General features: G+C 59.0%; 112 protein-coding genes and 1 pseudogene (1 of these 113 cut by a window edge). 36 read left to right on the plus strand and 77 right to left on the minus strand.

Features of this window, described 5'->3' with window-relative positions; genetic code table 11:
- Positions 1-144: 144 nt before the first annotated feature.
- Together ABI582_RS19195 and ABI582_RS19200 are read left to right on the plus strand one after the other, a co-directional pair.
- Positions 145-435 (plus strand): response regulator, encoded by a 291-nt coding sequence (locus ABI582_RS19195; RefSeq protein WP_442119951.1) that lies wholly within the window; start codon positions 145-147, stop codon positions 433-435.
- A gap of 158 nt (positions 436-593) precedes the next feature.
- Positions 594-1,067 (plus strand): response regulator, encoded by a 474-nt coding sequence (locus ABI582_RS19200; protein WP_442119952.1) that lies wholly within the window; start codon positions 594-596, stop codon positions 1,065-1,067.
- Here ABI582_RS19200 and ABI582_RS19205 read toward each other — a convergent pair.
- Positions 1,050-1,232 (minus strand): annotated as a pseudogene (locus ABI582_RS19205) (hypothetical protein); the annotation flags it as partial. The gene ABI582_RS19200 and the pseudogene ABI582_RS19205 sit on opposite strands and share 18 nt — an antisense overlap.
- A gap of 162 nt (positions 1,233-1,394) precedes the next feature.
- On the opposite strand from ABI582_RS19205, the gene ABI582_RS19210 reads away from it, so the two are divergent.
- Positions 1,395-1,784 carry a helix-turn-helix domain-containing protein gene (locus ABI582_RS19210; protein ID WP_442119953.1) on the plus strand — a complete coding sequence of 130 codons (390 nt, stop codon included), beginning with the start codon at positions 1,395-1,397 and terminating at the stop codon, positions 1,782-1,784.
- Positions 1,785-2,246: 462 nt separating this feature from the next.
- A complete protein-coding gene (locus tag ABI582_RS19215) occupies positions 2,247-3,323 on the plus strand; it encodes a CaiB/BaiF CoA transferase family protein (RefSeq protein WP_442119954.1) in 1,077 nt (358 codons plus the stop codon).
- A 46-nt stretch (positions 3,324-3,369) separates the two neighbouring features.
- On the opposite strand, the gene ABI582_RS19220 is transcribed toward ABI582_RS19215, so the two are convergent.
- The 5 genes from ABI582_RS19220 to ABI582_RS19240 all read right to left on the minus strand — a co-directional run bounded on the left by ABI582_RS19220 (position 3,370) and on the right by ABI582_RS19240 (position 9,810).
- Positions 3,370-4,632 carry an OprD family porin gene (locus ABI582_RS19220; protein ID WP_442119955.1) on the minus strand — a complete coding sequence of 421 codons (1,263 nt, stop codon included), beginning with the start codon at positions 4,630-4,632 and terminating at the stop codon, positions 3,370-3,372.
- Between the two features lie 99 nt (positions 4,633-4,731).
- A complete protein-coding gene (locus tag ABI582_RS19225) occupies positions 4,732-6,384 on the minus strand; it encodes an AMP-binding protein (protein ID WP_442119956.1) in 1,653 nt (550 codons plus the stop codon).
- A 16-nt stretch (positions 6,385-6,400) separates the two neighbouring features.
- The gene (locus ABI582_RS19230) at positions 6,401-7,129 is read right to left on the minus strand and encodes a nitroreductase (RefSeq protein WP_442119957.1); all 729 of its coding nucleotides are present in this window, start codon (positions 7,127-7,129) and stop codon (positions 6,401-6,403) included.
- A gap of 27 nt (positions 7,130-7,156) precedes the next feature.
- The gene (locus ABI582_RS19235) at positions 7,157-8,509 is read right to left on the minus strand and encodes an MFS transporter (RefSeq protein WP_442119958.1); all 1,353 of its coding nucleotides are present in this window, start codon (positions 8,507-8,509) and stop codon (positions 7,157-7,159) included.
- A 275-nt stretch (positions 8,510-8,784) separates the two neighbouring features.
- Positions 8,785-9,810 carry an AraC family transcriptional regulator gene (locus tag ABI582_RS19240; protein WP_442119959.1) on the minus strand — a complete coding sequence of 342 codons (1,026 nt, stop codon included), beginning with the start codon at positions 9,808-9,810 and terminating at the stop codon, positions 8,785-8,787.
- A gap of 230 nt (positions 9,811-10,040) precedes the next feature.
- Here ABI582_RS19240 and ABI582_RS19245 point away from each other — a divergent pair, with 230 nt between their 5' ends.
- On the plus strand, positions 10,041-10,517 hold the full coding sequence (locus ABI582_RS19245; RefSeq protein WP_442119960.1) for a MaoC/PaaZ C-terminal domain-containing protein: 477 nt from the start codon (positions 10,041-10,043) through the stop codon (positions 10,515-10,517).
- Between the two features lie 83 nt (positions 10,518-10,600).
- Here ABI582_RS19245 and ABI582_RS19250 read toward each other — a convergent pair whose 3' ends face one another.
- Positions 10,601-10,927: a winged helix-turn-helix domain-containing protein gene (locus ABI582_RS19250; protein ID WP_442119961.1), complete on the minus strand. Its 327-nt coding sequence runs from the start codon at positions 10,925-10,927 to the stop codon at positions 10,601-10,603.
- Between the two features lie 50 nt (positions 10,928-10,977).
- A complete protein-coding gene (locus ABI582_RS19255) occupies positions 10,978-11,415 on the minus strand; it encodes a hypothetical protein (protein ID WP_442119962.1) in 438 nt (145 codons plus the stop codon).
- On the opposite strand from ABI582_RS19255, the gene ABI582_RS19260 reads away from it, so the two are divergent.
- Positions 11,401-11,703 (plus strand): TIM barrel protein, encoded by a 303-nt coding sequence (locus ABI582_RS19260; protein WP_442119963.1) that lies wholly within the window; start codon positions 11,401-11,403, stop codon positions 11,701-11,703. The genes ABI582_RS19255 and ABI582_RS19260 overlap by 15 nt on opposite strands.
- 694 nt (positions 11,704-12,397) lie before the next feature.
- Here the strand turns inward: ABI582_RS19260 and ABI582_RS19265 are convergent.
- Positions 12,398-12,709, minus strand: coding sequence for a hypothetical protein (locus ABI582_RS19265; RefSeq protein WP_442119964.1), 312 nt, complete (start codon positions 12,707-12,709; stop codon positions 12,398-12,400).
- Between the two features lie 62 nt (positions 12,710-12,771).
- Complete coding sequence (locus ABI582_RS19270; protein WP_442119965.1) at positions 12,772-13,113, minus strand: hypothetical protein; 342 nt, start codon at positions 13,111-13,113, stop codon at positions 12,772-12,774.
- 129 nt (positions 13,114-13,242) lie between these two features.
- Between ABI582_RS19270 and ABI582_RS19275 the strand changes: the two genes are divergently transcribed.
- A complete protein-coding gene (locus ABI582_RS19275; protein ID WP_442119966.1) occupies positions 13,243-13,518 on the plus strand; it encodes a hypothetical protein in 276 nt (91 codons plus the stop codon).
- Between the two features lie 51 nt (positions 13,519-13,569).
- On the opposite strand, the gene ABI582_RS19280 is transcribed toward ABI582_RS19275, so the two are convergent.
- The 4 genes from ABI582_RS19280 to ABI582_RS19295 form a co-directional block, all read right to left on the minus strand.
- A complete protein-coding gene (locus ABI582_RS19280; protein WP_442119967.1) occupies positions 13,570-13,941 on the minus strand; it encodes a hypothetical protein in 372 nt (123 codons plus the stop codon).
- A gap of 60 nt (positions 13,942-14,001) precedes the next feature.
- Positions 14,002-14,730, minus strand: a complete 729-nt coding sequence (locus ABI582_RS19285) for a metallophosphoesterase family protein (RefSeq protein ID WP_442119968.1) — start codon at positions 14,728-14,730, stop codon at positions 14,002-14,004.
- A 79-nt stretch (positions 14,731-14,809) separates the two neighbouring features.
- Positions 14,810-15,373: a hypothetical protein gene (locus ABI582_RS19290; RefSeq protein WP_435422030.1), complete on the minus strand. Its 564-nt coding sequence runs from the start codon at positions 15,371-15,373 to the stop codon at positions 14,810-14,812.
- Positions 15,374-15,683: 310 nt separating this feature from the next.
- Positions 15,684-16,232: a hypothetical protein gene (locus tag ABI582_RS19295; protein ID WP_442119969.1), complete on the minus strand. Its 549-nt coding sequence runs from the start codon at positions 16,230-16,232 to the stop codon at positions 15,684-15,686.
- Here ABI582_RS19295 and ABI582_RS19300 point away from each other — a divergent pair.
- On the plus strand, positions 16,225-16,692 hold the full coding sequence (locus tag ABI582_RS19300) for a hypothetical protein (protein WP_442119970.1): 468 nt from the start codon (positions 16,225-16,227) through the stop codon (positions 16,690-16,692). The genes ABI582_RS19295 and ABI582_RS19300 overlap by 8 nt on opposite strands.
- Positions 16,693-18,129: 1,437 nt before the next feature.
- Here the strand turns inward: ABI582_RS19300 and ABI582_RS19305 are convergent.
- From ABI582_RS19305 to aceE, 4 genes are all read right to left on the minus strand, one after another.
- On the minus strand, positions 18,130-18,924 hold the full coding sequence (locus tag ABI582_RS19305; protein ID WP_442119971.1) for a hypothetical protein: 795 nt from the start codon (positions 18,922-18,924) through the stop codon (positions 18,130-18,132).
- A gap of 15 nt (positions 18,925-18,939) precedes the next feature.
- Positions 18,940-19,836 carry a TniB family NTP-binding protein gene (locus ABI582_RS19310; RefSeq protein ID WP_442119972.1) on the minus strand — a complete coding sequence of 299 codons (897 nt, stop codon included), beginning with the start codon at positions 19,834-19,836 and terminating at the stop codon, positions 18,940-18,942.
- A gap of 89 nt (positions 19,837-19,925) precedes the next feature.
- Positions 19,926-21,710, minus strand: coding sequence for a Mu transposase C-terminal domain-containing protein (locus tag ABI582_RS19315; RefSeq protein WP_442119973.1), 1,785 nt, complete (start codon positions 21,708-21,710; stop codon positions 19,926-19,928).
- An 805-nt stretch (positions 21,711-22,515) separates the two neighbouring features.
- Positions 22,516-25,185, minus strand: a complete 2,670-nt coding sequence (aceE, locus tag ABI582_RS19320) for a pyruvate dehydrogenase (acetyl-transferring), homodimeric type (protein WP_442119974.1) — start codon at positions 25,183-25,185, stop codon at positions 22,516-22,518.
- Positions 25,186-25,312: 127 nt separating this feature from the next.
- Between aceE and ABI582_RS19325 the strand changes: the two genes are divergently transcribed.
- Positions 25,313-25,765 carry a MarR family winged helix-turn-helix transcriptional regulator gene (locus ABI582_RS19325; protein WP_368974464.1) on the plus strand — a complete coding sequence of 151 codons (453 nt, stop codon included), beginning with the start codon at positions 25,313-25,315 and terminating at the stop codon, positions 25,763-25,765.
- Here ABI582_RS19325 and ABI582_RS19330 read toward each other — a convergent pair.
- Positions 25,762-26,832, minus strand: a complete 1,071-nt coding sequence (locus tag ABI582_RS19330) for a transketolase-like TK C-terminal-containing protein (protein ID WP_442119975.1) — start codon at positions 26,830-26,832, stop codon at positions 25,762-25,764. The two genes, ABI582_RS19325 and ABI582_RS19330, sit on opposite strands and share 4 nt — an antisense overlap.
- Positions 26,833-27,082: 250 nt before the next feature.
- Positions 27,083-27,385, minus strand: coding sequence for a ribbon-helix-helix domain-containing protein (locus ABI582_RS19335; RefSeq protein WP_442119976.1), 303 nt, complete (start codon positions 27,383-27,385; stop codon positions 27,083-27,085).
- 207 nt (positions 27,386-27,592) lie between these two features.
- On the opposite strand from ABI582_RS19335, the gene ABI582_RS19340 reads away from it, so the two are divergent.
- The 5 genes from ABI582_RS19340 (at position 27,593) to ABI582_RS19360 (ending at position 31,348) form a co-directional block, all read left to right on the plus strand.
- Complete coding sequence (locus ABI582_RS19340; RefSeq protein WP_019470832.1) at positions 27,593-27,985, plus strand: VOC family protein; 393 nt, start codon at positions 27,593-27,595, stop codon at positions 27,983-27,985.
- A 120-nt stretch (positions 27,986-28,105) separates the two neighbouring features.
- Positions 28,106-28,666 carry a tat (twin-arginine translocation) pathway signal sequence gene (locus tag ABI582_RS19345; RefSeq protein WP_442119977.1) on the plus strand — a complete coding sequence of 187 codons (561 nt, stop codon included), beginning with the start codon at positions 28,106-28,108 and terminating at the stop codon, positions 28,664-28,666.
- Positions 28,667-28,676: 10 nt separating this feature from the next.
- On the plus strand, positions 28,677-30,245 hold the full coding sequence (locus ABI582_RS19350; RefSeq protein ID WP_243055393.1) for a GMC family oxidoreductase: 1,569 nt from the start codon (positions 28,677-28,679) through the stop codon (positions 30,243-30,245).
- Complete coding sequence (gloB, locus tag ABI582_RS19355) at positions 30,242-31,036, plus strand: hydroxyacylglutathione hydrolase (RefSeq protein WP_442119978.1); 795 nt, start codon at positions 30,242-30,244, stop codon at positions 31,034-31,036. Before ABI582_RS19350 ends, gloB begins: the two co-directional genes overlap by 4 nt.
- 21 nt (positions 31,037-31,057) lie before the next feature.
- Positions 31,058-31,348, plus strand: coding sequence for a c-type cytochrome (locus tag ABI582_RS19360; RefSeq protein ID WP_259136813.1), 291 nt, complete (start codon positions 31,058-31,060; stop codon positions 31,346-31,348).
- A gap of 468 nt (positions 31,349-31,816) precedes the next feature.
- On the opposite strand, the gene ABI582_RS19365 is transcribed toward ABI582_RS19360, so the two are convergent.
- A complete protein-coding gene (locus ABI582_RS19365) occupies positions 31,817-32,734 on the minus strand; it encodes a LysR family transcriptional regulator (protein WP_442119979.1) in 918 nt (305 codons plus the stop codon).
- Positions 32,735-32,845: 111 nt separating this feature from the next.
- Between ABI582_RS19365 and araD1 the strand changes: the two genes are divergently transcribed.
- The 3 genes from araD1 (at position 32,846) to ABI582_RS19380 (ending at position 36,815) form a co-directional block, all read left to right on the plus strand.
- Positions 32,846-33,844 (plus strand): AraD1 family protein, encoded by a 999-nt coding sequence (araD1, locus tag ABI582_RS19370; protein ID WP_442119980.1) that lies wholly within the window; start codon positions 32,846-32,848, stop codon positions 33,842-33,844.
- Between the two features lie 64 nt (positions 33,845-33,908).
- Positions 33,909-35,234 (plus strand): MFS transporter, encoded by a 1,326-nt coding sequence (locus ABI582_RS19375; protein WP_442119981.1) that lies wholly within the window; start codon positions 33,909-33,911, stop codon positions 35,232-35,234.
- 27 nt (positions 35,235-35,261) lie between these two features.
- Positions 35,262-36,815: a UxaA family hydrolase gene (locus ABI582_RS19380; RefSeq protein WP_338747458.1), complete on the plus strand. Its 1,554-nt coding sequence runs from the start codon at positions 35,262-35,264 to the stop codon at positions 36,813-36,815.
- A 63-nt stretch (positions 36,816-36,878) separates the two neighbouring features.
- Here ABI582_RS19380 and ABI582_RS19385 read toward each other — a convergent pair whose 3' ends face one another.
- A complete protein-coding gene (locus tag ABI582_RS19385) occupies positions 36,879-37,760 on the minus strand; it encodes a LysR family transcriptional regulator (protein WP_442119982.1) in 882 nt (293 codons plus the stop codon).
- Between the two features lie 99 nt (positions 37,761-37,859).
- Here ABI582_RS19385 and ABI582_RS19390 point away from each other — a divergent pair, with 99 nt between their 5' ends.
- Genes ABI582_RS19390 through ABI582_RS19400 form a run of 3 tightly spaced genes read left to right on the plus strand, consistent with a single transcriptional unit; the run spans position 37,860 to position 40,394 of the window.
- Entirely contained in the window at positions 37,860-38,924 is a 1,065-nt protein-coding gene (locus ABI582_RS19390) for an alkene reductase (protein WP_442119983.1), read from the plus strand.
- 11 nt (positions 38,925-38,935) lie between these two features.
- Positions 38,936-39,772 carry a pirin family protein gene (locus tag ABI582_RS19395; protein ID WP_353455446.1) on the plus strand — a complete coding sequence of 279 codons (837 nt, stop codon included), beginning with the start codon at positions 38,936-38,938 and terminating at the stop codon, positions 39,770-39,772.
- A 37-nt stretch (positions 39,773-39,809) separates the two neighbouring features.
- Complete coding sequence (locus tag ABI582_RS19400) at positions 39,810-40,394, plus strand: isochorismatase family protein (protein ID WP_442119984.1); 585 nt, start codon at positions 39,810-39,812, stop codon at positions 40,392-40,394.
- An 80-nt stretch (positions 40,395-40,474) separates the two neighbouring features.
- On the opposite strand, the gene ABI582_RS19405 is transcribed toward ABI582_RS19400, so the two are convergent.
- From ABI582_RS19405 to galB, 3 genes are read right to left on the minus strand one after another with little or no spacing between them, the layout of a single operon-like run.
- On the minus strand, positions 40,475-41,554 hold the full coding sequence (locus ABI582_RS19405) for a 4-oxalomesaconate tautomerase (protein ID WP_442119985.1): 1,080 nt from the start codon (positions 41,552-41,554) through the stop codon (positions 40,475-40,477).
- Between the two features lie 2 nt (positions 41,555-41,556).
- A complete protein-coding gene (locus ABI582_RS19410) occupies positions 41,557-42,273 on the minus strand; it encodes a 4-carboxy-4-hydroxy-2-oxoadipate aldolase/oxaloacetate decarboxylase (RefSeq protein ID WP_114942179.1) in 717 nt (238 codons plus the stop codon).
- On the minus strand, positions 42,270-43,004 hold the full coding sequence (gene galB / locus ABI582_RS19415) for a 4-oxalmesaconate hydratase (protein WP_442119986.1): 735 nt from the start codon (positions 43,002-43,004) through the stop codon (positions 42,270-42,272). The genes ABI582_RS19410 and galB overlap by 4 nt, the downstream gene beginning before the upstream one ends.
- Before the next feature lie 155 nt (positions 43,005-43,159).
- Here galB and ABI582_RS19420 point away from each other — a divergent pair, with 155 nt between their 5' ends.
- Entirely contained in the window at positions 43,160-44,365 is a 1,206-nt protein-coding gene (locus ABI582_RS19420; RefSeq protein WP_442119987.1) for a LysR family transcriptional regulator, read from the plus strand.
- Between the two features lie 31 nt (positions 44,366-44,396).
- Here the strand turns inward: ABI582_RS19420 and ABI582_RS19425 are convergent, their stop codons facing one another.
- The 16 genes from ABI582_RS19425 to ABI582_RS19500 all read right to left on the minus strand — a co-directional run bounded on the left by ABI582_RS19425 (position 44,397) and on the right by ABI582_RS19500 (position 59,656).
- Positions 44,397-45,653 (minus strand): gallate dioxygenase, encoded by a 1,257-nt coding sequence (locus tag ABI582_RS19425; RefSeq protein WP_019470848.1) that lies wholly within the window; start codon positions 45,651-45,653, stop codon positions 44,397-44,399.
- A gap of 25 nt (positions 45,654-45,678) precedes the next feature.
- Positions 45,679-47,016 (minus strand): MFS transporter, encoded by a 1,338-nt coding sequence (locus tag ABI582_RS19430; RefSeq protein WP_338747453.1) that lies wholly within the window; start codon positions 47,014-47,016, stop codon positions 45,679-45,681.
- A gap of 222 nt (positions 47,017-47,238) precedes the next feature.
- On the minus strand, positions 47,239-48,150 hold the full coding sequence (locus tag ABI582_RS19435) for a LysR family transcriptional regulator (RefSeq protein WP_442119988.1): 912 nt from the start codon (positions 48,148-48,150) through the stop codon (positions 47,239-47,241).
- A gap of 73 nt (positions 48,151-48,223) precedes the next feature.
- On the minus strand, positions 48,224-49,456 hold the full coding sequence (locus tag ABI582_RS19440; protein WP_442119989.1) for an OprD family porin: 1,233 nt from the start codon (positions 49,454-49,456) through the stop codon (positions 48,224-48,226).
- An 82-nt stretch (positions 49,457-49,538) separates the two neighbouring features.
- Positions 49,539-49,940 (minus strand): hypothetical protein, encoded by a 402-nt coding sequence (locus ABI582_RS19445; protein ID WP_442119990.1) that lies wholly within the window; start codon positions 49,938-49,940, stop codon positions 49,539-49,541.
- A complete protein-coding gene (gene accC / locus ABI582_RS19450; RefSeq protein WP_338747449.1) occupies positions 49,930-51,306 on the minus strand; it encodes an acetyl-CoA carboxylase biotin carboxylase subunit in 1,377 nt (458 codons plus the stop codon). The genes ABI582_RS19445 and accC overlap by 11 nt, the downstream gene beginning before the upstream one ends.
- Positions 51,299-51,733, minus strand: coding sequence for an acetyl-CoA carboxylase biotin carboxyl carrier protein (locus ABI582_RS19455; protein ID WP_338747448.1), 435 nt, complete (start codon positions 51,731-51,733; stop codon positions 51,299-51,301). Before ABI582_RS19455 ends, accC begins: the two co-directional genes overlap by 8 nt.
- The gene (locus tag ABI582_RS19460) at positions 51,733-52,515 is read right to left on the minus strand and encodes a LamB/YcsF family protein (protein ID WP_442119991.1); all 783 of its coding nucleotides are present in this window, start codon (positions 52,513-52,515) and stop codon (positions 51,733-51,735) included. The genes ABI582_RS19455 and ABI582_RS19460 overlap by 1 nt, the downstream gene beginning before the upstream one ends.
- 15 nt (positions 52,516-52,530) lie before the next feature.
- On the minus strand, positions 52,531-53,496 hold the full coding sequence (locus ABI582_RS19465; RefSeq protein ID WP_442119992.1) for a biotin-dependent carboxyltransferase family protein: 966 nt from the start codon (positions 53,494-53,496) through the stop codon (positions 52,531-52,533).
- A complete protein-coding gene (pxpB, locus tag ABI582_RS19470) occupies positions 53,493-54,179 on the minus strand; it encodes a 5-oxoprolinase subunit PxpB (protein ID WP_442119993.1) in 687 nt (228 codons plus the stop codon). Before pxpB ends, ABI582_RS19465 begins: the two co-directional genes overlap by 4 nt.
- Before the next feature lie 72 nt (positions 54,180-54,251).
- Entirely contained in the window at positions 54,252-55,583 is a 1,332-nt protein-coding gene (locus ABI582_RS19475; protein ID WP_442119994.1) for an MFS transporter, read from the minus strand.
- Positions 55,580-56,224 carry a hypothetical protein gene (locus tag ABI582_RS19480; RefSeq protein ID WP_442119995.1) on the minus strand — a complete coding sequence of 215 codons (645 nt, stop codon included), beginning with the start codon at positions 56,222-56,224 and terminating at the stop codon, positions 55,580-55,582. The genes ABI582_RS19475 and ABI582_RS19480 overlap by 4 nt, the downstream gene beginning before the upstream one ends.
- 271 nt (positions 56,225-56,495) lie before the next feature.
- Positions 56,496-57,704 carry a pyridoxal phosphate-dependent aminotransferase gene (locus tag ABI582_RS19485; RefSeq protein WP_442119996.1) on the minus strand — a complete coding sequence of 403 codons (1,209 nt, stop codon included), beginning with the start codon at positions 57,702-57,704 and terminating at the stop codon, positions 56,496-56,498.
- Complete coding sequence (locus ABI582_RS19490) at positions 57,701-58,330, minus strand: RraA family protein (protein ID WP_442119997.1); 630 nt, start codon at positions 58,328-58,330, stop codon at positions 57,701-57,703. The genes ABI582_RS19485 and ABI582_RS19490 overlap by 4 nt, the downstream gene beginning before the upstream one ends.
- Entirely contained in the window at positions 58,327-58,992 is a 666-nt protein-coding gene (locus ABI582_RS19495; protein ID WP_442119998.1) for an RraA family protein, read from the minus strand. Before ABI582_RS19495 ends, ABI582_RS19490 begins: the two co-directional genes overlap by 4 nt.
- A 1-nt stretch (position 58,993) precedes the next feature.
- Positions 58,994-59,656, minus strand: a complete 663-nt coding sequence (locus ABI582_RS19500; RefSeq protein WP_338747440.1) for an RraA family protein — start codon at positions 59,654-59,656, stop codon at positions 58,994-58,996.
- A 107-nt stretch (positions 59,657-59,763) separates the two neighbouring features.
- On the opposite strand from ABI582_RS19500, the gene ABI582_RS19505 reads away from it, so the two are divergent.
- From ABI582_RS19505 to ABI582_RS19515, 3 genes are all read left to right on the plus strand, one after another.
- Positions 59,764-60,663: a LysR substrate-binding domain-containing protein gene (locus ABI582_RS19505; RefSeq protein ID WP_442119999.1), complete on the plus strand. Its 900-nt coding sequence runs from the start codon at positions 59,764-59,766 to the stop codon at positions 60,661-60,663.
- 89 nt (positions 60,664-60,752) lie between these two features.
- On the plus strand, positions 60,753-61,562 hold the full coding sequence (locus ABI582_RS19510; protein ID WP_442120000.1) for an alpha/beta fold hydrolase: 810 nt from the start codon (positions 60,753-60,755) through the stop codon (positions 61,560-61,562).
- Positions 61,563-61,648: 86 nt separating this feature from the next.
- The gene (locus tag ABI582_RS19515) at positions 61,649-63,106 is read left to right on the plus strand and encodes an alanine/glycine:cation symporter family protein (protein ID WP_442120001.1); all 1,458 of its coding nucleotides are present in this window, start codon (positions 61,649-61,651) and stop codon (positions 63,104-63,106) included.
- Positions 63,107-63,148: 42 nt separating this feature from the next.
- On the opposite strand, the gene ABI582_RS19520 is transcribed toward ABI582_RS19515, so the two are convergent.
- Together ABI582_RS19520 and ABI582_RS19525 are read right to left on the minus strand one after the other, a co-directional pair.
- Positions 63,149-64,519, minus strand: coding sequence for an MFS family transporter (locus ABI582_RS19520; RefSeq protein WP_442120002.1), 1,371 nt, complete (start codon positions 64,517-64,519; stop codon positions 63,149-63,151).
- A 275-nt stretch (positions 64,520-64,794) separates the two neighbouring features.
- Positions 64,795-65,718 carry a LysR family transcriptional regulator gene (locus tag ABI582_RS19525; RefSeq protein WP_138736408.1) on the minus strand — a complete coding sequence of 308 codons (924 nt, stop codon included), beginning with the start codon at positions 65,716-65,718 and terminating at the stop codon, positions 64,795-64,797.
- A gap of 288 nt (positions 65,719-66,006) precedes the next feature.
- On the opposite strand from ABI582_RS19525, the gene ABI582_RS19530 reads away from it, so the two are divergent.
- From ABI582_RS19530 to ABI582_RS19575, 10 genes are all read left to right on the plus strand, one after another.
- Positions 66,007-66,537 (plus strand): thiamine pyrophosphate-binding protein, encoded by a 531-nt coding sequence (locus tag ABI582_RS19530; protein WP_019470870.1) that lies wholly within the window; start codon positions 66,007-66,009, stop codon positions 66,535-66,537.
- The gene (locus tag ABI582_RS19535) at positions 66,525-67,121 is read left to right on the plus strand and encodes a thiamine pyrophosphate-dependent enzyme (RefSeq protein WP_442120003.1); all 597 of its coding nucleotides are present in this window, start codon (positions 66,525-66,527) and stop codon (positions 67,119-67,121) included. The genes ABI582_RS19530 and ABI582_RS19535 overlap by 13 nt, the downstream gene beginning before the upstream one ends.
- 75 nt (positions 67,122-67,196) lie before the next feature.
- Positions 67,197-68,357: an acyl-CoA dehydrogenase family protein gene (locus tag ABI582_RS19540; RefSeq protein ID WP_165931646.1), complete on the plus strand. Its 1,161-nt coding sequence runs from the start codon at positions 67,197-67,199 to the stop codon at positions 68,355-68,357.
- A 55-nt stretch (positions 68,358-68,412) separates the two neighbouring features.
- Positions 68,413-69,609, plus strand: coding sequence for a CaiB/BaiF CoA transferase family protein (locus ABI582_RS19545; RefSeq protein WP_442120004.1), 1,197 nt, complete (start codon positions 68,413-68,415; stop codon positions 69,607-69,609).
- A 51-nt stretch (positions 69,610-69,660) separates the two neighbouring features.
- Positions 69,661-70,410, plus strand: coding sequence for an electron transfer flavoprotein subunit beta/FixA family protein (locus ABI582_RS19550; protein ID WP_442120005.1), 750 nt, complete (start codon positions 69,661-69,663; stop codon positions 70,408-70,410).
- On the plus strand, positions 70,410-71,339 hold the full coding sequence (locus tag ABI582_RS19555; protein ID WP_442120006.1) for an electron transfer flavoprotein subunit alpha/FixB family protein: 930 nt from the start codon (positions 70,410-70,412) through the stop codon (positions 71,337-71,339). The genes ABI582_RS19550 and ABI582_RS19555 overlap by 1 nt, the downstream gene beginning before the upstream one ends.
- 13 nt (positions 71,340-71,352) lie before the next feature.
- Entirely contained in the window at positions 71,353-72,195 is an 843-nt protein-coding gene (locus ABI582_RS19560; protein WP_442120007.1) for an FAS1-like dehydratase domain-containing protein, read from the plus strand.
- Positions 72,192-73,010, plus strand: a complete 819-nt coding sequence (locus ABI582_RS19565) for an HpcH/HpaI aldolase/citrate lyase family protein (protein WP_442120008.1) — start codon at positions 72,192-72,194, stop codon at positions 73,008-73,010. Before ABI582_RS19560 ends, ABI582_RS19565 begins: the two co-directional genes overlap by 4 nt.
- Before the next feature lie 187 nt (positions 73,011-73,197).
- Positions 73,198-73,803: a TetR/AcrR family transcriptional regulator gene (locus ABI582_RS19570; RefSeq protein WP_442120009.1), complete on the plus strand. Its 606-nt coding sequence runs from the start codon at positions 73,198-73,200 to the stop codon at positions 73,801-73,803.
- A 50-nt stretch (positions 73,804-73,853) separates the two neighbouring features.
- Positions 73,854-74,969 (plus strand): FUSC family protein, encoded by a 1,116-nt coding sequence (locus ABI582_RS19575; RefSeq protein WP_442120010.1) that lies wholly within the window; start codon positions 73,854-73,856, stop codon positions 74,967-74,969.
- Between the two features lie 3 nt (positions 74,970-74,972).
- On the opposite strand, the gene ABI582_RS19580 is transcribed toward ABI582_RS19575, so the two are convergent.
- The 3 genes from ABI582_RS19580 to ABI582_RS19590 all read right to left on the minus strand — a co-directional run bounded on the left by ABI582_RS19580 (position 74,973) and on the right by ABI582_RS19590 (position 77,235).
- Positions 74,973-75,212 (minus strand): hypothetical protein, encoded by a 240-nt coding sequence (locus ABI582_RS19580; RefSeq protein WP_442120011.1) that lies wholly within the window; start codon positions 75,210-75,212, stop codon positions 74,973-74,975.
- Between the two features lie 12 nt (positions 75,213-75,224).
- Positions 75,225-76,580 carry an MFS family transporter gene (locus ABI582_RS19585; protein WP_442120079.1) on the minus strand — a complete coding sequence of 452 codons (1,356 nt, stop codon included), beginning with the start codon at positions 76,578-76,580 and terminating at the stop codon, positions 75,225-75,227.
- Positions 76,581-76,815: 235 nt separating this feature from the next.
- A complete protein-coding gene (locus tag ABI582_RS19590) occupies positions 76,816-77,235 on the minus strand; it encodes a PA0061/PA0062 family lipoprotein (RefSeq protein WP_442120012.1) in 420 nt (139 codons plus the stop codon).
- Positions 77,236-77,416: 181 nt separating this feature from the next.
- Here ABI582_RS19590 and ABI582_RS19595 point away from each other — a divergent pair, with 181 nt between their 5' ends.
- Together ABI582_RS19595 and ABI582_RS19600 are read left to right on the plus strand one after the other, a co-directional pair.
- Positions 77,417-77,587: a hypothetical protein gene (locus ABI582_RS19595; protein ID WP_442120013.1), complete on the plus strand. Its 171-nt coding sequence runs from the start codon at positions 77,417-77,419 to the stop codon at positions 77,585-77,587.
- A gap of 90 nt (positions 77,588-77,677) precedes the next feature.
- Positions 77,678-79,249 (plus strand): sensor domain-containing diguanylate cyclase, encoded by a 1,572-nt coding sequence (locus ABI582_RS19600; RefSeq protein WP_442120014.1) that lies wholly within the window; start codon positions 77,678-77,680, stop codon positions 79,247-79,249.
- Between the two features lie 39 nt (positions 79,250-79,288).
- Here ABI582_RS19600 and ABI582_RS19605 read toward each other — a convergent pair whose 3' ends face one another.
- The 31 genes from ABI582_RS19605 to ABI582_RS19755 form a co-directional block, all read right to left on the minus strand.
- Positions 79,289-81,358 carry a PAS domain-containing protein gene (locus tag ABI582_RS19605; protein WP_442120015.1) on the minus strand — a complete coding sequence of 690 codons (2,070 nt, stop codon included), beginning with the start codon at positions 81,356-81,358 and terminating at the stop codon, positions 79,289-79,291.
- 101 nt (positions 81,359-81,459) lie between these two features.
- A complete protein-coding gene (gene nfsA / locus ABI582_RS19610; RefSeq protein WP_442120016.1) occupies positions 81,460-82,281 on the minus strand; it encodes an oxygen-insensitive NADPH nitroreductase in 822 nt (273 codons plus the stop codon).
- Between the two features lie 129 nt (positions 82,282-82,410).
- On the minus strand, positions 82,411-83,598 hold the full coding sequence (locus tag ABI582_RS19615; protein WP_442120017.1) for an MFS transporter: 1,188 nt from the start codon (positions 83,596-83,598) through the stop codon (positions 82,411-82,413).
- A 23-nt stretch (positions 83,599-83,621) separates the two neighbouring features.
- Positions 83,622-84,659 carry a Rieske 2Fe-2S domain-containing protein gene (locus tag ABI582_RS19620; protein ID WP_442120018.1) on the minus strand — a complete coding sequence of 346 codons (1,038 nt, stop codon included), beginning with the start codon at positions 84,657-84,659 and terminating at the stop codon, positions 83,622-83,624.
- A gap of 122 nt (positions 84,660-84,781) precedes the next feature.
- Positions 84,782-85,615, minus strand: a complete 834-nt coding sequence (locus ABI582_RS19625) for an SDR family NAD(P)-dependent oxidoreductase (protein WP_442120019.1) — start codon at positions 85,613-85,615, stop codon at positions 84,782-84,784.
- Between the two features lie 23 nt (positions 85,616-85,638).
- Entirely contained in the window at positions 85,639-86,403 is a 765-nt protein-coding gene (locus ABI582_RS19630) for an SDR family oxidoreductase (protein ID WP_442120020.1), read from the minus strand.
- A gap of 132 nt (positions 86,404-86,535) precedes the next feature.
- Positions 86,536-87,786: a helix-turn-helix transcriptional regulator gene (locus ABI582_RS19635; protein WP_442120021.1), complete on the minus strand. Its 1,251-nt coding sequence runs from the start codon at positions 87,784-87,786 to the stop codon at positions 86,536-86,538.
- Positions 87,787-87,834: 48 nt separating this feature from the next.
- Positions 87,835-90,225 (minus strand): efflux RND transporter permease subunit, encoded by a 2,391-nt coding sequence (locus ABI582_RS19640; RefSeq protein ID WP_442120022.1) that lies wholly within the window; start codon positions 90,223-90,225, stop codon positions 87,835-87,837.
- Positions 90,212-91,255: a WD40/YVTN/BNR-like repeat-containing protein gene (locus tag ABI582_RS19645; RefSeq protein ID WP_442120023.1), complete on the minus strand. Its 1,044-nt coding sequence runs from the start codon at positions 91,253-91,255 to the stop codon at positions 90,212-90,214. Before ABI582_RS19645 ends, ABI582_RS19640 begins: the two co-directional genes overlap by 14 nt.
- 141 nt (positions 91,256-91,396) lie before the next feature.
- Positions 91,397-92,605, minus strand: coding sequence for an acetyl-CoA C-acyltransferase (locus tag ABI582_RS19650; protein WP_442120024.1), 1,209 nt, complete (start codon positions 92,603-92,605; stop codon positions 91,397-91,399).
- Between the two features lie 8 nt (positions 92,606-92,613).
- Positions 92,614-93,084 (minus strand): MaoC family dehydratase, encoded by a 471-nt coding sequence (locus ABI582_RS19655; RefSeq protein WP_028612889.1) that lies wholly within the window; start codon positions 93,082-93,084, stop codon positions 92,614-92,616.
- Positions 93,085-93,093: 9 nt separating this feature from the next.
- The gene (locus tag ABI582_RS19660) at positions 93,094-93,879 is read right to left on the minus strand and encodes an SDR family oxidoreductase (protein WP_442120025.1); all 786 of its coding nucleotides are present in this window, start codon (positions 93,877-93,879) and stop codon (positions 93,094-93,096) included.
- Between the two features lie 146 nt (positions 93,880-94,025).
- Entirely contained in the window at positions 94,026-94,904 is an 879-nt protein-coding gene (locus tag ABI582_RS19665; RefSeq protein WP_442120026.1) for an SDR family oxidoreductase, read from the minus strand.
- A 33-nt stretch (positions 94,905-94,937) separates the two neighbouring features.
- Positions 94,938-96,089: an acetyl-CoA C-acetyltransferase gene (locus tag ABI582_RS19670; RefSeq protein WP_442120027.1), complete on the minus strand. Its 1,152-nt coding sequence runs from the start codon at positions 96,087-96,089 to the stop codon at positions 94,938-94,940.
- Positions 96,090-96,092: 3 nt separating this feature from the next.
- Positions 96,093-97,151, minus strand: coding sequence for an acyl-CoA dehydrogenase family protein (locus tag ABI582_RS19675; protein WP_241800702.1), 1,059 nt, complete (start codon positions 97,149-97,151; stop codon positions 96,093-96,095).
- A gap of 9 nt (positions 97,152-97,160) precedes the next feature.
- Entirely contained in the window at positions 97,161-98,321 is a 1,161-nt protein-coding gene (locus ABI582_RS19680; RefSeq protein WP_016486852.1) for an acyl-CoA dehydrogenase family protein, read from the minus strand.
- Between the two features lie 9 nt (positions 98,322-98,330).
- Positions 98,331-99,083 (minus strand): enoyl-CoA hydratase family protein, encoded by a 753-nt coding sequence (locus ABI582_RS19685; RefSeq protein ID WP_043199974.1) that lies wholly within the window; start codon positions 99,081-99,083, stop codon positions 98,331-98,333.
- Positions 99,080-100,186 (minus strand): NAD(P)H-dependent flavin oxidoreductase, encoded by a 1,107-nt coding sequence (locus ABI582_RS19690; RefSeq protein WP_442120028.1) that lies wholly within the window; start codon positions 100,184-100,186, stop codon positions 99,080-99,082. Before ABI582_RS19690 ends, ABI582_RS19685 begins: the two co-directional genes overlap by 4 nt.
- The gene (locus ABI582_RS19695) at positions 100,183-101,094 is read right to left on the minus strand and encodes an enoyl-CoA hydratase (RefSeq protein ID WP_338747414.1); all 912 of its coding nucleotides are present in this window, start codon (positions 101,092-101,094) and stop codon (positions 100,183-100,185) included. The genes ABI582_RS19690 and ABI582_RS19695 overlap by 4 nt, the downstream gene beginning before the upstream one ends.
- Positions 101,095-101,110: 16 nt before the next feature.
- A complete protein-coding gene (locus tag ABI582_RS19700; protein WP_442120029.1) occupies positions 101,111-101,908 on the minus strand; it encodes a CoA-transferase subunit beta in 798 nt (265 codons plus the stop codon).
- Positions 101,909-101,919: 11 nt separating this feature from the next.
- On the minus strand, positions 101,920-102,795 hold the full coding sequence (locus ABI582_RS19705) for a CoA transferase subunit A (protein WP_023049054.1): 876 nt from the start codon (positions 102,793-102,795) through the stop codon (positions 101,920-101,922).
- Complete coding sequence (locus ABI582_RS19710) at positions 102,792-103,697, minus strand: VOC family protein (RefSeq protein ID WP_028612898.1); 906 nt, start codon at positions 103,695-103,697, stop codon at positions 102,792-102,794. The genes ABI582_RS19705 and ABI582_RS19710 overlap by 4 nt, the downstream gene beginning before the upstream one ends.
- Positions 103,698-103,891: 194 nt before the next feature.
- On the minus strand, positions 103,892-104,839 hold the full coding sequence (locus ABI582_RS19715; protein WP_442120030.1) for a bifunctional OB-fold nucleic acid binding domain-containing protein/MaoC family dehydratase: 948 nt from the start codon (positions 104,837-104,839) through the stop codon (positions 103,892-103,894).
- 5 nt (positions 104,840-104,844) lie between these two features.
- Entirely contained in the window at positions 104,845-106,056 is a 1,212-nt protein-coding gene (locus tag ABI582_RS19720) for a thiolase family protein (protein ID WP_028612900.1), read from the minus strand.
- A gap of 139 nt (positions 106,057-106,195) precedes the next feature.
- Complete coding sequence (locus tag ABI582_RS19725; RefSeq protein ID WP_041167733.1) at positions 106,196-107,872, minus strand: DUF1302 domain-containing protein; 1,677 nt, start codon at positions 107,870-107,872, stop codon at positions 106,196-106,198.
- 71 nt (positions 107,873-107,943) lie between these two features.
- A complete protein-coding gene (locus ABI582_RS19730) occupies positions 107,944-109,032 on the minus strand; it encodes an MBL fold metallo-hydrolase (RefSeq protein ID WP_338747411.1) in 1,089 nt (362 codons plus the stop codon).
- Positions 109,025-110,890, minus strand: coding sequence for a long-chain-acyl-CoA synthetase (locus tag ABI582_RS19735; RefSeq protein ID WP_442120031.1), 1,866 nt, complete (start codon positions 110,888-110,890; stop codon positions 109,025-109,027). The genes ABI582_RS19730 and ABI582_RS19735 overlap by 8 nt, the downstream gene beginning before the upstream one ends.
- A gap of 25 nt (positions 110,891-110,915) precedes the next feature.
- Positions 110,916-111,989, minus strand: coding sequence for an alkene reductase (locus ABI582_RS19740; RefSeq protein WP_442120032.1), 1,074 nt, complete (start codon positions 111,987-111,989; stop codon positions 110,916-110,918).
- A 9-nt stretch (positions 111,990-111,998) separates the two neighbouring features.
- On the minus strand, positions 111,999-112,628 hold the full coding sequence (locus ABI582_RS19745; RefSeq protein WP_284362400.1) for a nuclear transport factor 2 family protein: 630 nt from the start codon (positions 112,626-112,628) through the stop codon (positions 111,999-112,001).
- A gap of 5 nt (positions 112,629-112,633) precedes the next feature.
- Entirely contained in the window at positions 112,634-113,407 is a 774-nt protein-coding gene (locus ABI582_RS19750) for an SDR family NAD(P)-dependent oxidoreductase (protein WP_338747408.1), read from the minus strand.
- Positions 113,408-113,421: 14 nt separating this feature from the next.
- Positions 113,422-113,803, minus strand: the 3' portion of a protein-coding gene (locus ABI582_RS19755; protein ID WP_028612907.1) for an SDR family NAD(P)-dependent oxidoreductase. 353 nt of this gene lie beyond the right edge of the window; the window shows 382 of its 735 coding nt (coding positions 354-735); the start codon falls outside the window, past its right edge — the gene reads right to left on this strand; the stop codon is at positions 113,422-113,424.

Genomic DNA, 113,803 nt, shown 5'->3' on the forward strand with positions numbered 1-113,803 from the left:
GCAACGTAAAAAACACGGGGTGCCCTAATGCATTTGAGAAGCGAGTACACCGCTTATGCCAAAAAGCATTCTGATTGTGTAAGACGATGATTTACTGCGAGACCTCACCGCCGAGAGCCTCTCGTCACCCTAGCCGTAAACATAGTGGCCTGTGCAAATGCTGACGAGGCGCTGGATCGTCTGTCTCACTATGAAACGCACACCTTGGTGGCCACCGATATCCACATGCCTGGACGCCTGGACGGCACCGCGCTGGCTCAGGAAATCTGGCGCAGGTGGCCCACGCTACCGGTGATCCTGACGTCGGGCGATGTGGTCATTGATCCTTCCCAGCTTCCTGCTCATTTTATGTTCATGCCAAAACCGTGGGGAGTTTCAGACCTCATCGCGATGATCGATAAGGTAGTGACGCTACCGCGCCGAGGCACCTGGTAACGCTTTTGCAACCAGGCAGTTACCAGAATCGGTCATGAGACACCTGATTGAATCTTTCCCATGACTGCGATGTCGTAGTGATATCGCACGTCACCATGCCGCTAGGGCGGATCAAGGATGGATGGTTTTTCGGACGTGCGCATCTCGCGAGCTCCCTGATGAATGATTTACCTGCTGTTGCAGCACCCAGCGCTGCATTACCTGCCGCTGTCTTGCTGATTGAAGACGAACCAGCCCTGCGGGATCTGATCACGTTCATGCTGGAAGACCTTGGCGCCACGGTAACCGCAGTGGCTACTGCCGATGAAGGAATCGCTTTGCTTGATCAACAGCCGCCATGGGCCGTAGTCATGACAGATGTACGCACACCCGGGCGTGCTTCGGGACTCCAGCTCGCTGCCCTGGCTCGTCCTAAACTCCCGAGGGCAGGCATCATCGTCACCAGTGGTTATCATTCGGCTATAAATGACTCACTGCCTCACGGAGTCAGCTTTTTACCCAAGCCCTGGACGGTGGAAGCGCTATTAGCGCTGGTGGTGCCTCACCTTAAACAGCGCACAACCCCCAGGATCCGAGGCTGGCCATTTCACCGTGATCACTTGCCCGGCCGTGGGTCACTCAATGATCACTGACGCTTCGGCTGACCGTTTAGGTGCGGCTTTTAGCGGGACGAATGCCGGTAGTGAAGCTGCTACGGGCTGATCTCGATAGAGCGGCATCCATTTGCGGATGACGCTGGCATTGATGCCGTGGCTGATGGCGACACTGGACACCTTCTCGCCAAGTTGCAGGCATTCCTGAACGACCTGAGCTTAGAGTGGTTCGGATAAGAGCCTCGTTGGCGCATGGAAATCCTGGCGATAAGGGAGATTGCGTCCGCAAAAAAAATACGCGGACACCATCGCCCTTAAAGCGGGAGTTCGGTAGGTGAGTTCGCCGCACCCTTAACTCAGCCTGCCATGACCAAGCATGTGAATCAGCAGACAGTGAGTAAGTTGGAGCTGGCTAAGAGCTCCGTTTCCCTTGAAACCAGCTATAAGCTCGCTGCTGGGCTTGAGATTGAAGCCGTCACCCTCGTAGCCCTGACCATTGCTTCTCACGACCGTCGCACGGCTCGAGAAATTCTTCTTACTTCGCTAGCTGAGATTGAGGGCCTGGATCTAGCTGACGCCTCTCTCCCCACCGAGCCAGAACGGCTGACTCCCATGAACATCTCAGGAGCAAGGGAAAAGCTGGAGGCAGTCCAAAAGCTAAAAGCAAAAGGACTCACTCAGATTGAGGCCGCAAGGCAGCTGGGGATGCCGGAGTCGACGTTGCGTCGGTTTTGGCATCATGTCTCGGACGACTGACTTCCAACGTCGTGCAGGGCTAGTCACTGTCCTTGTCGTCTGACACCGCATCTTCACGTCCTTTTCACATGCGGTGTGGGAACGTTAGCTATCCCTACGTGTGATAGAAGCTCCCTTGCCCGCCCCCAGCGGGCTTTCTTTTGCCCAGGATTCGATGAGACCTCGCCCCAGCCATTCCGGCTGCCCTCCTAGAACGTCCCCAAAGTAGCGGCAGACAGCCTCGCCCACTCGATCCACCAGCTCCGAATATGACTCCGCCCTGAAGGTCGTGTAACCGCAAGGTAGGTACCTTCCGATGGCGATGGAGACATCATGCTGTTTCCACCCCGTATGCCCAAAAACCTCAAAAACAGTGACCTCTCCGAACGTTGAATAGGCGGTATGGCCTTCTGAAAATGTGACGGCTGCATGGAATGAACAACGGAGTCAGCAAACGAGGTACTGGATAAAAAGAGGTGGTGAGTGATGAAGTCGAGCAATTGTCGCCAAGGGCCCCTTGCGGGCCTGAAGGTCTTAGAGTTCAAGGGAATTGGGCCAGGCCCACATTGTGCGATGCTACTTTCCGACATGGGTGCCGAAGTGCTCAGCATCGAGAAAGAATTCGGCAATGGCTGGGACAATCCGGTGGTCGACCGGGGGCGAAGGCGAATCAGCATCGATATCAGGAGCAGTGCTGGCAAGGAGAAGTGCCTCGAGCTCTTTCAGAAAGCAGACGTAGTAATCGAGGGGTTCAGGCCCGGAGTGATGGAACGCCTCGGCCTGGGGCCGAAGGAAGCACACGCAGCTAACCCACGACTGATCTACGGACGTGTCACAGGCTGGGGCCAAACAGGGCCGCTAGCCAAAAGCGCCGGTCACGACATTAACTACATTGCTCTCACCGGCGCGCTTGCAGCCATGGGTGATCCCTCCGAATGCCCACGCCCTCCCCTTAACCTAGTTGGCGATTTCGGAGGCGGATCGATGTACCTGGCGTTCGGTATTGTGAGTGCACTCTGGGAAAGGGAGAAATCAGGCCTGGGTCAGGTGATTGACGCGGCAATGATTGATGGCGTGTCCTCAATGATGAGCTTTTTCACAGGCTTGATCCCGAGTAAAAAAATCAGTTTGGCTAGGGGCCAAAACGTTTTGTCAGGAAGCGCGCCAAACTATCGTTGCTACCGTTGCGCCGATGGGCAGATGATCGCTGTAGGCGCACTGGAACCTCAGTTCTTGAGAGTGTTGCTTCAGGCAATCGGCGCTTCGGTACAGCTGATTGACCCGGAGTCAGACTCAAGCAGCTGGATGCAAAAGTCCGAACGCCTGGCCGAGCTCTTTGCAACTCGTACACGAGAAGAGTGGTGCTCATTGCTTGAAGGGACTGACGCCTGCTTCGCTCCTGTGCTGTCGTTCGCTGAGGCGGTAGAGCATCCTCATATCCGAGACAGAAATATCTACCAGGAACGAGATGGCGTTCTCCATGTAGCTCCCGCACCTCGTTTTTCACGAACCCCTGGTGCAATTCAAACGGGAGAGAGCGAACCCTTCGACTGGGAGTGAGTGGGAAGGAAGAGCCGACTCGGCAGAGCCGGCCCACTTCGCTACTTTAGAAGTTGAAGGTGTAACGCATGATCAATCGATTTTCATTAGCGCTATCGGCGTAGGTCGAACGGTTCGTGGAGTTACGCCATTGGAACGAAACCCCCTTTGCCGGCCCACTCTGAATGACATATGAAATGTCAGTGACCCGTTCCCATTCTTTCCCCTCCTCCCCGTTGAGGCGGAGGGAAGCTGCTTGGCGACTTGTCAGCAGATCAGGATCAACATCATCACCTTTCATGTACCTGGTGGTAAACAGCAAGCCAGGCACACCCAAAGCAGCGAAGTCAAAGTCATACCTCGCGAACCAGACGCGCTCGTTGGGGGCAGTGAATGTGCTGACCAACGATTCGCCGAACAGGTAGGTATCTGTGCCGTTTACAAACGCAAATGGCGTGTCGCCCCAAGCCTTCTGGTAACCGCCCCCGATGGTGTGCCCCTTGATGCTATAGGCGAAGTAGCTACTCAGCGTTCGGTTATCCACTTCACCCAGTTTTTTGGAGCCGGTCTCGCTGGCATCGAAGAGGCGAACATCCGCGATTACATTGCCCTCCAAAAACGGCTGAATGACTTTGATTCCGCCGAAGTAGGATTTGTAGAGGTCTTCAAGCTCGGCGGCGTGCAGGCTGAATGTCATGTCCTTCGCAGGTTTGAAGTCAAATGCTAGGTAGTTGTAGTGATCAGCCTCGACCGGGGCGTAGCCAAACGCTGTGAGTGATTCGAAGTCGGTGGAATTACGCTGTTTCACAGCGTTGACCCTTGTAGCCGTTACCGTCAATTTATCAATGTCGTTGACGGTCAGAGAACCGCCGCGAAAAATCTGAGGCAGTAGGCGACTATTGTTGCTCCAGAGGAGAGGCATCAGAGGATTCACCCCTCCTATCCTCAACTCAGTCTTGCCTACCCTCGCTTTAGCGGTGGCCACAAATTTTCCGTACTCGTCTTCCACATTTCTGTCGGAATCGTAGGCAAGCAGCCCAGACCCCGTTCTGTCAGGGCTAGAGTCAAGCTTAACCCCCAACAAGCCCATGGCATCGATACCAAAACCCACTGGCCCTTCTGTGAATCCAGACTGCAGGTTCAGAATAAAGCCTTGTGCCCACTCATCGCGCTTGGACTGTGCGGCCCCATCATTGCGAAAATCACGATTGTAATAGAAATTTCGAAGCTCGAGACTGCCTTTGAAGTCTTCGACGAACGCAGCAGAAGCATAAGGCGCGACCAACAGTGCAGCAGAACACACTAACGACTTTTTAAAAACAATAGACATCACAGGCACCTTGTTCTTGTTGTGTGCTTGAGCATGGGCCGCACATCAGCGACCCATGTAAATGCCGACCCTGGGTAGGATCAAACCCCTGCTGACGGATTAACCATTAGACGTCAATCTAGTGATTGCATCTCGACTTCCGGCCAACTCTCGAAGAATGAACTTCTGAACCTTGCCAGTCGCAGTTTTTGGAAGCTCTTGGAAAATCACTCGACGAGGACACTTAAATCGCGCTAGTCGCTCCTGACAGAACTCAATAATTGCACGCTCCGACGGTTGGACATGACCTGGCTTTAATTCAATGAACGCACATGGCACCTCACCCCAGGTATCATCAGGCTGTGCAACAACTGAGGCATACAGCACCGAAGGATGGTGATAAATTATTTCTTCCACTTCGATGGATGAAATATTCTCACCCCCAGAAATGATTACATCCTTGCAACGGTCAGTGATCTGGATGTAACCATTCTCATGGACGACTGCAATATCCCCAGTGTGCAGCCAACCACCCTTGAACGCTGCCTGAGTAGCCGCCTCGTTCTTGAGATAGCCCATCATCATCGTATTGCCACGCAACAGCACCTCACCTGGAGTATGACCGTCGTGCGGCACCGGCTCCAAGGTGTCTGGATCAGCCACCATCAAGGCTTCGAAAGCAGCTGCCCTGGCGCCCTGTTTGACCCGAAGCGAAGCTTGTTCCGATTGTGGCAGGTCGCTCCAATTGTCTTGCCAGACGCAACTGATAGGCGTACCAGAAACCTCGGTGATGCCATAGACGTGATCTACGTCGAAGCCGAGGGACACAACCGCGTCGAGGATTGCAGCAGGCGGCGGTGATCCTGCGGTTAGAACCTTCACAGGCCGCGTCAGCGGCTCTGCATCGGTTGCATTCGCGATCATGGCCATCACAATAGGTGCCGCACAGAAGTGATCGACATTGTGATTACGAATGGCGTCAAACACCCTTTCAGCCGACACCTTTCTCATGCATACGTGAGTACCCGCTGCGGCAGTAATCGCCCAGGTAAAGCACCATCCATTTGCATGGAACATTGGCAGCGTCCAGAGATAAACTGGATTTCTTGTAAGCGGCCAGTTCGTCATCTGCAGAATGCTCATCAGATACGTTCCGCGATGGCTAGCTACAACACCTTTCGGATCACCAGTCGTTCCGGAGGTGTAGTTCAGCGAAATAGGTTCCCATTCGGACTCGGGCCACTTACCCGGATATTGGATATCACCCGACGACAGCAGACCCTCATAGTCAGTAATGCCGATTGGGAAACCAGGGCCTGCCAAATGGTCATTGATATCAATGACCATGGGAGCCCGTTCCAGCATGCTCAAGGCCTTTTTAGTGACCTCTGCATATTCGCGGTCGACGAGGAGCAGCTTGCACTCACCATGACGAAGAATAAAAGCCAGGCCATCTGCATCCAGGCGGTAATTCAGCGGATTCAAGACAGCGCCTGCTAGTGGAACACCGAAGTGAGCCTCTAACATAGCAGGAGTGTTAGGGGAAATGATCGAAACAGTGTCACCACGCCCGATCCCTAAGTTAGCCAAAGCGGATGCCAGGCGATAGCAGCGATCTCGAGTTTCAAGCCATGTCCTATGCAGCTCACCATGTACAACAGCAGTTCTGTTTGGATGAACGAGTGCCGCTCGTTCCAAAAAACCCAGAGGTGTTAGCGGGACATGGTTTGCAGGGCCACGGTCTAGCCCCTTGTCATAGGCATTGTATTTCATTCGCTGAACCTCTTTTTTATTCTGAGTGAAAGGTAGTGAATGCGCGCACTGGTTCACGGCCAGTAACTAAAGTGTTCTCGATACTGTCATCGTCCGCATAACCCAGGCTCATCCCACAGACGAGCATTTGGCTATCGGGTATTCCCAGCATTTCAGAGATGATGCTGTGATATTTGAGGAATGCTGCTTGGGGACAGGTGTGCAATCCCCTTCCCCGGGCCGCGATCATGATGTTCTGCAGAAACATTCCGTAGTCCAGCAGACTTCCTTCCTGGAGTACGCGGTCGATTGTGAAGAACAGGCCAACCGGCGCCCCGAAGAAACGATAATTCCGGCCATGCTGCTCATGCATTCTTTGCTTGTCGCTTCGACTGATCCCCAGCAGGCTATAGAGCCCCCAACCCACTTCCCTTCGTCGCTCAATGTAGGGGGACGTCCACTCCCTCGGGTAATACTCATAGGGATCAGAAAAACTCTGGTCATCATCCGGACGGTCATCAACCTCGGTGAGTGCAGCGGACAACCGAGCCTTCATCTCACCTGTAACAACATGCACTCTCCAGGGCTGCATGTTGACTCCCGTTGCGCTATAGCGAGCCACGTTGAGAATCGCTTCAATTTCCTCTCGAGGTACGGGAGTAGTAAGGAACGACCTTATGCTCCGACGTGAGACAATTGCCCAGTCGATCAAGCGAGCCGTCTCGTCCGAACCTACCGGTGACTTGCGCAAGCGATCAGTAAGCATTTTTGAACCTGTCTCTCAGATTTACGGTTAGGTCAGATCGTGCGAAACAGTGGCCTTCTTCCTCACCACAGCGGAGTCCGCGCGAGATTGGTTGATCATGGTCACAGCAACGGCACCAATCAGGCCGGCAAGACCGATGGCCATGAAGTTCTGCTCCAGGGGCAGGGCCATCGATACGAGGGCACCAATCAAAACAGGCGCGACAATCGCCCCGATGCGACCGACGCCCGACGCAAAACCGACCCCAGTGGAGCGGATGGTGGAGGGATAGAAATCTCCGGCGTATGCATAGGCCAGGAGCTGGGTACCGAGCGTCGAGGCACCCACGATGAACACTACGACGAAGAGCAGTTCAGTAGAGCGCGTATAACCCAGCAGCGTGAGTGCAACAGCCCCCACTACGTAGAACACCACCAAGACGTGCTTGATGCTGAACTTGTCGCTGAGCCAGCCACCGAAAATGGCACCGAAGATCGAACCGAGATTGAACACGATGACAAAATTCAGGGCGGAGCCGAGGCTGAAGCCCGCCATGGCCATCAGCTTGGTGAGCCATGAGTTGAGCGCGTACACCATGAAAAGTCCGGTCATGAATGCCAACCAAATCATGACGGTGCTGTACCCACGCCCTTCCTGGAAAAGGCTTCGTACAGGCTTGTCTTGGGCAGAGATAATTTGAGGGTTGCCGACGAGCTGAGTGTCGTCCTTGATCATAAGGTCAGGACGGAGACGACGGACAATGACTTTCAACTCGTCTTGCCGGCCTTGCTTCAACATGAAGCCGATGGAGTCGGGCATGGTCTTCAGTATGAAGGGAATCAAAACTACTGGCAGGGCCGCCACGTAGAACACGTATTGCCAGCCGTAGCTTTCGATCAGTTGTTTACCCGTGAGCGCTACCAAAATTCCGCCCACCGAATAGCCCGCGAAAACGATGGTCACCAGGCGGGTGCGAACTTTCAGTGGAGAGAACTCCCCCATCTGCGCCGTGCAGATAGGGAGCACGCCGCCGATCCCCAGGCCGGCGATGAAGCGCATGATACTGAAGGTGAGCGGGTTGTCAGTGAGACCTGCCGCAGCGGTGAATACGCTGAAGAGAGCTACACAGATTGCAATCATCTTTGGCCGACCGATTCGATCTGCCAGAGTGCCCAGGAAAATTGCCCCGAGCATTGTGCCAAACAGCGCTGAGCCAGCCATAACACCAGCACTGGTAGCGTCAATTTGCATGTCAGCCATGATTGCTGGCAGAGCGGCGCCAACCACCGCCAAGTCGTAACCATCAATTATAAGAATTAACACGCACCAAAAAAGAATCAATCCATGAAAGCGATTGAACTTTGACTCTCCGGCCACCGTGTACATATTCAAAGAACTCATACCGTGTCTCCTTCAATCTTATTTTTGTCTTTTGAAGTCCACATACGTATAGCGATTCAGCACAACTCGACCACACGTACAAGTACGCGTGATTCCGATTGTTAGTCGGGGGAGTTGTGAGTCGCCCGCACTGGGAGGCGCCTGAGAAAAATCGTAGGCCTAACGGCAATTACCAACCATGCCCAATGGCATCGTTCTGTTTGACCGGAACGGGCATTTTTGGAAACGAGCTGGCTTCACACTGCGGATAAAATGATCAGCCCGAACACAGAGGGCTAGGCACCTCGAGGCCTACGCAAGGAGCGCCTGTAGGCACCAGGGGTGATGCCCGTCCATTTCTTGAATGCCCGGTGAAAGGCACTGGTCTCAATGAAGCCGACCTCTGAGGCAACATCATCGACCGTCATACCTGCCTGGCAAAGCAGGCTGATGGAAATATCCCGTCTCAGATTGTCTTTCAGCCGTTGATAGGTGAAGCCTTCAGCATAGAGCCTTCGCTGTAGGGTGGAGCTGGACATGTTCAGCTCGCGGGCGAGTTCATCGAGCTCAGGCCAACTATACGGAGAGAGAAGCTTCAGCCGCCTCCGGATCAGAATGCTTGTGCTGTCATCGTTTCGGTACTTCACCAGGAAATTGGTTGGCGTCCCCTTCAAAAATGCAGGAAGAGAACCGAGGGTTTGGCAAACCTTGTACTCCAGAAAGCTCTTCTCAAAAACAGCGGAGGTTCTGTCTGCGCTCCACTGGATCTCCTCACAAAAGCGCATTCGATAGTCGCTATCGTCTTCCGGCTGAGGAGGCCGCATCGTCAGCTTCAGGACAGGGATACGCCTATCGCACAACCAACAGAGTAGGCCGTGCACGAGTACCAACCAGGCCCCATAGCAAAACGCCCTTCGCAGCTCACCGTGGTCATGGATAACTATCGCAACATTTTCCCCATCGCATTCCACCGTCCCGTAGATGTCATCAAGGGCTGTCCTGAGGAACGCCAAGATTCGCTTGAGCGCCTGTCCAATGGTTTCGCACCCCAAGGCCAGCTGAGCCATCAGCTTGAAGCTTCCTCTTCTTAGAGGATGGCTATCGGCCGCGAAGAACTCATCGTCGAGTAAGTCAGCCAACGCAATCCACAATCGGGAGAACGTACCGGCAGGCACCCTGGCGTAATTCTGAGCTAGCAAGAGAGGATCTATGTGCGCGTGGCTGAGCAAGGTAGCCACATCCAGGCCACGCTGTTCTGCTCCCTGAAGTGCGTCCCGCACGAGGCTGATAGACGTGGTGCCTTTGTGTGCAGAAAACTCCATCTGGGGCTCCGTCGCTAACTCAATACCGGGATGGCCTAGCAAAGCAGGCAATCCCATAGAAGATCACCGTACCAATATCACTATGCCAGATGTCAACGCCTACCCACTTTTTATTGCAACAAGTTTTGGAGTTCTGCCCTTAGAAGTCACAGCAACTGAGGTAAGCGGGCATTGCTTCATTCTCCACCATACCTCCAGGATGTTCAGCCCACCTGTTGAAGGCCCTTTTCATGAGTGCCAGCGTTATGTTCTGGGAGCATTTTTCAGTCGGACAAGAGTGGACTCACCATCGAGGTGAAGCCTTGGGTGAGGACGAAATCATCGCCTTCGCAAAGCAGTATGATCCGCTCTACATTCACACTGACCCGGTACGAGCGCTTTCCGGCCCCCTTGGGATACATTGTGCAAGCGGCGTACATACCTTCGCTATTGCTCAGCGAATGCTTTGTGATGCGCTCTTCTCCATGACGCATATCGTGGCTGGTCACCGCATCGATAGCTTCATCATGCATCGGCCAGTGAGGCCGAGAGATATGCTCAGCCTGACGGTAGAGGTGATGAATGCAATGCCGCACGCTCGCCGAGACGACTGCGGCTGGGTCACGTTCGCGATCACAGTGCTAGCAGCTGGTACAGGTAGGGTGTTGACCTATGACCTCATCGTGCTGATTGGACGAGCACGTTGGAAAAGGCAACCGAATCGCTAAGCAGAAGCCAAGCAGGTCGATTGCCTAAAGCGGGAGCAACGCTCCGCACTCCCCGCTCGTGGATGGCCAATGCGGCTCTCATCCTAGGAGAAGATTCTAAGCCGAAGGCCTTGGCCACGGTGGGTGTCAATCTTCAAAGCGCATCCCATTGCTGCAAGCACACGCCGTAGGTAGCTCAGTTGAACCTGGAGCACTTTCGTGCCGGGATCAAAATGGTAGCCCCATACATTCAGGAAAATGGTTTGACGGCTGACCACCTGATCCGCGTGTCGAACCAGCAACTCCAATATCCTGAATGATTTGGCCTTCACAGGAATCCGCCGCAGACCGCAAACGACCTCGCGACTTGAAGTATCCAAGGCAAGATCGCCGAAGCCGCACTTGTCTTCCGACACGGATGGTATCTGCATTTCGAATGGCCTGAGCGGCTGCAGAGAAGCCCTGCAGCCTGGGTCAGATGTTACTTAGCAGCGCCTGGCAGAGCGTAGGCGATGATGTAGTCACAACGGTTTTCATTGGAGCCCGTGCGAGTGGCACCGCCAACGGTTACAACAATGTACTGCTTGCCGTCACGACCAACATACGACATGGGAGCACCTTGACCACCCACCGGCAGTCGACCACGCCACAGTTTTTCACCCGTGTCGTTATCCAAGGCACGGATGTAGTAATCCAGGGAGCCATGGAAGAAGGTCAGACCGCCTTTGGTGACCAGCGGGCCACCCATAGTGGGCATACCCAATGGAATGTCTACGCCTGGAACGATCCCATGAACTGGGGCGTCCTGGATTGTACCCATAGGCACTTGCCACTTGGTTTCACCAGAGGTCAGGTCGATTGCCGTCATGGTGCCGAATGGTGGCTTGAAGCACGGGACGCCCAAGTGGGAGACGAACATCAAACGCTCTACGCCTCATGGAGTACCGAGCTGTTCGGAAAATTCGCCCTCGGTAGTTGGTACCAACCTATCCCAATGTGGGGCGTGTCGTCCCTGGAGCAAGGCTGGGAGATCGTTGAGCGTGCCGGGGCCCCTAACGGCGGCCTTGTGCTCGATACGCTCCATTTCGTTCGCAGTGAATCCAAGCTCGAGACTCTGGCAAAGATTCCTGGCAGCGCGATTCACTGCGTGCAGATCTGCGATGGCATCCATCCGTTGAAATCCGGCGTGAACGAACAGGAGCAGTGAACGCCCGAGAGGTTGTCGCCAACGTAATTGGAAGACTTCTATTGCAGCGCGCCCGTGCAGAGGTGTTCAGGACGAAACCATTGATAACCATCCTCGACGAAGCTCATAACTTTCTAGGCAAAACGGTCGGAAGTGAAGATGACCTACAGAACCTGGACGCCTTCGAGCTCATTGCCAAAGAGGGCCGTAAATATGGTCTCAACATTTGCCTAGCTACCCAGCGGCCCCGAGACATAACCGAGGGCGTGCTTAGTCAAATGGGTACCCTACTCGTCCACAGATTGACCAATGATCGAGATCGTGAGGTAGTGGAAAGGGCTTGCGGTGAAATTGATCGCTCAGCTGCTGCATTCTTACCCAAACTGAAGCAAGGGGAAGTAGCTATGGTAGGAGTAGATTTCCCAATCCCAGTAACGATTCAGATTGGCCGGCCAGCTCAACCGCCTATCTCTGACGGCCCTAGCTTCCAAGATACTTGGGCAAAGGCCAGAGACTAACTCAGCCTTCTGACACGCTTCTATTGAAGCAGCGCGCTAGAATAACGATCAATAGACAGGAGGTCATGCTCAAAAAATCGGGGCTAATCCTGGTCATCTTGCTCATCTTGCTCGGACTTGAGTCGCCGGCATCTTTGCTGCCAAAAACGCCGCAGTCCATAGCTGATCGGCCAGCCATTCAGCTCAGCCTCGATGAATCATTTCTTATCGCCTGACGCGCTGTGCTGCCCAATGAGACCGTAAGCCTGATTTTTCAAGATTTCATCACCCTCATCCTCAAACATCACGCCGATCCAACGCGTGCGCTGCATGGTTGATTTTTGGACGAAAAAACAGTTCTCGCAGAGGTGGAGTTCGTACTCCTCGCCGCAATGTGAAGAGCCCTCTCCCCAAGACGCATGCATCGTCCCGAACTGCAGCTCGCCGGCGGCAACGCGTGTTGAATCGCCGCACATGTCGCAGATGATATCTGTGACTAAACCTGGATCGGTTTCGCTAGTGACTTTCATCTGCTATCCCCCTCGCCGCTGTCAGGTGGTGAATTACCAAATCAAAATCTCAGCTGGCGGTGCTAGTGCTGAGCCTTTGAGCCCCCTCTCGCGCCATCTGCCGCCCAATCGCAGATGACGTATGTGCTGTTTAGGGTGCGCGCTACCACGTAGCCCTGGATCTCTTCATACGTGACGATGTTGGAGGTGCGAATGGGATCACCATCATCAAAACGCCGCTCACGGTCACCAAAAACCACTCCTCTTAAGAAGAGCTCATGCGGCCCATATTCAACCGAAGACAGGTACGCCGTGATTTCCAAATCGAAGTCGATGTGCATCGCCTTGGCAACCGTGCTGGGCATGGCTGATGGCGAGACATCGACAATTTTGGACGTGGAAAGCGGCGCTCGCCGTTTGATCATTTTTCTCTCCTGCTTATGACAATCTCTGAACACTCCTCACGAGATGTCACCCAAAAGGCCTACCAGTAACAGGCGATTGAGCACGCGTATGTTAGCCTTTGCGCAGGTTCAATCTGCGGAGCGCCCTACTTGAGCAATCCTGTTCCTGGCTACTACGAAACTCTTCTCACCGCCCCAGTGTTCTCCGACGACCCGATTGGCGTTCGTCAGAACCAGCGATGGCAACTCATCGTTGATGACATCCACCTCAGCAGCACTGAAGCTGACCTGCGTGAAGCCCGCGGCAAAGCTGAAGGCTACATCCAGGGATTAGTGGATGCGGGACATCTCACAACCGACCGACTTCGAGATTTCAAAATCCTCAGCAGCGTTCATCGGAGGCGCATAGTCTTAAGAAGCACTTGAACTGCTCCTCGATTCAATGCTTCAGCGCACGGAGGCGCCTGGCTACCATAATCAAGCAGCTGGCAAATCTGGTTTGTCAGCAGCTGCAATAAGTGCCCTCAAACTTCTCCTCCCCAAGTCTCCCTTGAACGAAGCCAGCACATAGTTGCCGCTGTTCGTGAACACCACCCAAAACCTTCCAAACTTTCGCAGTTCGTAGATCGGCGCGGTCTGCAAAATGTGCCCATTCGCATGCTGCTCGTAGGGCCCTGGATCGTTGTGGCCAAAGACGATTCCTGCGGCGCACTCTGACGAGTTGAACACATCGCTCAGGTAGGCAGTGATCGGCACAGGGTACTGCTGAGCCATGGCACGAGCGATCCGCTTGAGCTGGAAATCCGAGAACTCTTTCACGTGGTACTCGATGACGACTTCGTCTGACATGGTTGTTCTGCTCCTACTTCTGACCCTGGTGCTGGATGCTCGAGCAACACCCACGGCAGATTAAATCTCGATGGTGAAATCCGGCGAGAAGCCTGTGCGCTCGCCTGGATAGCCTCGCGGGTTCGATACAAGTCGGCAGCCGGAAATGACCGTGTCGACCGCGTGATGCGTGTGACCAAAAACCCAAACATCAGCCTGAGCGACCAGGTCATGCCACTGGTTGAAGTACGCCGCGCCAAGATGGCCTTCATGACCATCGCCGGCGACATCCTGGATGGGGCAATGATGGGTAATCACCACGGTCTTGCCGTCGAAATCCTTGGCCAGCTCTGTCGCTAGGAACTCTCGAGTGGCAATGTTCCGAGCGATGAGATCCACGGGCCGAAGCTTGCTGTACCCCTCCCCGATCCGGATCCTCTTGAAGTCGGTCATCCACTCCGCACTCACCCTCATCGCAGCCTTGTAATCGCCCGTGGCGGTGTAATCCGTCCAGGCTGTGGCGACCAGGAAGCGCGTTTTACCGATGATGAGGCTCTGGTTATCCAAGATGTGCACGTGCTCAGCAGCCGGCTCACGCATTTTGGTGAGCGTCCGGTCGATGTGCCCCTTGTAGAACTCATGATTCCCGCAGACGTAGATCACAGGGCATTCGAAGGTGTCGTTCGCCCACGCTACTCCCCGACCACGCACAGAGATGTCGCCGGCTAGGATGACCAAATCAGCATCTGTGGCTGGAGGTTGGAAGTCGATGAACTCCAGGTGGAGATCTGAGTAGACCGTGATTCTCATCGTATCGCCTGGTCTCCGTATCGGCAGGCTAATCGCTCATCCAGTGCCTCCAACGGAGTGGAGGCCTGGCTACTAGCAATTACTTGAACGCTTTACTGAACCGCTGAGAAAGCTCAGCAATGCCGATCGGCGCCCACCCCTCTGGGTCGTTGCTCTTCCGGATGAAGTTGATCGCAAAACCAACCATGACTAGACCGGCGATGATGCCTTCCCAAAACGCCCAGACGAAGGTGGTCGGCACCAGGTAATCCGGGTTCTCGCTACCCGTAACCAGGTAGATAAAATACGGGGAGGCGAAGCAGCCGATGATGAAGGTCAAAATCATCACAGGAATCGCAGACACCAAGATGAGGATCGGCACCTTGATCTGATACTCACGGGCTGCCACCAGCGTGCCGTTCTCGCCCTTCATGGCGTAGATGACGGCCTTGTTCTCCATCTTGTCCTTCTTCTTGGTGAAGATGCCGTATAGGGTCACTCGCTGCCCCTTGTCGAGCTCCTCATAGATCTTCCCTGGCAGCAGCACCTTGGGAAGCACCTGCCCATCGATGACCATGTAGGCCGTTACCGTGCCCTGCTCCGTGCTCGAGACATGGAGGGTTTCGATCACCCCAGTGACCTGCCTGCAATCAAACTTGAACAAAATCTGCTCCTGCAATTTTTACAGCGCGCAAGCATCCCCACCGCCTCGAAAGCAGCGTGTATCGATTTGCTGGATTAGCTACGCAATAAACGAATAGACAGCATTGCCTTTTGGAATTGTCTCGTTACTCATCGCCCAGGCCTAGCTGGGGTTCAAAACTTGAAGGACAGGAAGGCTGTTATTCGCAAACTAATGGATAAACTTATCGGTCACTACAATTTACGGCCCTCGGCGGGTTTGCGATTTTTGCCAAAATATCAAACGTACCGCCCCTCTATCCCACGGCTAACGCATCCGTTAAACCAGTGTGCTATGGTCGGTCGCTCGAATAAATACGTCCATCATTGGTGACGAATTCGTAAACCGGGCGAGCCCCTGTATCCCCCAATATCCTGATTTCAGAGAGGAGTTCCATAACGTACGATCCGTGTTGATTTTTTTCGGGAGGCGTGATCAGGTGAATCTTACTTACGCTCAGGAAATTGCCCAGCTCGGCGCTACGCATTTTTTGTACGGTCGGAACGTCGGTGACATAGTGCGCTACTGGCCCTATGCAGCCGTCCTCGATACCCATACCCTCGAGCAAAAATAAGTACTCGCACCGGCTGATATCAACAGTTCTCCAGAGCATTCGGGCCCCATCCGGGGCGTTAAACTGCCCCTGCAGCTCGTTCCTACTGGTTACAAACACTTTTCCATCCCCATCATGCCCCGCCCGCTTGAGCCCCTGCTGGCCGCGGCACGGATGCCATCGGCCGAAGTCGCCCTGATAATACCCAAATACATACGCATTAGGCAATGGCGTGGGTTTGGCTGATGTGGCTGTATTCTCGATTTTGGGGATGCAATCAATGCTCACGCGGGAAACCCTGGCGGCTGTGATCCGCGCGATAAGGCTAGTGAAAGGGCTTACCCGGGAAGATCTCAATGGGTGTGTGGGCAGCACGAACCTCCACAAGCTCGAGAACGGCACTGGAGGTATCACAGTAGACACATTGCAGCGTCTAAGCACAGGCCTTGGCGTCGCTCCCACGACGCTGCTGGTGCTAGCATCAAGCCACCCTGGCCCTAGTTCTACTGAAACTGAAATCGAAAAAATTCGCGAGGAACTGGTGAAGCTGGATTCCCTTGGAATCTCTACAGCTGTAACTCAGCAATTTGAAGCAGGGAAATTGATCCCTCACCTGCGAGGCAGAAAGGCAAACAATCATCTTTTGGAAAAAATATTGGCACTTAAGTCTCAAGGAAAAACACAAAAGGAAGTCATCGAGATTTTGGGCGCACCTCAAAGCACCGTGAACAGATTATGGAGAAAATAGAAGCAAGCCCACTTAATCTTCATTGTAGAGAAGAATTATAGCTGCAAATCGCTGTGTTAATAATGGACTCCAAAGCCCTGGTGGAAATACGGTATGGGTCACAAATCTGCCGAAGGATCCTTCCATCCCAATTATAGAGCGCGCGCAGCAATGGTTCTGCGTAGCGCTCGGACATGTAGGATCGAGCATAACCACTCGGCCCGGCAAAAAATGAATTTTCAGTGACATTTTTTTGATTATTCATATAACCCCACTTGGAAACTGGAGGTAACATACATTCAAAATTATTAATTGTTTTATCTTTGCCCCGCCTCAACCTCGATTTCTTGAGTCGCATTATAGCGCGATTATAAAGATGAATGTCGGGCGGGCCGACACAAGCAGCCCATCCTAAAACCGTTAATAACGAAGAGTCTATCACAAAGCATATGGTCGTAGTTGAACTGGCATAGCCGTCAGCTGACAGAACTGTGAAGCTTGGCCTCAGATACACTGGAAAAATATACTTATACATTTCTGATCAAATCCATTAGCGACAGGTCTGAGGTGGCGTTTACGGATAACTCGTACGCAAGGCAATTATTTAATTGACGATCAGATTCTATCTGACGCCATACATCTCTAACCGATGTGATCATATAATGACTCCTTCCCACAGATGCATGTAGCTCATCCGAAGAAATGCATCCTAGCATCAATCCAACTAACACTAACGCTCTACCCCTTGCAAACGTAGACACCCTGTATATTTCAAAGTAGTAATTTATGTAAAAATTGTTTCGCCCAGGAAAACATTCAGACCCGCGCCATGTTGACATTGTCGTCTGAAAGTAACACTGGTGAAACAATGGCATCAGAGCAGCGCGCATTAGCGCAACGATAAACTTATCGAATTGCGCTCTATTACCTGGCGTTACTACCGACCGTTTAGAGAGTATGTAGCTTTGACACCGCGAACCAAGCTTCAGCAGTTCTAGATCGTGCTCAACTGCCAGATCATGGCGTTCTTTGAAGCTGTCCTCACACCAATGACTTTCAAATATTTTTCTACCAAAATCGAAGCTCATAGCTACGCTTTCATGAGCATCTCGGAGTAAAGTATTATGATAGGAGCAGAAAGGGGCCATCAGAGCCCGCCACTCAAACTTCCAGGCGAATGTGCGTGTTTCTGATAGCGCTTGGGCAAGGCACTCGTAACAATATGACTTTCTGAACCCTATCGGCACTATAGTATCAGATGCACACAGTTCGATCTGGTAGTCATAGGCTATAACTCCGCCTCCCTCCAAAAAAAATTGCGCTAACTTACTTGTTTTTATGAAATCAGGATCATCGTCCCACTCACTAGCAACGGCAGGACTCTGGAATAGTTCGGGCGCCAAATTCTCATCATGCATCCTCCACATTAAAGATGATAAGCTTTCGCCTTGAATTTGCTTAAGCATAAATCAGCGACTCCACTTCGAACCTAGCTTCTTCGAGAGAGATTATATGGTGGTGCCCAGCTTCCATTCCACAACAAGCCTGATACACGTAAATGCATTCGATAGCGCTCATGACGTAGTCTAAATCGAAGCTGAGACCTCTACAGATCTCGACTAAAATCTTAGGAGTTTGGAATTTCAAACAATATGAAGCATTACACCAAGCCCAAAAATTGTTAACAAGCTCAATACAAACTGGCTCAGGCAAGTTACGCTCTAGCGAGATCAATCGTATACCTTTCAATTTTTTCGAAATAATTCGAAGCAGCTGTGGATTTCTAGATGAAATTATCAAGTTGAATCCCACCTGCGCACCCTGAAACCATTGCAGCTCTTCTACTATTGATTCAAAAGATCTTGATGATAAGCAATCTATATCATCCAGTATGATCTTACCTTTCCCAGTAAGTTGTACGTACTCTTTTAACACCGATGGAACGCCCTTGCCTCTCCCCAACTGAGTGAAAAATCCATAAGCACGAATGATGTGATTGGTCATTCTGTATTCATAGTCAAGGACACTGGTCGGGACATTCACACCATAGAATTCCGGATGTTCAGAAAGAGCTTTCAATAATGTACTTATACCCGCACCGGAAGGGCCTGTAAGGAGCAGAATCTGGCCTAACCCTGTAACATTAGGCTCTAAAAGTTCTTTAATTAGGCTAAGGCGCAACTGACTAAAATATTGGAAGCCATGCCGGCCCTCCAATATTTCGCGAGCCGCCTCTAGATCAAGCGAGGTCACTGGGAACGTTCCTAATCAATCGCCTTCAGCTTCATTGGCGGGCTCATTGAGACGAAGAGAAAAATTGAAATTTTCCATAATCTCTTCAATATTATCGAGATGGTAATGGCTTATGCATTCACTTTTGTCTAAAATCGCCGCCATCGCCGCAGACTGTAGAATCTTGACGATGTTATCAGTCAAACCAAGGCTGGTTTCTAGAATTTTCAGGTAAAGAGTTTGATCTTTAAGATTCGTAGGTTTTTTTAGGGGAAATCTGTTGATATACGTTGCTACAAAATTACGGAAATCAGGGCCGTTATCCCATCCAGCCAAAGCCTTTACTGCGTAACGACGCTCTAATTGAGGGTCGCGACGGAGTACTCTTGCGGCGTCAGGAATTCCAAACGCAAAGACAGAAAGCCCATAGATGTCACTCGAAAGATTTTTTAGTAGAGAAAGATTTTGCTTCTGCTGCACCGTGGTCAGAGTAAGTGCGTCATGCACCTCATCAATAACAATACCTCTAATCTTTTGAGACTTTATACGAGCCTGTAACTCTGGTGTCAGATTATCCCCAGCCCTTGCCCTGCGACCCACACTAACTCCCATTTCAATCAGAATCAGATCGCGCAAATTGTGGCTATTTGCATTCTGATGCATCGTAACAAATAGCATCTTATTATCAGCAAAAATGTTCCTCTTCTTCAGCTCAAGAATCAGTGCTGTTTTCCCCTGCCCACCTTCTGCAGTGCAGAGCATACACGGAGCATTGATTCTCCCTGTCATTTTCATAGCGAAATAAATCGAGTCAATCAACCTTTCCGCCCGGGGGTGCTTTACCCAAAAGTCACTTGAGCATGCAAGCATTCGATCTTGGTCGTTGAGGTCAAAAAGTTTGTGTGCTGCTTGATGCACATGATCAAAGTTCAATTTTCAATACCAACTATTTATTCAAAGCCGCAAAAACCTGCGGGTTACCACACACCTCACATGCGCAATTCGGCAACCCGCCAGCAGATTCATTTCATGGGGCTACTACCGTATATGACAGGAGATTCGGCTTCATCACTATCAACATCAGTGGAAGAGCTCATATAGCCAGTGAGACTATATACATTGCTATCAATTTTTTTTGAGGGCTGTTGTGATTTCTGGGGCCAACCTGTTTGAGAGGAGGTGGAGCTTTTCGCTGGACATGGTTTTTCACTCAGGGCTTTATTACGCTCACTTTTATAATCTTCTTTACCTTTTTCTCGCTTTTTGGCTCGCTTAGCAGCCCGCGTCGACTTAACCTGCTCTTCAACTTTCTGATGAAATACTCCTTGGGCTTTAGCGCCTTCGACCGTCATTGTTCCATCCCTCACCCCCCTTTCCTGACGCTGTTTTCTGTACAGTTCAAAATCAATACTTTTGTTTAATTTATTTCGACTGCAAGGCACCCTATCCCATTTGTTGCCAATTCTCACAAGAATATAACTCAGATCGTAAGGATCATATTTGACGTCCAGTTCTTGCGAGACTTTGCTTTTAAGCAAGGGACAGGAATAGAATCGGCGAAAAATCTCGATACCTTCTGGTGAGACTTTCTTCTTCTTAGGTGCTTCCGGATAGAAAGTATATTTAAAATTCTCATACTCCTCGCTCGACAAATCTCGACTGTGCGGGTTTCTAGTGAAATATTCTTCCCAAACCTGTCCAGGTGTTTTCTTGTTTAGCGCAGAGTGTATGGTTTCATGATAAGCCTTGATCCTATAAACCAATGCCTGGCGGAGCGCCGCCAAAGTGAAGCATGCTTTTCCTTCACTGTTCATCATCTTTCGCTGCTGCGTGTTAGAACCTGTGCTTCCCGGAATTTGATGGATGGTATGAAGCATCTGCTTGCCAATCAAACTCTCAATGTGCGCTCCCTCATGCTTACGCCCTTTAGTTCGATGCTTAACTGCTATCCCATAGGAACTTGCGTTTAGCACAAAAACGTCCGATACAAATTCCTTAGCATTATCGGAGTGAATAACTTCCGGCTTGCCATACATTGGCCAAAGATCATCGGGCAGCCCCCATGATTTCAATTTTTCGTTTTTTGGTAAAACAATATTCTCCATGAGCATTGCAACCGATACCGCACTAGGCGCCAAAAAACTTAGATAAAAACCCAATACGACTCTAGAATGAAGGCAAATGGCCATGCTTATATATGGCCGCCCTATGATTTGACTTCGATCTTGATCATCAACCACTAATAGATCGACTGGAGTGTGGTCAATTTGTACCCACTCCAGGGGGCGGTTTGTTTGTTTGTATCCGTCCCTAAGTTCGAATTTCTGTTTGGCCGCATCCAACCCATGCTTGTGCTTATACACTAAGGCAGGATCTTGAGCCTCGTAAAACCTTTTAACGAGGTAATAACTGGGGCGTGGAATCCTGCGAGCATCGGCTTCAGACTGACACGCAGTCCATACGCCCGAAATTGTTCTCGTTGTAGGAAAATGTTTGTTAAACATTTCTCTTATCAAATCACGAACGTCACTTCGACCGCGGAGACTACCGAACTTCCGCCCTTTTTTCTGCTGAAGCAGAGCTGTGTATCCTGTAGCGCCTCTGCACTTTGTGACAAGTCGATGGAAATGTGACCTGCTTAACCCCAGAATCTCCATCGCCTGAGCGCGGTTGATCTTTCCGCTCTTGAAATCCATTACCACATTGAAACGATTTTGTGCTTCAAAATGTGCAGCTAGCGTTTTTTCTCCGCTTCTAACATCAAGAAGTCCTTTGAGTTCGCTCGTTTCTTTGTTTTCGATCGACATATTGAGTTCCGGTTTTTAGCCGCAGCATCCATGTTTAGACATGCGACTGGCCTGAAAGCTTGGTTTTTAAAGAGCATCTTCACAACTGAGCGCCGTGAAGCTTTCCTAGTAGGACTTCCAAGTTCCCGTAAGTCAACCTAGGCATTCGTGGGCTGAGCTTTGAAATCAGGCAAAAAAACATTTGCGATATATTGACGAACAGAATTTTTCCCCACGTGCGCATATACCCACCAATCCTAATGGCATCTAGGCACAGCGCCTTCTGCAGAGGAGGTAGTAGTGTCTAGGGCAACTTAAAAGATGACGAAATAACGTAACATAACGAATCTTGACGAATCGAGAAAACCGATGAGAATTAAAGATTTTTGATCAATAAACAGGTACGAAAATACGCGCATCTCGTAAATTCGAAACATTTGAGTAAATTCATTAAGCTGGCATTTAATGAATCTTCTGGCCGCAGCCTCAGCAAACGCTGGAAATCGAGAAAAACATTACTCCAATATTGACAGATGTCAATTTGTTCATTTCGTTTTGGAAATCTAATCCGGGATATTACGTGTAGTGGTGTAAAATTTTAATGAGACACTCCTGGAGAATGTACAAATCAATATGAGACATTCCCGTAGACTGTCTCACAAATCCGAAAAAATGCTATCTAAGGCAGTAAATACAGGTGCTTGGCCATGTCTCATCGATTAACGATTGGCGCACTTGATGAAAAACCAGCCCCTTGCATCACCTCACACTCTCGCTAAAAAACTAGACAAGGAGCTGATGCCAATCACCTCCTTGTCAGCTCGGGTCAGACGCTGATCGGATCTACCTTCTCACCATCAATCTGCATCTCAGCTAGTGCTTTAGCCACGACATCACGACCAAGCACACCGTCGTCGGCCAGGGCCTTCAATGCAGCCAACACGACGAACTGCCGATCAACTTCAAAATGTCGACGCAGCGCTTCGCGGGTATCTGATTGTCCAAAACCATCGGTGCCCAGTGCAACGAAGCGGCGATTTCCGATCCAGGGGCGGATTTGGTCGGCGTGAATCTTCATGTAGTCGGTGGAGACCACTACCGGCCCAGGGTGACCGCCCAGCAATTGGGTCAGATAAGGAACTTTCGGATCTTCCAAGGGGTGCAGAAGATTCCAACGCTCAACTTGCTGTGCCTCACGACGTACTTCGGTCAGGCTGGTGGCACTCCAGACTTCGCTGCTCACGCCATAATCACGCTCCAGGATCTGCGCAGCGGCGATGACCTCCGGCAAGAGAGCACCGCTGCCCATGAGCTGGACATGCAGATCCTTCTTGACCTCTCGCTCAAGTGGCAGTCGATACAGTCCTTTGAGAATCCCCTCCTCCACACCTTCAGGCATGTCGGGATGAGGGTAGTTCTCGTTGAGTAAGGTGATGTAATAGTAAATGTCTTCTTGCTCGACATACATGCGGCGCATGCCGTCATGCACGATCACAGCCAGCTCGTAAGCGTATGTCGGATCGTAGGAAATACAGCACGGCACAGTGGCCGACATCACATGGCTGTGGCCATCGTCGTGTTGAAGGCCCTCGCCCATCAGCGTGGTGCGCCCTGAAGTTGCACCAAGCAAGAAACCTCGAGCACGGGCATCGCCGGCTGCCCACAGCAAGTCGCCCACGCGCTGGAAGCCGAACATCGAGTAGAAGATATAGAACGGAAGGGTCATCACACCGTGGTTGGCGTACGAGGTACTAGCCGCTATCCAGGATGAAGTGGCACCGGATTCGTTCAAGCCTTCCTGCATGATCTGCCCGTCCGTACTCTCCTTGTAGTAGGACAACGTGCCGGCATCCTGAGGTATGTAGAGCTGACCGACATGGGAGTGGATACCAATCTGCCGGAACAGGCTCTCCATACCGAAGGTGCGTGATTCGTCGGGCACGATGGGGACGACGAGCTTGCCGATGTTCGGATCTTTCAGCAGCGTGCTGAGGATCCGCACGAACGCCATGGTCGTTGAAATGGAGCGGTCGCCGGTGCCTTTGAGCTGTCCTTCCAATGCGGACAGCGGCGGAATTTGCAACGACTCAACCTGTGCATGACGAGCCGGAACATAACCACCCAAACTTTCGCGGCGCCCTTTCAGATATCGCGCTTCTGCACTTGCTTCGTCGGGCCGCAAGTACGGCAACTCGCCGAGCTGATCGTTACTCAACGCCAGACCGAAGCGATCACTGAAGGCTTTTACTGCCTCTGCGCCCATCTTCTTGAGTTGATGATTGATGTTCTGCCCTTCACCCGCTTCACCCATCCCGAAGCCTTTGACCGTTTTGGCCAGGATGACAGTGGGACGACCCTTTTGGCGGGTTGCTGCAGCGTAAGCGTTATAGACCTTGACTGGATCATGGCCACCGCGTGCAAGCTTCCAGATCTGCTCGTCGCTGACGTCGCTGACCAGGTCCAGCAGCTCCGGGTACTTGCCGAAAAAGTGCTCACGCACATAAGCACCGTTCTGGGACTTGTAGGTCTGGTACTCACCGTCGACGCACTCCATCATGCGCTGACGAAGCAGCCCGGTCTTGTCCTTGGCCAGCAAGGCGTCCCAGCCACTTCCCCAGATCACCTTGATGACGTTCCATCCAGCGGCGCGGTAAAGGCTCTCAAACTCCTGGATCACCTTTCCGTTACCGCGAACAGGCCCATCCAGACGCTGCAGGTTGCAGTTGACCACGAAGATGATGTTGTCGAGCTTCTCCCGCCCGGCCAGGGAGATCGCCGCCAGCGATTCGGGTTGATCCATCTCGCCATCGCCCAGGAACGCCCAGACTTTACGGCCCTGGTGTTCCTTCAAACCACGGTTTTCAAGGTATCGCATGAAGCGCGCCTGATAGGCGGCCGTAATGGGCCCCAAGCCCATAGAGACCGTGGGGAACTGCCAGAACTCTGGCATCAGGCGCGGGTGGGGGTATGAAGAGACGCCGTCACGATCAGTTTCACGACGGAAGTTGTCCAGTTGCTCTTCGGTCAGGCGGCCCTCGGTGTAAGCACGGCCATAAATGCCGGGCGCCGAATGCCCCTGGATGTACACCATATCGCCCGCGAAGCTCTCGGTACGCCCTCGGAAGAAATGGTCAAAGCCAACGTCGTAGAGTACCGCCGCCGAGGCATAGGTCGCGATGTGCCCACCCACGCCTGAATGCTTGCCTGCGCGGAGCACCATGGTCAGTGCGTTCCAGCGGATATAGGCATTCAGGCGCTTCTCAATGTCGAGATCTCCCGGGTAGGGCAACTCGCGCTCCGGTGCAATGCTATTCACGTAAGGCGTGGTCACTCGACCATGGAAATCACCGTGTACAGAAACGTCGAAGTCGAGAAGCTGGTCGATCAGGAAGTGCGCTCGGGGCCGCCCCTCCACTTCTACGACCGAAGCGATCGAGTCAATCCATTCGCGGGTCTCTTGTGGATCTTCATCGCGAAGCGGGTAGCTGTGCGCCATCGATAACTCTCCTTGATGTGGCTCGACTGGTCGTTGTTCAACCAGCACCTTGTTGCATTTGCAATTGAATCTATCCTCAATCCCGCTATGATTGCAACTGCAATAAAAACCTCGTTCTGGAGACGCCATGACCACCCCCACGCCAGACCTCTGGTACAACTTCATTCGTGCGCATCGTTGTCTGATCCGGGAAATCGAGCGTCGCCTGGCTGAAGAGAATCTGCCGCCTTATGCCTGGTACGACGCGCTATGGGGGATCGAAAGTGGGGAAGATGGTGCCCGTCGCATGCATGAACTGGCCGACGTGATGGCCATCGAGCGTTACAACCTCACCCGCCTGGTTGATCGCCTGGAAAAGGATGGACTTGTAGTACGGAAAAAAGCGGCAGATGACGGCCGAGGTGCGATCGCTCGCATCACCGACAGCGGTCGCGATCTTCGCAAGCGGATGTGGACGGTTTACAAACAGTCCGTCGAGGAGCTTTTTCTAGCGGAGTTCAGTGAGGAGCAACAGAGGACGTTTGCGCTGGCCCTGGAAAGTGCGAGCCGTAACGCCCGCACCAACAGGCGTGCTAATTAGTCCAGTCGGTAACGCCTGACTGCCCCGCTTACCCAAGAACTGTCGACTACGCCTCGGCCAACCAAGGCGCGCAGTGCGGTCAACACTACCCAATGACGATTGAGGTGTTGGCTAGGCTCCAGGCTATCCGCACCCAGCGCCGTGAACGGCGCAGTGACATGTGCAGCAAGTTGCGCAGCCACAAATTCATCGTACCCCGTCACCGCGATGACAGGTGTGTCTGCCGTGCCAAGACAGAGTTGAAGATGGCAGTTGGACAGGTTCTCTTCTCTACGCAACCGTTGAAGACGAGCTCGCTTTTCTGCGTCCCGGGCAAGTCTGGTATAGCTCGGGCAACTCCATACCTCGGCTTTCACCCCCCACTCCGCTCGCAGCAGCTCGGCGGCTGCACATACCTCGCGAAGCATCGACCCAGCACCTAGCAGCCGAACCGACACTTCTTCTTCAACACCCTCAGACAGACGATACATTCCCAGGTACGCCTGGGAGCGATCACATACCCGCCCTTCCCCTGGTTCGTCATGCAAGGTCATGTAGCAAAAACCAGGAGCTCCTTCCACGTACAACTCTTGCAACGCCCCAACCCAAATAGCTTTGACTTCGTCTCCACATGCGGGATCGAAAGGTATGCATCGGCGATTGGATGCCAACCACAATGGTAACCAGGGATGCGCCCCTTTCGCCCACCGGGAGTGCGAGGACTCAATGTCGTTGAGGATGATGCCTCGCTCAGCAATCTGAGCGCTTAGCATCGACATTTGGGCGGATGTCGGTGACTGAGTCATGTAAAACAGCGGGCGCTCAGCGGCACGTGACTGCTCGCTAAACCAGAGGGGCCAGGCGCTGATCGTAGTGGTGCTCAACTGCTCGCTTATCCGATCATTGATCAACCCAAACTGTCCGCGGGTGCTGGAGCCGGTCTCAAGTCGCTTGAGAATATCGACAGCAGTTCCCAGGGGTGAGCCCGGCGCCCCGTCCCTTTCTCCGTAGCCTCGTTCGATATGGCGAATGCACGCCTGTGCGGCCGATATGGTGTCAGGGGTACGCTGGAAGCGAAGGTTGTCCATCCATGAAACTCCTCTTGCGGTGTGCAATAGGGATAATGCAAGCTAGTTGCAAATGCAACCAGAAAGAATGGAGATCCTAGGAGCCAGGCCTGAATTGAGGAACCAAGAATGAGGGCGAAGAAAACGGCGCCCGAAGACGCCGTTGCGGATAGGTAGATCAGCCTACCGATTTCTATGTCAGTTTAAGTGCTGTGGCCATTCGGTTACCGGCGATGGAAAGCATGGCAGCACAGCCCCACAAGGCACAGGCTTACCCCGCTGCGATTGAAAGTGGCACCACCCTGTTGGTCACCTGCTTTTGGCTGAGGTAGCGGGTGCAGCTTACCCTCAGGAACGAGGCGAAATTCACCACTTCTCCGCGGTAGTCCATGACCTCCTCGTACAGCTTGGCGATGAGCTGATTGGTGCTGACGCTATCCGCTCCAGCAATCTCGGTCAGGATGTCCCAGAACTGGTTTTCCAGACGCAGGGTGGTGACCACGCCCCGGATGCGCAAGGAGCGCGAGCGCGATTCATAAAGGATCGGGTCTGCCTTCACATACAGCTCACACATGGTGCCTCCGCTGGCTTTACCTGGCTAAGTCACGTCGAGGGCATACGCCCACGCCTGAAGGTACCGCCCCAAAGCAGCACATGGGTAATACACCGCTATTACACGTGTCCCTTTTGCTTTTGGGGCGCACGTAATAGCCACTTATTACCCATCAATTTTTCATACTGCCATCCTGAGTGCATAACAACACCACAGGAAAGCCTGATCATGCCGAAATTCCTTCACACCATGATCCGTGTAGGTGACCTGGATGCCTCCATGCGTTTCTACGGACAAGCATTCGACCTGCAGGAATCCCACCGCCTTGAGTTCGACGACTTCTCGCTCGTCTACCTACGCGACCGGGAAAGCGGTGCCGAAATCGAACTGACCTGGAACAAGGGCCAAGACGGCTACACCCACGGCAGTGGGTATGGCCATGTCGCCTTCGCAGTAGAAGACCTCGATCACCATCACGCTCGCTTGAGCGAACTGGGGCTCTCTCCTGCCCCCATCAAAGAATTCAAGCGTGGTGAAGCGCTGCTCGCTCGCTTCTTCTTCATCCAGGACCCGGATGGCTACAAGATCGAGGTGCTGCAGCGCGCCGGCCACTATCAGTAACGCAGCCACACGCATCAGACGCCTGGGCGTCGTCTATCAATGTTGCGCGGCAAACGCCAATCCCCAACAAAGCAGCACCCGTGATGTCAGGCTCCTAATAAAAACAACAAGGAGAACAGCATGCAGGATATACAAGCCAGCCGCCGTAGCTTTCTGAAAGGCAGCGGCGGAATTCTCTTGGGCACGTTGCTTTTCACCTCCGGCCCCATCGCCCTGCTCGCCCCCAGTACCACCTGGGCGCTTGAGATGAAAATGCTGAACAACGATCAAGCCGCACGACTGATGGTTATAGTGCGCCGGATCTACCCTCACGATCAGATGGAAGACGCTGTGTACGCCTTTGCGATCAAAGCCTTGGACGACCGCGCCGTGACTGACCCTTCCATTCTTCCCCTGCTTGAACAAGGTTTGAACGAGCTGGACAAGTCAGCTGATGGCGCCTGGCTGAAACTGGATGAGCCGCGCCAATTGGCTGTGCTCGAGTCGATCCAGAGCACCCCGTTTTTCACTTTGGTCAGGTCAGTCTCGGTCAATGCCCTGTACAGCAACGAACTCGCCTACCAGCACTTCGGCTACGAAGGTGCCTCTTTCCCCAAAGGCGGTTACCTGATGCGCGGCTTCAACGACTTGAAGTGGCTACCTGCCGCCCCTACCGAAGCCAGCCCTCCAGCCTTTTCCTGAGGATGCGTACATGACCACATTCAATTTCGACGATGACTCGGTAGTGGTGATCATCGGCTCTGGTGCGGGTGGTGGAACACTGGCCAATGAACTGTGCCAGAAAGGTATTCCAGTCGTTCTGCTGGAGGCTGGCCAGCGCCAGTCCTCTGCCACTTTCATCAATGACGAATGGCCCTCGTTCGAGCAATTGTCCTGGGGCGATACCCGTACTACCTCGGGCTCCTGGCAGATCGCCAAGGACTTCCCGAACCTCCCCGCCTGGATCTGCAAAACGGTGGGTGGAACTACCACTCACTGGGCAGGTGCCAGCCTTAGATTCCAGGAGCATGAATTCCGAGCGCGGCAGACCTATGGCGATATCAAGGATGCGAACCTGCTCGACTGGCCATTGACGCTCGCGGAACTGGAGCCCTTCTATGCAAGGGCCGAGGACAAGATGGGGGTGACGCGCACCAACGACATTCCTGGGCTACCGGGAAACAACAATTTTCAGGTGATGTACAACGGTGCTCGCAAGCTTGGCTACAAAAAATGCAGTACCGGCCACATGGCGATCAACAGCCGTGCCCGCGCAGGACGCGCTCAGTGCATGCAACTTGGCTTCTGCTTCCAGGGCTGCAAGATGGGGGCAAAGTGGTCAACGCTGTACACCGAGATTCCGGCAGCGGAGGCCACAGGCAAGCTCGAGCTCCGTACGCAGGCGCACGCAGTAAAGATCGAGCACGATGCAAAAGGGCGAGCCACCGGTGTGGTCTACGCAGATGCGCAAGGGCGTCTGCAACGCCAAAAAGCGCGACTTGTTGCGGTCGCAGGCAATGCCATTGAAACCCCTCGCCTACTGCTTAATTCGACCAGCACATTGTTCCCTCATGGTATTGGCAACGGCTCCGGGATGGTCGGTAAGCACTACATGCGCCATACCACCGGATCTGTGTTCGCAGAGTTCAAGGATCCGGTGCATTTCTACCGCGGCACCATCATGGCCGGCCTGATCGGTGACGAGGTGCACTTCAATCCCGACAGGGGCTTTGTCGGAGGCTACGAAATGGAAACCATCTCGCTTGGCCCTTCCTTCATGGCTGCGTTCTTCAACCCCGGCGCCTGGGGACGCGACTTCACCCGCGTCATGGACAACTACACGCATCTGGCTGGCATGTGGCTGGTCGGTGAGGACATGCCCCGGGAAACCAATCGCATTACCCTGAGCGATAACGTCAAAGACCGCTTTGGCATTCCTGTGGCCAACGTGCACTACGACGACCACCCCAACGATATTGCAATGCGCGAGCACGCCTATCAGCAAGGTAGCGCGGTCTATGAGGCCGTCGGTGCACTGAAGACACACCGCGTACCACCCTACCCCTCGACTCATAACATGGGCACTTGTCGTATGAGCCACAAGGAAGCCGATGGTGTTTGCAACAAATACGGGCAAAGCCATGAAGTGCCAAATCTGTTCATTTCAGATGGCAGTCAGTTCACCACCAGCGCAGCCGAGAACCCTACCCTGACGATCGTCAGCCTGGCGATTCGTCAGGCGGAGTACATTGCCGATGCGCTGAGGACGCATGCGGCATGACTACCAGCGCCGACAACCGCCTGGAGATTTGCGCACTCACGGCGTTTACCGACAACTACATCTGGCTTCTGCTCGATCACTCAAACCAGGCCTGTGCGGTTGTAGATCCAGGTGATGCCGGGCCAGTTCAAGCCTGGTTGGCTGAGCATCCCGGCTGGGCGCTCACCGATGTGCTGATCACTCACCATCACGGTGACCATGTGGGCGGTGGCGAGAAGCTGAAGTGTGCATTCGATCTCCGCGTGCATGGCCCTGCAAACGAGCCGATCCCTGCCAGGGATCGGCCACTGAAGGACGGTGATTCAATCCAGGTACTGGGGCGAACCATCAAGGTGATCGGTGTACCTGGCCATACTTGCGGGCACCTGGCCTACCACCTGGTTGATGAGGATGTGCTGTTTAGCGGGGACACGCTGTTCAGCGCCGGCTGTGGGCGCCTCTTCGAGGGTACGCCGCTGCAGATGCTGACGTCGCTCGAACGCCTTGCCGTGCTGCCAGAGCAGACGCGGGTGTACTGCGCACACGAGTACACCCTCTCCAACCTGCGTTTTGCTTTGGCTGTCGACCCAGGCAATCAGCAAATCGCCGAGCGCTTGGCTGAGGTCAGCGAAATCCGCAACCGCGGGCAGTGCACCTTACCTACCCGCATTAGCGTTGAACGCGCAATTAACCCGTTCCTCCGTGTGCGGGAAGCGAAGATCGTTGAGGTTGTCCAACGCCAAGCGGGCCTGTCCATCACAACCGCCGAGGAATGCTTTGCTGCCATGCGCCAGTGGAAAGACAATTTTTGAACAACAAGAAGAAGATCATTTATGACAAAAACACTGCTGATTGCCGCTACAGCCTTCATGATTGCTTCTGCCCAGGCAGGCCAAGAGCCTGAGGCCGTGTTCGCAAAAACCTGCGCCATGTGCCACAACGGTCAACTCCCCAACGCGCCTAAGAAAGGTGATGTCGCTGCATGGCAACCACGCCTGGCTCAAGGGCAAGACGTACTGCTCAAAAACGTAGTGAATGGATTGAGTGTCATGCCACCACGTGGACTCTGCAGTGACTGCAGCGACGAAGACCTCGCGGCTACGATAGGCTGGATGTCCCGCTGATGACCGAAAGGAGCACTGATTTAACAACGGTTATTTCAAGAGCTCCTATGGATGTCTTGCGCTTCAGTCACACGCTTGATTTCAGCGCGAGGCCGAAGCAGCAAGGCTTGTTGGCCATCGTTCGGATAGCCAGCCAGTGAGCCGAATCGCTATCCCTACGTGTGATAGACCTTGCCCGCCTAGCAGCGTAATGCTGTTCACTTAAGATCGCCGGGGCCGCTCTGCGGCCCTTTCGCGGCACCAGGCCGCTCCTACAGTATCCGCGTGAGCCACGTGAATATTGGCTTACGCGGTCGTGGTAGGAGCGGCCTTGTGCCGCGATGGGCTGCGCAGCAGCCCTAAGTGAACAGCATTACGCCTAGCAGCGGGCTTTCTTTTGCGCGCGATTTCTCATCGACTTGTACCAGGCTGTCCGCTCTGTGTAGTGAAGCCCTGGCTCTGATGGGCCTCGCGGGCACTCGAAGGGGTTTAGTCCATCAGAATGTCTACCAGCACCTGCGCAGGCTTACTCAGCTCGACACCAACCCGAGTCACCACCTCGTAGGGCTCGCTGCGCGATTTGAGTTGCAGCGGCAAACGCACAAGCATACCGTGGTCCAGGGCCATCCTGGCGACGTCCCACGGCATCACCGCAAGCAGATCGCGATCTTGCATGAGCATGGACAGCGTCGTGAAAGTCGACGAGGTTTCAATGGGGTACTGCGGGAAGCTCAAGCCTGCCTCGCGAAACTCGCGCTCAAGGGTAAGACGCATGGGCATGTTTACCGGGAACACCACCCAGCGCGATTGCGCCAGTTGCTCAAGCGTCAATGCCGCGCAGGCTGCCAGCGGATGCGCCGGGTTTGCCACCAGCACCAACTGCTCCTGATGTTTAACCCGGCTTTCATAGGCTGTAGGTCTTGGGCTGACGCTGGTTCGGCAAATGACCACATCCACACGCCCTTGGTCGAGCAGGTTGAGCAAGCGGTCACTGGTGTCCTCTACCACTGATACCGATAAGTCCGGTTGGTTCTCGCGCAAACGCGCCAGGCCTTCCACCATGATCGGCACGGCGCCCATGATGGTGCCCACCGACAAACGTCCCCCATGTCCTTGGAGAATGCCCAGCATCTCTTCACGCAGATGCGCAAGGTCATTGCCAATCAACCGCGCATAACGCACCACGCAGCGGCCCAGGTCATTGGCTTCGAGCCCTTTGCTGGTCCGCTCGAACAGTACTGCGCCAAGGGTAGACTCAATTTCATTAAGCGCCTTGGTAGCGCCAGGCTGGGTGATCGAAATCGCCTCTGCGGCTTTGTGTATCGAGCCCAGTTCGTCAAGGCTGATCAACAGGCGCAGTTGGCGTAAACGAAGGCGCGAAGCCATGGAGCTTAATGATGGCAGCATAGGGGATCACTAAAAGTTATCGGGCAGTCCGCAGCTCTCATTAGGCAGCAATGCCATGGAAATTTAAAGTGGCTGGCAAGTGCTACCCCACAACAACAAACCGGAGCCAGCATGCGCCTGATCCAATTTGAAACCGTACCCGCCCAGCGCCATGTCGGCGTAGTGGAAGGCGACCTGATTCAGGTTGTGCGCCACACCACGCATCTGCGAGAACTGGCCCTCGCTGCCATCCGCAACCAGCGCAGTCTCGCCGCTGAAGTGCTCGAACGCGGCCTGCACAGCACCGGCCAGCGCTACAGCGATGCCTTGAACGAATGCCGGGTCCTTCCACCGCTCGACCACGAAGACCCGGCACACTGCCTGATCAGCGGAACCGGGCTCACGCACCTGGGCAGTGCCTCCACCCGCGACAAGATGCACCAACAAAAAATCGATGACGGGGCGGCGCTCACCGACACCGCGCGCATGTTCCAGTGGGGCATTGAAGGTGGCCGTCCCCCCGCAGGCAGCGCCGGCGCGCAGCCAGAGTGGTTCTACAAGGGCGATGGCTCGATCGTCGTCCGCCCAGGGCAAGCCTTGCAGGCCCCCGCCTTTGCCGAGGATGCTGGTGAAGAACCGGAACTGGCTGGCCTGTATGTGATCGGTGATGATGGCCTGCCTTACCGGTTGGGCTTTGCCATCGGCAACGAGTTTTCCGACCACGTGATGGAGCGCCGTAGCTACCTGTACCTGGCGCATTCCAAGCTGCGTAATTGCTCATTCGGCCCCGAACTGCGGGTCGGCGAGTTGCCACGCCATCTGCAGGGCACCAGCCGAATACTTCGCGGTGACCAGGTGATCTGGGAAAAGGATTTTCTCAGCGGTGAGGACAACATGTGCCACTCGTTGGAGAATCTCGAGTACCACCATTTCAAGTACAGCCAGTTTTTGCGCCCCGGTGATGTGCACATCCACTTCTTCGGTACTGCAACGCTGTCGTTTGCCGACCAGGTCAAGGCCGTCGAGGGCGATGTGTTCGAAATCAGCCTGGCGGAGTTCGGCGCACCATTGCGAAACGGCATCAGCGAGACGCCTGCGGCCATCTCACCCGGCGCGGTGAAGACGCTCTGACCCGACGGCGGCGCAGGGCCGCGCCGCCGCAGCATTTCATAACAATCACAAAAGTGAGATGAGCATGAACAACAGCCCCTACCCTCCGGCCCCCGCGCCGGCCCTGGCGACTGCCAACACCGACAGCGCCAAGCCAACCACCGTGCGCTGGCGCATCTTCCTGATCCTGTTGCTACTGGCCGCGATCAACTACATCGACCGCGCTTCGCTGTCTGTGGCGCTGCCGTTGATTTCTGCCGAGTTTGAACTCACTCCAGCGCTCGAAGGCTTGATCCTGAGCGCGTTCTTCTGGTCCTACGCTTTGATGCAGATTCCTGCCGGGGTGCTACTCGACCGCTTCCAGGTGCGCAATATCATTGGCGTCGCGACCATCGGCTGGGGTGCTTTCCAGGCATTGGGCGGGTTTGCTCACAACTGGATCACCTTGCTGGTCACGCGCATCGGCCTTGGTGTGGCAGAGTCGCCGATCATGCCCGCCGGCGCAAAGCTCAATGGTGCCTGGCTCACGCCTAACGAGCGTGGCCGCGGTGCCACGCTGGTCGACGGCGGCGCGCCGCTGGGTACCGCATTCGGCGCAATTATCATCGCGGGCCTGATCACCTGGTTCGATTCTTGGCGCATCGCCTTCATCGTCGCCGGGGTCGGCACGGTGGCCGCCGGTATCTGGGCCTGGTGGTACATCCGCAACCACCCCAGCGAGCACCCGCAAGTCAACGCCGCTGAACTGGCTTACATCACCCAGGCCAACGACGCCGCGAGCAAGGCCAACGGCATCCGCAAGGCGGTGCTCAAGGAATTGCTCAAGAGCCGCTCGGTACTGTGCATGTTTGCTGGCTATGCCTGTTACAACAGCGTGTTCTACGGGCTGCTGACCTGGATGCCCAGCTACCTGCACCAGGCACACAACCTCGATATCAAGGCGATGGGTGGTGCGACTTTCCTGATCTTCATGTGTGGCTTCATTGGTGAACTGATCGGCGGCTGGATCTCCGACAAGTGGAAAGCAAAAGGTGGCCAGCCGAATACCGTCATGCGCAGCATGTTCGCCGGCTCCGCCGCAGTCGCCGCCCTGTGCATCCTGCTGGTGGCCTACACCCCGGATGCCGGCCTGGTCATCGCCCTGCTCTGCGTGGCGCTGTTCTTCATCCGGTGGTGCGGCATGTACTGGTGCCTGCCGGCGATCCTCGGTGGCAAGTCCAAAGCTGGCGTGCTCGGCGGCAGCATGAACTTCTGCGGCAACATGGTGGGCGTGCTGGTGCCGATCCTCATTGGTCTGATCGTGCAGTTCACCGGTTCCTATTTCCTGGCCCTGATCTTCTTCGTGGTCATGGCCTTCGGCCTGATGCTGTTTTCTGGCCTGATCGACTACCGCGAGCGCGGGTTGGCCTGAGCCACGCGCCCTATTGAGGTGAACACCATGCAACTCATTACAACAACAGGCAGTGCAAGCGCTGCCAACGCCGTGATCCGACTCAACCCACTGGACGATGTGCTGGTGGCACGCCAGCCGCTGACCGAAGGCCTGCTGCTGGACGAGGGCATCGTGGTGCGCGAGCCGATCCCGGCGGGCCACAAGGTGGCTGCCCGCGCGCTGACCGCGGGCCAGCCGCTGCGCCGCTATGGGCAGATCATCGGTTTCGCGAGCCAGCCGATCGCCGCAGGCGAACATGTGCACGTGCACAACCTGGCGATGGGCGAATTTGCCCGCGACTACGCCTTCGGCGTCGATGCCAAAGGCCAGCAGGCGCCCAACGACGATACCTTCATGGGTATCGTGCGCGCCGATGGCCGGGTAGCCACGCGCAACTACATCGGCATCCTCACCTCGGTGAACTGCTCGGCCACGGTGGCACGGGCGATCGCTGACCACTTTCGCCGCGACATCCACCCCGAGGCGTTGGCGCCCTACCCCAACGTCGATGGCGTGGTCGCCCTGACCCACGGCGTCGGTTGCGCGGTCGACCCCGGTGGCGAGGCGCTGGCGATGCTGCGCCGCACCCTCGGCGGCTATGCCGTGCATGCCAACTTCGCTTCGGTGCTGTTGATCGGCCTGGGCTGCGAGACCAACCAGATCCCCGACCTGCTGGCGGCCCAGGGCCTGCAAAGCAGCCACGCACTGCGCACGTTCACCATCCAGGGCACCGGCGGGACGTCGAAGACCATTGCCAGCGGCATCGCCCAGGTCAAGTCGCTGCTGGCCGAAGCCAACCAGGTCGAACGCCAGCCGGTCAGCGTCCGCCACCTCACGGTCGGCCTGCAGTGCGGGGGCTCGGACGGCTATTCGGGGATCACCGCCAACCCGGCGCTGGGCAATGCGGTCGACCGCCTGGTGGCAGCCGGCGGCACCGCAATCCTCTCGGAAACCCCGGAAATCTACGGCGCCGAACACCTGTTGACGCGCCGGGCAGTGAGCCAGCAGGTGGGCGAGAAGCTGATCGCCCGCATCCAGTGGTGGGAGGCCTACTGCCAGCGGATGGGCGCCGAGCTGAACAACAACCCCTCGGCGGGCAACAAGGCCGGCGGCCTCACCACCATTCTTGAAAAGTCCCTGGGTGCCGTGGCCAAGGCCGGGTCCAGTGACCTGATGGATGTTTACGAGTACGCCGAACCGGTGCGCGCCCACGGCCTGGTGTTCATGGACACGCCCGGCTACGACCCCATCTCCGCCACGGGCCAGGTCGCCGGCGGTGCCAACCTCATCGCCTTTACCACTGGCCGCGGCTCGGCCTACGGCTGCGCGCCCTCGCCGTCGATCAAGCTGGCGACCAACACACGCCTTTGGGAGACTCAGGAAGAGGACATGGACGTCAACTGCGGCGGCATTGCCGATGGCAGCATGACCATCGAGGAGCGTGGCGAACACATCTACCGGATGATGCTGAGCATCGCCTCGGGCGAACGCAGCAAGAGCGAACAGCATGGCTACGGCCAGAACGAGTTCGTGCCGTGGCAGATCGGCGCCATCACCTGATCCCCGAGCCGTCATCAATGGCGCCAGCTCACGCGCCATGCGGGCGCCCCCGGTTGTTCGTCGCTAGGGCCGCTCCAGCTGGTCTCGCAGATACTCGATAAAGCGCTGGGTTTTGGCAGGAAGCAGTCGGGTTTCTGTCAATGCGTACACGGGAACCGGAGTCGCTTGCCACTGCGGCAGCACCCGTTGCAAAACACCAGCCTCGACATCTGGAGCAGCGATACCGGCAGGCAGGAGTGCGATGCCAAGGTCCAGCGAGGCAAGTCGACGCAACATCCCCACACTGTTCAGTTCAAAGCGGCCACCCACCTGAACCTGTTCGACAGCCGCCTCGCTGGTCAGGGTCCACTTGTCCGAGCCCGCCCCGGACATCCGCAGGCATTCGTGATGCACAAGCTCCGCTGGCTCGCGGGGCTCACCGGATCCTGCCAGATATTGAGGTGAGGCATACAGGCCGCGTTGCAGGGTGGCCAGTTTTCGCGCAATCAAGTTGGAGCTGGCCGGCTCGCCCATCCGAATGACCACATCCACGGGGTCGCTGACCAGATCGACCTGCCGGGGTGTCAGATCGAAGTCAAAGGTGATGCCTGGATACAGTCGGGCAAAGTCCGCAATCAACGGCGCCAGGTAGATGTTGGCGAAATCCACCGGTAATGAGGCGCGCAACAGGCCGCTGGGCCTGGCAAGCAGCTCACCCAGTTGCTCATGCGCCAGCCTCGCTTCATCGACAATGCGCTTGCACCGATCAAAGTAAAGCTGGCCAGCCTCAGTCAGCTCGATCTTGCGTGTAGTGCGATGGAGAAGGCGCAACCCTATCTGCTTTTCCAGGCTGGTAATACGCCTTGAAAGCGTCGAGCTTGGCATGTTCAGGGACTGTGCGGCGCCTCGAAAGCTGCGCATCTTCACGACCTCGACGAACAAGGCCATGTCGTTCAGGTATTCCAAGCATTGCTCCAAAAATGGATCAGTCATTTCAATTTAGCCGGATTTATCCCGGCAACGCATTGATTGATGATAACCCCATCACCGCATAGGAGCACTGTAATGAACTCTCTTTTCTCCCAGGTCCAGGTAGGCCGCTACACCCTGTCCAACCGCGTGGTCATGGCCCCCATGACGCGTTCGCGTGCAGACGACGGTGGCGTCCCTTCCGACCTCGTCGCCACTTACTATGAGCAACGCGCCAGCGCTGGCCTGATCATCTCCGAAGGTGTTTTCCCGGTTGCGCTGGGCAAAGGCTATGTGCGGACCCCTGGCATCGAAACCGATGAACAGGTAGCCGCGTGGAAAAAGGTCGCTGAAGCCGTTCACGCCCGTGGCGGCCGTATCTTCATGCAACTGATGCACTGTGGCCGTGTTTCTCACCCGTCACTGCTGATCGACGGCGCCCAGCCCCAGGCACCCTCAGCCATCAAGGCCGAAGGTCAGACCTATACTGCTACCGGCCTGCAAGACTTCGTCATCCCACATGCGTTGAGCGTCGTTGAAATTGCCGGCGTCGTGGAAGCTTACCGCCAGGCTGCTCGTCGGGCGATCGAGGCTGGCTTCGACGGCGTGGAGTTGCATGCAGCATCGGGGTATTTGCCGGAGCAGTTCTTGTCCAGCGGCAGCAACCAGCGCAATGACGAATACGGTGGTCCTGTTGAACACCGTGTTCGCTTCGTTCTCGAAGTGCTTGCAGCGATGGCCGAGGAAGTGGGCGGCGACCGCGTGGGAATCAAGATTTCCCCGGAAATGAACTTCAACGACATCGTCGACGCCCAGCCGCAAGAAACCTACACCTACCTGGTAAAGCAACTGCAGCCGTTGAACCTGGCTTACCTGCACGTCGCGCTGTTTGGTGCAGAGTTCGACTATCACAGCGCCCTGCGGCCGCTCTTCAAAGGGAGCTACCTGGTCGGCAGTGGCCTGAACAAAAAAAGCGCCGAAGCGCTTATCTCCGGCGGCAAAGCGGATGCGGCTGTGTTTGGTGCTGCTTTCCTGGCCAACCCTGATCTGCCAGAACGGCTGCGTGCAGGCGCCGAGCTCAATGTGCCGGATAAAAATACCTTCTACGCGCCTGGCGCAGAAGGCTACATAGATTACCCAACCCTGACCCAAGGGGCCTGAGGAGCGCCACCATGCTACCCACCGCACGCCTGCAGCGTATGAATCATGGCAGCCAGTTCCGAGCGTTGAGCCTTCGTGGCGATCAGTTTGCGAGACCCATTGATCCGTTTCTGGGCGTGGATCACGCCTGGATCAGCGGGCCGACGTTCCCAGCGCATCCGCACGCGGGTTTCTCGGCAGTGTCGTATTTGTTTCTGGATTCGGAAACGGGGATCGATAACCGGGACTCACTGGGCAATCGCAATGTGATTCAGCCCGGTGGTTTGCACTGGACGGCGGCGGGTAGCGGGGTGGTTCATGAAGAAGTCCCAGCGGAGCCCGGCAAGACCGTGCACATGCTGCAAATCTTCATCAATCTGCCCGAGGACAAACAGGCGCAGGCTCCTCATGTCTTCAGCCTGGAAGCACGCGATGTACCCGTTGTACGCCTGCCGGGAGTGAAGATTCGTGTGCCCCTCGGGGCGTTCGGCGAGATCGCCTCTCCCCTTTCATTGCCCACCGATGTCCGATTGCTGGACATCCTGCTGGAAGCGGGCAGCGAGGCAGAAATTCCAATCCCGGACGGCCATGTCGCGTTCGTCGTGCCAATTGATGGTGAGGTGACCGTGGACGGCCAGCCCTTCAGTCTGCTTGACCCTAAGGCCCCAGTGAATCTGCCCCAAGGGCCAAGGCGGGTTGTGACGGTGCAGGCAAAGAACGGCGCCGCAAAGGCAGTGGTTTTTTCAGGTACACCGCTGAATCAGCCGGTCCATTGGCAAGGCCCAATGGCGCTGGCGTCACCAGCTGCACTGAACGAGGCCGTGCAGCGCTACCAACGCGGGTTGTTCGGCAGCCTGCACACCCGATAAGCCAACCACCGTTCCTCTACTTAGCGAGAATATCATCATGACTCATGAAAATTTCAATGCTGACAACGCTGCCCTGCTGCTGATCGACCATCAGGTAGGGACCATGGGCTGGGCCAAATCCATGCCCTTCGATGAGCTCAAACGCAATGCGCTGATGCTCGCCAAGGCGGCGCGCATTCTCAAGCTACCGGTGGTGCTCACCTCCAGCATGGAGGAGCATGCGCAAGGGCCTTTGCTGAGTGAACTGGAAGAAATCCTCCCGGCCGAGTTCGCGGGGCGCATCAAGCGCCTGGGGATCGTCAACGCGATGGACGATGAACATTTTGCCGCAGCCGTCAAAGCGACTGGTCGCAAGAAGCTCATCATTGCTGGCGTAACCAATGATGTCTGCACCGTCTACCCGGCACTTTCGCTGGTCCGTGACGGCTTCGAGGTACAGGTTGTCGCCGACGCCGGCGCGTCCCCAACCGCGATGGCCGATGACATAGCGCTGCGCCGGATGGACAAGGCAGGTGTAACGCTGACCACCACCAACCAGTTGATTGCCGAACTGGCCGGCAGTTGGGCAACGCCTGAAGGCGATGAGCTGGTACAGGTGCTCATGGAGTCGTTCGGCGGCTGAGCCGGCCCCAGCGACAGTACCCCGGCGAGACGTTCATCGCCTTGACGGGGTACTACTTTCGCCCGCACCTGTGTGTCCCGCTACCGTCCTTCCCAAAGGGGCCGCGCAATACACACGACCCCGTCAAACAGAACCCTGGAAGTACGTACCAACCCGCAACCCAGAAGCTCGCCCTTCTGAAGCGTTGCTTCAACCGTGAACTCTCCGGTGGGATGCTCGATCGACAAACGCATGCGGTCCTGAAGCGCTACGCCAGCAATTTGCGAAGCAACCGTCCCCGGTAGCGTGCAAGCCGTCGCCACGCTGACAGCGCCGAACACGCCAATGCTGGTATGGCAGCGATGAGGAATGAAGGTACGCGTGTTCAGCGTACCTCCCGAGGCAGCAGCCGACACCAGGCACATCTTGGGCACATTGCGCTGGCTCACATCGCCAAGATTCATGGCCGGGCCGGCCTGCCGGCGGATGCTTTCCAGCCGCCCTCTCAACGCCGAATCGGCCTCCAGCTGTTGCGGGCTCTCGTAACCGCTACAGCCCAATGCCTCAGCGCGCATCAGTACCACAGGCATGCCGTTGTCGATGCAAGTGACCGCGATGCCATCGAACACATCCTGCGTGTTGCCCGTCGGCAGCAACGCCCCACAGCTGGAGCCGGCAATGTCCTGGAATTCAATGACCAGCGGTGCGCCGGCTCCCGGCACGCCATCAATCTTCACATCACCGGTATAGTCGACGCAGCCGCCGCGCGTACGCACATACGCAACCGCCATTTGCCCGGTGTTCTCCATGTAAATGCGAACTGGCGTGACCTCCCCCGTCGCGGTGACCAGCCCGCGCTCGATTGCAAAAGGGCCGACAGCAGCAAGGACGTTGCCACAGTTCTGGCCATAGTCGACGCGCGGCTCATCTACGATCACCTGTGCGAACAGATAATCCACATCAGCGTCGGGTCGGCGTGACGCCTTGATGATCGCGACCTTGCTGGTGAGCGGGTCTGCGCCACCTATCCCATCGATCTGGCGGCTGTCAGGTGAGCCCAAGGCGGCCAACAGCACCCGATCGCGCAGCTCGCCCTGCTCCGGCAAGTCGCTATCCAGAAAGCACGCAGCCTTGGAGGTGCCGCCGCGCATCAACAGGCAGGGAATGCGTGTCTGGGCCATGCCTACTCTCCCAGTTCATCCAGGCTGTCGATGTACCGTAACCCCTTCTCCGCCAGGCGGGGACGCATGTTGTAGATGTCCAGACCGAGTTCGCCGCTGGCCAGGCGCAACGCCTTCTGCTCTTCCAGATCAGCACGCCGACGGGTCGCCTCCAGCACCTGCGTCACCTCATCGCGACGCACAATCACCACACCGTCATCATCCGCCACGACCACGTCACCGGGGTTGACCAGCTGCCCGCCGCAAATGATCGGTAGATTGACCGAGCCTAGCGTCTCCTTGATGGTGCCTTGCGCGCTGACCGCCCGTGACCAGACAGGGAAGCCCATTTGCCGAAGGGTACGGGTATCGCGCACCCCGGCATCGATCACCAGCGCACGCACACCATGCGCCTTGAGCGAAGTTGCAAGCAGGTCACCAAAGTAGCCGTCGGTACAGGGAGAGCTGGGTGCCACTACCAGCACATCGCCAGGACGGCACTGTTCAACAGCAACGTGGAACATCCAGTTGTCCCCGGGCGCCACCAGCACAGTGACGGCCGAGCCACTGACAGAAGTGCCCTGCTGAATCGCCGATATCGAGGGCGCCAGCAACCCTTTGCGCCCTTGTGCTTCGTGGATGGTGGCAACACCGTATGCCGCCAGTTCGTCCACCAGGCCCGCGCCCGCTCGCTCGATGTTGCGAAGGACCACGCCGGTTTTTCCCACGAGCGTACTCATGCCAGGCTCTCCGTCACGCGCGGGAAGATGCTCTGGTAGCCCTCGGCGTAGACAATGTTGCGGGCGCAGGTGATGCCAACGTTGCGCTTGGCCTGTACACCACGCTGCAGGGCGACACGTGTGTAGTACTCCCACAGGTGTTCCTGCCCGGCCATGCATTGAATCGCAGCGTATTTCTTGTCCCATACATCGGTGATGTCCAGGAACACATCCGGGCGCCACTCACACTGTTCGGGCTGATGCGGCTCAAAGGCATAGACCGGGGGTGCCCCGACAATCTTCTCGCCCGGTCGGTAACCTTCTGCCTGGGCGATGATCCTCGCTTCCTGAGTGAGGTTCATTGCCAGCGGGTGGTCGTAGTTGTACGGGTCCTTCAGCGAGTGGCTGAGTACGAAAGCCGGCTGGACACGGCGCATGACATCGGCCAGGCGGAACAGCGTGTCCTTGTCAGCCCGCAGGGGGTAATCCCCAATGTCGAAAAACTCCACACTTGCGCCAAGTATTTCGGCTGCAGCCATCGCCTCCTCCTGGCGGGCAGCTTTCACCTTGCCCTCACTCATGTCGCCCTTTCGCCATAGCTTTGCAGACTCGCCCCGCTCGCCGTAGGACAGGCAAACGATGTGCACGTTGTAACCCTGCTGGGTTTGCAGCGCGATAGCGCCACCTGCACGCCATACAAAATCGGCAGAATGGGCGCTGACAACCAATGCGTTTTGTTGTGATCCTGTCATTGCGAGTGCTCCTGTTTCGATAGGCACAGCTTCGCATTCGGCCTGACTGAAGCAGTAATGCGTTCGGGTGTATGGGGTATGCGTTTTCCTTATTGCCCTCCTCGTCTGGGATCGGCATAGTCAACGCCACCTCAAGCAGAAAGTTGACTGTCGCCATGGAAACCAGAGAGCTGCCAGGCTTGATGCACGTGCGGGCATTTGTGCGCGTCGCGGAGCTCGGGAGTGTTTCCAAAGCTTCATCAGCGCTGTACCGCGCGCAGTCTGTGGTTACACGCTCGATCTCCGAGCTGGAGGCCCGCTTGAATGCGCCTCTGTTCGAGCGTCACACCAATGGCATGCGTCTTACCGGCTATGGTGAGCGCGTGCTGCCGCGGGCCCGCAGGGTGCTGGAGGAGCTCGGTACTGTCCCTCGGCTGCTTGCCCCGGCAGACAAGCAGCCCGTGGAGCCGCTGTACCTGTTCCAGGTAAAGCGGCTGCAGATTTTCGTGAGCCTCTGCGAGACGCATCACATGCAGACCGTTGCGAACCTCATGGGCTTGACTCAGCCGGCCATCAGCTCAACGCTCAAGGTCATGGAGAGCGGCTGTGGCCAAACGCTGTTCGAGCGAACCCCTCGAGGCCTGCAACCTACCCGCACGAGCCACGAAATACTGTTCCCTATCCGGCGTGCACTCAACGAACTGCGCCACATGGAAACAGACATCTCAGCCCTTCACGGCCAATTGCAAGGCGCAGTGCATGTGGGCGCCCTGCCCCTGGGCCGAACTCGAATCTTGCCTGCTGCCATCGTGCGCCTGATGGCCGCCCACCCGCATATCCAGGTGATTACCAACGAAAGCCCTTTCGACCTGCTGGCCACCGAGTTGCGCGCAGGCGATGTCGACTTTATATTCGGTGCGTTGCGCAGTGCGGCTTACGCAAGTGACCTTACCGGAGAAAAGCTGTTGTCCGAGGAAATGGTGCTTGTGGCCCGGCAACACCACCCACTCGCGAAAAGCCTGAACTACAGCGCGCTTTCAACCGCAAAATGGGTATTGCCAAGGGCCGGTTCACCCGCGCGGCAGATGCTGGATGGATGTTTCACTGCACTGGGCATGGCCAGCCCACACCCGGTGGTGGAAAGCGCCGATATGGCCATCATCAGAGGTTTGTTGCTGCGTTCCGACATGATCGCAGCCGTTTCCGCACACCAGTTGGAGCAAGAAATAGCCTCTGGCGAGTTATGTGTCTTGCCTGTCGAGTTGAAACAGACTTCCCGCGCCATCGGGCTAACATACCGAAACGGCTGCCTGCACTCGCCAGTAGCGCAGGCATTGATGGACATGATCCGCGCAGTGGCGGGCGAGCAGGCAACCGTCTAGAGAAATTGCTGAAAGCGCGCCGCGATTTCGGTTATGGCTTGCCGGCCACCGAATACAGCACCTGCTGGTTGCGCGTCTTCATGAAGTCTTCCAGGCTCTGCCCACGCATCGCGGCGTACACCTGCAGGTTTGGCACCCCCACTACCGCAGCAAGCTTTTCCAGTACGAAGAAGATTGCGCCGTACTGGATCAGCCCTCGCCAGTCACGGCGGCGTAACAGGTCGCATTCTTCTTCGCTCAAACCCGCCTCATCAAAAAGGGCCTCTGGCGTTTCCAGAAAGCGACGGCGCCAGTCAGGTTCGATCATGCGGTGCAGAAACTTGTTCAGACGGTAGCCCTTGGCGCTTCGCTCCAGCGTGAACGGGTAAGTACCTTCCAGCTTTTCGATGCCGTCGAGCTGGTGCCGCATGTGCTTGAGGTGCCGGGCAGTGGTTTCGACAGGCACCGGTCGATCCTCATTCTCCAGCAGCAGCGTTGCAATGCCTGTCATCGAAGGCAGGTAGTAGTCCTGGTGCAGCTTCTTCACGTTGGATGACAGCGCACCTCGCATGATCAACCAGGTGATCACCTCTGCCCCTTCCAGCCCGCCTAACGTAGCGAATTCGGCCAGGGTCATTTCCGTGAGGCGCAGCGGGTCATGTATCAGCAGATCCAGGAACTGCGCATCCCATTCGGGGTTGTTGAACCCACAGCGCTCGCCATGGACCTGGTGAGAAACCCCACCTGTGGCCACGATGGCCACCTTGAGATCCTCTGGGTAACTTTCAATCGCCCGGCGCAGCGCCTGCCCCAGCTTGTAGCAGCGGCGGGCACTCGGAATGGGGAATTGCAGCACGCCTACCTGTAGCGGAACAATTTCTACCGGCCAGCCGTCGTCGCAGGCAAGCAACGCAGACATGGGGGAAAAGAACCCGTGATCAAGCGGCTTGTCTCGGAAAAAACCCATGTCGAATTCGTCAGCCACCAGGCTTTCGCCGATGTGCCGGGACAGTGCCGCATGGCCATTCACCGCTGGCAGATCGCGAGGGTTTCCACCCTCGTCTGCAACCTCATAGCGTTCGTCGACGCCGAGGGTAAAAGCACCGTAGTGGTCGAAGAAGAACGACGTCACGTGATCGTTGAAGATATAGAAGAGGACGTCGGGCTTTTTCTCATCGAGCCATGCCTTGATTGGCTCGAACCCTTCGAAAATTGGGGCCCACGCCGCATCTTGCTGCTTGTCGTGGTCGACCGCGAAACCGATAGTGGGTGTATGAGAGACGGCGAGGCCGCCGATGATACGTGCCATGGAATGTTCCTTTACTTGAATGAAGCTACTGGGCCACTGCAGCCTGGCTTGGCCGGCGCCGGGCATGGCCGTTGGCCAGGATCGCCATCGCAGCGATAAAGGCCGGTACGCTCAACAACGCGAAGAGCACTGGAACAGCGAAGCCCATACTCAACACTGCGCCGCCAATGAGCGAGCCGAAGATCGCCCCAAAACGCCCGATCCCTAGCATCCAGCTGACCCCGGTAGCGCGACAATCTGTTGGGTAGTAGCCCGGCGCAAACGCGTTGAGCCCGGTTTGTGCCCCGCTCATGAAAAATCCCGCCGCGGTGACCCCAACGGCAAGCAGCGTCGACTCCAGGCTGGTGGCGCCCAGCAAGAGGATGCACAAGCCACCCAGCACATAAGCCCCGGCAATCACGCGATTGGGGTTGCGCCGATCCATTGCCCAGCCCACTGCAATGGCGCCCACGGTGCCGCCGAGCTGGAACAAGCCGGTGATGCTGGCTGCCCGCTCGATGGACAAGCCACTGTCACGCAACAGTGTGGGCATCCAGCCCATGGTCAGGTAGATCACCAGCAGGCCCATGAAATAGGTGCTCCACAGCGCGAGCGTGCCGAAACGGAACTGACCGGTGAACAGCATGCGTACCGGTGCCTTGTGATTCGCTTGGCCCTCGCTGACGATGAACCGCGTAGCGGCAGTGAACGCACCACCGAGCCGGTTCAACACCTTGGCGATCTCGGCAGCAGGTGCATTGCGAGCAGCAAGGAACCGTGCCGACTCAGGCAACCACAACCAAAGAAGCGGAAGCAGTACCAGCGGCATGATGCCACCCGCGAGCAATACTGCATGCCACCCATACGCCGGGATCAGCCAGGCAGCCAGAAAACCGCCAAGCCCGGAACCCATGTTGAAGCCTGTAAACATGATGGTGATGAAAAGCGCGCGATTTCGCTCTGGCAGGTATTCAGACAGCAAAGTGGTGGTGTTCGGCAGCGCTGCACCCAACGCTACCCCGGTGAGCAAACGCAGTAAGCCCAGTTCGTAGGGGTTGCGGGCAAAGGCGCAGGCCAGGCTCAGCACACTGAACCCAGTCACGGCGATCAGCAGCACCCGTTTGCGACCCAAGCGGTCAGCGTAAGGGCCTGCGGTCAAAGCGCCAATCGCAAGGCCTACCATGCCGGCGCTCATGACCGGGCCAAAAGCAGCCCGGGTAAGGCCCCACTCCTGGATCAATGAAGGTGCGACAAAACCCATCACCGCCACATCGAAACCATCGAACAGTACAACCAGAAAGCACAGGGCCATGATGAGCCACTGATACCGGGATACTGGTCGGTCGTCGATCCATGCCTTGATATCGACCGCTTCGTTGCTCATGCTTTCACCTTCTTGTTTTTGTAGGGACCAAGCCGAGGCGAATGCTTGCCGCAACGGTAAGCGCCATCTGACTTATGGACGAAGGTGACTCTAAGGCGGGCATCCCTTCCCCGCCTCCATGAAATCCTTAAGCAGGTATCTGTTTTTCTTATTGGATGAATGGAAAGCCCGAGCCTTCCACCGAGCGGAAGGTTCCGCCAGAGGCTGACTGAAGTGGATCAATCAGGTGGCAGCGTATGGGGGCACAAGTGAGCGCACGTACTGGTCGCATTCAAGACACGCAAGCTCGGCTACCAATCGAATAGCCTCGGACGAATGCGCTTGGGTGTAGCTTACAACCAGTGGCTGGTTAGGGATCGGCAGGCCGCAATCCACCATCCTCACTCGACCCGACTCAATTGCATAACGCACGGGCGCAAGGGGAACGAACGCGTTACCAAACCCAGCCTCAACGAGCTGCACCAGTGCGGATATGGAGCTGACGTGATGCGTCTTGCCGACCGGGAGGCAGAATCTGCGATAGAGTTCCTTGAGCACCAGATGTGGCTGTGAGTTCTGGCTCATGGTAATGGTTGGCTGACCCAACAAATCCAGAATGGGCTGCTGGGTACTGATCATCGCTTGGTTGCTTACTATCCACCCTGTGGCGATCGAGAGGCAGGGAATGCTGGTGATACCGTCACCTTCGATGGGATGCGTCTGCAGGGCGATATCGATCACCCCATCACGCAGCGCCTTGTAGACCCCGGCGCTGGTTTCCGAGGTCAGCTGAACTTCGATACCAGGATATGTCGACTGCAAGCGCTTCAGGAAGGCTATCAACCAGGTATGCACCACGCTGTCTACAGCGCCAATGCGTACCAACCCCAAAACTTCGTGACTGGGTCGACCCAGGTGGCGGATCTCTTGTTCCAGATCCAGCATGCGCTCGCCATAGTCGACCAGCCGCGAGCCGACCGCAGTCAGCTTGAGCTCTCGTGTCTCCCGCTCAAATAACCGAGCACCGATCTCTTCTTCAAGCGAAGCGATCCGGTTGGATATGGCAGCCTGAGTCAGGTGCAAATGCTCAGCCGCAGCTCTGAAGCTTTTCAGCCTTGCAATCTGCAAGAACGCCTCGATGAAACGCGTATTCATTGATTCCCCACGAGCTTGATCCGGCGGATAGCCCCGCTACCAAGCGGGGCGTTCATCTAAGGTCGATGATCCATCAGAACAGGCTCAGTGGGTAGCTGATCACGAGGCGGTTTTCGTCGATATCATTGCCAAAGGTTGAGCGGACAGTGGCGTTGCGCCATTTGATTGAGGCGTTTTTCCATGAGCCGCCCTGAATGACATAGGTGAGTTCACTATTGCGCTCCCATTCTCGTCCTTCGCCGCCGCTCGAAAGTTGTACTTGGTCGCCCCGGACGTATCGGCTCATGAAGCTCAACCCAGGAACACCCCATGCGGCCAGATCCAGATCGTAGCGCAACTGCCACGAACGCTCTCCAGCATTGGAGAACTGCAGGATCTGAACGAAGTTAACAAGGTAGGGATCGGTTCCGTTTACGTACGGATAAGCATCGCGCCCGCTCATCTTCTGGAAGCCCACACTCAATGTGTGGTGCTTCTGGCGCAACCCTACCAAGGCGCCCACTGCCCTGTTGTCGATGTCGCGAAAGTCCTCTACCTCCCCCGCCTTCGCCCAGCGCAAATCGAAAGAGAGGTGTCGATCCGCCGTGAAATCGACGCGCCCTAGGTAATTGGCCAGCGTGTGCTGGTAAATGCCGTCCAGCTTTCCGTAATACGCCCGGAGTTGGCTTTTGCCATTCAGCGCGTAATCCGCTCCGTAAAGGGTGAAATCGCCGCTGCGCCCGCCATAGCGGCTGGTCAGCCGCTCCCAGTTGGATGAATCCAAACCCATCATCTTCGTCACGCGTGCAGCCTGAAGCGTCAGGCCCGCCAGCTCACTGGATTCCAGCGTGGTGGCTTTGAACAGACCAGGCAACAGACGAGAGTCGGCGCTTTGAAGCACGGGCTTACGAAAGGCCATGACACCTGAGCGAACAAGTGTCTTGGAGTACTTCAATTTGAAGCTCGCGCCCAGTCGGCTGAATTCATCATCCGAACTGCCGTCACGCTCGGTTGGGAACATGCCGGTGCCTGCACGATCTGGGCTGGAATCGAGGTTGAAGCCAGTCATGGCGATGCCATCGATCCCCAGCCCAAACGCGCCTTGGGTAAATCCGGATTGGACTGTCAGAACGGCGGCTTGACCCCATTCCCGTGCCTGGCTTTGACCGTTTGCAGTGTTACCTCCAGGCTGGCGAAAGTCTCGATCGAAATACAGGTTTCTGAAGTCGACGTTCGCCCGGCTGTCTTCGAGAAAGCCAGCGGCTCTCAGGTCCGTTGCAAAGGTCAAACACAGGACAGCAGGTACCACGGGCCAATGTGCACGCATGCAGCGACCTCTTCTTCTTGAAATAGATGAATACCGCGAGAGGGAGTGCGCACGATAAGTTCGTGCGCTTGCTGGCTTTCCCTTAGGAAGGGATCAGCCTGGCGATTGGCGCCCCGTAGCCGACAAGCTCGCCGTCGACCGGGCAATAGCCGGCCATGACGCCGGCGGCTTTCGCTTTGACGGGCTGAACGGACTCACCAACCTGAATGAAGCCGATGATTGCACCCGCCTCGACAGGTTCGCCAACGGCCGCCAGAGCGACGCCCTGCAGTGGATGGGAAGACAAGAACTGGCCGGCCTTCGGAGCCTCGATCAAAGTGTCCTGGTGACTCGGGACAGGCAGTTGAACCGGTTCCACGACAGGTGTAAGGGAATGGGACGCGAAGACCAGAACCACCGACCCCTGCTCAGTTTCGTACTCACATCGCGCAATGCCTCGCCCCTGCAACTGCTCAACCAGTATCGCGAGTTCTTCAACGCTCATGAGGGCTCTCCGGAGAATGACCAAAGCCTTGTTCGAAAAGATGTTCCAGGTGATGGATGTTGTAGCCGCCAGCTGTGAAACCAGGTTCATCCATCAACCGTCTGTGCAGTGGAATAGTGCATGAAATTCCCTCCAGCACGGTTTCTGCCAGTGCCTGGCGCATCCTGCTGACGGCCTCCTCGCGGTTGCTGCCATACGTAAGCATCTTGGCCACCAGCGAGTCGTAATGGGCCGGTACTCGGTACCCGGAATACAAGTGGGACTCGACACGAACTCCCGGGCCCCCAGGCGCAAGCCAATGGTCGACTGTGCCCGGTGCCGGCGTGAACCGCCATGGGTCCTCGGCGTTGATGCGACACTCAATGGCGTGCCCGGTCACGGCAACATCCTTCTGGCTGAACGACAGAGGCTCCCCCCGGGCGATTCGCAACTGCTCCACCACCAGATCGATACCGGTCACCAACTCAGTCACCGGATGCTCGACCTGGATTCGGGTGTTCATCTCGATGAAGTAGAAAGCCCCGTCTTCGTAGAGAAACTCGAAAGTGCCCGCGCCGCGATAGCCGATGTGCATACAGGCGTCGACACAGCGTTGCCCGATCTCTGCGATAGCCTCCCGCGAAACACCGGGGGCAGGAGATTCTTCGATCACCTTCTGATGCCGCCGTTGCATGGAACAGTCACGCTCGCCGAGCCATACGGCATTGCCGAATCCGTCCGCCAGTATCTGGATTTCGATATGCCGCGGATTTTCGAGGAAACGTTCGATGTAAAGGGCCGGGTTACCAAACGCGCGATTGGCTTCCTCACGCGTGGTGGCCACCGCCTGAGCCAACTGGCTTGGCTCGCGGACGATGCGCATTCCCCGCCCGCCTCCACCGCCTGCGGCCTTCACGATCAGCGGATACCCAACATCCCGGGCTATGCCAGCCACCGCCTGGGGGTCGCCAGGCAGAGCGCCGTCCGAGCCGGGCACGCAGGGCACACCGGATTCAAGCATGGCCTTCTTGGCACTGACCTTGTCGCCCATCAGGCGAATGGCCGCAGCAGTGGGGCCGATGTACACTCGCCCGGAGCGTTCGACAACCTCGGCAAAATCGGCACGCTCAGACAAAAAGCCGTAGCCGGGGTGGATGGCGCCCGCGCCGGTCAACTCAGCGGCCTCCATCAGGCGATCGATGTCCAGATAACTTTGCGCCGAAGCTGCGGGACCAATACACAGGGCCTGGTCGGCCAGTTGCACATGGCGCAGATCGGCGTCTGCTGTGGAGTGCACGGCGATAGTCCGGATCTGCAATGCCCGGCAGGCACGCAGGATTCTCAAGGCAATCTCGCCTCGGTTGGCGATCAACACTGAATCAAACATGGGCGTCCTCCCTCAACTGCAGCTCGAACAACGGCGTCCCAGCTTCGACCGAAGCACCGTCCTCCACCAGGATGCGTACCACACGCCCGCTGCGCTCGCTTTCGAGCACGTTAAGCATCTTCATCGCCTCAATGATTCCGACCTGCTGGCCTTCCTCGATGACAGTGCCAACGTCGACGAAAGTGGGCTCATCCGGCGAAGGTGCGCGGTAGAAAATGCCAGTCAGTCCAGCATCAATGGTCCAACTCGATTGGCGTGTCGGGGTTGGCATGGGTGGCTGCGCTTCAGTCAGCCGCGGCTGCTCAGGCACAGTTTGACCCGACGCTTTCACCAACCGAATACGCGTGCCGTCCGCCGAGTATTCGATTTCACTCAACGCGCTGTTTTCGAACAGACTGACGAGCCGTTCGACAAGGGGTTTGTCCATCAGCAGGATCCCCCGGCAAAAGCACAGACCTGGACGCCGGCCGACTCCAATGTCTTGCGTAGCACCCCTGCCATGCTGATCGCACCTGGCGTATCGCTGTGCACACAAATGGTGTCGATATGGACTGGAAGCATGCGCCCGCTCACCGTTTCGATACCGCCTGCCCTAACCATGCGCAGCATGCGCTGGGCGGCGAAATCCACGTCATGGAGTACTGCACCAGGCTCTTTACGATGAATCAGATGGCCGGCCTCGGTATAAGCGCGGTCCGCGAAGACCTCTGCACGGGTTTCGAGGCCCATATCATTGGCAATCGGAATCATCAGCCCCCCCGCGAACGTAACGCAGACAAGCTTGGGGTCTACGGCTTTGACGGCCCTGGCGATCGCCTTGGCAACCTCGGGGTCCGTTTGGGTGAGATTCCCGAGCGCACCATGGGCTTTGACGAAAGTGATGGGGTGCCCTGCGTAACTCGACAGCGCCACAGCCGCACCGACTTGGTATGCGACGAAGCGCTCAATTTCGCCAGTCGTGTGGGGAATCACTCTGCGACCGAAACCCCACAGATCCGGAAAACCGGGGTGAGCCCCCACTGCCACACCCTTGGCTTTGGCCTGGGCGAAGGTGCTAGCCATAATCTCAGGGTCGCCGGCATGCTGTCCGCAGGCGACGTTGGCAGAGGTCACGATATCGAGAATCGCGTCATCGTCACCCATTTTCCAGGGGCCGAAGCCTTCGCCCATATCCGAGTTGATATCGATGCGTAACGTATTGTGGTTCATTGTCTGTTCCTCGAATCAGGCTGATGGGCTGACGCCCAGTTGTCGCTGAATGTTCGCGAGCGCCGCACGGTGATGGGCAAGGGCTTCGATGCCCTCGGCCACAGTGATGGACTTGAAATAGATGCTGCAGCCGACACCTGCTTGGGCAAGGCGCCAGAGATCGCAATCGAGCACCGTGGCGATCTTTGGATAGCCACCACAGGTATTGGCTTCTGCCAGTTGCACGATGGGTTGCCCCGCCGGCGGCACCTGGACGGTGCCCGGCGCAATGCCGTGGGAGAGCAACTCGATGGGGCGAAGGATCTGCAGGGGTTGGCCCTGGAGGCGGTAACCGACACGGTTGGCCTGCGGGGTAACTTCGTAGGGCGTGGAATAGAACGCGTCCAACGAGGTGGAGGAAAAGTCGTCAGCCTGAGCTGCAGCGATCGCCCGCACCGTCACCTGCTGGCGACGCATGGCCTCTGCATGCAGCACACGCTCAAGCGGCAGAATGGCACGACCTGTTGATGAAAGGCTTTGGGGCAACAGTTGGAGACGGTCGCCACGATTGAGGCCGCGTCCTTCATGACCGCCAAACCCCGCCTTCAGATCTGTCGCACGGGAGCCCAACTGCACCGGTGCGTCAACACCACCTGAAAACGCGAGATAAGCCCTGACCCCAAATCGTGGGCGCTCAACCACCACTTGTTGGCCGGCCCTGATCTCCAGGCAAGTCCAACTGGGTACGGGATAACCATCCACGTTCATTGCGCAGTGTGCACCGGTACAACTGACGAGCAACGTACGCTCTGGCTTGAAACGGAACGGAAAGATGTTGACTTCAAGCCCTGCTGCGTTTTCCTGGTTGCCAACCAGCCAGTTGGCAATCATCAGCGCGGGGGCATCCATGGCGCCACTGCGGCTCACCCCCATCGCCATGCACCCAGAGCGCCCGAGATCCTGGACCAGGTTGAGGGCACCACTGCTCAGCACTTCGATCATGACACTTCCTCCCGGACCAGGAACCGGACTTGATCGCCGGGCAACAGCAGGCATGGCTGCTGTCTTTGAATGTCGAACAAATCGACGTCGGTACGCCCAACCACGTGCCAGCCTGACGGTGCAGTGCACGGCATCACGCCAGCTTGCGTGCCGCCAATAATCACGGAGCCTTTGGCGAGCTGTGCCCGCGGCGAAGCTCTTCTGGGTCTGGCCAGTTCGGCGGGTAGCCCGGTCAGGTAGGCGAAGCCGGGCATGGAGCCGACGCACGCCACCTCGTAGGTCGCGTTACTGTGACGTTCGATCCACTGATCAATGCTGAGCCCCGCGTACTCGGCGAGCATGGCCAGGTCCTCGCCGGCTTCACCGCCGTAGCTCACCGGGATTTCCATGACCCTGGGGGTGGAAGGAAGCGCATCGGGATACAGCCAAAGGCTATGAATCAGTTGTTCAATCGCCGACGGCGAACTAACGAGCGGGTCAAACATGACCAACAGATTGTTCACCCCGAGCAGCAATTCACTGATCTGTTGATCAGTTTCCAGCGCGCGCGCGAGTGAAAAAAACTTTCTTTGCACGCTTGGCGAAAAAACCGACTGGGAACTATCAACAAGCACTGCACCACAACCTGACGGGCTAAAAAATAATTCGGCGGCAGGCGTTTCAATAATATCTATATCTCGCATGGCTAGATCCCACAGCGAAGTTTTGGCAGGCAACCCCCATTGCACATCGGGAAGTTGCCTGTCTATTTCGGATTAGTCTTCTAACGGCTTCTTGGCGGTTTCACGCGCGAATGCGAGTGCTATCAAAGTGATGACCAGCCCGCCAGCGATATACAGGCTTACAGCGAACGAAGACTCGTAGAGCTTGAATATTGCCGTAATAACCAGTGGGGCCAGTCCGCTTCCGACGATGCCAGCCAAGGTATAGGCCAACGACGATCCGGCATACCTGACGCGGGTGGGGAATTGCTCGGTAACGAAAGCAGCTTGGGGGCCGAACATCATTGCCTGGAAGATCATGCCGACAATGACTGCCAGGCAGATGAGCACGGGGGATGCAGTATCCAGCAGCACGAAGAATACGAACCCCCAGCCAAGCGATAGCACGGCTCCCAATGCGTAGACCGGGCGGCGCCCCAATCGGTCGGAGAGCATGCCGAACAGCGGAACACTGATGGCATGGAACACGGAACCGATAATCGTGGCAGTCAGCGCAGTAGAACGCGGTAAGTGGAGTACGTTGGTCACATAAGCAAGCGTGAACACCACCAGCAGCGCGTAGACGATGTCCGAGCCGATACGTGCGCCGCCTGCGACCAGCAAACGCCGCCAGTGGCCAACGAACACTTCCCGCACCGGTGCGTCGACTTTGGCTTCCTTCGCCTCGATCGACTTGAACACCGGCGTTTCATCTACACCACGACGCAGCCAGAAACCGAGCATTACCAGCAGCACACTGGATAGAAATGGAATACGCCAGCCCCACTCCTGGAACGTCTCTGGCGTCATGACAAAAGTGATCAAGGCAATGAACCCGGCACCCAGCAGGGTCCCGCAGGCCGGTCCTACCTGTGTGAAGGAAGCATTCCGGCCACGATGGCGATCTTCGCCATGCTCCATGGACAACAAAACCGACCCGGCCCACTCCCCACCAATAGCTGCCCCTTGCAGGAAGCGCAGCAGAACCAAAAGAATTGGGCTCCAAATACCCCAGGTTTCATAGGTAGGTAACAACCCCATCAGCCCGGTAACTGTGCCCATCAAGATCAGCGTCGCTACCAAAACCCAGCGCCGGCCGAGCTTGTCGCCCAGGCTGCCGAAGATGATCCCGCCCAAAGGGCGCGAGACATAACCAACCGCATACGTGGAGAAAGCAATGACGGTACCGGCCAACGGGTCGAACGAAGGGAAGAAGATGACGTTGAAGACCAGCGCAGCCATCAGGTTGTAGACGGTGAAGTCATACCATTCGAGCGTAGTTCCGATCGAGCTTGCAGCGGCGAGCCGCCTGATGTCGGCGCGCTTGCCGGGATGTTCGGTGGCGATGGGGGCTGACTGATCCACGGATGCGATTGTAGTAGTCATCGACGCACCTCCCCAACCGAGCCATTGCTAAGATGTTGATACACACCAAAATGGCGGCTACCGGCTGGCAAACTGATCAGGCTGGCCTCGACAGCCTGTCGTGCTGCGCTTTCACTGGAGCACTCCACGATGAGCATGGGAGTCATCGGCCGCGGGTTGCTGGCTTCTTGGGGTAACGGCAAGCTGAGCGATGCAATGGGGCTTACGAAGTAGCTCTGGATATACCCAGGGATCTCGGCAAGCGCTGGTTGAAGCGCGCTCAGCGATTGAGATTCAGTTGCTCCGGCTGCTGCGACGACTGCTATCCATTCCCCCTCAGGCTGATCGAATTGCCCAAATACCTCACCGATGCGACGGGTGGGGTTTCGCATGAGCGGAAGAATTCGCCTGGACCAGACCGACTGGTACTTGAACGCATGCGCATATTCAGGGCAATCGAAGGCAGAGATGCCCTCTGCCCAGTAGAGCGCAAGGTATTTGGGGGAGTCGGAAGGAGATTTAAACCGGCTTGCCTTGATGACTCCGGCCATCGCCGCTCGATCCGGAAGATGCTCTTCGTCGTACCAACGGTTGAATTCAAGTTCATACTCAGCATCAATATCTGACGCCACAAATAATATAGCAAATGATGAGCCGTTCATTGTTATTCTCCTCAAGATGGCTTGACCTTAAGGCTATCTTCAATGATTGAAAAAACTTCGGCAAACGAGTTTTTATACCCTTCTTTGATAGGAAAAACTTTTCAAATATTGTGTGCTCCTGCCCCTTTCTGAACCACCGAATAAACTGTCAGCACCCGTCCAGAGCAGACATTACCTGCGTCCAATCGAAAAAGGCTGCACCACCTGGATCGCAAATATGCAATTGAGGAAGTCCAGCCTTTGGGTGCCCTAGTTCAGCGAGGCGATATACCTACCGTGCGTCCTCGCAGAAGCGGTGAATGGCCTGGCAAGCCGCACGCAGCGACTCGTCATCCAGCGCATAAGCAATGCGCAGATACCCTGAAAGACCAAAAGCACTGCCCTGAACGACTGCAACATTGGCCTCCTCCAGCAACGCCAGGGCCACAGCCTCGTCATTGACCAATTCGCGCCCAGCAGGTGAGCGCTTGCCGATCAGCCCAGAGCAGTCGGCAAAAGCGTAGAAAGCCCCGCCTGGCACCTCACAACTGATGCCCGGCGCCTGGTTGAGCAACTCGACCATGAAATCACGGCGCCGCTGGAATACTTCGCGGCTGTGGGCGATGAAGTCTTTCGGACCGTCCAGGGCTGCGATTGCAGCGTGCTGCGAGATGGAACAGGCACCCGAGGTCTGCTGACCCTGAAGCTTCTCCATCGCCTCAAGCAGCCAGCGAGGGCCGGTAGCGAACCCGATCCGCCAACCCGTCATGGCGTAGGCCTTCGACACGCCGTTCATGGTCAATGTCCGCGCAGCCAGGCGTGGTTCAACCTGGGCAAGCGTGAGGAAGTCACGGCCGTCGAATATCAGGTGCTCGTAGATATCGTCCGCCAGAATAAGTACCTGCGGATGGGCCAGCAACACCTCAGCCAGAGCCTGCAATTCGTCGCGGTCGTACACGGCGCCCGTGGGGTTGGACGGTGAGTTCAGGATCAGCCAGCGGGTTTTCGGCCCGATGGCTTCGGCCAGCGCTTGCGGGGTCAGCTTGAAGCCCGACTCGGCGCCACAAGCGACGATCCGCGACTCGCCACCGCACAGTTCAACCATTTCTGGATAGCTGACCCAGTATGGCGCGGGAATCACAACCTCGTCGCCTTCGTTCAGGGTTGCGGCCAGGGCATTGAAGATGACCTGCTTGCCGCCACTGCACACCAGCGTGTCCTGCCAGCTGACATCAAGACCATTCTCACGCTGGTATTTGCGTGCGATGGCTTCACGCAGCGTGCGAAGGCCGGCTACCTGGGTGTAGCGGGTATGGCCGTTGTCGATCGCACTGATGGCCGCGGCCCGGATGTGCTCCGGTGTATCGAAGTCAGGCTCACCCGCACAGAGCGAAATGATCTTCGCCCCGTCCGCGCGGCGCGCAGCCACGCGGTCGATGATCTTGTAGGTCGCCGAAGGCTTGGCAGCCTCCAGGCGACGGTTCAGCGTTGCCAGGCTCACGCGTGCTCCTCCGGGTGGGAGAGGCCCATCAGGTCCATGGTGGTTTTGCCTTCGCGCAGCTTACCCATGAATACGGCTTCTTTGTCCGCGCGCTTCTGTCCTTCACGCAGGGTATGTTCAACGGCATTGGCCGGGATGATGATCACACCATCCTCGTCCGCGACGACAAGATCGCCGGCGCTGACCCACGCACCGCTGAAATCGAACGGTTTGCCGACCGAAGGCGTGGTGGCCTTGACGGTGCCTTTGACCGAGATGCCACGCGCAAATACAGGGAAACCATGTGCTTCGAGCGCGGCGATGTCGCGCACACCACCGTTGATCACCAGGCCAACGATGCCTGCCGCTTCGGCCGCCACCGTGAGTACCTCACCCCAATAGCCGGCGACGAAGTCGGCGGCATCACACACCAGCACGCTGCCGCGCGGCGCTTTGGCCACGGCCAGGTGCAGGCCCAGGTTGTCACCTGGTGAACACTGCAGCGGGTAAGCCGGCGCGGCGATGAATGCGCCTTTCCAGACAGCGCGGATCTCGCGGTCGACGGCGCACGGCAGCCCGGACGCCTCGTACAGGGTGGAACTGCCGAGGACCTTTGCAATGTTCTGGTAATCGTGTGGAAGGCTCATGATTGCTTGCTCTGAAGGGAGTGGTAACCGAGGGCGGCACGGGCGTCTTTAAGGCTTTTGCCAATAGAAATCTGTTCGCGGATTTGCCCTTCGACGTGTTCGATGCGACGTGCCGTTTCAGCAACTTCCTGGGCACGGTCACGCGGGACAATGACGACACCATTGGCGTCAGCGACGACGATGTCCCGGGCACAAACCCGGGCATGGCCAACCGACACCGGCTGGTTGACGGCCACGACCTCGACGCGGTCCTTGCCGGTACGCATGAAGCGGCCTTTGCTGAACAGCGGGTAGCCTTCGCCCAGCGCCTTGTTCACATCGCGGCAGACACCATCAATGACCGTGCCGGCAATACCGCGGGCCAGGGCGTACTGGGTCATGATGTCGCCCCACACCGTACAATCAGTTCGGCCTTCGTTGGCGATGACCACAACGTCGCCTGGTGCTACTTCATCAATGAAGTCACCCACGGTGCCTGGCGGTGTGCTTGCACTGACGTACTGGACAGTGAAGGCCGGGCCGACCACGACCTGGCTGTAGTTTGCCAGCGGCGCGATACCAAAGGCCTGGCCGGGAAGGCCCAGCTTGTCCATCGCGTCGGACACCCCCGGGGTATCCAGGCCTTGGAACAAGGCGACCAGGTCTTTATCAGAAACGCTCATATCAGTGCTCCACCTTGATGGCTTCGAATTGGGTGTCGTGCATCACTTCCTCGACCGAACGCCCTGCGCGGACGGCGTCCACCATGCCGGCCTGGCGACGGTCGATACGCTCGGCCAGGTCAAGCACCTTGTCGATGGCACTGGCCGGGATGAAAACGGTGCCGCATGCGTCGGCAATCACGTAGTCGCCTTCATCCACGTCAACGCCAGCCATGCGAACGGTGACAGCCGCGTCGATCTGGATGAGCCTGTTGCGCGCGCTGATCATGGTCACGCCGCGGCCGTAGACCGGGTAGCCGATGTCGGCACTGCCGCAGATGTCGCGGCTGAAGCCATCGATGATCGAGCCACGGATGCCTTTGCGCCGGGCGGCGTTGGCCAGGATGTCGCCCCAGCTGGAAATACCGTCAACACCACCCGCAATCACCAGCACGCGGTCATCGGTGGTGACCTGCTCGATGACTGGGGTAATCAGGTGAACGGTGGGTGCCACGTCCTGCTTTGGCCCCAGCTGCACCGTGCTGGCTCGGCCAACAATCTTCGGGCAGTTCCAGAGCGGCATCAGGCCGTTGGTGGCTCCAGGCATTTGGAGGAAGTCCAGCGCGTCCGACACCGTATTGGTATCGAGCACAGCCAGGCGTTCAAGCGGGGCTTTCAAGCTCATCGGTTGCAGGCCTCTTGTAAGTGAGGCTTGAGTATCTGCGCCGAGGTTTGATACGTATATTACGAAGAAGCTAAGCCTGTCATACCCCAAACCTATGGAAGAACACCGTGATCAACTTTCGCTTGATACGTCACCTGTGGCTGTTCCTGGCCGTTGCCGAGGACCAGAACTTCAGCCGCGCGGCCAAGCGGCTGGGCATGTCACAGCCGCCGTTGACCGAGCAGATCCAGGCGCTTGAACAGTCCCTTCGCATTCAACTCTTCACCCGCTCTCGCCGTGGCGCTCAGCTCACTGCCGCCGGGGCTGCAATTCTCCCGGCTGTGCGCAAGTTTGCTGATCAGCTGGAGCGGCTGGAGTTGGCGGTTCACGAGGCAGTGGCCGGCCACGCCGGCGTGGTGACCATCGGGGCGATCACCTCCGCCATGATCGATGTGCTGCCCCAGTTGATCGAGCGGTTCAAGCAAGACCACCCGTTGGTCACGGTTTCGGTTCGAGAAATCGATAGCGCAGAGGCGATACCCGCGCTTGAGGCCGGCGATATCGACATCGCCTTTGCACGCCTTGAAGGCAACCTCGGCCGGCATCTGCAGTCCATGCCGCTGTCAGAGGATCGCCTGGCAGTCGCGATGCCCAAGGACCACCCATTGGCCGCCAGTGCAGCCATTGAGCTCAAGGCACTTGCCGATGAAACCCTGGTGATGGCGTCACGGGACGTCAGCCCGGTGTATTTCGACTATCTGGTGGGTCTATGCAAGGCCAGCGGCTTCGCGCCGCGCATCGTGCATCAGGTCCGCTCTGTCACGGCGCAGGTGGCGTTCGTCAGTTGTGGCCAGGGCATCGCTTTGGTGCCCACCTCCATGGACAAGCTTGCTCCTGGAAATGTATTGGTGCGGCCGTTGCAGCCGGAAGTGAAGGTTGTTACCACCGCCATGGCATGGCACGGCGTTAACGGTAATCCCTTGGTGGATGCGATGATTGACCACGCCAAGCAGATTTTTGCGTCATAGGCTGGGCATATGACAAGGTTCGCGGCTTCGTATTTTACAAAATTCAGGGTGGGCCCGACATTGGGGCCTCCGTAAAAGGAGTTCCCACCGTGGCAAACCCTGCTCGCTTCACTCACGAGAAACTGCCGTTGAACATCGACGGCGTGCTGCTGGATCTGGCGGTGATTCATCGTTCCGGCCCCAAGGCACCTATCCTCTTCCTGCATGGGTTCGGTTCTACCAAAGAAGACTATGCCGACATCACGCTGCAGCCCGCATTCGAAGGTCATCCCTTCATTGCCTACGATGCGCCTGGTTGCGGAGAAACCGAATGCGCCGACCTCGCCCGCATCAATATCCCCTTGCTGGTGAAGACTGCCCAGGCTGTACTTGCACACTTTGGCGTCGACAAATTTCACCTGGTCGGCCACTCCATGGGCGGCCTGACCGGGCTGATGCTCGCTGATACCGCCCCGGATCGAGTGCTGAGTTTCGTCGACATCGAGGGCAATATCGCCCCCGAAGATTGCTTCCTCAGCCGGCAGATCCACGATCACCCGCGCCACGACGATTCACGGTTTTTCCGCGACTTCATCGAGCGCACCCGGCTTGCCGCCGATCCTGCCAGCGCACTCTATGCGGCCAGCCTGGGGCACAAGGTACGTACCGGGGCGGTGCGCGGCATCTTCGAGTCCATGGTAGAGCTGTCAGATAACGGCGGTCTGATGGAGAAGTTCCTGGCGCTACCCTTCCCGCGCCAGTACATGTACGGCGCAACCAACGCCCACCTTTCCTATCTGGACGACATCGCTGCCCAAGGGGTGCAACTGGCTTGCATCCCTGATTGTGGCCACTTCCCGATGTACTCCAACCCGGCGCTGATGTGGCAGCACATCAAGGCACTGCAAGACCGCGCCTGACACCGTTCACCGGCTCCAACCCCTACACGGCTGCTTGCGGCCGTGTGTACCCGCACACCCAGTCATAATAACAATGAGGTTGCGTCATGCTCGAAGCCATCAATGGCTTTCTCTCGGGAAAGCTGCTTATCGTCCTGGTCGTCGGCCTGGGCGCTTATTTCACCGTAAAGACACGGTTTGTGCAGCTTCGCTATTTCCTGCACATGTTCAAGGTGTTCAAGGACAGCCTTACCAGCAGTTCGACTCAAATCAGTTCCTTCCAGGCCCTCATGCTCAGCCTGGCCGGCCGTGTCGGGGCGGGCAACATCGCCGGCGTCGGCGTGGCTGTAACCTTGGGTGGTCCTGGTGCGGTGTTCTGGATGTGGGTCACCGCACTGGTGGGGATGGCCACCACATTGTTCGAATGCAGCCTGGCGCAGTTGTACAAGCGCCACAACGGCAGCGGCCAGTTTCATGGTGGCCCGTCGTTCTACATGGAATACGGGCTGAACAAGCGATGGCTGGGCGTGGTGATGGCGGTATTGTTGATCGTCACGTTCGGTTTTTCCTTCAATGGCCTGCAGTCACACGCGGTAACCCATTCACTGCAAAATGCCTTTGGCTTTGACCCCGCCTATTCCGGCATCGCCCTGGCCGCCGTGCTAGCGCTGGTGTTCGTGGGTGGCATCAAACGCATCGCCAGGGTGGCAGACCTGCTGGTACCGGTGAAAACGCTGGCCTACATAGCGGTTACTCTGTACGTCATTGTGCTGCAATTTGACCACGTGCCCCTGATGCTCTTGACCATCGTGAAAAGCGCGTTCGGGCTCGATCAAGCCTTCGGTGGCCTGATCGGCAGCGCAATCGTGATGGGTGTGAAGCGTGGCGTATTTGCCAACGAAGCTGGCCTGGGCAGTGCGCCAAACGTCGCAGCGGTGGCCGAAGTCCGGCACCCTGTCTCACAAGGTGTCGTGCAGGCGTTCAGCGTGTTTTTCGATACGTTCATCATCTGCACCTGCACCGCTTTGCTGATCTTGCTGTCGGGCTTCTATACCGCAGGTTTTGCCGGGGATGGCATCGTGCTGACGCAGAATTCGCTTGCCGCAGTGGTCGGCGACTGGGGCCGCATCTTCATCAGTGTTGCACTTGCGCTGTTCGTGTTCACCTCGATCCTCTACAACTACTACCTGGGCGAAAGCAACCTGAGGTTCATCCTGGGTAAGAACCGCCATGCGCTGCTGAGCTATCGCGCCCTGGTGCTGGCCTTGATTCTCTGGGGCTCGGTTCAGGATCTGAGTACGGTGTTTGCCTTTGTCGACATCACCATGACCCTTTCTGCGCTGGTGAACCTCATCGCCCTGGTTCTGCTATGCCGAGTGGGACTGCGACTGCTCGCAGATTATGACGCACAGCGCAAAGCCGGCGTTGCCGAGCCAATTCTCACAACCAGTGCCTTCCAGGACCTCGACATAGACAGGACCATCTGGAGCAATGCTCCAGAGCAGGTCGAAAAAAATCAGGGCTTGGGCGTACTCGAACCTGAGCCACCAATAACATCTCGATGAGCAGGATTGCCAGGCAACCGTAGCGGTTGCCTGGGCTTGGTTTCAGCTTCGTGCATTCGAATAATGAGCCCCAGGACGCAAGCCAGTGTTTTCTTCCACAGCACCCGTGCCGTCGAGGTAACCGTGCTTGCGTAGATCGGGCATGAGCACTGCGGCAATCAGGGTGATGACGCTCATCGCCGCCACGTAGTAGTAGAAGTACGACTCCACGCCCGCGCCGCGCAGGGACAGCGCCACGTACTCGGCAGTACCGCCACACAGCGCGTTGCCCAAGGCATAGGGCAGCCCTACGCCCAGCGCACGGACCGTGGCGGGGTACAGGTCTGCCTTCAGCACGCCGGTGACCGGCGTATAGAACGCTGCAATCAGGAGGCCCAGCATGACCAGCGCGAAGGCTTCGTACGGGTTGTTGACGCTCTTGAGCCCCGTGAGCAACGGTACGATCAACAGGCTCGACAGCAGGCCGAAGGCAATCATGCTGTTTCGCGAGCCAATCCTGTCAGCCATCATCCCGAACACTGGCTGAAGGCACATGAACACCACCAGCGCGGCTGTCATGATGAAGCTCACGGTCGACGGATCGAAGCCCGCCGAAACCACCAGGTACTTCTGCATGTAGGTGGAGAATGTATAGAAGTGCAGCGAGCAACCGGCAGTGATGGCAATCGTCAGCAGCACGGCTTTCTTGTGCTTCATCAGCGCTTTTATCGAGCCCGCTTCCTTGTGTTTGGCGCCTTGGTGGCTTGCCGTTTCAAGCATCGAGCGGCGAAGGTAGACCACCACCAGCGCACTCACTGCACCAATGAAGAATGGAATCCTCCAGCCCCAGGCCTTGAGTTCTTCGATGGGCAGCAGGTTCTGCAGCACAACCACAGTCAGCAATGCCAGCAGTTGCCCTGCAATGATCGTGAAGTACTGGAAAGAGCCAAAGAAGCAGCGCTTGCCCGTACTGGAAATCTCGCTGATGTAGGTAGCACCGGTACCGTATTCAGCCCCTACCGAAAGGCCCTGCATCAAGCGGGCAATCAGCAAAAGAACCGGCGCCGCCATGCCAATGGTTTCGTAGGTGGGCAATACCGCGATCATCAGCGAGCCCCCACACATCAGAAAGACGGAGATGATCATGGAAAACTTGCGGCCACGCGTGTCAGCGAGGTAACCGAAAATCCACCCGCCCAAGGGGCGCATGAAGAAGCCGACAGCGAAAATGCCGGCCGTTGCCAAAAGTTGTGTGGTCTGGTCGCCCTGAGGGAAAAAAAGCGCGGCAAAGTAGATTGAGGTGTAGGCGTAGATGAAGAAGTCGTACCACTCCACCAGGTTTCCGGAACAGGCGCCGAGAATGGCGCGAATCCGTTGGCGATTGGTCAGGTTACGGATATCAGGCGCAGCAGGATTGTGATTGTTGGCGTGCATGGGGAACTCCAGATCTGAGGCAAACGCGAGGCAAGAACAACAGCGTTGGTCTGCGTCGATCTACTGGCTTGGAGTCTTCACAGGAAAAGCAGGCGGCAGTACGCGGGGCGATGGAACGCACATCATGGGGGCACCTTCTGGGATCTATTATTTTACAAGCCAGCGAAAGCGCACTGACTTTTATCCCGGGCAAAGCTACGCCCTCACCTGAGTAGCGGCCAGACCCGCTGCCCTCTAGCAGTTATGCCGCGATTGAATAGCTTGGCGCAGCCGTTTCAGAGCATGTGCCCCGCCCAGATGCCTTGGGCCACCAGCTCGCTGGCAATGTCCACAAAGGTCTGGCCGACGTAGCGCGTTGCAGGGCTTACCTGCCGATCGGCGGGCAGCACGAGCACCAGCTTGCGCATTGGCGTCGGGTCAACCAGCGGCGCGGCGCATAGCGTGCCGTCATTCAGGCGGGAGTAGATGGAGGCCAGTGGCAATGCCGTATAGCCAAATCCATTGCGCACCAGGTCGATCATCGCGCCAAAGGAGTCCGCCTCGACACTGGTGGTGATCTTGAAGCCTCGCTCAAGGGCGCACTGGTCCATGATCTTGCGCAGCCCATGGCGGGGGCTGGGCAGCACCATCTGTTCATTGGCCAATTCTGCGAACGACACGGCCGTGTCCAGGTTCAACCTGGCCTCGGGAGGGCCAACCAGGACCAGGTTCTCCATCATTACCGGTTCGATTCGCAACGTGTGCAGTGGCTGCGGATCGTAGGAAATGGCCAGCTCCAGCTCGCCCCGCTGCAACCAGTCCAGCAGGTAGCCGCTGAACGCCGATGAAAAGCGGATCGAGAGGTCTGGGTGAGTGTCGCGGATGCGTTGAACCAACGGCACGGTGACAATCTCGGCGATGGTCGGCGTGGTACCGATGGCGACCATGCCGCGAAATGCGGCACGCCCCCCGGCTACCGAGGTACGGATGGACTCCAGCTCGTCCATGATCCGGGTGGCCCGTTCAAGAACCTCAAGGCCGGCAGCGGTGATTTCCATGCCGCGGCCATGCCGCTCGAACAGGTAGACGCCCAATTCCTTTTCCAACTGCCGAATCTGCCGGCTCAATGCAGGTTGCGCCACATGGAGCCGGTCCGAAGCCTTGCTCAGGCTGCCAAGTTCGGCCACATGGATCAGGGTTTTCAGTTGCACTACGTCCATCGGTCAACCACTGGCAAAGAAAGGGGCGCCTCTGAACGGCGTTTTTCACAGTCTAAAGACAGCCTTGGTCATCAGCTATAGCATTTGGGCATAGCAGCTAGCACCAAAGGTATACACCACAGCACGATTGGGCTATGGGCGGTTTCCTGATGCTCGGCTTGCCTGCCGCGTGCTATGGGTTCACCTATGCCGCTACGGCATATCTCAAAGAAAAAAACGGTAGTCGTCCTGCGCTGCATCTCGCCGCATGATGAGGAAAAACAAAAGCAGCACTGCCGGGAGATACCCATGTCATCGCAAGAAGCTGAACAGAACTGGCAAGAGGACGTGTTCCGTGTTCTCAAGGCCCACGACGTCAAGCACGTCGTATTCGTACCGGACGCTGGCCACTCGGCGTCCATTCGCATGTCCTATGCAGACCCCGACATCAAGGCCGTTGTGCTCACCACGGAAGAAGAAGGCATTGGCTACCTGGCCGGCGCCTGGCTGGGTGGTGAACGTGGCGCCCTGCTGATGCAGTCGAGCGGTGTCGGCAATTGCATCAACACCCTCGCCTTGCAGAACTGCGCTGGTTTCCCCCTGCTGATGGTGGTGACCATGCGGGGGGACTGGGCTGAATTCAACGCCTGGCAAAACCCGATGGGTCAGGCCACTGAAGCCTCCCTGAACCTGATGAAAGTGATGACCTGGCGCGCTGACAAACCTGAGGATGTGGCCCCCCTGCTCCATGGCGCCGCCACCATGGCCTTCAACGGCGATGCCGCCACCGCCCTGCTGCTTGGTCAGCGCCTGATCGGAGAAAAGAAATGGGTCAAGTAAGCGCCAACCACGTGCTTTGCCGCCGAGAGGTCGTCCGTACCTTGCTCGCCGATCGCAAGGATGTGCTCGTCGTCACCGGCCTGGGCTCTGCCTCCTATGATGTGATGGCCGCGGGTGACCACGACAACAACTACTACCTTTGGGCGGCCATGGGCAGTGCCATTACCGTGGGCTTGGGCCTCGCCAATGCGCAGCCGGACAAAAGCGTGGTGGTTGTCACCGGGGATGGTGAGCTGCTGATGGGGTTCGGCGCACTGGCCACTGTTGCACTGCAGCAGCCGAAAAACCTGACCATCGTGGTGCTGGACAACGGCCACTTCGGTGAAACCGGCATGCAAGTCAGCCACGCCGGCTTCGGCATCGAGTTGGACCGGGTCGCTGAAACCTGTGGCTTTGCCTGGACCCAGGAAATTCGTGAAATGGACGGGGTCCATGCCCTGCGTGAGCGTTTCGCCAATCGGGACGGGGTCAAGCTGGCCACGGTGAAGATCAAAGCCGAAAACCCGCCACGTGTACTGCCGCCGCGTGATGGCCAATACATCAAGAACCGTTTCCGCGCCGCCCTGGGCTTCCAGCCTATTTGACCGTGTTACAGGGTCGGGCCGGCGGCCGAACCACGATGACGCTGCCGGCCTGCCCCACCCTGGAGAATGATGATGATCGACAACAATCAAGAAGAACTCAACGCCATTCGTGAGGGTGTACGTGCCCTGTGTGGCGATTTCCCGGCCGAATACTGGCGCAAGGTCGACGAAGAAAAAGGCTTCCCTGAAGCCTTCGTCAAAGCCATGACTGAGGCCGGCTGGCTGTCGGCGATGATACCCGAGGAGTTTGGCGGCTCCGGCCTGGGTCTGGCCGAGGCCTCGGTTATTCTTGAAGAAGTCAACGCCTGCGGCGGCAACTCCGGCACCATCCATGGCCAGATGTACAACATGTTCACCTTGCTGCGTAACGGCAGCGAAGAGCAAAAGCGCTACTACCTGCCCAAATTGGCCAGTGGCGAGCTGCGCCTGCAGTCGATGGGCGTGACAGAGCCGACCACCGGCACCGATACCACCAAGATCAAGACCACGGCGGTTCGCAAAGGCGACAAGTACGTGATTAATGGCCAGAAAGTGTGGATCTCTCGCGTCCAGCATTCTGACTTGATGATCCTCCTGGCGCGTACCACCCCGCTCGCCGAGGTCACCAAGAAGGTCGATGGCATGTCGATTTTCCTGGTCGACCTGCGTGAAGCCATCGGTAACGGCCTGACCGTACAGCCGATTGCCAACCTGGTTAACCACGAAACCAACGAGCTGTTCTTCGACAACCTGGAAATCCCTGCCAGCAGCCTGATTGGCGAAGAAGGCAAGGGTTTTCGCTACATCCTCGACGGGCTCAATGCCGAGCGTACCTTGATCGCCGCCGAATGCATCGGCGATGGCCGCTGGTTTATCGAGAAATCCAGCCAGTACGCCCGTGATCGCGTGGTATTCGGCCGCCCGATCGGCCAGAACCAGGGCGTGCAGTTCCCCATCGCTGAAGCCCACATCGAAATCGAAGCCGCCGACCTGATGCGCTGGCGTGCTTGCGCCGAGTACGACAGCGGTCGCAACGCTGGCGCCGCCGCGAACATGGCCAAGTACCTGGCGGCCAAAGCCAGTTGGGAGGCTGCCAACGCATGCTTGCAGACCCACGGCGGCTTCGGCTTTGCCAATGAATATGACGTCGAGCGCAAGTTCCGCGAAACCCGCCTTTATCAGGTCGCGCCCATTTCAACCAACCTGATCTTGTCCTACGTGGCCGAACATCTGCTGGAACTGCCACGTTCGTTCTGACCCAGGGCCCCCTCGTCAACCGCGAGGGCCAGCCATAACAAGAGAGACAACAACCATGAGTCAGCCCATTCGCCCACTTGACGGCATAACCGTCATCAGCCTCGAACATGCGATCGCAGCGCCCTTCTGTACCCGTCAGCTGGCTGACCTGGGCGCCCGGGTGATCAAGGTCGAACGCCCGGGCAGTGGCGACTTCGCCCGTGGTTACGATCAGCGGGTCAACGGCCTGGCCTCGCATTTCGTCTGGACCAACCGCTCGAAAGAAAGCCTGGCCCTTGACCTCAAGCAGGATATCGCCGGGGACATCCTTGGCCAGCTACTGGAGCAAGCCGATGTGCTGGTGCAGAACCTGGCGCCAGGCGCGGCCGCCCGCCTTGGCTTGAGCTTCGAGCAATTGCACGAGCGCTTCCCGCGGCTCATCGTCTGCGACATCTCCGGCTATGGCGCTGGGGGCCCCTACGAGCAGAAAAAAGCCTATGACCTGCTGATCCAGAGCGAAGGCGGTTTTCTTTCGGTCACCGGTGGCCCCGGCGAAGACGGGATGGCCAAGGCGGGCAACTCGATAGCTGATATCGCTGCCGGCATGTATGCCTACACGGGCGTCCTCTCGGCCGTACTGTTGCGGGAAAAAACCGGCATCGGCAGCCACGTTGAAGTTTCGATGCTGGAGAGCCTGGTGGAGTGGATGAATTACCCGCTCTATTACGCCTACGAGGGCGCCCCGCCACCCCCTCGCGCTGGTGCAGCGCACGCCACGATCTATCCATACGGCCCATTCCCTATTGGCGATGGCAGCACCGTGATGCTCGGCCTGCAGAACGAACGGGAGTGGCAGCTGTTCTGCGAGCATGTGCTGATCCGGCCGGAGCTGGCGGATGACGATCGGTTTTCTGCCAACTTCAAACGCGTGGCCAACCGCGACGCCCTGCGAGCGTTGATCATCGAGGCTTTCGCCCCATTGAGCTTCGATACCGTTATTCAGCGGCTGGACCAGGCCAGCATTGCCAACGCCAAGGTAAACGACATGCAGGGTGTCTGGGAGCACCCACAACTAAAAGCCCGAGACCGCTGGCGGCGCATCGACACGGCCGCAGGCAGCGTGCCCAGCCTGCTCCCGCCCGCCACCAGCAATGCCTTTGCACCCCGCATGGGCCCGGTGCCCGCGCTTGGCGAGCACAGCGAAAGCATCCTTGCCGAACTTGGCCTGACGCATGAACGAATTCAACAGCTGCGCGCTTCAGGGGTCATCTGACCCCTCTTTTCACCGCCTGTTGTGAAGCTCAAGAACAGAGTATTACTGCTTATGAAAGTGCTGGTCGCTATCAAACGTGTGGTCGATTACAACGTCAAAGTCCGCGTCAAGGCGGACAACTCCGGCGTCGACCTTGCAAACGTCAAGATGTCCATGAACCCCTTCTGCGAAATCGCCGTGGAAGAGGCCGTACGCCTGAAAGAAAAGGGCGTGGCGAGCGAGATCGTCGTCGTTTCCGTCGGCCCGACCACTGCCCAGGAGCAACTGCGTACCGCCCTGGCCCTGGGTGCAGACCGTGCCATCCTGGTAGAAGCCGCTGACGAGCTGAACTCCCTGGCTGTAGCCAAGGCGCTGAAAGCCGTTGTCGACAAAGAGCAGCCTCAGCTGGTCATCCTTGGCAAACAGGCCATCGACAGCGACAACAACCAGACCGGCCAGATGCTGGCCGCGCTGACCGGCTACGCCCAGGGCACCTTCGCCTCCAAGGTCATCGTTGCTGGCGACAAGCTGAACGTCACCCGTGAAATCGATGGCGGCTTGCAGACCGTATCGCTGAACCTGCCAGCCATCGTCACCACCGACCTGCGCCTGAACGAGCCACGCTATGCGTCGCTGCCGAACATCATGAAGGCCAAGAAGAAGCCGCTGGAGACCGTCAAGCCTGACGACCTCGGCGTTTCCCTCGCATCCACCAACAAGACCCTGAAAGTCGAAGCACCGGCTGCCCGCAGCGCGGGTATCAAGGTCAAGTCGGTGGCCGAACTGGTCGAGAAGCTGAAGAACGAAGCGAAGGTAATCTGATGACCATCCTGGTATTAGCTGAACACGACAATCACACACTCGCCGCACCGACCTTGAATACTCTGGCTGCAGCCCGCCAGATCGGAGGGGAAGTCGTGGTCCTGGTCGCGGGGCTGGACGTTTCCGGTGTCGCTTTCGCGGCTGCGCAGATCGCTGGGGTGAGTAAGGTGCTAATGGCAGACGACGCTGCCTACGCGCGTCAGCTCCCGGAAAATGTTGCGCCATTGGTGGCCAACCTGGGTCGCGACTTCAGCCATGTACTGGCCCCTGCCACCAGCAACGGCAAAAACATCCTGCCGCGGGTGGCAGCGTTTCTGGATGTCGATCAGATCTCCGAAATCATTTCCGTAGAGTCTGCCGATACCTTCAAGCGCCCGATCTATGCGGGCAACGCCATCGCCACCGTGCAGTCGAACGCCGCAGTCAAAGTCATCACCGTTCGATCCACCGGCTTTGAGGCCCTGCCGGCAGAAGGCGGTAGTGCGCCGATCGTGGCATTGGCTGGCGCCTGCGATACAGGCATATCGGCGTTCGTCGGCGAAGAACTGGCCACGTCCGATCGCCCCGAGCTGACCGCGGCAGACATTGTTGTTTCCGGTGGCCGCGGCATGGGCAACGGTGACAACTTCAGCCACCTGTACCGCCTGGCCGACAAGCTCGGCGCGGCAGTTGGGGCATCACGCGCGGCAGTAGACGCAGGCTTTGTTCCCAACGACATGCAGGTCGGACAGACCGGCAAGATCGTTGCGCCACAGCTGTACATCGCCGTCGGTATCTCCGGCGCGATCCAGCACCTGGCCGGCATGAAAGACTCCAAAGTGATCGTTGCGATCAACAAGGACGAAGAAGCGCCGATCTTCGAGGTGGCCGATTACGGACTGGTCGGCGACTTGTTCGATATCGTGCCAGCACTCACCTCCACGCTGTAACAGGACAAAAACAATGACCCCATCAGCACCTGAAACCTGGATCGGTCGCAGTGAGACCGTGCACGATTGCATCAGCCATAACCTGGTAAAACGTATTGCCGCAACCCTGGGTGAGCCAGCGCCAGCTCCGGGTGCCCCCCTGCCCGAACTCTGGCACTGGGCATTCTTCCAGGACGCCGTCGAGCACTCCGGGCTAGGCGGGGATGGCCATCCCGCGCGAGGCGGCTTCTTGCCCCCGGCGGATAACCGCAACCGCATGTGGGCAGGTGGTCGCCTGGAGTTCATCCACCCGCTGCGCGTGGATGCCCAGGTATCTCGCCGCTCGACCATCCTCAACGTTCAGGAAAAGCATGGGCGTACGGGGTCCTTGCTGTTTGTCACCGTACAACATGAGTACGTGCAAGACGGCCAGCGGGCGCTCATCGAGGAACAGGACATCGTTTATCGTGAGCCATCGCCACCCAAACTGGGCGGAACCGAGCCGATGCCGCAGGGAGACTGGCATCTTCACGTTCAGCCAAGCCCGACGCTGCTGTTCCGCTATTCGGCGGTGACGTTCAACGGCCACCGCATTCATTATGATTGGCCGTATGTGACCGAAACCGAGGGTTACCCTGGCCTGGTGGTGCACGGCCCCCTTATCGCAACGCTGAACGTGCAAGCATTCGTACGGGCGAACCCGCAATTGACAGTGCGTCGATTCAGCTTCCGTGGTGTTCGTCCCTTGATCTGCCCTGACGCGTTCGACGTCGGTGGCCGATTGATCGGTGAGGGTAAAGCCCTGGTCTGGGCTGGCAATCAGGCAGGCCAGGCCCAGGTCGGCGAGATCGAATTCGTCCAGGAGGCACGCCAATGACACAAAAACCCGTAGTCCGTAGCGCGCTTTTCGTTCCCGCGACTCGCCCAGAACGCATTCCGAAAGCATTGGCCAGTGGTGCGGACCGGGTCATTGTCGACCTTGAAGACGCTGTGAAAGAGACGCTGAAAGAGCAGGCGCGCAACAACCTCGACCAGTTCCTCGACGATCATCCGCAGGCCAAGGTGCTGGTACGGGTGAATGCGCCTGGTCATTGGGCCCACGAGGCTGACCTGTCGCTTTGCCGGCGTCATGCCGGGGTCATCGGCATTCTGCTGCCGAAGGCTGAAAGCGTTGACCAGATCGATCGCGCCCATGCCACTGGCAAAGCGGTGTGGCCAATCATCGAAAGTGCCAAGGGCCTGGCTGCCCTACCATTCTTGGCGACAGCGGCTGGCGTAGACAGGTTGTCATTCGGCAGCCTGGACCTGGGCCTGGACCTTGGCCTCAGCGCGGGTAGCGCAGCTGCCGAGCACGTGCTGGGGCATGCCCGTTACGCAGTGCTGCTACATAGCCGTGTCGCGGAATTGGCCGCGCCCTTGGACGGCGTGTTCCCCGCCATCCAGGATATCGACGGTTTGCAGCGTCAAGTCCGGTTTGCTCGGGACATGGGCTTTGGCGGTGCCTTGTGCATTCACCCAAGCCAGGTCAAGGTGATCCACGATGCCCTGAAGCCCTCGCATGACGAGCTGGATTGGGCTCGACGGGTGGTCGAGCAGGCCGAAGCTGGCGCCGGCGTATTCACCCTTGATGGCCAGATGGTCGACGCTCCGGTGATCCTGCGTGCCCGGGCAATCTTGCTGCAGGCGGGTTGAAGGGTTCAGTTCATGCTCCCGTTACAGCACGCGACCACTGTTCTGACGCGCAGGGGTAATCTGTATCGGGGGCACCCGTCGAAGAGGTGCCGTATGTGGTTGAAGAATGGCGCAGCCCTGCCACCGCGCAAGTGCTGCAAGCGCTTGATCTGCCGGCTGCTGCGTGCCCTATCCAGGTTGCCGGCGTATGGTTGACGCCGCCCGTACATGCCCTCCCCCTGTCATGCAGGCCGCGTCAGAGCTGATGGTTGAAATAGGCTATACCGCCATGACCATGCGCAAACTGGCGCAACGTGTCGGAATACTCCCAGGTAGCCTTTACCATCACGTCGACTGCAAACAGGATCTGCTGCTCAATGTGGTCCTGGACATCGTCGAAAAACGCCTTCAGGCGTGGCATGCGAGCGTATGCCCACGCGACCTGAAGGGATATGTGTGTTTCTCACTCAATCGGCAAGTCACCGTCCCACAGGAAGATTTGATCCTGCGACACGAGGTCAGGCACCTTGAAACCAGCCACCGGCGCTGGCTGGACCGGGCGAGTGCACGGCTGGCCCAGCCTGTGGAATGCATCATTCAGAAAGGTTGTGCGACAGGCCAGTACCGCGTGGACGACCCCTCCAAAGCCTCGGTGGCGATCGTTGCGATTATCGAAAGCGCCAACAGCCTGCGGCTCAGCAAGGCGCCTTTCGATGAAACCTGGATCCAGGAGCACATCCTGCAGGCGTGCAATGCATTGCTGCGACCTCATCAACGCGCGCTCTGGTGCTCAGGCCACCGCAATCATCCTTGACCTATCCTGTCTGCAAGCACGCCCGGACGGAAAGGATCAGGACCTAGATCATGCCATTCAGATTCACGCTGTGGTCGAGTCTCGCGCAGTTCACCCAGGGGATCCGTAAAGAGTTCTCCAGCCCGGACCGCCTCCCCCAACGCTTGCTGGACGAAGCCGAGACGCTACTGTCCGTGTTGTTGGCTATCGGCATGGCGCATTATCTGGCGGTAGATAATGTTGGCTGGGCTGCTTTCAGTGGCTACATGGTGATGCGTTCAAGTCTGCACGACTGCGTTTACCGTGGCGGGCTCCGGATCATCGGCACTGCCGCAGGCGGCTTGGCCGCAGCAGCGCTACTGACTCAAATGCAAATAAGCGTGCATTGGCTTGGTCCCGTCATTGGGCTGGTCGGCGCAGGCACGCTGTGGTGCGCCATCCGCCATGAGCATGGTTACGCCTGGCTGTTTGCCGGACTGACATTCGCCATGGTGGCTATCTCCGGATTTGACGCGACGGGTGGCCCATCCGTGATCGAGATAGCCAGAACCCGCCTGGAGGAAGTGGCATGCGGCACCCTTGCCTGCTGGTTCGTAGCCATGCTCTCCGGCCGGACTGTACGCAAGATGTTTCCCGATGGTGCGTTATCTTCCCGATCTGGCGCGCGTGTGAACGAACCGGACCTTGACCGTTGCCTGCTACGTCATGTGCTGCAGGCAGGCCTGGCGTTGGCGTTGATCCCTTCCTTGGGTATCTGGCTGGAGGTGGGGGGATTGAGCCAGGCAGCTATCACCGTCATGGCCGTGATGATGGTGCCACCTGGGGCGCTTTTGCCAGGTAGCCGCGCAGTCACGCTGCGCAATGTTCATCGCCTGGCAGGCTGCTGCGCGGGCGCTGCCTGTGCGGGGCTGGCTTTATGGCTGGTAGGCTCGAACTGGATCGCCATGACCCTGGCAATGTGCATCGGCGTGATGGTCGGGCGGCACATCGAGAACAGTAACCGCTCATACGCTTACGCCGGCACCCAGTTTTCCCTCGTGTATCTGGTAGTGATGGTGCCTGATACTTACGTCAACGTCAGCCCTGCGCCCGGGTTCATCCGCCTGGAGGGGGTGCTGGCAGGTTTCGTCCTGATCGGCGTAATACGCCTGGCGAATCAGCTGATCCGCCAGGGCGCCTCCCGATGAACCCTAGGCTGACGAATGATTGCTGGCCTGGAGCCGTTGTCGATAGGCTGCAAACACTTGCGGGTTGACCATACGTGGCCCCTCCTCCCCGCGCAGCACCTGCAGAATTTGCTCCGCTGCCCATAGCCCCATGCGCAGACGGGCCTCGCGGAACACCACATTGGCTGGGGCTTCGAGCGTCTGGGCCATCACCGGGTGGTACCAGACGTCGAAGCGTACGATCTTCTTCACTTCGCTATTCATGCTCGCCTCACCTCAATGGCTGATGTGGGATGGCGTGGATTTTCGCCCCATGAACTTGCGAACCCCAATGTTCGCCTCGACCTTGCCATCGCCATCCAGGTAGCCATGTCTGGAGAGGTCTGGCATCAACAGGGAGGAAACAAGGGTGATGGCAGCGATAGCTGCGACATACAGATAGAAGTACTCCTCCATGCCCAGCGAGCGGAAGCTCAGCGCTACGTATTCAGCGGAACCCCCGAACATTGCCGCACCTACCGCATAAGGCAGCCCTACACCAAGGGCCCGAACGGTTGGCGGGTAGAAGTCTGCTTTCAGCACGCCAGTAACCGGCGTATAGAAGGCTGCAATGAGCAACCCGGCGACCACCAGCGCGAATGCACTCAGCGGGTCCTGAACAGACTTGATCGCTGACAACAGGGGTATGACCAGGAACGTGGACAGCAGACCGAAAATTATCATGTTGCGGCGTACGCCGATCTTGTCCGCCAGAATGCCGAAAACCGGCTGGGCAAACATGAAGATCACCAGCGCCGAAGCCATGATGATGCTCACTGTCGGTGCCGGTATACCGACGCTTACCACCAGGAATTTCTGCATGTAGGCAGTGAAGGTATAGAAGTACAGAGAACAACCGATGGTGATTGTGAAGGTCAGCAGTACAGCGCGCTTGTGTTGCATGAGGCCCCTGAGCGAACCCGCCTCCTTGCTCTTCATACCTTGCGCAGTGGCTGTTTCGCGCATGGTCCGGCGCAGGTACACCACCACGATCGAGGCCAGCGCGCCGATCAGGAACGGCACTCGCCAACCCCAGGCTTTCAGGTCCTGTTCAGACAGCACCAGTTGCAGCACTGCCACCGTCAATAGCGCCAGCAGTTGCCCTGCGATAATGGTCATGTACTGGAACGAGCCATAGAACGAGCGGCGCCCAGCGCGTGAGACCTCACTGATGTAGGTCGCGCCGGTGCCGTACTCTGCACCGACCGATAGCCCTTGCATCAAGCGGGCGACTACCAACAGGACCGGCGCAGCGACACCGACAGTGGCGTAGGTAGGCATGACAGCGATTATCAATGACCCACCGCACATCATGAACACGGAGATGATCATCGATATCTTGCGACCACGCGTATCGGCGATGTAACCGAATATCCAGCCACCCAGCGGGCGCATGAAGAAACCGACCGCAAAAATACCGGCGGTTGCTAATAGCTGGCTGGTCTGATCGCCCGCCGGAAAGAACAGTGAGGCGAAATAGATTGATGTGTAGGCATAGATGAAGAAGTCGTACCACTCCACCAGGTTGCCGGAACAGACACCTACAATTGCAGTTGTACGCTCTTTGCGAGTCAACGGACGAGCCGTGCCCATATCTGCATTCATGATCGCTACCCTTGTTGTTATTGTTTTGCCAACTCGGGTAAAGCTTTGCACAGCGATGGTGTGACGGAAGACCTGCCAAAGATCTAACAGCTATGCCTTGCGGGCATGGCCGTTTACTTCAAACAACCTAAGCCGGGCTGATATCAGGGCAAGCTTGTGCTTGCCACTAAGCACACAGCCGAACGCCTGCTCGCTCTACCACGTGTTGCAGGAAGCCCTGCCCTCACAGGCAATAGAACTCGCTGACCTCTGCAACCACCTCCCCCTTGGCATCGTACAACCGCGCCTCAGGTGTCAGCGCCATCGACCGCCCCTCCAGCACATAGCGCTGGCCTGCCTGGAAGTTGGCGTAAGGGACCGTCAGGTAGCATTCGCGCACCGTCGTGCCGCCCATCAGGCTCAGCCCCCCGCCACCGCCCACTTCATAATCGAACCTGACGATCAGCTCATGGCTGCCCGGGCTCACTTGAAAAAAGCGCCCGTCGCTCAACCGTTGCTTATCCAGCCGTTCGGCCATCAGTAACCTGTCATTGGGAAATGGCACCGAGAAATCGACCCAGGCCATCTGAGGATTGGCGCTTGGCAGCGGCGACTGGCAACCGGTAACTGCCGTGATTGCCAATAAAAGCATGATTGTGCGCATGATCGGTGCACCTGGGGCTGGGGCTTTCAGGATACCGCCAACCAGCACTACATACCCTGCCTAATAGGTCCGTTCTGCCATTTCACAGGTAAACACGGCCGCAGGCGCGCAAGTTGGCTGCACAATTTCGGCTGCGCCGGTATGGTCAGGGTTCTGATATCGAACTGCATCGGAGGCAGTCATGACAACCCTCTTTCGCATCAGCGTGCTGGTGTTGGTCGCAGGCATGTTGCTGGGCGATATCCTGCTTGCCAGTGTCGGCCTGGCTTGCGTGTGCGGGGTTGCCGTGTACAGCAACATCCAGCAGGACAAGCTGCCGGCTTGCCCTGCGGATTCGGAGTTTCTGGCCTGATGGCTTACCCCCTGCGCAGATGCACCTTTGCTGCCATACCCGTCTAAGCTTGTGCCGAACTTTCCAGCTATCGAGGGACGAGGCGTACTCATGAGCAAGGTGCTGTCATCGCGTATTGGCCTGCGTGGCCTGGTTCTTGGCTTTGTCCTGCTCGCCGTGCTGAGTACCCTCTGCAACAGCCTGATCACGGCCTACACTGTGCAACGCGCTGCGCTGGTGCATTCGGCACTGGAGGCCAACCGTGCCTATGCCTTCAAGGTCGCCTCGAGCATCGATCAGTTTCTGTACTCGGTCAATGAACGCCTGAAGTACAGCAGCCAACGCCTGGGCAGCGACTTTGCCAATCGAGCGTTGCTCGAGGTAGAAGCACGCCGCCTGCAGGCCCAGGACTCGGAGTTGAACACCGTGCTGATCACCGACCCTGCGGGCAAGGTACTGCAGGCTTACCCATCTGCGGTGCCGATCGGTTCGACCGTCAGCTCCGACGAACTGCACCAGGCGCTCAAGGTGCGTCGGCCCATGGTCAGCCAGGCTTTTACCTCAACCAGCGGCAAGCTGATCGTCTTCGTCTCCCAGCCTGTCTTCAGCCCCACAGGCGAGTATCTGGGGCTGGTCGGCGGCTCCGTGTTCTTGCAACAGCGTGGCGTGATGCACTCGTTGATTGGTGAACACCACCTCGATGGTGCCTTCGCCTTCGTCGCCGATGGCAACCGCCGATTGCTCTACCACCCCGATCAGCAGCGAATCGGTGAAGTGCTCGGCTGGAGCGAGACGGTGGACAAGGCCCTGCTCGGTGACAGCGGCACGCTGGAGACGGTGAACTACCATAAGGTGCCGATGCTCGCCGGGTTCGCACACGTGCAGGGCTCCAACTGGGCCGTGGTCGTCCAGCAACCCCGGGAACAGGCACTGGCGCCACTGGGCAAGCTGATGCGCGACATGCTGGTCAGGATCATCCCGGCTGGGGTAATCGGTCTGGTCCTGATACTGCTGGGCGTCATGTTGATCACTCGCCCCCTGCGCGCGCTGGCCGGCCATGCCATCGACCTTTCGACGCCGAATGCCACCGCTGAACTGTCCGCGATCAACGCCTGGTACGCCGAGGCGGCGGCGATCCGCCAGGCGCTGGTAGTGCAGTCGCAGCAACTGCAACAGAAGATCGGCAGTTTGAACGCCGCGGCCGACACCGACCCGTTGACCGGCCTGGCCAACCGGCGTGCGATGAACGCGGCACTTCAGGCGCTTGATGCAAGCCAACAGACGTATTCGGCCCTGGCGTTGGACGTCGACCACTTCAAGCGGGTGAACGACAACTTTGGTCACGATGTGGGTGACCTGGCGTTGCAAAGGGTCGCGCAAGTGATCCGCGACTGCACGCGGGCCGGGGATCTGCCGTGCCGGGCCGGTGGCGAAGAGTTCTGCCTGCTGCTGCCGAACACCGCGCTGAGCACGGCCTGCGAGGTCGCCGAGCGGATCCGCGCCACGCTCTGCGCTACAGCCGTGGCGCAGATCGGCACCTTGACCATCTCCATCGGTGTTGCCTGTCGGGACGCAGACACCCCCAGTGCCCCGGCCATCCTCAAGCGCGCCGACGAGCGCTTGTACCTGGCCAAACAGAATGGACGTAACCGTATAGTGGCCGAAGATCGGGTAACGCTCTGATGCACTTGGGGATACGGTGCTTGCGTGTCTTATGCATCATCAATGCTTAAGTAACGCATTTACGTTCAACGTCAACGCTTCGAGTGTGAAGGGTTTCGTCAGCACAGCCGTGTTGGGCTGCAGCTGGGCGTTGTCCAATACATTGGGCTGCGCATACCCGGTCATGAACAAGACCGGAAGACCAGGCCTGATGCTGCGGCCAGTATCGGCCATCTGCCTGCCGTCGGTTCCCCCTGGCAGACCGATGTCTGTGACGAGCAGATCGATGCGGGTATCGGAGCGGAGTAACTGAAGGCCGGCAAGGCTATCGGTCGCCTCAATGACGATGTATCCGCAGCTGCCCAGCGACTCACTCACGAACATGCGGACAGAGGGCTCATCATCCACGACCAAAATCGTTTCGCCTGACGAGGTCAGTGCTGATTCAGGCGATGGCTCGGCACGACCTGCAAGCTCAACCTCAACCTCATGGCTGGGTAGCTGCAGATATACGCGGGCGCCCTGGCCCGCCTCTGACTCGATCCGAACCTGCCCGCCAGACTGCTTGGCGAAACCATAGATCATGGACAGGCCCAGTCCGGTACCCGCCCCCACAGGCTTGGTGGTAAAGAAAGGCTCGAATGCACGCGTTAACGTCTCGGTGCTCATGCCGACACCGTCATCGGCGACACAGATCGTGAAGTACGTGCCGGGTGACAGTTCAGGGTCAAGATCTGCCCCTGGTACCAGCTGCTCGTTGTACGTCCTGATGGAGATCGATCCTCCACCTTCCAATGCGTCACGCGCGTTGATACACAGGTTCAGCAGCGAGTTCTCTACTTGAGCCGGATCCACCAGGCAGGTACTTGAGGTTGCATGGAGCTCGACCTTGAGTTGGATTGCCGGCCCTACCGTCCGACGTATCAGCTCCTCCATGTCGCTGATCAGGGTGTTCACATCGGTATGGACAGGCATCAGCGTCTGGCGGCGAGAGAACGCCAGGAGCCGGTGGGTCAGGGATGCTGCCCTTTGTGCTGCACCCTGCGCCACCGTCAGGTAACGTTCTGTGTCAGCAATGCGCCCCTGCTTCAAGCGGAGCTTGATCAGTTCGAGGCTTCCGGTGATGCCCGCGAGCAGGTTGTTGAAATCGTGCGCGATACCTCCGGTCAGCTGACCGACCGCTTCCATCTTCTGCGATTGCCGTAGCGCCGCCTGCGCCGCTTCCCGCTCGGCCACGGCTTGTTCGATCTTCGCTTCCAGGGTGCGGTTAAGCTCGAGCAACTGCGCCTCGGCATTTCTTCGCGCGGTGACATCGATGGACGAGCCGATCAGCCCGATGACCTCGCCTGCTTCGTCGCACAGGGGGGCTTTGACAGAAAGCCAGTAGGTAGCCGTGCCATCTGGCATGTCGACACGCTCTTCGATCTGCAGCGCGCCTTTCCCGCCATGCATGATATGACGATCGGTTTCCATGATCTGGCGTGCCTGTGCCTTGTCTTCCAGAAACTCCAGGTCGGTTTTGCCCAGATACAGCTCTGGTGGTTTACCAACCAGTCGGGTGACACCGTCATTTGCAACAATCAGCCGCCCCTCGAGATCCTTTGCGTAGACAACCCCCGGAACGGCAGCCGTGAAGGTACGCAGCAGCGCTGACATCCTGTCGCGTTCAGCCTCTGCTGACCGGCGTGACTCAATGTCCATGAGAATGCCAGGGAACCGTACAGCCTCGCCTTGCTCGTCAAGCTCAGCTCTGCCATTGGCCTCAATCCAGCGGTAACTGCCGTCATCTTGCCTGACGCGGTACTCACACCGGTAGGCGCCGCCACGGCTCATTGCCTCGTGGATGTCGGCAGAGACACGATCACGGTCGTCAGGGTGAATCGAAGCAAAAGCTTCCTCGATCGGAATACCCGCCAGGCATTTATCTGCCGGAAGCCCGAATGATCGCGAGAACCGCTCATCCGCGGTCACCTGGTTGTGCCGAATATCCCACACCCACGTTCCAATGATCGCGCCCGCATCGAGCGCCAACTGCAGACGCTCCAAAGCGGTTGTCGGAAACGCGGACTCCTGACTGGGTAATGCGGGAGCATCCAGCTCTCCTGAAAAGCCGGCGCCTTCGCGATCCATATATTGCCTCTTTTGCTTACGCACATGAACGACAAGCCAATGAATGAGATTCTAGAGCGTGATGCCGAGCTATGGCGAGCAAAGCCCTTTAGCTGATCTGTTCAGCGCAGGCCAAAGCCCATCCGGCTCAATTCCCCCAGCAGCTCCTCGCGCCCATGCAGGCTCGAAACGTTCCGCAGCCTGCTGACCACTTGCTCCGACCAGCCTGAAGCCTTCATGCCTTCGCGTTGATAGAAAGCACCCAGGCGCTTGTCGTACTCCGCTAGAACGCCCTGCTCGTCGGCAGCCGAGTACGTTTCGTGATGAAGCACTGCTGCCTGTGGCAGCCTCGGCTTCACCTTGGCTGGCCGATCCGGCGACGGATAGCCAACGCATAGGCCGAACACCGGATAGACCTGAGGCGGCAGTTGCAGTTCCTTGGCAACGGCTTCGATGTCGTTGCGAATACCGCCGATGTACACGCTTCCGAGCCCAAGCGACTCCAACGCAACGACCGCATTCTGGGCCGCAAGCGCTGCGTCGATGGTGCCGAGCAACAGGCTTTCCAGGTAGGGCAAAGCCTCCAGCGCTACCCCATGCTGGTCTGCAATGCGCGAGACGCGGGACAAATCGGCAAGCCAGACCAGGAACAGTGGCGCTTGATGGATGTAGGGCTGGTTGCCGGCCAACGCCGAGAGGCGGCCTTTGCGATCCCCATCTTGCACCGCAACCACACTCCAGACCTGGAGATTGGATGATGTGGACGCGGACTGCGCGGCAGCAACCAAGGTCTCGAGTGTACCCTCGGGCAGGGGCTGGTCAGTGAACGCTCTGACGCTGCGGTGTTCGAGCAGTTGGTCGATGGTGTCATTCCATTGTTGCAGCGCAGAAATGTTCGGTGCGCCATAGCGTGCAGCGAGTTTTGCCTGAGCGTGGGTTGTCATAGAAGCCTCCAAAATGATAGGAGGCTATCAAAATTCGGCGTTTACCACACAGCTACCCCGAAATTTTTCATTATCCGGCCCTGCCGCCCGCGTCTCGACCAGCCTCACCACTTCGCTGCGTGTCAGCCATCACGCCTGCACACCCACGGCACAGCCAGTGCCCGCGCCCTGTAAACGTTGCGCCAGCAGCCAGGTAAACGCCAGCACCGGGATCAGCGCACAGCCAGCCGCCAGCCACAGCAGCATGCCGAAGCCCTCACCGACCAGTTGCCCGGCCAAGGCCGGACCTGCCATGGAGCTCAGGGCAAAGGCCCCTGGAATCAGCATGATCGAGCGGCCGCTGCGGTCCAGCCGCGCAATCGCTGCGGTCTGGTAGACGCAGCCCCAGGTAAAGCCGACTTCCCAGATCCAGGCGCCCGCGGCATACATCAAAAAGCCTTCGGCGTTGCCCAGTAACAACAGCCCGGTACCCAGTACCGCGAGCACGACAAGATGGGGCACGCGTACGCCCAGGCGGTCACCCACCACCGCCAAGGCCAGCGCGGCTGCGCCGCCCAGCAGTTTCAGCACGGCGAAGACGACACCCAGTTCCGCTGGCTGCAACGCCAGGCCATGGCCCAAGCGCTCAAGGAACGCCCAGAGGCCAATCTGCCCGGCGCCGAACAGAAAGAAGAATGCCAACGCTGCATAAGCCGCTGGCGGAAACCTGAAGCGTGCTAGCAACGAGTCGGTTTGCGCCTGCTGCGCTTCGTGAATGAAGTCCTGACGCCTGGGCAATGCCAGCGCGCTTAGGCTCAACAGCAGAATGATCGCGGCCAGCATCAAGGCCGCGCCGGTGTAATGGAAATAGGCAATCACCAGCGACGGGAGGGCGAACAGCACGGCGGCCACCACCCCCAGTTCAATGCCCAGGCGCATGCCCAGGGCGCGCTCCTTGTTGGCCATTTCACCCATGATGCGCATGCCCAGGCAGGTCATGAGCGCAGCAAAAAAGCCGATCACCGCCCACAGCGGCAGCTGGGCCGTGGCCGGCAGCCAGGACGACATCCCATATGCCGCCGCAGCGCCAAGCGCACAACCCAGGGTCAACCAGCGCCAGTTCATGCGGTCGATCAGCACCACTGCCAGCAGCGTGCCGAGCAGGTAGCCGGCAAAACACACCGAGCCCAGCAGGCCGATCTGTTCGACAGTAAAGCCCAGGCTGTCGACCATCGACCCGAGCAGGATAGGCAAGGTATTGAACGGCAAGCCGCCAATCGTCGAAGCGAAGCTGGCGGCCAGCATGATCGCCAGGGTATTACGGCCACTCATGTTCATTGCTCTCTCCTGCCCGGATGGCTTCAGCGCTGGCCGACGGTAATGATTTCGCGGCGCTCGGCCATGGCAGCCGGTACGCTGGCTTCGTCCATGAAAAACTGCTCGTACCATTCGCGCAGCTGATAGACCGGGCCATCGCCTTCGGCCAGGACCGGGTTGTTCACCCGAATCTTGTGCGCCCAGATATCCACGTCCTGGTAAAAGGATTCGCGGTTGCGCATCACATAGTCCTTGGCCATTTCCCGGTTCTGCTCTTCGCTCCAGCCCGGCACCTTCTTCACCATGCAGCCAAACCGCAGCTCAAAACTGTTGGCGGTGATCGGCACATGGCAGTTGAGCAGGATCGAGTGGATCTCCATGCCCTCGAACACCGCGCGCATGCGGGTAAAGTGCGTGGCTGGTCCGTAGTACGCCGACTCGGCCACCAGATCACCGCCCAGGCGCTCGGAGTCGCCATGGAAAATCTGCTGGGCAATGTGCCCTTCGAAGACGTTGGCGAAATACTTGGTTGGCGTGCCATGAACCGGCCCGAAGTGCTGGGCATCTGCCAGGTTATCGACCAGTTCGCGTGGGTTGGTTTCGATAATCAGCTTGTCCATGTGCCAGTCGTGCAGCCATTCGTCACTGTCCTGTTCCGGCAGATGAGGAATCACCACGCCGTCTGCCGGCGCCTTGCCTTCCCGGTTGTTCCAGACAAACAGCAGGTTGTTTTCTTCACAGGTCAGCCAGCTGCGGGTCTTGGCTTTCGGGGGGATACGCTTGCAGTACGGGATCTCCACGCACTTGCCGCTGGCGTCGTACTGCCAGTGATGAAAGGGGCATACCACCCGGTCATTTTCCAGGGTGCCGCGCGAGAGGTCGGCGCCCATGTGCGGGCAATGCGCATCAATGACGCTGATCTGGCCGCTGGAAGTCGCAAATGCCAGCAAGCGCGTGCCGAAGATATTCAGGGTGTGCAGCTGGCCATCACGGTAGTCGGCCGCTTCACCCAGGCAGTGCCAGCCTCGGCCGAAGCGCGGGGCCAGAGCAGTTTCGACATTGATTGCTGCGAGCTTGGTCATTGTTATTGTTCCTCGTGTGGAAATCCCCGGTAACTTGCCCGGTCAATCTTCACCGAGCAGCCGCCGGTGCTCATCCTCCGCATGGACTAGGTGAGCACCACGAGTACTTCATCAGCCAATGCTCATCGCCAGTTGGCGACGATGCCGTGCTCCAGCGCAAACGCCTGCGCGGCGATGGTGCGCCGCTGAAAACGCGCTGCCTGATCGTGAGTGGCCAGCCACACCATCACCTCTGCCGGCACCTGGGGAGGCGCAGTGCCGATGCGCAGGGCCAGCAGGCCGTTTTCGCCGATGGTAGCCTTCAGCGCGTCGGTGGTGACCACCCCCGGGTTAAGCGTAAAGGCGCGAATCCCCTGCTCGCCCAGCTCGGCCGCAAGCACCCCCGAAACCCTGGAGACCGCAGCCTTGCCCGCACCGTAGGCATAGCCCCAGCCACCGTCGACGGCAGCCACCGGCGGGTCGCCTTCACCGGCACCGGAGGTGACGTTGATCACCACCCCGGCGCCCCGTTCGAGCATGCCGGGCAACACGGTCTGGGTCAGTAACAGCGGCGCCAGCACATAACCCTGGAATACCCGCTGCATGGTCTGCGCCTGCAGCGACATGAATGCGCTGTTGAGATCGCGGCCCTGGTAGATGGCGTTGTTGATCAGCACATCGATGCGCCCGAGCGCGGCCAGTACTGCCTGGCCGGCGGCCAATACCGAGGCGCTGTCGAGCAGATCCATAGGCACCACCAACGCCTTGCGCCCCAAGGCGCGGATCGCGGCTGCCGTACTGTTGAGGCTGCCCGCCAAGGGCACGCCTTGGGCATCGCACAGCCTATGCGCGGTGCTTTCGCCCTCCTCTACAGTGCGGGCACTGATCGCCACATCGAACCCGGCCCGGGCAAAGGCCAATGCCGTCTCGCGCCCGATACCGCGGCTTGCCCCGGTAATGAATGCCACTTTGGTCATTGTTGTTCTCACGTGGACATAGGCTAGAAACGTGCCGGACGAACCATGGCATCCATACCGCCATCTACAAACATCACAGTGCCGTGGACAAAACTGGCTTGAGCCGACTGCAAGAATGCCACGACCTGGGCGATCTCCTCAGGGTTGCCGGCGCGCCCCAGCGGTGCGACAAACTCACGGACCGCCTTGGCAAAGCGCGGATCGTTCAGCGACGCCTGGTGCAGCGGCGTCTCGACTGCCCCAGGTGCCACCACATTCAGGCGTATGCCTTGTTTTGCCCAGGGTACGGCCTTGCTACGGGCATTGCAGGTCACGGCGTATTTGGAGCTGGCATAGGCCACATGGGACTGCCCCAAGGTATTGGCGTGTTCCAGTGCCAGCGCTTCGTTGCCGGCGAGCATGGCCGCAATCATCGGCTGCTGATCGGGGCTGACGTGGGTGGCCGCAATCGATCCGATCACTACAGCGGCCGGCCGCTCGCCCTTGGCCAACGCATCGGCCAGGCCGTCAAGCAGCTCACAGACGCCAAAATAGTTGACCGACACGATGGTGTCGGACACCGCGCTGGAGCCAACCCCGGCGCAGCACACCAGGCCGTCGAGCACCCCGCCGCTGTGCTCGAGCACCGCACTGATGGCGGCCTGGCGCCCGCTTGCGCTGGACAGGTCGGCAATCACCTCGGCATTTGCCCGGTCGATGCCGATGATGCGGTGCCCGGCGGCGCGTAGCGCCTGGCAGACTGCCGCGCCGATACCGGATGCAGAACCGCTGACCGCTGTAACTGGCATAACGTTGCTCCTTGTTGAATGGTGGTGTTGGCTAGTATTGGTGCCGCGCAAACCCCACAACATCGTCCGCACGGACTAAAACGCCCCGGCCTTGCAAGCAGGACCGGGGCGTTCGGGTAGGCGGGGCGAAGGTCAGGCGCCATTGCGCGCCGGGGTGGCCAGCTTCAACACCGGTTTTTCCGGCTTATCGTTTGGCAGTGCTGCCAGTTTGGGCTTTCCCAAGGCAACCACACTGTTGAGAATGATGCGCACCAACTCCGTCTGGCGGCGCACACCCGTCTTTGAAAAGATCGAGCGCAAATGCGCCCGTGCGGTGTTGCGGCGCACATTCAATACTTCGGCGGCCTCTTCAAGCGACAGGCCGTTAGCCAGCTCCATGGCCAGTGCGGTTTCGGCCCGGGTCAGGTTGAACAGTTGCTTGGTTACCGTTTCGCTAGCCATGGAGCGGCCAACCGCGTCCCGGATGTATACCACCACCGCAGGTTTGCTCTTACCCTCGGCCCAGTCCTGGGTGGGAATGGCCTCGATCACTACCCCCAGGTTGACCTGGCCCGATGGCCTGGACACCGACATCGCTTCGGCCGCAGTGCTGACCTTTTCGCTGTTGACGTCACGCGCGAAGGCATTGCGTACCAGGCGTTGCAGTTCGCGGTTGTCGCTGGGATAGGTGGCCTCAAGACGCCCACCCACCAGTTTCAGGCCGTCCGCCTGTTCCAGCAGTTCGCTGGCCACCGGGTTGAGGCGCAGCACGCTGCCATTCTGGTCAAGCACGATGGTGGCCACTGACAAGCGGCTGATGGCTTGGGCATACAGCTCGCTGATCGACTCGCTGCGGTCGAGCAGGTTGTGCACGTGCATCGCACGGCGCAAATGCGGCAGGATCATTTCGCACAGGGTGCGCTCGGAGGCGGTGAATTTCGGCGCGGCTTTGGGCCGGGTAATGCGAAAGCGCAGCTTGCCGCCATCGGGTGTGGAAACGTCCGCACCCATGATGTGGTAAGTGTCGTGCACGGTGCCGTAGGTCTTGTAGTAGACCGAATTGGCCCACTCGGCTTCGGTCATCAGGTCTTCGACGGTGAACACCTGGTCCATCGGCGGGTTGCTGAAGGGGGTGACAGCTTGTGGGTAGGCCCAGTAACTCACCTCCCCCTCGCCTTCGATGTCACCGACGACAATCATCAGGCCCAGGTCCGGTTGCTCTGGCACTCTCAAGATCAACGTGACGTAATTGGCCTGGTACAGGCTGCGTACGTGGCGCAATGTCTTGGCCATCGACTTGTGGTTCAGCGAGCCGTCATAAAACTCGCCGATGAGCGTGTCATATTCCGCCAGCTCCATACCCATTTCTGCCAGCGCTTCAAACCCCACGGTGGAATTTCCCATCGCCCGTCTCCTCGCGGGGCACAGCCCAGGCCGTGCCCGCTTTTATTGTTATGATTCAAACACGTGTGCGCGCGCTGCACGGTTGGCTTTGACCGCAACCAGGGGTTTGCCGAGGTTGAACCAGGCGGCCAAGGCCGGCAGCAGGAAAATTGCCCCAAGTACATTGACCAGAAACATGAACGATAGCAAGACCCCCATATCGGCCTGGAACTTCAGCGGTGCAAAGGCCCAGGTGCACACCCCGATCGACATCGTCAAAGCAGTGAAAACGGCCGCTGTTCCGCGTTGGCACATGGCCTGGTAGAACGCGTGGCGCAGGTTGGCGCCCTCGGCCATTTCGTGCTGGATCCGCTCATACAGGTAAATGCCGTAGTCAACCCCGACGCCAACCCCAAGCGCCATCACCGGCAGGGTCGCCACCTTCAACCCGATGCCAAGCATGGCCATCAGTGCATTGCACAGTACCGCCACGATGGCCAGCGGCACCAGGATGCACAACACCGCGCGCAACGACTTGAAGGTCAACCAGCAGAACAGCAGCACCGAGCCAAACAACGCCACCAGCATCAGCACCTCGGCGCGGTTGACCGCATCATTGGACGCCGCCATTACCCCCACATTGCCACCGCCGAGGAAAAACCTGATTTCCGGCACCTGGACCTGGGCAATGACCCGCTTGGCCTCCTGGACCACATGCGAGACCGTGGCGCCATCGTGGTCGGTGAGAAACACCAGAATCTGCATCTGCTGGCAGCCATCGGTCACCAGGCCGTCCTCGGGCATGTAGGCACGGGCGCCTTGACTCAAACCCCGGGCCGAACCGGGAATGGCCGCCCAACGTGGGTTGCCTTCGTTGTTGCCGGCAATCACCGTCTTGCCAAAACCGGCCACCGACTGCACCGACTGCACGCCGGTGACGCTGCGCATCTGGAAGTCGAAAGCTTCCACCGCACGCATCACCGACGGTGACAGGCACGCCTCTTCCAGGCCCTGGGCCTGGACGAACACCGCCAGCACATCCAGGCCGATGGAATAGCTTCTGACAATTTTGCTGTTGTCCTGGTTGTAGCGCGACTCGGCGCGCAGTTCCGGTGCGCCAGCACCGATGTCACCGACCTCCAGTTGCCGGGCCTTGAGCACCGCCAGGCTCAGCAACATCACGCTGAGCACCAGCACCGCCAGGGCCGGGCGCGGTTCGGCCAGCGCCGACAAGCGCCACCACAACGGGTGCCTGCCCTGCTGCTGGACGCGTTCCTTGCTCAGCACACTGCGCTCCAGGCGCAGGTAGGAAATAATGATCGGCAACATCAGCTTGTTGGTGATGATCATCAGCATCACGCCGATGCAGGCCGTCACCCCCAGTTCATGCACGATAGGGATGTCGATCAGCATGATCACGCCAAAGCCCAGGGCATTCATCAGCAACGCCAGGGAGCCAGGAATGAAGATCTTGCAAAAGGCCAGGTGCGCCGCCTGTAGCGAATCCTTGCCGGCCAGCACTTCCTGTTTCCAGGCATTGGTCATCTGCACGGCGTGCGAAACGCCAATGGAAAAAATCAGGAACGGCACCAGTATCGACATCGGGTCGATACCCAGGCCCATCAGCGGCAACAAGCCCAACAGCCATACCACCGGCAGCAACGCCACCAGCAGCGCGACTACGGTCAGGCGCAACGAGCGTGAATACAGCCACAGCAACAGGCCGGTGATCAGGAAGGCGACGACAAAAAAGCCGATCACGGTCATCAGCCCTTCGACAACATCACCCACCAGTTTGGCAAAACCGACGATGTTGATCTCGATCTGATCGCTGCTGTACTTGCCGCGAATGTCCTCCAGACGCTTGGCGACTTCAACATAACTGACCGATTTACCTGTTTGTGGGTCAACGTCCTGCAAGTCGGCCCGGACCATGGCCGACTTCAGGTCATTGGCCACCAGCCGCCCGACCTGCCCCGAGCGCGCTGCGTTGCTGCGTACCTGGGCCAGGTCTTCGGCGCTGGCGGTAAAGCGTGGCGGTACCACCACATCACCAAAAAAGCCTTCTTCGGTGATCTCGATGTAACGCACGTTGGCGGTGAACAGCGAGGTTACGCTGGCGCGGCTGACCGCGTTGATGAAGAACACATCGTCAGTCACCTTGCGCAGCGTGTCGAGGAACTCGGGGTTGTAGATGTCACCCTCGCCCTTCCATCTGACGCTGACCAGAAAGCGGTTGGCGCCGGTGAAGTACTGGCTGAATTCGAGGAAGTTGAGCATGTACTCATGTCGCACCGGGATCTGCTTGTTGAAGCCCGGGTCGAGCTGGGTATGCGTGGCGCTGTAGCCCAGGCCCAGGGTCAGCAGCAGGAACACCGTCAACAGCAGTTTGCGTCGTGCCAACAGCAGGTCGGCGCAACGCTCGACCAAGCGCCCGGCTCGGGCTTTAGCGTACTTCATGCACTTGCTCTCCTTTGCCCAGAGCGGCAACGCTGTTACCGTTCCCCTGGAAAACGCCCCGTTCACCGGCTACCAGCAACTGATCGGTGCCCACCACAATGGCTGAGGTCAAGGTGCCCAACCCCGGTTGGCGGGTGGTGCCGATCAAGCGGCCTTCTGCGTCCAGGCGCACCATTGAGCTGCCGCCGCCGACAATCAGTACGCCGCTGTGGTCTGGCAGCACAACATGGCCATAAAGCGGCTGGGTATTGCCAACCTTGATCGCCTGCCACTGCTCACCGAAGTTATCGGTGACAAACACATGGCCGCGCATGCCATAGGTCACCCAACGCTGGGCGCTCAGGCGAACCACGCCAAACAGTGAGCCGTTGTAGAACACCGGCAACTGTTGCCAATGCTGCCCGTTATCGGCGCTGCGCATGACCAGGCCCTGTTCGCCGACCAGCATGCGCCGGCCATCGCTGCCGCCATCCAGCGCATTGAGATGAGCACGGTCGACCTCCAGCGCCACCGCGCGCCAACTGCGCCCGGCATCGTCGGACTGGTAGAACTTGCCGTAGCTGCCGAACACGACAACCTGCTTGCCACCGGCCGCCCAGGCACCGAGCAATGGCTCGCCTGCTGCGGGATCAAAATGCACCTCTTGCCAGCTGCTGCCAGCGTCATTGGAGCGCAGAATCAGGCTGTCCTGGCCAACGGCGACCAATTGCTCGGGGTTCAACGCGGTCAAAGCCGTCAGGGAAATCTGACGTTGCGGCTCGACTGTGGCTTGCTGCCAGCTGCGGCCGCGGTCGTCGCTGATCAGGATGGTGCCGCGCTCACCCACCGCCACCTGACGGGTGCCCAGATTGAGCAGGCCGTTTATCTGCATGCGCTCGGTATTCAGCGTGGTCTGGGCAATGTTCAGTGCGCCGCGTGGGGTAAATGCCAGCGCAACGATTGCGGCAACCGTAATGCACACGAAATAGGCAATAAGCTTGGCGCATGGGCGACTGCGTGCAGCGACATCCAGGCGCTCGACAATAGACATACGGTCCACCCTCTTGTTCTTGTAGTCGTGAATCACCGCGCCACCAGGGCGCGGTGTCTGAGGTGTGTAGATAGTCCGTCTGCTCGACCTGCGGGACATCGTCCAAATGGCCTACCCGCTGCCGATAGACAGAACCGCGGGTCAGTCCAGCTCGAACAGGCCCGCCGCGCCCATGCCACCCCCAATGCACATGGCCACGACCACATAGCGCACGCCGCGGCGGCGCCCTTCCAGCAGGCCATGACCGACCATACGCGCACCCGACATGCCGAACGGGTGACCAATCGAAATAGCCCCGCCGTTGACGTTCAGGCGCTCCGCAGGGATGCCCAGGGCGTCGCGGCAATGCAGGACCTGGCAGGCAAAGGCCTCGTTGATTTCCCATAGGCCGATGTCGGCCACGCTCAAACCGAAGCGTTTGAGCAGTTTGGGCACCGCCAGCACCGGGCCGATGCCCATTTCTTCCGGCGCGCAGCCGGCCACGGCGATGCCGCGATACGTCCCCAGCGGCCTCAGGCCACGCCGGGCGGCCTCGGCGCGGCTCATCAGCAGGCTGGCCGAGGCGCCGTCGGAGAACTGCGAGGCGTTGCCGGCGGTAATGAACTCGCCCTGCTCGACCCATTGGCCGTTCTTCCACACGGGTTTCAACGCCGCCAGGTCTTCGAAGCGGGTCGAAGGACGGTTGCACTCGTCGCGCTCGGCCACCACCTGTTCATGGCCATCGGGCTGGCCTTCCTTGTCAAAGCGCAGCTTGCGCACTTGCAGCGGTACGATTTCTTCGTCAAACAGGCCATCGCGCTGGGCACCCGCCGTGCGCTGCTGGCTTTGCAGTGAGTAGTCGTCCTGGGCCGCGCGGCTGATGCCATAGCGCCGGGCAACGATCTCGGCGGTTTCGATCATCGGGATATAGGCGCTTGGCATGCACGCCAGCACCGCCTCCGACTGGTTGCGGTAGGTGTTCTTGTGCTTGTTCTGGATCAGCGACAGCGACTCGACCCCCCCGCCAATGACAATGCTCATTTCACCGGCCAGAATGTTCTTCGCCGCCATGCCGATACTGATCAGGCCGGAAGCGCACATACGGTCCAGGGCCATGCCCGGCACGCTGTCGGGCAAACCGCCGGTGTAGGCACACAGCCTTCCGATGTTGTAGCCCTGGGTGCCCTGCTGTACCGCCGCGCCCATGATCACGTCATCCACCGCGCCAGGCTCGATACCGGCACGCTCGACCACCGCGCGCACCACATGGCCGCCAAGCACCGGGGCTTCGGTGTCGTTGAAAGAGCCGCGAAAAGATTTGCTCAGCGCGGTACGGGCAGTCGCTACGATTACAACGTCTTGCTTGTCCATGAACAGGCTCACTCGGTGATGGGGTTGAAGGTGTAACGGCTGATGGTGTCGACCACGCAGCCAGGGCGTTCGGCGCCCTCGATCTCGACGCTGATGCGCACCACCAGCTGTACCGCGCTGCCGATCAGCTCGGCACTGACAACCTGGCCTCTGCCGCGTACCCGCGCGCCAACTTTCACCACGGCGGGGAAACGCACGCGGTCGGTGCCGTAGTTCACCCCCATGGCCATGTTGTCGATGCTCATCAACTGCGGCATGAACAGGTTGGCCAGCGCCAGGGTCAGGTAGCCATGGGCGATGCACGCCCCGAACGGGCCATTGGCGGCGCGCTCGGGGTCGACATGTATCCACTGCTGATCGCCAGTGGCTTCGGCAAATAGATTGACCCGCGCCTGGGTCAGCTGCAGCCAGTCGGTGACGCCCAGGTCCAGGCCCTGGGCCTTGAGCATTTGCTCGGCGCTACTGAATCGGGTGCTCATGGGTTGCCCTCAAGCTTGTTGTGAACTGACCGACAGCACTTCGCCAACCATGTAGGAGGCGTAATCGCTGGCCAGGAAGATCATGACGTTGGCGACTTCCCACACTTCAGCGGCGCGGCCAAAGGCTTCACGGTCGGCCAGTTTGGCCAGCAGTTCTTCGCTGCTGGCCTTCTTGAGAAATTCGTGCAAGGCAATCGACGGTGACACGGCGTTGATGCGCACCCCGCTTTCGGCGGCTTCCAGCGCACTGCAGCGAGTCAGCGCCATGACCCCGGCCTTGGCTGCGGCGTAGTGCGCCTGCTCTTTCTGCGCACGCCAGCCGAGTACTGAAGCGTTGTTGACGATCGCCCCGCTCCCTCGGCGTTCCATATGCGGCAGCATCGCGCGGGTCATGCGGAAGGTGCCGGTGAGGGTCACGTCGATGACCCGTAGCCACTCCTCATCGGTCATCTCGGTAACCCGCCTGGAGCCACCCAGGCCTGCGTTGTTGATCAGCACATCGACGCCGCCAAGGGCCTGTTCGGCGGCGGCGACCAAGGCTTGCACCTCGGCCTCGACGGTGACGTTGCACAGCTGGCCGTACACGGCCTGCAAGCCGGTGTCGGCCTTGAGCTGTTCCACCGCCTTCTCCAGGCGCCGGGGATGAACATCGGAAATCATCAGGGCGCGGCAGCCTTCTTCGGCGCAGCGCCTGGCCGCGGCATAACCGATGCCAGCGCCGGCGGCGGCAGTGATGAGCACGGATTTGCCAGCCAGCAACTGGTGGCCTGGCACATAAGGAGGGGCTTGTTTCACGCGGTATACCTCTGACAGAAAACAGGTTGTCGACAGGTATAAAGGCCGCAGGGGGCAGGCACATCGTCAAAACGGACGGGGTCGGTTGTGGCAAGGCAACAAGAGGCAGGCGCCGGCAACGCCGACGCCTGTGCATCAACCCGCGCTCACGTGCCCCAGACCTTTTGCGCCTTGGGTGCTTCGCTGAGGATCGCATCGACCGCCGCCCCTACTTCAGCGACCTGCCAGCGCGCGCCCTTGTCACGGGTAACGCCGGTACGCCAGCCATCACCGAGGGAGATCCGGCCACCCTGGCTCTCGAACAGTTGGCCGGTGACATGCCCGGACGCCTCACTGCCCAGCCACACCACCAAAGGCGCGACGTTCTCTGCCGCCCAGGCGTCGAAGCTGTCGTCATCGGGCTTTTTGACCATGTCCGGCATTGCGCTTTCGGTCATCGCCGTACGCGCCGCCGGGGCCAGGGCGTTGGCGGTGACGCCATAGCGGGCCAGTTCCGCCGCCTGCACCAGGGTCAGGGAAGCAATACCGCCTTTGGCCGCCGCATAGTTGGACTGCCCGATCGAGCCCTGCAAGCCGGCGCCGGAACTGGTATTGATAATGCGCGCCGCCACCGGCGTACCGGCCTTGGCCTGATCGCGCCAGCGCCGGCCGAGGATGTTGGCCAGGCAGTAATGCCCCTTCAGGTGCACGCGCATCACCATGTCCCAGTCCTCTTCCGACAGGCTGATGAACATGCGATCACGCAAGACCCCGGCGTTGTTGACCAAAACATGTACTTCGTCGAACGCCGCCAATGCAGCCTCGACGATGCCTTGAGCGCTGCTGAGGGTGGTGATGTCGCCATCGTTGGCGATTGCTCGGCCACCACTGGAACAAATCTCGTCGACCACCGCCTCGGCGGCCTCGCGACGGATGTCATTGACCACCACATTGGCGCCTTCAGCGGCAAATGCCAACGCATACGCGCGGCCCAGCCCGCCACCGGCACCGGTGATGATCGCGGTACGACCTGCACAGATTCCCATAGGATGTTTTCCTGTTGTTGAGTGTGGGTGGCTTCAAAGCCGTTCGATGATGCTGACGTTGGCCTGGCCGCCGCCCTCGCACATGGTTTGCAGGCCATAACGCCCGCCGGTGCGTTCAAGCGAATGCAGCAAGGTGGTCATCAAGCGCGCACCGGTAGCGCCCAGTGGGTGGCCAAGGGCGATGGCGCCGCCATTGACGTTGGTGCGAGCCGGGTCGTAATCGAGCTCGTTGGCCCAGGCCATGACCACCGAGGCAAACGCTTCGTTGATTTCCACAAGGTCGATATCAGCCATGCGCAGGCCAGCCTTCTTGAGCGCCGCACGGGTGGCTGCAATCGGTGCCGTGAGGTGCCAGATCGGGTCGTCGCCGAGCACCGACAGGTGATGAATGCGTGCCCTGGGGGTCAGGTTGTAGCGTTTGAGCGCCGCCTCCGAGACCACCAGTAACGCCGCCGAAGCATCGCAGGTCTGGCTCGATACAGCGGCCGTGATAGACGGGAACTCAGCGCTCACAGGCTCCAGGCTGGCCATTTTCTCCAGGCTGCTGACCCGCGGCGTTTCATCAAAGGCCAGGCCTTCGCAGGCAACGATCTCGCGGGCGAAATAGCCGGCGTCTGCGGCCGCCAAGGCACGACGATGGCTTTCCAGGGCAAACACTTCCATGTCTTCGCGGCTGATCTGCCAGTGATCGGCGATGCGCTGGGCGGCGTAAAACTGATTGACCGGCTGCTGCCCAAAGCGCGCCTGCCAGCCTTTGCTGCCAGAAAACGGGTCGCTGAAGCCCAGCGGTTGGCCAGCGAGCATCGCCGACGAGATCGGGATCTGGGTCATGGTTTGCACACCACCGACAGCCACCACCTCCTGCATGCCACTCATCACCGCTTGTGCGGCAAAATGCAGCGCCTGTTGCGACGAACCGCACTGCCGGTCCACCGTGGTGCCCGGTACGTTCAGCGGCAAGCCGGCAGCCAGCCAGCTGGTGCGGGCGATGTCACCCGCCTGCGAGCCGATGGCGTCGACACACCCGAAAATCACGTCGTCATACGCGTGGGCAGGAATGGCATTGCGTTCGACCAGCGCTTTCAACACATGCGCGCCCAGGTCAATGGCATGCACATGGGCCAGGCTGCCTTTGCGTTTGCCCGTGGGGCTGCGCAGGGCATCGACGATATACGCTTGGGGCATGGCTCAGTCCTCGAAGGTGGCGCCCGGCCCAAGCCGGGCTTCATCGCTGAGCACATAGGCGGCGACGCGGGTTTTATGGGTGGCACGGTCGCCCCAGGACGGGTCCAGCGACCACACGCGCTTCATGAACATCTGCAGGTCGACTTCCCAGGTGTAACCCATCGCACCGTGCACCTGGATGCCATGGCGCGCCGCCAGCCAGCTGGCATCGCAACAGGCCAGCCTGGCCTGCGATACATAGACATCGGCGCGGCGATCACCCTGCGCCAGGGCATAGGCCGCGCGATACAGCACAGGTTTGGCGAATTCGATCTTGCTGGCGATATCGGCCAGGTGATGCTTGACCGCCTGAAAGCTGCCGATCGGCTTGCCAAATTGCTTGCGCTGGGCCACGTAGTCCACCGACAGGTCGAGGATTCGCTGGGCCAGCCCGAGCAGTTGCCCGGCAACCGACAAGGCGCCGCGGTTCAAGGTATCGGCCCACAAGGCCCGCCCCTGTTCGCCGCCGATCAGCAGGGTGTCGCGAGTTGGCTGCCAGCTCACCAGGCCCAGGCGCCTGGAGGCATCGATACTGGCGTTGGCCTGCACATCGACCTGCGCGCGCGGCACCGCATGCACTTCATCGCCGTGGGCAAGGATCAGCCACTCTGCCAGCGGTGCATCAGGCACCAACGGGTTGATCGGGTGGCCGATAGCCAGGCGCACGCTGCCATCGGCGATGCGGGGCAGCAGGCGGGCTTTGACCGGGTTCTCGTCTGGCAGGCCGTTGAGCAGCCCGGTGACCACATAAGCCGTGTCGGCCAACGAGTCCGGGATGGCGTAGTAGCCCAGCTCCTGGGTCATCAGTGCCCAGGCCACATCATCCATGCCCAGGCCGCCGAACTGTTCGGGCACCGACAATGCCGTCAGGCCCTGTTCGGCTATCTTGTTGCGCAAGTCAGCGGAGCGGCCTGTATCGGTTTCCCAGATCTCGCGCAGCATTTCGGGCGCCGCCTCGGTCATCAGGAAACGGCTGATGGCTTCGCGAAACGTGAGCTGATCATCGGTAAAGGTAAAGTCCATGGCCGGCTCCTATTTCGGCAGGCCGAGCATGCGCTCGGCGATGATGTTGCGCTGGATTTCGTTGGTGCCGGCGTAGATCGGCCCGGCCTGAGCGAACAGGAAGCCATCAAGCCAGCCGCCTTCGACCGCTTGCGCAGCACTGCTCAACAACTCCCCGTGCGCACCCAGGATGCGCATGGCGGTTTCGTGCATCTTCAAGTCGAGCTCCGACCAGATGATCTTGTTGATGCTCGACTCGGCGCCGATCTGCGCGCCACGGCTCAAGCGCCCGACGGTGTGGTAGGACGACAGCGCGTAGCCTTCAGCGCCCAGCCAGGCCTCGACAACCGCTTCGCGGATGCTCGGGTCACGGTCGGCGCTCTGCCGGTTGGCGTTGTACAGCTGTATCAACTTGCGCGCCGTGGCCTGGAAGCGTGCCGGCGAACGCAACAGCAAACCTCGCTCAAAGCCCGCGGTGGCCATCGCCACATGCCAGCCCTGGCCTTCGGCACCAATGCAGTTTTCAACCGGCACGCGCACATCGTCGAAAAACACTTCGGCGAAGGTGTTCTTGCCATTCAGCGCCTTGATCGGCCGGATGGTCACGCCCGGGGCATCGAGCGGCACCATCACGAACGACAAGCCGTTGTGCCGGGTCGAGGCCGGGTCGCTGCGGAACAGGCCAAACAGCCAGTCGGCAAACAGTGCGCGGCTGGACCAGGTTTTCTGCCCGTTGAGCACATAGTGATCGCCATCACGGATGGCCTTGCTGGTGATCGCGGCCATGTCGGAGCCGGCATTGGGCTCCGACCAGCCCTGGGCCCACATGTCGACACTGGACGCCATGCGCGGCAGGAAGCGCTGCTTCTGCGCCTCGGTACCGAACTCCATCAACGTGGGGCCGAGCAGCAGCTGACCGTTCTGGTTGATCCGCATCGGTGCGTCTGCGCCGTAGTACTCTTCCTCGAAAATCAGCCACTCGATCAGGTCGCAACCGCGCCCACCGTAGGCCTTGGGCCACATGACCATCGACAGGCGTTGCTCGAACAGCTTCGCCTCCCAGGCCCGGTGCTGCTCGAACCCTTCCCGGGTGTCATAGTTGGCCAGGGGTGTAGTCGGCTGATTGGCCGCCAGCCATTCGCGCACTTCCTCACGGAAGGCCTTCTGCTTGGGGGTATAAGCTAGTTCCATGGCACTCTCTCAGAACTTGGCGTCGCGTTTTTCGACGAAGGCGCGGCGGGTTTGCGCAGAATCCGGACTGGTGTAGGCCTGCAGGGTCAGCCCCTGCTCCCAGCGGTACTTGTCTTCCAGGTTGCCGTCCTCGATACCGTTGAGGGCTTCCTTGGCGATACGGATCATCACCGGGCTCTTGGCGGCGATTTTGCCGGCAATCTCCAGCGCGGTTTCGCGCAGTTGCTCTTTGGGCACCACGCGCTCGATGAAGCCATACTGCGCAGCCTCTGCTGCGCCGATCTTGTCGCCGGTGAAGAACAGATAACGAACCTTCTGCACCGGGAACAAACGCTGCAGGTGCGCGCCGCCGCCCATGGCCCCACGGTCAACTTCAGGCAAGGCGAAGGTGGCGCACTCGGAGGCCACGACAATGTCGGCTGCACCGGTAATGCCGACGCCGCCACCGAGGACGAAGCCGTGCACGGCAACGATGACCGGCACAGGGTTGCGATGTACCGCTTTGAATGCCGCATAATTACCGGCGTTGACCGCCACGATGCGTTCGGGGTGGGCGTCCAGTTCCTTGATGTCGACACCGGCGCAGAAACCACGGCCTTCGGCACGGATGACGATCACCCGGACGTCGGGGTTGGCGCCCAGGGCTTCGACCTGATGGGCCAGGTCCATCCACTCCTGGCTGCCCAGGGCATTGACCGGCGGTTTGGCCAGCACCAGCTCGGCAATGCCCGCCTCGATCTGTGTGGTAAATGCTTGACTCATGAGGGTGTTCTCCAAAGTTCGGCAGGCTGATGCTCGCTACGGCAGGCCAACAGGGCTTCCAGGCAGCGTTCGGCTTCCTGGGCAATTTCTTCGATCACTTGCTGGCAACTCTTGAGTTCGCCAATGGCGGCGGCTACCTGGCCGCTGGGCAGAATGCCTTCGTCCGGAACACCGTCGATCATCGAACGCTGCAGCAGTACCGGCTGGTTAGCGGCCATCAGCGTTTGCGACAGCGCGCCGGGGTCTTCCTTGAGTGCCTGTCGCAGCACACCGAACAGATGGCTCAGGCTCATTCCGGTTTGCTGCTTCCATTTCCAGGCGCTGCGCAACGCGATGCGCAGGCGCCCAAAAGACCCGGCCTGCTCCAGGCGGTTGATAAACGGGTTCTCGATCATGCGGTGGCGCATGCCATCTACCGCCGTGGTCACCCGCACCCGTTGCGGGTCGTTGACCTCGAGGTAATGCACCAAGGTGCTCGACGGCGTAGGCGAGTCCCGGGTCATCAAAAAGCGCGTGCCCATTGCAATACCCACGGCGCCGGCCGCCAGCGCGCCGGCAAGGCCTCTGCCGGTGGAGTAACCACCTGCGGCGATTACCGGCACCGACACCGCAGCGAGCACCTGGGGCAAGAGGATCGAACTGGGCACACCACCGGTATGCCCACCGCCCTCGCCGCCCTGGATGGTGATCATGTCCGCGCCCAGCTCCACCGCCTTCAGGGCGTGTTTGAGTGCGCCCACCGTCGGGATGCACAACACCCCGGCGGCCTTGAAACGGGCGATGGTCTGTTTGTCCGGGCCACGCCCATAGCTGACCGCACGCAAGCGGTAGCGAATCGCCAGGTCAACGCATTGGGCCGCGTTTTCCTGGAACATATGAAAGTTCAGGCCGAAATTGCTGCCACCGGTGGCGGCAATTACCTTGTTGATCTCGCCTTCCAGGGCATCGGCCGCAATCGTGGCCCCAGCCAGGAAACCGAAGCCACCGGCGCGGGTTGTGGCAATCACCAGGTTGGCGTCTGCAACCCAACCCATGGCGGTCTGCACGATCGGGTAGCGGCAGCCCAAGGCTTCGGTCAATGGCGTACACAACCAGCGGCTCATGCCTGCTCTCCACTGGCGGCAGCCTTGTTGGCCTGGGCCATGGCCTTGGCATCGAAGCCGCCCAGCTTGTCACCCGACAGCAGTTCGTTGTGGGCATGGGCGAAGTGGTGCCAGGCAAAGGCGGCGTCCATCGCCGTGCGTTTACCCTGTAGATCCTCGACGTGGTTAATGGCCTGCTTGGTCAGCGCAAGGCCCATTCGCGGCTGCCGGGCAATACCGGCCGCCAGCGCATAGGTGCCCTGCTCCAGTTCCTCACGGGGCACTACCCTGTTGACCATGCCCATCTGGTAGGCACGCTCGGCACTCATGCGATCGCCGGTGAACAGAAACTCCTTGGCGATGCGCGGGTTCAGCTCATACGGGTGGGCAAAATACTCCACCCCCGGAATGCCCATACGTACCACGGGGTCCTGGAAAAACGCATCATCGCTGGCCACGATCAGGTCGCACACCCAGGCCAGCATCAGCCCACCGGCCACACACGCACCCTGGACCATGGCAATGGTCGGCTTGGGCAGCTCACGCCAGCGCCGGCACATGCCCAGGTACACCTCTTGCTCGCGGGCATACAGCTGCTCGGCGCCGGGCTTGTTGGTGTGATCCCACCAGAGGTGTGCACGCTCGAACGGTTTGTTGATATCGCGCCCGGGCGTGCCAATGTCATGGCCGGCCGAAAAATGCCTGCCCGCCCCGCGCAGTACAATGACCTTGACCGCGTCATCGTTGACAGCCTGGCGCAGCGCCGCATCCAGCGCATACGTCATCTGCGAGTTCTGCGCATTGTTGAAGCCTGGCCGGTTCATGGTCAGCGTGGCGATACCCTCTGCCACGCTGTACAACACCGGTTCCTGCGTTTCGTAGACCGAGTGGTCTGCACGCTCGACGAATTCACTGTCAGGGCTGTTCATACTCATGTCCCTCGCCTTACGCCACGCGAATGCCAGCCGGGTTGCCCTTGATTGCCGAACTGCGCAGATCATGGGGGTCGAGCCGACGGATCAGCGCCAGTTGCTCAGGCGTCGGGTGTACGGTTTCTTTTAGCGACGCTGACTTGAGCAACGGGAAACCGGTGTTTTCCTGCACCTGCTCAAAGCTCACCCCCGGGTGCAAGCTGCGCACCTGGACCGCGCGGTCCGGGCCGTCGAAATCCATCACACACAAGTCGGTGACGATCAGGCGAATGTCCATCAGGTCGCGGCGTACCCCTTTTGGCCAGCGGTCGGCCTTGAAACCGACACCGGAGACCATGTCCACTTCGCCGCTAACGAACACGCGGGTGTTATGGCTGGGTACAAAGAACGAGTTGATGTGATTGATGCTGTTGCCGGGCAAGCCGCGCACACCGAGCATTGCGGCCTTGGGCTTGTGGTAATCGCCCACGCAGGAGAGGTTGCTCTGGCCCCAGCGGTCGATCTGCGTCGGGCCGATCATGGCGTGACGGCGGCCACCCCAGACGCACTCGAACACCCGCTCGAAGTTGAGCGAACCTGAATATTTCGGCACTTGATCGCCACGCGGCCCTAGCGGGATCGGCTCTTCGACCAGGTACGCCTCGCTGTCGGTCATCAGCAGTTGCGGACTGTGGCTGAGTTTGGCCAGGCTAGCGCCCAGGCGCGGGATCACGCCCAGGCCCGAGGCGATCAGCTCGCCGTTGTCACGCCAGGCTTCGCTGGCTGCGACAATCATCAGTTCCGCGAGGGTAAATTCACAGGTAGTCGACATTTTCATCCTCCTCAGAACACTGGCAGGGCCAGGGAGCCCATGCGTTCGGCACCGCCGTTCTGCTCTTGATAAGCCCGCTCACCGGCCGCCACGTACTGCGCCACATAGGCTTGCCAGCCGCCCTCTTCACCCGCACTGGCGGCATAGCGTTTGAGGTGGCTCAGGTCCCAGCCATACTCGGGCTGGCAGGCGGTCGGGTGGGCGCCGAACGGTGCATGGATCACGCCACTGACCAGGTACCGCTCAAAGGTGTTGCAGCGTGCCTGTTCGGTGGTCAGTTCCAGTCGTTCGTGCAATTGCTCGCAAGACACGAAGCACTGCTGGGCCGCGCGAGCGAACAGGTGGTCGAAATACGGGTCTGGGCCGGTCACCAGGGTGTTGCCCAGGCGGTCGGCGACGTTGACGTGGACAAACGCCACGTCCAAGTTCAGGGCGGGCATGGCCAGCAGCACTTCGCCGTCGTCATACGGCGACTGGATGGTCTTAAGTTCAGGGTTCAACCGTGTGACATCGGTTGCCAGGCCGCAGCGGGTCGGTAGAAACGGCAAACGCATGGCCGCTGCACGCAGGCCCCACTGGAACATGCCTTCATCCACCTCTAGCAACTCCAGCCCACCGGCCTCGCGGGCTTTGCGGTAATAGGGTTCCAGCGGAATGGCGTCGAGGGTGGCAAAGCCGAACACCAACTTCTTGACCTTGCCCGCCGCACACAGCATGCCCACTTCAGGGCCACCGTAGGCGACCACAGTCAGGTCTTTGACAGGGGAACGCAGAATCTCGCGCACAACCGCCATCGGCTTGCGCCGTGGCCCCCAGCCGCCGAAGCCGATGGTCATGCCATCGCGCAGGTGCGCAACGGCATCGGCCGCCGTCATTTGCTTGTTCATTGCACATCTCCTTGCTGTTGGCCGACGGAAAAGTCATGCCCCCACAGGCTTACCCGGGTAAATTCGAAGGCCGAGTGCTCAGCCCAGTCCACTTGCAGGCCGCCGTAGCCGTACTCCAGGTCGAAGCCGGACGGGGTCTTCATGTAAAACGAGGTCATCCGGTCATTGAGGTGCTGCCCGAGGGTCGCCGACAGCGGCACCTGATGGGCCAGGCGCCGGTCATGGGCGCGGCCTACTTCAGTCATCGAGCCCACTTCAACCATCACGTGCACGCAGCCTGAAGGCACCGCGTACTCCGCCAGCGCCAGCGAGTGATGGCGGCTGTTGCGGCAATGCAGGAAGTGAATGCGGATTGGCGGTGCTGCCGGGTCGGGGCGAAAGTTGAAGATGTCCGACAGCTCGAAGCCCAGCACGTCCTTGACGAAGGCCAGGGTCGCGTCAAAATCCGGGGCCGGCAGCACGGTGTGGCCCAGGCCCATGTCGCCGGTAACAAACCCCGGCACGCCTTGCGGCGAAACGAATGGCAGGCAGTCGGAACGGTGCCCCCAGCTCAACTCGTGGCGGTTGCCGGAGGGGTCCAGGACACTGACCAGTGCCTGTACGCCACGCTGCTCGATCTCGGCGGCAGTGCCTGCTTGCCAGCGCACACCGTTTTGCTCCAGTGCCTGCAATGCGGCGTTGAATGCCCGCTCGCTGGCCAGTTCCCAGCCAGAGGCCAGGTACCCTGCCTCGGCGCCTTCGACGATGAGCATGCGAAACGGCCGCTCGTCCATCTTCACGTACAGTCCGCCACCGGGCGCGGGTACCACCATCATGCCCAGCACGTCTTCGGCATAACGTTGCCACTGACTGAGGTTTTCGATTTGAGCGACGAAGTAGCTCAGCCCCCGGATATCCATCATGCCCTGCTCCTCAATGACCGGACCTTTGTTGGTCTTCATTGTGCTGAGGGCAGGCCTGTTGCTCATCGTCCGTTGAGACTAAGCAGTTGATCTATCGGCAATACTGAAATGCAGGCGGTGGAAACAGGCTTGCCCCGCGATAGTGATGCGCCAGGCACATCGCATCGCAGGGCAATCTCGCGCCATCGGAGGGGTTACATGTACAGGATCACCAGGTCATTGATGACCGAGGGGCGATCACTGCCGACGACGTGGGTATTCACCTCCAGGGTCAACTGGGTGCCGCGCTTGACCCGCGCCACCTGCTTGACCCTGGCGCGCGCATGAACCCGCGAGCCGGCCGGCACCGGCGCCGGGAAGCGCAGGCGGTCGGAGCCGTAGTTGACCATGGTGCTGAAACCGGTGATTTCATAACCCAGCGCCAGCTTGAGCCGGGACTGCAACACCTGTACCAGCGCGCCGTGGGCAATGGTGCCGCCAAACGGGCTGTCCTTGCGTGCACGCTGCGGATCGGTGTGAATCCAGTAGTCATCACCCGACAGCGCGGCGAAGGCATCGATCAGGGCTTGATCGATGACAATCTGGTTGCTCCAGGGGCTGAAGGTCTCACTGACCAGGCTCTGCAGCGCCACCTCATCATCCATGGCGACCAAGCGTACAGCTGCTGCTTCACCCTGCTCCGGCGTTTGCGCCTGAGGCGCGCCGGTGGAACGCTGTAGCGCCGTACTGTCCTGATCTGGACCGGTAAAGCGCAGTAAACGCGTACCCTTGGCGTCGACTTCCGCGAACACCGGTTTGAGCCGCATGCCGATGCGGATCTGATCCTCTTCAAGCCCCACCAGGGTGGTGTTGATTCGCACGCCTTCGTCCAGCTCGATGACGGCCAGTTTCTGTGGCATCTCATCGGCAAAATCCGGCAATGTGGCAATGCGTGCCACGGTGAAGCTGTACAGGGTGGCGCCGCCACTGACTTCGCGCCAGCTCAGGTCATGGGCCAGGCACCGCGGGCAATGCCTACGCGGGTAGAACACCCAGTGTTCACAGGCGTTGCACTGCTGGATCAACAGGCGCTGTGCCTTCAAACCTTCCCAGAACGGCGCGGAAATTTCAGTCGGCACCGGCATTGGCTTATTGTTCGACATGCGGGTCATGCTCCCTGAAGTATCAACGCGGCCTGCTCACTCATCACGCCACCGGTGCCGGACACGTAGACAGCGTCGCAGCGTTCAAGCTGACGCTCCCCCGCCTCACCGCTGATCTGCGTGACAGCCTCGATCACCTGTGACATGCCCCCGGCAGCGCCGGCCTGGCCGAAGCTCAGCTGGCCACCGTGGGTGTTCATCGGGAAATCGCCGCGCCAGGTCAGGTCATGCTCGCGAACAAACTGCATGCCCTCACCCTTGGCACAGAACCCGGCGTCCTCCAGGGTCAGCAACGCGGTAATGGTGTAACAGTCATAGATCTGCGCCGCATCGACATCGCCCGGTTTGAGCCTGGCCATCTCGAAGGCACGGCGCGAAGCAGGCCCAATCGGGGTGTTGAGCATGTCCTGGGCATACGAAGGCGACTTGAACGCCAGGTGCTCACCGAAGCCTGTGATGAATGCCGGGCGCTTGCGTGTACGTGCGGCCACTTCTTTGGAGGCAATGATCAATGCCGCGCCACCGGCCACCGGCATGACAATCTCGAGTACGTGCAAAGGATCAGCCACGCGCTTGCTCGCCAGCACCTGCTCGATCGTCAACGGCTGGCCATGGAACATCGCCTGGGGGTTGGCCAAGGCATTGGTACGTTGATCAACGGCAATCTTGGCCATCGCCACCGGGTCATAACCGTACTGCGCGGCGTAGCGTTGGGCGATCATGGCGTAGCCGGTGTTCTGGCCCATGTGGCCGTAAGGCAGATCGAACTCCGCCTCTGGCGCACCAAAGGCGGTACTGTGACCGCCGTAACGCATGGCGCGGGCCATTGCCCCGGGATCTTCGTCGGGGCCCATCGGCGCCAGGCGCGCCGGCATCACACACAGCACCGCCTGGCACAGGCCCAGTTCGATCGCCGCAGCCGCGCGCCAGACCATGCCCACCGCGGTACAACCACCAAGGTCGACCACTTCGGCGAAATTAACAGACAAACCCAGGTATTCGGCGGCCATGGCCGGCACGAACACCGAAGCTTCGTGGAAGTGCGGGCCATTGATCACCAGACCGTCCAGGTCTTCGGCACGCAAGCCGGCGTCGCGCAGCGCCTGCGCCGCCAGGTCGGCCACTTGCTCAAGATGGAACATTCGCGGCGCTGTGGCGTACTTCTCGGGTTTGTATTGCGCGGCGCCGACAATCGCCGCATGACCTTTAAGACCCATGTATCCCCCACTCGAAGGCTGTGTGCTTGAGGTTTTTGTCTTGCGACCATGCCACAGGTGCCGTGGCGAGTGATCGTCCATTTTGACTAGAACAGCGGCCGGCGCCAGGGTTGACTCAACCCTGACGCCGGCGCGCCAGTCAGAAGCTGTATTTGACCGAGAATGTCCCGTAGTCGCGGTCTGCCAGCAGGCGCTTGACCGGGTCAGCGTCGCCCAGGTAACCGGTAACCCGCAGGGCGACTTCCAGGTTGCCCAGGTACTTGAAGGTGGCGCCCAGGCTCAACCGGCGATCACCCTGCAACCCGGAAATGGTCCCGGCCATCGGCGTGGCACCACTGAACACGTTGGAGAAGTTCACCGGCACTTCCAGGTCCCAGCCTTCGAACACGCCCGGGTAGCTGAAGGACGCACCCAGGGTGTAGGCACTGGCGGTCTTGCTGCGCCAGCCAGTCGAGGTCTTGTAGGTGTAGTCGTCGGACGGTTGCACCAGCGGGCGCATGGACGGAATCAGGCTGTTGCCCAGGCCCAGCAGGTTTGGCGCGGCCGAGGCTTCGTCAACACTGTCGACACGCACATGCACGATTTCGGCGGTGAGCGAGGTCTGGCTCGCCCAAGGCCGGTCACCCAGAATACGGATCGCCGACAACTGCATTTGCTGGCCCTTGCCACGCGCAGGCGTGGGGCCAAGGCCGGTGTTGACCATGACTGGTGCACCGTCGCGATACGACCACTCGCCACCGATCTGGGTCTCGCCGATTTTGGTCGAGGCACTGATCCCGGTCAGCTTGATGTCTTCAAAGTAGGTAATGCGGTAGCCATCCGGCGTGCCGAAGAACACGCCTGGCCCGGCCGGGACGGCCCGGTAACCCACCAGGGCAGTGGCTGGGTTCTTGTCATGATAATTGACATGAAACAGTGACAGTTCCAGGGCGGGCACGGGTCGAAAGCGTACCTGTGCCCCCCACTGACCGCTGTCCCGCGGCTCATCGGTGCCCTGGTAGTTGATACGCGACCCATTGGCGCCGATGAGAAACTCTCGCCCTGGCCCTACCACATCACTGGTGGACAGGTAGCTGCCCACAGGCGGCAGTTCCGTGCCCATCCATTCGTATTGCACGTAAGCGCCCAAGGTCCACTGCGGGTTCAGGCGATACGACGCCGACACCTGCCCGACCGGCAACAGCACTTCCTTGACCTCGACCCCTGGCTGCGCGGCCTTGACCGCATCGGACGGGTTCTGTACACCACTCACGCCAGGGTAGAACAAGCTTTCGCCCCACGACTCGATATGCCGCCCGGCCTTGACGTCGAGCATCGAACCATTGTCGAAGCGCCAGCCGCTGAACACATAAGCATCGAGGAACTTGCTGCGCCCGCCGCTGTAATACTTGGTGTCGCTGGTGAACTCGTCATGGTCGCCAGCCTTGTTGACTGTGCCCGGTGAGTCGTTGTCGTTGGAACGATGGTAAACATCATCGTAGAAGGTACTGGCCCGCAGCACCCCGCCATAGTTGTCCTTGCGCACGATCATCTCGGCCAGGGCGCCGATGCGGTTGGTGACCAGGCTGCCCTTGTCGAAGTTGCGGTCGCCATCATCGGCGTTGGGTGTCAACAGCTTGCTTGACGGGTTCGACAGGCGAACCCCCAGGCCGTAGCTGGTGGTCACCGTCCAGTCGATTGTCGTGCCGTTGTCGAACTCGATCGTTTCACCAGACCATGCGGGTGTGCAAACCAGTGCGGTTGCCACCACCAGACCCGATAATTCGAAACCCGATACAGCTGGGCCAGCACCATATTTGTTGTTTTTATTAGTCACACTGCCTCTCCGATTAACGACCTGACGGTCGCGCAAAAGTGCAAGAACACCACTCGTTAGCCTCAGCCCGCTCACAGCTGCCCTAGCACCGACTGAACGTTGACACCCTCGGGCGTGCGCCCGTAACGGAACACGCCGGCTGTTTCTTCACGCACCAGTTGCCCCTGCGCAATCAGGTAATTGACATGCGCCAGGGTCTCGCCAATCGCCATCAATTCGTCGAATCGTCCCTTTACCTTCGGGAACAGCTCGGCCATGAGCTCCACCGCACTGCGCGGTGCGGCGCAGGCGGCCAGCAGCTGCTGCAAGTGCCCCTGGTGGTGCGCGCGCAGTTGATCAAGGCGTAGATGCAGGTTGTAAAACGGCCGTTCATGCGCCGGCAGCACCAGCACGCTGTCGGGCACCTCCCGCAAGCGCTCCACCGAATCCAGCCAGTCGCGCAATGGGTCGGCATCGGGCTCGGTGACCTGCACGCAGACACTGGAGGTGATGCGCGGCAGCACCTGATCACCGGAAATCAACAGGCCGTCCTCGGCGCAGTACAGGCAGGCATGTTCCGGCGAATGGCCGCGGCCGATCAGGACCTGCCAACGGCGCCCGCCAATCATCAGTTGGGTGCCTTCACTCAGGCGCCGGAAGCTGGTGGGTACCTCTGGCCGAAAGTGCGCGGAGCCCAGCAAAGGGAACAATGCTGCGGTCTGCTCCTGGTTGAAACCTGCGCGCTGGTAATGCTGGTAAAACGCCCAGCTAGTGCCGGTGTCACCTGGGGCGCGCAGCTGGTGCATCGCCTGATATTCACTGGCGCTCATGAACACCGGGCAGCGGAAGCGCTCGGTCAACCAGCCGAGCACCCCGACATGGTCCGAGTGAAAGTGCGTGCAAATCACCGCCAGCAGCGGCAAACCACCCAACACCGTGGCAAACAGCGCTTCCCAGATGTCGCGGGTCTGCGTGTTGTTGAGCCCGGTATCGACCGCCACCCAGCCCTCGCCGTGGCGCAACAGGTACAGGTTGATGTGGTCAAGCCCGAACGGCAGCGGCATGCGCAGCCACAACAGCCCTTCAGCGACCTGTTGAACCTCGCCATTGGCCGGTGGCTGCGGCCAGGGGAAGCGCAGGCCTGCGCGCCATTCGTGCCCCTGGGCATCCAGGCTACTCACTGACGTCACCCGCAAAAGCGGCCAGGCCAATGCGCCCCAGCATGTGGGTGCTGTACGGCACATAGCTGCGGCTGCTTTCGTCACGGATGAACAGCGGGTCGCTGAACGCCGTCGGCGCGTAGCCCTGGCGCTGCAGGTCGACCTTGCGCAATTTGAAGGTGCTGGTCAGGTCGGCCGCCGCCGACACCCGCACGAATACAGGCGCCGCATAGCGTGGCAAACGCGCCTCGGTCAGCGCGTAGAACGCTTCAGGGTCAAAAGGCTGCCCTGGCTGCATCAGTACCGCCGCCATGCCGGCGCGCCCCTCTTGGCCGGGCACCTGCACACCGTAGATGTTGATCAGCTCAAGCCCGGCAAAATCGCCCAGCGCCGCCGCCACCTCCAGGGTGGAAACGTTCTCGCTTTTCCAGCGGAAGGTGTCGCCGATGCGGTCGATGAAGTACAGGTAGCCGTCTTCGTCATAACGCAGCAGGTCGCCCGAACTCCAATAGGCATCCCCTTGGCGCAAGACATTGCGGCGGATCTTGCTGTCGGTTGCCTCGGCCGAGGTGTAACCCTCGAAGCGGCCACCGCCGATCTGCGGATGGTCGATGATCAAGCCCAGGGCTTCACCCACTTCACCCACTTCGCAAAGCTGGTAAAAGCCGTGCTCGTCGCGTGGGTGGCTGTCGGTTTCAACGTCATAGCGCACCAGGCGCAGGTTGCTCTTGTCCCAGAACGGTATGCGCCCGCAGGCGCCCACATAGTTGTCGACGTTGACCACATTGGTATTGGACTCGGTGGAGCCCCAGCCCTCGAACACCTGGATCGGCCCAAAACGCTGCACCCAGTTCTGCCAGGTTTCACGCGTCAACCCGGCGCCAAGCATGCACCGCAGGCCATGGTCGCGTTCGCCGGCCGCCTCGGGCTGGTTGAGCAGGTAGCGGCAGATCTCGCCGATGTACTGGAACACGCTGATGCGGTGCTCACGCACGTCTTTCCAGAACTCGCGGACACTGAACTTGCGCCGCACCACGATCGCCGCACCGGTTTTCAGCGCGGTTGACGTCACTGAAGTGGCCGCTGCGCCGTGGTACAGCGGCAGGCAGCAATAAAACACATCGCTGGGCGTGGTCTGCAGGGTGACTTCCATGATGTCCCCCGTCGACATCCAGCGCATGTGGCTGTAACGCGCCGCTTTTGGCAAACCGGTGGTGCCCGAGGTAAAGATCAGCAGGCTCGGCGACTCGGCGCGCAGCCCCGCACGCAGATCACGCGGGAATGGCGTGCACGGGGCATCAGCCAATGCTTCGGCCAGGCCGGTGTCAACCTGTGCAGGCATTGCCCCGGCCCACCTTTGCTCGGCATCTTCGACCAGCCACAGCGGCAGCGGCGGCAGTCCTTCGGTGGCGATCACGTTGCCCAGCACCTCTTCGCCGACCAGCATTGCCTTGGCCTCGATGGCCTCCAGCGCGTGCACCAGCGGCCGGCCACTGACCTGGGTATTGACGAAGCCCACCACGACACCGAGCTTGACCAGGCCGAACCAGCAGCAGAAAAACGCCGGGCGGTTCTCCATGGCCAGCGCGCAGACATCGCCGGGGCGCAGGCCTCGGGCATGGAAAACGTGGGCCAGCTGGTCGGCCCGCGCGTTGACCTGGGCGTAGCTCAAGCGCTGATCGCCATAAATCACGAAAGGCCGCTCGCCGTGGCGTTGCGCCTGTTCTTCGAGGCGATCAGCCAGGGTATAGCGATCCGCAGGTTTGATCCGCGCGGCGGCTTCGGCCCGGCGATCAAGGATGGCCTGGGTTTGCTCGCGGGGCACAACCCCGTGATCAACACTGGACAGCAGGCTTGCGTTGTTATTGAAATTGTTCATCCCTACCTCCGATAAAACCAGCTGTTCATGCAGTCGCCTGGGCGTGGGTCGGATAGTCCGAATAGCCAGGCGAGCCTTTCGTATAAAGTGTCTTGCGGTCGAAGCCGGCCAGCGGCAGGCCGGCGCGCAGGCGCTCGACCAGGTCGGGGTTGCCGATAAAGTGGCGGGCAAACGACACTGCGGCGCCCTGCCCGGCTTCTATCGCCGCAGCGGCCGAAGGCCCGTCGAAACCGTCATTGAGGATCAACCCGCTGCTGCTATGGCTGCGGGCCAAGGCAAAGGCATCCAGTGCGGCCAGCGGCGAGCGCATGATGTGCAGGTAAGCCAGGCCAAGCGGCTCGACCTGCTCGCACAAGGCTTGTGCAGTGGCGGCCGGGTCGGCATCGCTGATGTCGTTGTAAGGGTTACCTGGGCACAGGCGGAAACCCACACGCCCCGAGCCGATTGCAGCTGCCATCGCGGCCAGCACCTGGGCCGGAAACCGCACGCGGTTGGCGACCGCGCCACCATAGCCATCACTGCGCTGGTTGCTGCCGGACGCCATGAACTGCATTGGCAGGTAACCACTGGTGCAATGCAGCTCGACCCCTTCGAAGCCGGCTTCGCAGGCGTTCAGGGCCGCGCGCCGGTATTGCTCGATCACGCGGTCAATATCCTCCAGGCTCAACGCCTGAGGCTCATCGGTATCGACCAGGCCAGACCCGTCGCAGAACACCTGGGTGCGGGCACGTATCGCCGAGGGGGCGACGGTCCGTGCCCCGACCGGTTTGTTTTGCCTACTGGCGGCGCGGCCCACGTGCATCAACTGCAACACCATGCGCCCGCCCGCATTACTCACCGCCCGGGTGATCTGGCGCCAACCCTCGATCTGCGCGCTGTCGTAAATGGCCGGCGTGCGGCAATAGCCCAGCCCGTCGGCGGACGGTGCAGTGCCTTCGGCAATGATCAGCCCGGCACTGGCGCGCTGGCGGTAGTAGTCGACCATTTCAGCCGTCGGCACCGCCTGTGCGGTGGCGCGGCTGCGGGTCATCGGCGCCATGACAATGCGGTTACTCAGCTCCAGCTCGCCCAGGCGCAGGGGCTCAAACAAAATGCTCATCGCGATTCCTCAGCGCACACGAATCTTCGGTGCCGCAGCACCGCGTCGCAGGGTGGCTAGAAAGTGTTCCAGGGGCGCGGCCGGGGCGACATCGGGCAGTTGGTCCTTGTCCGGGCGCTGCGCCCAGAACTCGGCCCACGACGGGAACAGGTCGTGGAAGCTGCCGGCATAGGGTTCACGCCCTGGCCAGCGCATCTTTCGCTCGCCGATCGGCGGCTTGTTGAGGTCGCTGGCGTACCAGTAGCACGGCAGGCGGCGACGGAAGTACCAGCGGCCATCAATGCGCTGGTAGTCATCCCAATAAAGCATTTGCATGGTCACCCACTCGGGGCCGGTCTCATGCTCGTTCTTGGAATACACCACGCCAACGGCATTGTCGGCGTCAAGCAGTTCGATGATGTGCTGGCCCAGGTGATGCGAGGTGCCGCTGAACTGATCGCGCAAGGTGGCATCGACCCATGCTTTCAGGTGCGCGCGGCCGGTCTTTTCGCGGCCGACGCGGATGTCTTCGGCAAACAGATTGACGTGGGCATCGAGGTCGCGCATGTCCAGCGACAGCGAGTACTTGGCCGCCAATTGACGAATTTCCTCAATCGACTCAAGCCGGTCGATGCGGGCCAACAACGTGTTCGGTTCCATGCTCATCACTCCAGCACCGTGTAGAGTTCCGAGCTGCGCCCGCCATCCACCGGCACACACGCGCCGGTGATATAGGACGCTTCGTCGCTGGCCAGGAACAGAATCGCGTTGGCTACCTCCTGCGCCTGGCCGATACGGCGCAGCGGGATGAGTTTCTCGGTGTTGCCACGGGCCTTGGCGTCGGCCAGCATGCCCGCGGTTGCCGGGGTTTCGATGACGCCCGGGACCACCACGTTGCAGCGGATCCTGTTGGCCGCCCCTTCGCTGGCTGCAGCGCGGCTGAAGTTGATCACCGCGGCCTTGGCTGCCGAGTAGCCGGCCATCCAGGGCGTACCGAACAACCCGCAGATCGAGGCGATGTTGACGATGGCCCCGCCGCCTTGGGCTTTCATCAGCGCCATGGCCGTGCGCGTGCCCCAGAACGTGCCGTCCACGGTGGTGCGGAAGTTGGCGTGCCAGTCGCCCGTGCTGGTGCTGTCGATGGCACCCCAGGTGTAGGCCATGGCGTTGTTGACCAGGATGTCCAGGCGGCCATGCTGCTGCGCTGCGGCTTCGATTGCGCCGACAAAGGCTTGCTCATCGCTGACATCGGCGACCTGCCAATGGGCGTTGCCACCCGCTTCGCGAATGGCGCTGGCCACAGCTTCCAATGGCGCCTGATTACGCCCGCAGAGCACCACGGTGGCGCCCTCCTGGGCAAAGCGTCGGGCGGTGGCGGCACCAATCCCGGAGCTGGCGCCGGTAATGAATGCGATCTTGCCTTGAAGTCGTGTGCTCATTGCCTGCTCCCGGTTCAAATGAAGGCCATGCCGCCGTTGACGGCGAGGTTCTGACCGGTGATGAAGCTGGCGTCGGAACTGGCCAGAAACACGGCGGCGCGGGCGATCTCATCGACCTCACCCATACGGCCCAGGGGGATTGCCTTGAGCATGCCCTGCAGCCACTCATCGGGGATGTCGGCCATCATCGGGGTGTTGGTCGGGCCGGGCACCAAGGTGTTGACGCGGATGCCGCTGGCGGCCAGCTCCCGCGCCATGCTGCGGGTCAGCCCCATGACGCCGGCTTTGGCTGCGCAGTAATGGCTTGGGCCTTCGCCAGTCATCGCGGCGGTGCTGGAAATATTGATCACCACCCCCTGAATGGCGTGCTTTTGCATCAGCCGGACCGCTTCACGG

It is taken from the genome of Pseudomonas sp. SAS7, assembly GCF_052112345.1.
Lineage (GTDB): Bacteria > Pseudomonadota > Gammaproteobacteria > Pseudomonadales > Pseudomonadaceae > Aquipseudomonas > Aquipseudomonas putida_Q.

Bases quoted from the DNA above. Each gene is read 5' to 3' on its own strand.
- ABI582_RS19650 (WP_442120024.1), bottom strand. From the start codon at position 92,605: ATGGACAAGCAAGACGTTGTAATCGTAGCGACTGCCCGTACCGCGCTG.
- ABI582_RS19665 (WP_442120026.1), bottom strand. From the start codon at position 94,904: ATGGGAATCTGTGCAGGTCGTACCGCGATCATCACCGGTGCCGGTGGC.
- ABI582_RS19585 (WP_442120079.1), bottom strand. From the start codon at position 76,580: ATGGGCACGGCTCGTCCGTTGACTCGCAAAGAGCGTACAACTGCAATT.
- ABI582_RS19625 (WP_442120019.1), bottom strand. From the start codon at position 85,615: ATGACCAAAGTGGCATTCATTACCGGGGCAAGCCGCGGTATCGGGCGC.
- ABI582_RS19570 (WP_442120009.1), top strand. From the start codon at position 73,198: ATGGTTGACGCCGCCCGTACATGCCCTCCCCCTGTCATGCAGGCCGCG.
- ABI582_RS19680 (WP_016486852.1), bottom strand. From the start codon at position 98,321: ATGGAACTAGCTTATACCCCCAAGCAGAAGGCCTTCCGTGAGGAAGTG.
- ABI582_RS19425 (WP_019470848.1), bottom strand. From the start codon at position 45,653: ATGGCACGTATCATCGGCGGCCTCGCCGTCTCTCATACACCCACTATC.
- ABI582_RS19280 (WP_442119967.1), bottom strand. From the start codon at position 13,941: ATGTCAGACGAAGTCGTCATCGAGTACCACGTGAAAGAGTTCTCGGAT.
- ABI582_RS19475 (WP_442119994.1), bottom strand. From the start codon at position 55,583: ATGACTACTACAATCGCATCCGTGGATCAGTCAGCCCCCATCGCCACC.
- ABI582_RS19250 (WP_442119961.1), bottom strand. From the start codon at position 10,927: ATGCAGATACCATCCGTGTCGGAAGACAAGTGCGGCTTCGGCGATCTT.
- ABI582_RS19220 (WP_442119955.1), bottom strand. From the start codon at position 4,632: ATGTCTATTGTTTTTAAAAAGTCGTTAGTGTGTTCTGCTGCACTGTTG.
- ABI582_RS19670 (WP_442120027.1), bottom strand. From the start codon at position 96,089: ATGCCCCAAGCGTATATCGTCGATGCCCTGCGCAGCCCCACGGGCAAA.
- ABI582_RS19530 (WP_019470870.1), top strand. From the start codon at position 66,007: ATGTCATCGCAAGAAGCTGAACAGAACTGGCAAGAGGACGTGTTCCGT.
- ABI582_RS19350 (WP_243055393.1), top strand. From the start codon at position 28,677: ATGACCACATTCAATTTCGACGATGACTCGGTAGTGGTGATCATCGGC.
- ABI582_RS19645 (WP_442120023.1), bottom strand. From the start codon at position 91,255: ATGTCTATTGTCGAGCGCCTGGATGTCGCTGCACGCAGTCGCCCATGC.
- ABI582_RS19315 (WP_442119973.1), bottom strand. From the start codon at position 21,710: ATGTCGATCGAAAACAAAGAAACGAGCGAACTCAAAGGACTTCTTGAT.
- ABI582_RS19635 (WP_442120021.1), bottom strand. From the start codon at position 87,786: ATGGGAAATTCCACCGTGGGGTTTGAAGCGCTGGCAGAAATGGGTATG.
- ABI582_RS19445 (WP_442119990.1), bottom strand. From the start codon at position 49,940: ATGAGCGTTGAAGAACTCGCGATACTGGTTGAGCAGTTGCAGGGGCGA.
- ABI582_RS19300 (WP_442119970.1), top strand. From the start codon at position 16,225: ATGCTCACGCGGGAAACCCTGGCGGCTGTGATCCGCGCGATAAGGCTA.
- ABI582_RS19430 (WP_338747453.1), bottom strand. From the start codon at position 47,016: ATGAGCAACGAAGCGGTCGATATCAAGGCATGGATCGACGACCGACCA.
- ABI582_RS19495 (WP_442119998.1), bottom strand. From the start codon at position 58,992: ATGAGCGTTTCTGATAAAGACCTGGTCGCCTTGTTCCAAGGCCTGGAT.
- pxpB (WP_442119993.1), bottom strand. From the start codon at position 54,179: ATGCGAGATATAGATATTATTGAAACGCCTGCCGCCGAATTATTTTTT.
- ABI582_RS19325 (WP_368974464.1), top strand. From the start codon at position 25,313: ATGACCACCCCCACGCCAGACCTCTGGTACAACTTCATTCGTGCGCAT.
- ABI582_RS19245 (WP_442119960.1), top strand. From the start codon at position 10,041: ATGAGTGCCAGCGTTATGTTCTGGGAGCATTTTTCAGTCGGACAAGAG.
- ABI582_RS19695 (WP_338747414.1), bottom strand. From the start codon at position 101,094: ATGAACAGCCCTGACAGTGAATTCGTCGAGCGTGCAGACCACTCGGTC.
- ABI582_RS19745 (WP_284362400.1), bottom strand. From the start codon at position 112,628: ATGGAACCGAACACGTTGTTGGCCCGCATCGACCGGCTTGAGTCGATT.
- ABI582_RS19595 (WP_442120013.1), top strand. From the start codon at position 77,417: ATGACAACCCTCTTTCGCATCAGCGTGCTGGTGTTGGTCGCAGGCATG.
- ABI582_RS19380 (WP_338747458.1), top strand. From the start codon at position 35,262: ATGCAACTCATTACAACAACAGGCAGTGCAAGCGCTGCCAACGCCGTG.
- ABI582_RS19435 (WP_442119988.1), bottom strand. From the start codon at position 48,150: ATGAATACGCGTTTCATCGAGGCGTTCTTGCAGATTGCAAGGCTGAAA.
- ABI582_RS19465 (WP_442119992.1), bottom strand. From the start codon at position 53,496: ATGATCGAAGTGCTGAGCAGTGGTGCCCTCAACCTGGTCCAGGATCTC.
- ABI582_RS19330 (WP_442119975.1), bottom strand. From the start codon at position 26,832: ATGGACAACCTTCGCTTCCAGCGTACCCCTGACACCATATCGGCCGCA.
- ABI582_RS19520 (WP_442120002.1), bottom strand. From the start codon at position 64,519: ATGCACGCCAACAATCACAATCCTGCTGCGCCTGATATCCGTAACCTG.
- ABI582_RS19460 (WP_442119991.1), bottom strand. From the start codon at position 52,515: ATGAACCACAATACGTTACGCATCGATATCAACTCGGATATGGGCGAA.
- ABI582_RS19620 (WP_442120018.1), bottom strand. From the start codon at position 84,659: ATGACCAAGCTCGCAGCAATCAATGTCGAAACTGCTCTGGCCCCGCGC.
- ABI582_RS19560 (WP_442120007.1), top strand. From the start codon at position 71,353: ATGACCCCATCAGCACCTGAAACCTGGATCGGTCGCAGTGAGACCGTG.
- ABI582_RS19600 (WP_442120014.1), top strand. From the start codon at position 77,678: ATGAGCAAGGTGCTGTCATCGCGTATTGGCCTGCGTGGCCTGGTTCTT.
- ABI582_RS19360 (WP_259136813.1), top strand. From the start codon at position 31,058: ATGACAAAAACACTGCTGATTGCCGCTACAGCCTTCATGATTGCTTCT.
- ABI582_RS19740 (WP_442120032.1), bottom strand. From the start codon at position 111,989: ATGAGCATTTTGTTTGAGCCCCTGCGCCTGGGCGAGCTGGAGCTGAGT.
- ABI582_RS19605 (WP_442120015.1), bottom strand. From the start codon at position 81,358: ATGGATCGCGAAGGCGCCGGCTTTTCAGGAGAGCTGGATGCTCCCGCA.
- ABI582_RS19550 (WP_442120005.1), top strand. From the start codon at position 69,661: ATGAAAGTGCTGGTCGCTATCAAACGTGTGGTCGATTACAACGTCAAA.
- ABI582_RS19210 (WP_442119953.1), top strand. From the start codon at position 1,395: ATGACCAAGCATGTGAATCAGCAGACAGTGAGTAAGTTGGAGCTGGCT.
- ABI582_RS19240 (WP_442119959.1), bottom strand. From the start codon at position 9,810: ATGGAGTTTTCTGCACACAAAGGCACCACGTCTATCAGCCTCGTGCGG.
- ABI582_RS19615 (WP_442120017.1), bottom strand. From the start codon at position 83,598: ATGAACATGAGTGGCCGTAATACCCTGGCGATCATGCTGGCCGCCAGC.
- ABI582_RS19575 (WP_442120010.1), top strand. From the start codon at position 73,854: ATGCCATTCAGATTCACGCTGTGGTCGAGTCTCGCGCAGTTCACCCAG.
- ABI582_RS19405 (WP_442119985.1), bottom strand. From the start codon at position 41,554: ATGGCCCAGACACGCATTCCCTGCCTGTTGATGCGCGGCGGCACCTCC.
- ABI582_RS19535 (WP_442120003.1), top strand. From the start codon at position 66,525: ATGGGTCAAGTAAGCGCCAACCACGTGCTTTGCCGCCGAGAGGTCGTC.
- nfsA (WP_442120016.1), bottom strand. From the start codon at position 82,281: ATGACAACCCACGCTCAGGCAAAACTCGCTGCACGCTATGGCGCACCG.
- ABI582_RS19580 (WP_442120011.1), bottom strand. From the start codon at position 75,212: ATGAATAGCGAAGTGAAGAAGATCGTACGCTTCGACGTCTGGTACCAC.
- ABI582_RS19710 (WP_028612898.1), bottom strand. From the start codon at position 103,697: ATGATGGATATCCGGGGGCTGAGCTACTTCGTCGCTCAAATCGAAAAC.
- ABI582_RS19675 (WP_241800702.1), bottom strand. From the start codon at position 97,151: ATGGACTTTACCTTTACCGATGATCAGCTCACGTTTCGCGAAGCCATC.
- ABI582_RS19640 (WP_442120022.1), bottom strand. From the start codon at position 90,225: ATGAAGTACGCTAAAGCCCGAGCCGGGCGCTTGGTCGAGCGTTGCGCC.
- ABI582_RS19255 (WP_442119962.1), bottom strand. From the start codon at position 11,415: ATGTTCGTCTCCCACTTGGGCGTCCCGTGCTTCAAGCCACCATTCGGC.
- ABI582_RS19715 (WP_442120030.1), bottom strand. From the start codon at position 104,839: ATGTCGAACAATAAGCCAATGCCGGTGCCGACTGAAATTTCCGCGCCG.
- ABI582_RS19400 (WP_442119984.1), top strand. From the start codon at position 39,810: ATGACTCATGAAAATTTCAATGCTGACAACGCTGCCCTGCTGCTGATC.
- ABI582_RS19395 (WP_353455446.1), top strand. From the start codon at position 38,936: ATGCTACCCACCGCACGCCTGCAGCGTATGAATCATGGCAGCCAGTTC.
- ABI582_RS19700 (WP_442120029.1), bottom strand. From the start codon at position 101,908: ATGTCGACTACCTGTGAATTTACCCTCGCGGAACTGATGATTGTCGCA.
- ABI582_RS19410 (WP_114942179.1), bottom strand. From the start codon at position 42,273: ATGAGTACGCTCGTGGGAAAAACCGGCGTGGTCCTTCGCAACATCGAG.
- ABI582_RS19480 (WP_442119995.1), bottom strand. From the start codon at position 56,224: ATGAACGGCTCATCATTTGCTATATTATTTGTGGCGTCAGATATTGAT.
- ABI582_RS19390 (WP_442119983.1), top strand. From the start codon at position 37,860: ATGAACTCTCTTTTCTCCCAGGTCCAGGTAGGCCGCTACACCCTGTCC.
- ABI582_RS19345 (WP_442119977.1), top strand. From the start codon at position 28,106: ATGCAGGATATACAAGCCAGCCGCCGTAGCTTTCTGAAAGGCAGCGGC.
- ABI582_RS19225 (WP_442119956.1), bottom strand. From the start codon at position 6,384: ATGAAATACAATGCCTATGACAAGGGGCTAGACCGTGGCCCTGCAAAC.
- araD1 (WP_442119980.1), top strand. From the start codon at position 32,846: ATGCGCCTGATCCAATTTGAAACCGTACCCGCCCAGCGCCATGTCGGC.
- ABI582_RS19720 (WP_028612900.1), bottom strand. From the start codon at position 106,056: ATGGGTCTTAAAGGTCATGCGGCGATTGTCGGCGCCGCGCAATACAAA.
- ABI582_RS19630 (WP_442120020.1), bottom strand. From the start codon at position 86,403: ATGCCAGTTACAGCGGTCAGCGGTTCTGCATCCGGTATCGGCGCGGCA.
- ABI582_RS19365 (WP_442119979.1), bottom strand. From the start codon at position 32,734: ATGCTGCCATCATTAAGCTCCATGGCTTCGCGCCTTCGTTTACGCCAA.
- ABI582_RS19565 (WP_442120008.1), top strand. From the start codon at position 72,192: ATGACACAAAAACCCGTAGTCCGTAGCGCGCTTTTCGTTCCCGCGACT.
- ABI582_RS19270 (WP_442119965.1), bottom strand. From the start codon at position 13,113: ATGATCAAACGGCGAGCGCCGCTTTCCACGTCCAAAATTGTCGATGTC.
- ABI582_RS19555 (WP_442120006.1), top strand. From the start codon at position 70,410: ATGACCATCCTGGTATTAGCTGAACACGACAATCACACACTCGCCGCA.
- galB (WP_442119986.1), bottom strand. From the start codon at position 43,004: ATGACAGGATCACAACAAAACGCATTGGTTGTCAGCGCCCATTCTGCC.
- ABI582_RS19235 (WP_442119958.1), bottom strand. From the start codon at position 8,509: ATGAGTTCTTTGAATATGTACACGGTGGCCGGAGAGTCAAAGTTCAAT.
- ABI582_RS19375 (WP_442119981.1), top strand. From the start codon at position 33,909: ATGAACAACAGCCCCTACCCTCCGGCCCCCGCGCCGGCCCTGGCGACT.
- ABI582_RS19490 (WP_442119997.1), bottom strand. From the start codon at position 58,330: ATGAGCCTTCCACACGATTACCAGAACATTGCAAAGGTCCTCGGCAGT.
- ABI582_RS19685 (WP_043199974.1), bottom strand. From the start codon at position 99,083: ATGAGTCAAGCATTTACCACACAGATCGAGGCGGGCATTGCCGAGCTG.
- ABI582_RS19735 (WP_442120031.1), bottom strand. From the start codon at position 110,890: ATGAACAATTTCAATAACAACGCAAGCCTGCTGTCCAGTGTTGATCAC.
- ABI582_RS19285 (WP_442119968.1), bottom strand. From the start codon at position 14,730: ATGAGAATCACGGTCTACTCAGATCTCCACCTGGAGTTCATCGACTTC.
- ABI582_RS19690 (WP_442120028.1), bottom strand. From the start codon at position 100,186: ATGAGCCGCTGGTTGTGTACGCCATTGACCGAAGCCTTGGGCTGCCGC.
- ABI582_RS19230 (WP_442119957.1), bottom strand. From the start codon at position 7,129: ATGCTTACTGATCGCTTGCGCAAGTCACCGGTAGGTTCGGACGAGACG.
- ABI582_RS19420 (WP_442119987.1), top strand. From the start codon at position 43,160: ATGGAAACCAGAGAGCTGCCAGGCTTGATGCACGTGCGGGCATTTGTG.
- ABI582_RS19440 (WP_442119989.1), bottom strand. From the start codon at position 49,456: ATGCGTGCACATTGGCCCGTGGTACCTGCTGTCCTGTGTTTGACCTTT.
- accC (WP_338747449.1), bottom strand. From the start codon at position 51,306: ATGTTTGATTCAGTGTTGATCGCCAACCGAGGCGAGATTGCCTTGAGA.
- ABI582_RS19455 (WP_338747448.1), bottom strand. From the start codon at position 51,733: ATGGACAAACCCCTTGTCGAACGGCTCGTCAGTCTGTTCGAAAACAGC.
- aceE (WP_442119974.1), bottom strand. From the start codon at position 25,185: ATGGCGCACAGCTACCCGCTTCGCGATGAAGATCCACAAGAGACCCGC.
- gloB (WP_442119978.1), top strand. From the start codon at position 30,242: ATGACTACCAGCGCCGACAACCGCCTGGAGATTTGCGCACTCACGGCG.
- ABI582_RS19265 (WP_442119964.1), bottom strand. From the start codon at position 12,709: ATGAAAGTCACTAGCGAAACCGATCCAGGTTTAGTCACAGATATCATC.
- ABI582_RS19655 (WP_028612889.1), bottom strand. From the start codon at position 93,084: ATGAGCACCCGATTCAGTAGCGCCGAGCAAATGCTCAAGGCCCAGGGC.
- ABI582_RS19340 (WP_019470832.1), top strand. From the start codon at position 27,593: ATGCCGAAATTCCTTCACACCATGATCCGTGTAGGTGACCTGGATGCC.
- ABI582_RS19545 (WP_442120004.1), top strand. From the start codon at position 68,413: ATGAGTCAGCCCATTCGCCCACTTGACGGCATAACCGTCATCAGCCTC.
- ABI582_RS19525 (WP_138736408.1), bottom strand. From the start codon at position 65,718: ATGGACGTAGTGCAACTGAAAACCCTGATCCATGTGGCCGAACTTGGC.
- ABI582_RS19515 (WP_442120001.1), top strand. From the start codon at position 61,649: ATGCTCGAAGCCATCAATGGCTTTCTCTCGGGAAAGCTGCTTATCGTC.
- ABI582_RS19705 (WP_023049054.1), bottom strand. From the start codon at position 102,795: ATGAACAAGCAAATGACGGCGGCCGATGCCGTTGCGCACCTGCGCGAT.
- ABI582_RS19590 (WP_442120012.1), bottom strand. From the start codon at position 77,235: ATGCGCACAATCATGCTTTTATTGGCAATCACGGCAGTTACCGGTTGC.
- ABI582_RS19200 (WP_442119952.1), top strand. From the start codon at position 594: ATGAATGATTTACCTGCTGTTGCAGCACCCAGCGCTGCATTACCTGCC.
- ABI582_RS19750 (WP_338747408.1), bottom strand. From the start codon at position 113,407: ATGAGCACACGACTTCAAGGCAAGATCGCATTCATTACCGGCGCCAGC.
- ABI582_RS19335 (WP_442119976.1), bottom strand. From the start codon at position 27,385: ATGTGTGAGCTGTATGTGAAGGCAGACCCGATCCTTTATGAATCGCGC.
- ABI582_RS19500 (WP_338747440.1), bottom strand. From the start codon at position 59,656: ATGAGCTTGAAAGCCCCGCTTGAACGCCTGGCTGTGCTCGATACCAAT.